Annotated in this window: 99 protein-coding genes and 1 pseudogene (1 of these 100 cut by a window edge); 34 read left to right on the top strand and 66 right to left on the bottom strand. The window is 66.5% G+C overall.

The features are described 5' to 3' along the window. The 7 genes from ACQR07_RS22175 to ACQR07_RS22145 all read left to right on the top strand — a co-directional run. Nucleotides 1-336 carry the 3' portion of a lipopolysaccharide assembly protein LapA domain-containing protein gene (locus tag ACQR07_RS22175; RefSeq protein WP_434904281.1) on the top strand. 57 nt of this gene lie to the left of the window's left edge, so 336 of the gene's 393 nt are visible here — the last part of the coding sequence; the start codon falls outside the window, past its left edge; it ends in the stop codon at nt 334-336. A 79-nt stretch (nt 337-415) separates the two neighbouring features. Next, nucleotides 416-1,075, top strand: a complete 660-nt coding sequence (locus ACQR07_RS22170) for a phosphoribosylanthranilate isomerase (RefSeq protein ID WP_434904280.1) — start codon at nt 416-418, stop codon at nt 1,073-1,075. Next, nucleotides 1,072-2,295, top strand: a complete 1,224-nt coding sequence (gene trpB, locus ACQR07_RS22165; RefSeq protein WP_434869680.1) for a tryptophan synthase subunit beta — start codon at nt 1,072-1,074, stop codon at nt 2,293-2,295. The genes ACQR07_RS22170 and trpB overlap by 4 nt, the downstream gene beginning before the upstream one ends. Beyond that, nucleotides 2,292-3,128, top strand: coding sequence for a tryptophan synthase subunit alpha (gene trpA / locus ACQR07_RS22160; RefSeq protein WP_434904279.1), 837 nt, complete (start codon nt 2,292-2,294; stop codon nt 3,126-3,128). The genes trpB and trpA overlap by 4 nt, the downstream gene beginning before the upstream one ends. A 93-nt stretch (nt 3,129-3,221) precedes the next feature. Next, nucleotides 3,222-4,160, top strand: coding sequence for an acetyl-CoA carboxylase, carboxyltransferase subunit beta (gene accD / locus ACQR07_RS22155; RefSeq protein ID WP_434904278.1), 939 nt, complete (start codon nt 3,222-3,224; stop codon nt 4,158-4,160). Next, nucleotides 4,157-5,500, top strand: a complete 1,344-nt coding sequence (locus ACQR07_RS22150; RefSeq protein WP_434904277.1) for a bifunctional folylpolyglutamate synthase/dihydrofolate synthase — start codon at nt 4,157-4,159, stop codon at nt 5,498-5,500. The genes accD and ACQR07_RS22150 overlap by 4 nt, the downstream gene beginning before the upstream one ends. 13 nt (nt 5,501-5,513) lie before the next feature. Next, entirely contained in the window at nt 5,514-6,254 is a 741-nt protein-coding gene (locus ACQR07_RS22145) for a metallophosphoesterase family protein (protein WP_434904276.1), read from the top strand. Nucleotides 6,255-6,256: 2 nt separating this feature from the next. On the opposite strand, the gene ACQR07_RS22140 is transcribed toward ACQR07_RS22145, so the two are convergent. The 12 genes from ACQR07_RS22140 to ubiE form a co-directional block, all read right to left on the bottom strand. Further along, on the bottom strand, nt 6,257-7,270 hold the full coding sequence (locus tag ACQR07_RS22140; RefSeq protein ID WP_434904390.1) for an ATP-dependent DNA ligase: 1,014 nt from the start codon (nt 7,268-7,270) through the stop codon (nt 6,257-6,259). Between the two features lie 142 nt (nt 7,271-7,412). After that, nucleotides 7,413-7,736 (bottom strand): thioredoxin, encoded by a 324-nt coding sequence (trxA, locus tag ACQR07_RS22135; RefSeq protein ID WP_434869685.1) that lies wholly within the window; start codon nt 7,734-7,736, stop codon nt 7,413-7,415. Nucleotides 7,737-7,839: 103 nt separating this feature from the next. Beyond that, entirely contained in the window at nt 7,840-11,313 is a 3,474-nt protein-coding gene (addA, locus tag ACQR07_RS22130; RefSeq protein ID WP_434904275.1) for a double-strand break repair helicase AddA, read from the bottom strand. Continuing rightward, nucleotides 11,307-14,453, bottom strand: coding sequence for a double-strand break repair protein AddB (addB, locus tag ACQR07_RS22125; RefSeq protein ID WP_434904274.1), 3,147 nt, complete (start codon nt 14,451-14,453; stop codon nt 11,307-11,309). The genes addA and addB overlap by 7 nt, the downstream gene beginning before the upstream one ends. Nucleotides 14,454-14,887: 434 nt before the next feature. Then, nucleotides 14,888-15,610 carry a nucleotidyltransferase family protein gene (locus ACQR07_RS22120; protein WP_434904273.1) on the bottom strand — a complete coding sequence of 241 codons (723 nt, stop codon included), beginning with the start codon at nt 15,608-15,610 and terminating at the stop codon, nt 14,888-14,890. 147 nt (nt 15,611-15,757) lie between these two features. After that, nucleotides 15,758-16,063, bottom strand: coding sequence for a PilZ domain-containing protein (locus tag ACQR07_RS22115; RefSeq protein WP_434904272.1), 306 nt, complete (start codon nt 16,061-16,063; stop codon nt 15,758-15,760). A 299-nt stretch (nt 16,064-16,362) separates the two neighbouring features. Further along, entirely contained in the window at nt 16,363-17,892 is a 1,530-nt protein-coding gene (gene tsaE / locus ACQR07_RS22110; RefSeq protein ID WP_434904271.1) for a tRNA (adenosine(37)-N6)-threonylcarbamoyltransferase complex ATPase subunit type 1 TsaE, read from the bottom strand. Further along, entirely contained in the window at nt 17,889-20,396 is a 2,508-nt protein-coding gene (locus tag ACQR07_RS22105) for a PAS-domain containing protein (RefSeq protein ID WP_434904270.1), read from the bottom strand. The genes tsaE and ACQR07_RS22105 overlap by 4 nt, the downstream gene beginning before the upstream one ends. A gap of 191 nt (nt 20,397-20,587) precedes the next feature. Further along, complete coding sequence (gene dut, locus ACQR07_RS22100; protein WP_434904269.1) at nt 20,588-21,046, bottom strand: dUTP diphosphatase; 459 nt, start codon at nt 21,044-21,046, stop codon at nt 20,588-20,590. Beyond that, nucleotides 21,043-22,461 carry a bifunctional phosphopantothenoylcysteine decarboxylase/phosphopantothenate--cysteine ligase CoaBC gene (gene coaBC / locus ACQR07_RS22095; RefSeq protein WP_434904268.1) on the bottom strand — a complete coding sequence of 473 codons (1,419 nt, stop codon included), beginning with the start codon at nt 22,459-22,461 and terminating at the stop codon, nt 21,043-21,045. The genes dut and coaBC overlap by 4 nt, the downstream gene beginning before the upstream one ends. 267 nt (nt 22,462-22,728) lie before the next feature. Continuing rightward, a complete protein-coding gene (gene ubiB / locus ACQR07_RS22090; protein ID WP_434904267.1) occupies nt 22,729-24,303 on the bottom strand; it encodes a 2-polyprenylphenol 6-hydroxylase in 1,575 nt (524 codons plus the stop codon). Beyond that, on the bottom strand, nt 24,300-25,061 hold the full coding sequence (gene ubiE, locus ACQR07_RS22085; RefSeq protein ID WP_434904266.1) for a bifunctional demethylmenaquinone methyltransferase/2-methoxy-6-polyprenyl-1,4-benzoquinol methylase UbiE: 762 nt from the start codon (nt 25,059-25,061) through the stop codon (nt 24,300-24,302). Before ubiE ends, ubiB begins: the two co-directional genes overlap by 4 nt. Before the next feature lie 105 nt (nt 25,062-25,166). Here ubiE and mutM point away from each other — a divergent pair, with 105 nt between their 5' ends. Both mutM and ACQR07_RS22075 read left to right on the top strand, forming a co-directional pair. Continuing rightward, the gene (gene mutM / locus ACQR07_RS22080; protein ID WP_434904265.1) at nt 25,167-26,048 is read left to right on the top strand and encodes a bifunctional DNA-formamidopyrimidine glycosylase/DNA-(apurinic or apyrimidinic site) lyase; all 882 of its coding nucleotides are present in this window, start codon (nt 25,167-25,169) and stop codon (nt 26,046-26,048) included. Between the two features lie 69 nt (nt 26,049-26,117). Continuing rightward, a complete protein-coding gene (locus ACQR07_RS22075; RefSeq protein ID WP_434904264.1) occupies nt 26,118-26,600 on the top strand; it encodes a Crp/Fnr family transcriptional regulator in 483 nt (160 codons plus the stop codon). 345 nt (nt 26,601-26,945) lie between these two features. On the opposite strand, the gene ACQR07_RS22070 is transcribed toward ACQR07_RS22075, so the two are convergent. Together ACQR07_RS22070 and ACQR07_RS22065 are read right to left on the bottom strand one after the other, a co-directional pair. Further along, nucleotides 26,946-27,749 carry an AAA family ATPase gene (locus ACQR07_RS22070; protein ID WP_434904263.1) on the bottom strand — a complete coding sequence of 268 codons (804 nt, stop codon included), beginning with the start codon at nt 27,747-27,749 and terminating at the stop codon, nt 26,946-26,948. A gap of 443 nt (nt 27,750-28,192) precedes the next feature. Next, nucleotides 28,193-29,566 (bottom strand): peptidoglycan-binding protein, encoded by a 1,374-nt coding sequence (locus ACQR07_RS22065; protein ID WP_434904262.1) that lies wholly within the window; start codon nt 29,564-29,566, stop codon nt 28,193-28,195. A 142-nt stretch (nt 29,567-29,708) separates the two neighbouring features. Here ACQR07_RS22065 and ACQR07_RS22060 point away from each other — a divergent pair, with 142 nt between their 5' ends. Then, entirely contained in the window at nt 29,709-30,512 is an 804-nt protein-coding gene (locus ACQR07_RS22060; RefSeq protein WP_434904261.1) for a HesA/MoeB/ThiF family protein, read from the top strand. 3 nt (nt 30,513-30,515) lie between these two features. On the opposite strand, the gene ACQR07_RS22055 is transcribed toward ACQR07_RS22060, so the two are convergent. Both ACQR07_RS22055 and ACQR07_RS22050 read right to left on the bottom strand, forming a co-directional pair. Further along, the gene (locus ACQR07_RS22055) at nt 30,516-31,007 is read right to left on the bottom strand and encodes a hypothetical protein (protein WP_434904260.1); all 492 of its coding nucleotides are present in this window, start codon (nt 31,005-31,007) and stop codon (nt 30,516-30,518) included. A gap of 166 nt (nt 31,008-31,173) precedes the next feature. Beyond that, a complete protein-coding gene (locus ACQR07_RS22050; protein WP_434904259.1) occupies nt 31,174-32,175 on the bottom strand; it encodes a 2-hydroxyacid dehydrogenase in 1,002 nt (333 codons plus the stop codon). A 354-nt stretch (nt 32,176-32,529) separates the two neighbouring features. Between ACQR07_RS22050 and ACQR07_RS22045 the strand changes: the two genes are divergently transcribed. Next, the gene (locus ACQR07_RS22045; RefSeq protein WP_434904258.1) at nt 32,530-33,057 is read left to right on the top strand and encodes an SH3 domain-containing protein; all 528 of its coding nucleotides are present in this window, start codon (nt 32,530-32,532) and stop codon (nt 33,055-33,057) included. A gap of 110 nt (nt 33,058-33,167) precedes the next feature. Here ACQR07_RS22045 and irrA read toward each other — a convergent pair whose 3' ends face one another. After that, entirely contained in the window at nt 33,168-33,638 is a 471-nt protein-coding gene (irrA, locus tag ACQR07_RS22040) for an iron response transcriptional regulator IrrA (protein ID WP_434869776.1), read from the bottom strand. Between the two features lie 424 nt (nt 33,639-34,062). Between irrA and fabA the strand changes: the two genes are divergently transcribed. From fabA to fabI, 3 genes are all read left to right on the top strand, one after another. Continuing rightward, complete coding sequence (gene fabA, locus ACQR07_RS22035; protein ID WP_434904257.1) at nt 34,063-34,584, top strand: 3-hydroxyacyl-[acyl-carrier-protein] dehydratase FabA; 522 nt, start codon at nt 34,063-34,065, stop codon at nt 34,582-34,584. A 76-nt stretch (nt 34,585-34,660) separates the two neighbouring features. Further along, on the top strand, nt 34,661-35,884 hold the full coding sequence (gene fabB / locus ACQR07_RS22030) for a beta-ketoacyl-ACP synthase I (RefSeq protein ID WP_434904256.1): 1,224 nt from the start codon (nt 34,661-34,663) through the stop codon (nt 35,882-35,884). Between the two features lie 137 nt (nt 35,885-36,021). Then, nucleotides 36,022-36,822 (top strand): enoyl-ACP reductase FabI, encoded by an 801-nt coding sequence (gene fabI / locus ACQR07_RS22025; protein ID WP_434869705.1) that lies wholly within the window; start codon nt 36,022-36,024, stop codon nt 36,820-36,822. A 95-nt stretch (nt 36,823-36,917) separates the two neighbouring features. Here the strand turns inward: fabI and ACQR07_RS22020 are convergent, their stop codons facing one another. Then, nucleotides 36,918-37,427, bottom strand: a complete 510-nt coding sequence (locus ACQR07_RS22020) for a hypothetical protein (protein ID WP_434904255.1) — start codon at nt 37,425-37,427, stop codon at nt 36,918-36,920. Between the two features lie 589 nt (nt 37,428-38,016). Here ACQR07_RS22020 and ACQR07_RS22015 point away from each other — a divergent pair. Continuing rightward, nucleotides 38,017-39,999 carry an autotransporter outer membrane beta-barrel domain-containing protein gene (locus ACQR07_RS22015; RefSeq protein ID WP_434904254.1) on the top strand — a complete coding sequence of 661 codons (1,983 nt, stop codon included), beginning with the start codon at nt 38,017-38,019 and terminating at the stop codon, nt 39,997-39,999. Nucleotides 40,000-40,010: 11 nt separating this feature from the next. Here the strand turns inward: ACQR07_RS22015 and ACQR07_RS22010 are convergent, their stop codons facing one another. The 11 genes from ACQR07_RS22010 to rimP all read right to left on the bottom strand — a co-directional run bounded on the left by ACQR07_RS22010 (nt 40,011) and on the right by rimP (nt 53,100). After that, on the bottom strand, nt 40,011-40,853 hold the full coding sequence (locus ACQR07_RS22010) for a hypothetical protein (protein WP_434904253.1): 843 nt from the start codon (nt 40,851-40,853) through the stop codon (nt 40,011-40,013). 31 nt (nt 40,854-40,884) lie between these two features. Beyond that, nucleotides 40,885-41,796, bottom strand: coding sequence for a hypothetical protein (locus tag ACQR07_RS22005; protein WP_434904252.1), 912 nt, complete (start codon nt 41,794-41,796; stop codon nt 40,885-40,887). A gap of 117 nt (nt 41,797-41,913) precedes the next feature. Then, nucleotides 41,914-42,381, bottom strand: a complete 468-nt coding sequence (locus ACQR07_RS22000) for a GNAT family N-acetyltransferase (RefSeq protein ID WP_434904251.1) — start codon at nt 42,379-42,381, stop codon at nt 41,914-41,916. Nucleotides 42,382-42,623: 242 nt separating this feature from the next. Then, nucleotides 42,624-44,780: a polyribonucleotide nucleotidyltransferase gene (pnp, locus tag ACQR07_RS21995; protein ID WP_434904250.1), complete on the bottom strand. Its 2,157-nt coding sequence runs from the start codon at nt 44,778-44,780 to the stop codon at nt 42,624-42,626. A gap of 361 nt (nt 44,781-45,141) precedes the next feature. Then, entirely contained in the window at nt 45,142-45,411 is a 270-nt protein-coding gene (rpsO, locus tag ACQR07_RS21990; RefSeq protein WP_015663225.1) for a 30S ribosomal protein S15, read from the bottom strand. Nucleotides 45,412-45,413: 2 nt separating this feature from the next. Next, complete coding sequence (gene truB, locus ACQR07_RS21985; RefSeq protein WP_434904249.1) at nt 45,414-46,511, bottom strand: tRNA pseudouridine(55) synthase TruB; 1,098 nt, start codon at nt 46,509-46,511, stop codon at nt 45,414-45,416. Next, nucleotides 46,511-46,927 carry a 30S ribosome-binding factor RbfA gene (gene rbfA, locus ACQR07_RS21980; protein WP_434904248.1) on the bottom strand — a complete coding sequence of 139 codons (417 nt, stop codon included), beginning with the start codon at nt 46,925-46,927 and terminating at the stop codon, nt 46,511-46,513. Before rbfA ends, truB begins: the two co-directional genes overlap by 1 nt. Before the next feature lie 164 nt (nt 46,928-47,091). Continuing rightward, nucleotides 47,092-49,851, bottom strand: coding sequence for a translation initiation factor IF-2 (gene infB, locus ACQR07_RS21975; RefSeq protein ID WP_434904247.1), 2,760 nt, complete (start codon nt 49,849-49,851; stop codon nt 47,092-47,094). Between the two features lie 79 nt (nt 49,852-49,930). Continuing rightward, nucleotides 49,931-50,644: an RNA-binding protein gene (locus tag ACQR07_RS21970; protein ID WP_434904246.1), complete on the bottom strand. Its 714-nt coding sequence runs from the start codon at nt 50,642-50,644 to the stop codon at nt 49,931-49,933. A 66-nt stretch (nt 50,645-50,710) separates the two neighbouring features. Beyond that, entirely contained in the window at nt 50,711-52,324 is a 1,614-nt protein-coding gene (nusA, locus tag ACQR07_RS21965; protein ID WP_434869716.1) for a transcription termination factor NusA, read from the bottom strand. Nucleotides 52,325-52,338: 14 nt separating this feature from the next. Next, a complete protein-coding gene (gene rimP, locus ACQR07_RS21960) occupies nt 52,339-53,100 on the bottom strand; it encodes a ribosome maturation factor RimP (protein ID WP_434904245.1) in 762 nt (253 codons plus the stop codon). A 401-nt stretch (nt 53,101-53,501) separates the two neighbouring features. On the opposite strand from rimP, the gene ACQR07_RS21955 reads away from it, so the two are divergent. Then, nucleotides 53,502-54,578 carry a DUF2336 domain-containing protein gene (locus tag ACQR07_RS21955; protein WP_434904244.1) on the top strand — a complete coding sequence of 359 codons (1,077 nt, stop codon included), beginning with the start codon at nt 53,502-53,504 and terminating at the stop codon, nt 54,576-54,578. Nucleotides 54,579-54,594: 16 nt separating this feature from the next. On the opposite strand, the gene ACQR07_RS21950 is transcribed toward ACQR07_RS21955, so the two are convergent. The 16 genes from ACQR07_RS21950 to murJ form a co-directional block, all read right to left on the bottom strand. After that, nucleotides 54,595-55,314: a tRNA (guanine(46)-N(7))-methyltransferase TrmB gene (locus ACQR07_RS21950; protein ID WP_434904243.1), complete on the bottom strand. Its 720-nt coding sequence runs from the start codon at nt 55,312-55,314 to the stop codon at nt 54,595-54,597. An 8-nt stretch (nt 55,315-55,322) separates the two neighbouring features. Further along, nucleotides 55,323-56,450: a M20 family metallopeptidase gene (locus ACQR07_RS21945; RefSeq protein ID WP_434904242.1), complete on the bottom strand. Its 1,128-nt coding sequence runs from the start codon at nt 56,448-56,450 to the stop codon at nt 55,323-55,325. A 438-nt stretch (nt 56,451-56,888) separates the two neighbouring features. Beyond that, the gene (locus tag ACQR07_RS21940; protein WP_434869720.1) at nt 56,889-57,308 is read right to left on the bottom strand and encodes a helix-turn-helix domain-containing protein; all 420 of its coding nucleotides are present in this window, start codon (nt 57,306-57,308) and stop codon (nt 56,889-56,891) included. A 235-nt stretch (nt 57,309-57,543) separates the two neighbouring features. Beyond that, entirely contained in the window at nt 57,544-59,157 is a 1,614-nt protein-coding gene (lnt, locus tag ACQR07_RS21935) for an apolipoprotein N-acyltransferase (RefSeq protein WP_434904241.1), read from the bottom strand. Next, nucleotides 59,154-60,326 (bottom strand): hemolysin family protein, encoded by a 1,173-nt coding sequence (locus ACQR07_RS21930; protein ID WP_434904240.1) that lies wholly within the window; start codon nt 60,324-60,326, stop codon nt 59,154-59,156. Before ACQR07_RS21930 ends, lnt begins: the two co-directional genes overlap by 4 nt. Nucleotides 60,327-60,328: 2 nt before the next feature. Continuing rightward, nucleotides 60,329-60,838, bottom strand: coding sequence for an rRNA maturation RNase YbeY (gene ybeY / locus ACQR07_RS21925; protein ID WP_434904239.1), 510 nt, complete (start codon nt 60,836-60,838; stop codon nt 60,329-60,331). Between the two features lie 63 nt (nt 60,839-60,901). Next, nucleotides 60,902-61,879 (bottom strand): PhoH family protein, encoded by a 978-nt coding sequence (locus ACQR07_RS21920; RefSeq protein WP_434869724.1) that lies wholly within the window; start codon nt 61,877-61,879, stop codon nt 60,902-60,904. A 64-nt stretch (nt 61,880-61,943) separates the two neighbouring features. Beyond that, the gene (gene miaB, locus ACQR07_RS21915; protein WP_434904238.1) at nt 61,944-63,341 is read right to left on the bottom strand and encodes a tRNA (N6-isopentenyl adenosine(37)-C2)-methylthiotransferase MiaB; all 1,398 of its coding nucleotides are present in this window, start codon (nt 63,339-63,341) and stop codon (nt 61,944-61,946) included. Nucleotides 63,342-63,395: 54 nt separating this feature from the next. Then, nucleotides 63,396-64,115: an HAD family hydrolase gene (locus tag ACQR07_RS21910; RefSeq protein ID WP_434904237.1), complete on the bottom strand. Its 720-nt coding sequence runs from the start codon at nt 64,113-64,115 to the stop codon at nt 63,396-63,398. Continuing rightward, nucleotides 64,108-64,560 carry a Fur family transcriptional regulator gene (locus ACQR07_RS21905; RefSeq protein WP_434869727.1) on the bottom strand — a complete coding sequence of 151 codons (453 nt, stop codon included), beginning with the start codon at nt 64,558-64,560 and terminating at the stop codon, nt 64,108-64,110. Before ACQR07_RS21905 ends, ACQR07_RS21910 begins: the two co-directional genes overlap by 8 nt. Nucleotides 64,561-64,603: 43 nt before the next feature. Further along, nucleotides 64,604-65,086: a ribosomal protein S18-alanine N-acetyltransferase gene (gene rimI / locus ACQR07_RS21900; protein ID WP_434904236.1), complete on the bottom strand. Its 483-nt coding sequence runs from the start codon at nt 65,084-65,086 to the stop codon at nt 64,604-64,606. Further along, nucleotides 65,083-65,784: a tRNA (adenosine(37)-N6)-threonylcarbamoyltransferase complex dimerization subunit type 1 TsaB gene (gene tsaB, locus ACQR07_RS21895; RefSeq protein ID WP_434904235.1), complete on the bottom strand. Its 702-nt coding sequence runs from the start codon at nt 65,782-65,784 to the stop codon at nt 65,083-65,085. The genes rimI and tsaB overlap by 4 nt, the downstream gene beginning before the upstream one ends. Before the next feature lie 489 nt (nt 65,785-66,273). Further along, the gene (locus tag ACQR07_RS21890) at nt 66,274-66,843 is read right to left on the bottom strand and encodes a NifU family protein (RefSeq protein WP_434904234.1); all 570 of its coding nucleotides are present in this window, start codon (nt 66,841-66,843) and stop codon (nt 66,274-66,276) included. 109 nt (nt 66,844-66,952) lie between these two features. Beyond that, the gene (locus tag ACQR07_RS21885; protein WP_434904233.1) at nt 66,953-67,447 is read right to left on the bottom strand and encodes a universal stress protein; all 495 of its coding nucleotides are present in this window, start codon (nt 67,445-67,447) and stop codon (nt 66,953-66,955) included. Between the two features lie 122 nt (nt 67,448-67,569). Next, nucleotides 67,570-68,622: a tryptophan--tRNA ligase gene (gene trpS / locus ACQR07_RS21880; RefSeq protein WP_434904232.1), complete on the bottom strand. Its 1,053-nt coding sequence runs from the start codon at nt 68,620-68,622 to the stop codon at nt 67,570-67,572. Between the two features lie 48 nt (nt 68,623-68,670). Then, a complete protein-coding gene (gene murJ / locus ACQR07_RS21875) occupies nt 68,671-70,227 on the bottom strand; it encodes a murein biosynthesis integral membrane protein MurJ (RefSeq protein ID WP_434904389.1) in 1,557 nt (518 codons plus the stop codon). 70 nt (nt 70,228-70,297) lie between these two features. On the opposite strand from murJ, the gene ACQR07_RS21870 reads away from it, so the two are divergent. Continuing rightward, nucleotides 70,298-71,299 (top strand): adenosine kinase, encoded by a 1,002-nt coding sequence (locus ACQR07_RS21870; protein WP_434904231.1) that lies wholly within the window; start codon nt 70,298-70,300, stop codon nt 71,297-71,299. 344 nt (nt 71,300-71,643) lie between these two features. Here ACQR07_RS21870 and ACQR07_RS21865 read toward each other — a convergent pair whose 3' ends face one another. Further along, complete coding sequence (locus tag ACQR07_RS21865) at nt 71,644-72,834, bottom strand: serine hydrolase domain-containing protein (RefSeq protein WP_434904230.1); 1,191 nt, start codon at nt 72,832-72,834, stop codon at nt 71,644-71,646. A gap of 340 nt (nt 72,835-73,174) precedes the next feature. Between ACQR07_RS21865 and ACQR07_RS21860 the strand changes: the two genes are divergently transcribed. The 3 genes from ACQR07_RS21860 to ACQR07_RS21850 all read left to right on the top strand — a co-directional run bounded on the left by ACQR07_RS21860 (nt 73,175) and on the right by ACQR07_RS21850 (nt 76,123). Further along, nucleotides 73,175-73,495, top strand: a complete 321-nt coding sequence (locus ACQR07_RS21860) for a hypothetical protein (RefSeq protein WP_434869735.1) — start codon at nt 73,175-73,177, stop codon at nt 73,493-73,495. A 159-nt stretch (nt 73,496-73,654) separates the two neighbouring features. Beyond that, nucleotides 73,655-75,142, top strand: coding sequence for an NAD-dependent succinate-semialdehyde dehydrogenase (locus ACQR07_RS21855; RefSeq protein WP_434904229.1), 1,488 nt, complete (start codon nt 73,655-73,657; stop codon nt 75,140-75,142). Between the two features lie 129 nt (nt 75,143-75,271). Beyond that, nucleotides 75,272-76,123, top strand: coding sequence for a hypothetical protein (locus ACQR07_RS21850; RefSeq protein WP_434904228.1), 852 nt, complete (start codon nt 75,272-75,274; stop codon nt 76,121-76,123). 50 nt (nt 76,124-76,173) lie between these two features. Here ACQR07_RS21850 and ACQR07_RS21845 read toward each other — a convergent pair whose 3' ends face one another. Next, a complete protein-coding gene (locus ACQR07_RS21845; RefSeq protein ID WP_434904227.1) occupies nt 76,174-76,776 on the bottom strand; it encodes a hypothetical protein in 603 nt (200 codons plus the stop codon). Nucleotides 76,777-77,040: 264 nt separating this feature from the next. Here ACQR07_RS21845 and ACQR07_RS21840 point away from each other — a divergent pair, with 264 nt between their 5' ends. Both ACQR07_RS21840 and ACQR07_RS21835 read left to right on the top strand, forming a co-directional pair. After that, a complete protein-coding gene (locus ACQR07_RS21840; protein ID WP_434904226.1) occupies nt 77,041-77,730 on the top strand; it encodes a phytanoyl-CoA dioxygenase family protein in 690 nt (229 codons plus the stop codon). Nucleotides 77,731-77,799: 69 nt separating this feature from the next. After that, nucleotides 77,800-78,429: a glutathione S-transferase family protein gene (locus ACQR07_RS21835; protein WP_434904225.1), complete on the top strand. Its 630-nt coding sequence runs from the start codon at nt 77,800-77,802 to the stop codon at nt 78,427-78,429. A 17-nt stretch (nt 78,430-78,446) separates the two neighbouring features. Here the strand turns inward: ACQR07_RS21835 and ACQR07_RS21830 are convergent, their stop codons facing one another. Then, a complete protein-coding gene (locus ACQR07_RS21830; RefSeq protein WP_434904224.1) occupies nt 78,447-79,535 on the bottom strand; it encodes a mandelate racemase/muconate lactonizing enzyme family protein in 1,089 nt (362 codons plus the stop codon). A gap of 134 nt (nt 79,536-79,669) precedes the next feature. Here ACQR07_RS21830 and ACQR07_RS21825 point away from each other — a divergent pair, with 134 nt between their 5' ends. The 3 genes from ACQR07_RS21825 to ACQR07_RS21815 all read left to right on the top strand — a co-directional run bounded on the left by ACQR07_RS21825 (nt 79,670) and on the right by ACQR07_RS21815 (nt 82,133). Then, a complete protein-coding gene (locus tag ACQR07_RS21825; protein WP_434904223.1) occupies nt 79,670-80,533 on the top strand; it encodes an ornithine carbamoyltransferase in 864 nt (287 codons plus the stop codon). A gap of 164 nt (nt 80,534-80,697) precedes the next feature. Beyond that, on the top strand, nt 80,698-81,384 hold the full coding sequence (locus tag ACQR07_RS21820; protein ID WP_434904222.1) for an HAD hydrolase-like protein: 687 nt from the start codon (nt 80,698-80,700) through the stop codon (nt 81,382-81,384). A gap of 71 nt (nt 81,385-81,455) precedes the next feature. Beyond that, the gene (locus ACQR07_RS21815; RefSeq protein WP_434904221.1) at nt 81,456-82,133 is read left to right on the top strand and encodes a nitroreductase; all 678 of its coding nucleotides are present in this window, start codon (nt 81,456-81,458) and stop codon (nt 82,131-82,133) included. A gap of 1,087 nt (nt 82,134-83,220) precedes the next feature. Here the strand turns inward: ACQR07_RS21815 and ACQR07_RS21810 are convergent. Then, nucleotides 83,221-84,135, bottom strand: a complete 915-nt coding sequence (locus ACQR07_RS21810; protein ID WP_434904220.1) for a phosphoribosylaminoimidazolesuccinocarboxamide synthase — start codon at nt 84,133-84,135, stop codon at nt 83,221-83,223. A 39-nt stretch (nt 84,136-84,174) separates the two neighbouring features. Then, on the bottom strand, nt 84,175-85,092 hold the full coding sequence (locus ACQR07_RS21805) for a pirin family protein (protein ID WP_434904219.1): 918 nt from the start codon (nt 85,090-85,092) through the stop codon (nt 84,175-84,177). A 140-nt stretch (nt 85,093-85,232) separates the two neighbouring features. Between ACQR07_RS21805 and ACQR07_RS21800 the strand changes: the two genes are divergently transcribed. Both ACQR07_RS21800 and ACQR07_RS21795 read left to right on the top strand, forming a co-directional pair. After that, nucleotides 85,233-86,297, top strand: a complete 1,065-nt coding sequence (locus ACQR07_RS21800; protein WP_434904388.1) for a helix-turn-helix domain-containing protein — start codon at nt 85,233-85,235, stop codon at nt 86,295-86,297. A gap of 141 nt (nt 86,298-86,438) precedes the next feature. Further along, nucleotides 86,439-87,845 (top strand): serine hydrolase domain-containing protein, encoded by a 1,407-nt coding sequence (locus ACQR07_RS21795; protein ID WP_434904218.1) that lies wholly within the window; start codon nt 86,439-86,441, stop codon nt 87,843-87,845. 8 nt (nt 87,846-87,853) lie between these two features. On the opposite strand, the gene ACQR07_RS21790 is transcribed toward ACQR07_RS21795, so the two are convergent. After that, the gene (locus ACQR07_RS21790) at nt 87,854-89,224 is read right to left on the bottom strand and encodes an MmgE/PrpD family protein (RefSeq protein WP_434904217.1); all 1,371 of its coding nucleotides are present in this window, start codon (nt 89,222-89,224) and stop codon (nt 87,854-87,856) included. Nucleotides 89,225-89,342: 118 nt separating this feature from the next. Here ACQR07_RS21790 and ACQR07_RS21785 point away from each other — a divergent pair, with 118 nt between their 5' ends. Next, entirely contained in the window at nt 89,343-90,485 is a 1,143-nt protein-coding gene (locus tag ACQR07_RS21785; RefSeq protein ID WP_434904387.1) for an FUSC family protein, read from the top strand. A 2-nt stretch (nt 90,486-90,487) separates the two neighbouring features. On the opposite strand, the gene ACQR07_RS21780 is transcribed toward ACQR07_RS21785, so the two are convergent. The 3 genes from ACQR07_RS21780 to ACQR07_RS21770 all read right to left on the bottom strand — a co-directional run bounded on the left by ACQR07_RS21780 (nt 90,488) and on the right by ACQR07_RS21770 (nt 93,381). Beyond that, nucleotides 90,488-91,867 carry an MATE family efflux transporter gene (locus ACQR07_RS21780; RefSeq protein WP_434904216.1) on the bottom strand — a complete coding sequence of 460 codons (1,380 nt, stop codon included), beginning with the start codon at nt 91,865-91,867 and terminating at the stop codon, nt 90,488-90,490. An 827-nt stretch (nt 91,868-92,694) separates the two neighbouring features. After that, nucleotides 92,695-93,090, bottom strand: coding sequence for a DUF5071 domain-containing protein (locus tag ACQR07_RS21775; RefSeq protein WP_434904215.1), 396 nt, complete (start codon nt 93,088-93,090; stop codon nt 92,695-92,697). 15 nt (nt 93,091-93,105) lie between these two features. Continuing rightward, nucleotides 93,106-93,381 carry a HEAT repeat domain-containing protein gene (locus tag ACQR07_RS21770; RefSeq protein WP_434904214.1) on the bottom strand — a complete coding sequence of 92 codons (276 nt, stop codon included), beginning with the start codon at nt 93,379-93,381 and terminating at the stop codon, nt 93,106-93,108. Nucleotides 93,382-93,617: 236 nt separating this feature from the next. Between ACQR07_RS21770 and ACQR07_RS21765 the strand changes: the two genes are divergently transcribed. Continuing rightward, nucleotides 93,618-93,818: a hypothetical protein gene (locus ACQR07_RS21765; protein ID WP_434904213.1), complete on the top strand. Its 201-nt coding sequence runs from the start codon at nt 93,618-93,620 to the stop codon at nt 93,816-93,818. Nucleotides 93,819-94,058: 240 nt separating this feature from the next. Here ACQR07_RS21765 and murA read toward each other — a convergent pair whose 3' ends face one another. The 3 genes from murA to ACQR07_RS21750 form a co-directional block, all read right to left on the bottom strand. Next, a complete protein-coding gene (gene murA, locus ACQR07_RS21760) occupies nt 94,059-95,354 on the bottom strand; it encodes a UDP-N-acetylglucosamine 1-carboxyvinyltransferase (RefSeq protein WP_434904212.1) in 1,296 nt (431 codons plus the stop codon). Between the two features lie 89 nt (nt 95,355-95,443). After that, nucleotides 95,444-95,866, bottom strand: coding sequence for a type II toxin-antitoxin system VapC family toxin (locus tag ACQR07_RS21755; RefSeq protein ID WP_434904211.1), 423 nt, complete (start codon nt 95,864-95,866; stop codon nt 95,444-95,446). Then, on the bottom strand, nt 95,863-96,117 hold the full coding sequence (locus ACQR07_RS21750; protein ID WP_434904210.1) for a FitA-like ribbon-helix-helix domain-containing protein: 255 nt from the start codon (nt 96,115-96,117) through the stop codon (nt 95,863-95,865). Before ACQR07_RS21750 ends, ACQR07_RS21755 begins: the two co-directional genes overlap by 4 nt. Nucleotides 96,118-96,322: 205 nt before the next feature. Between ACQR07_RS21750 and ACQR07_RS21745 the strand changes: the two genes are divergently transcribed. Next, on the top strand, nt 96,323-98,317 hold the full coding sequence (locus ACQR07_RS21745; protein ID WP_434904209.1) for an acetoacetate--CoA ligase: 1,995 nt from the start codon (nt 96,323-96,325) through the stop codon (nt 98,315-98,317). A gap of 64 nt (nt 98,318-98,381) precedes the next feature. On the opposite strand, the gene gyrB is transcribed toward ACQR07_RS21745, so the two are convergent. From gyrB to rpsT, 7 genes are all read right to left on the bottom strand, one after another. Further along, nucleotides 98,382-100,817, bottom strand: coding sequence for a DNA topoisomerase (ATP-hydrolyzing) subunit B (gene gyrB / locus ACQR07_RS21740; RefSeq protein ID WP_434904208.1), 2,436 nt, complete (start codon nt 100,815-100,817; stop codon nt 98,382-98,384). A gap of 329 nt (nt 100,818-101,146) precedes the next feature. Next, the gene (locus ACQR07_RS21735; protein WP_434904207.1) at nt 101,147-103,300 is read right to left on the bottom strand and encodes a hypothetical protein; all 2,154 of its coding nucleotides are present in this window, start codon (nt 103,298-103,300) and stop codon (nt 101,147-101,149) included. Between the two features lie 130 nt (nt 103,301-103,430). After that, on the bottom strand, nt 103,431-104,567 hold the full coding sequence (gene recF, locus ACQR07_RS21730) for a DNA replication/repair protein RecF (RefSeq protein WP_434904206.1): 1,137 nt from the start codon (nt 104,565-104,567) through the stop codon (nt 103,431-103,433). Between the two features lie 82 nt (nt 104,568-104,649). Further along, nucleotides 104,650-105,018 (bottom strand): endonuclease domain-containing protein, encoded by a 369-nt coding sequence (locus ACQR07_RS21725; protein WP_434904205.1) that lies wholly within the window; start codon nt 105,016-105,018, stop codon nt 104,650-104,652. A 112-nt stretch (nt 105,019-105,130) separates the two neighbouring features. Beyond that, a complete protein-coding gene (gene dnaN, locus ACQR07_RS21720) occupies nt 105,131-106,249 on the bottom strand; it encodes a DNA polymerase III subunit beta (protein ID WP_434904204.1) in 1,119 nt (372 codons plus the stop codon). Between the two features lie 318 nt (nt 106,250-106,567). Continuing rightward, complete coding sequence (gene dnaA, locus ACQR07_RS21715; protein WP_434904203.1) at nt 106,568-107,998, bottom strand: chromosomal replication initiator protein DnaA; 1,431 nt, start codon at nt 107,996-107,998, stop codon at nt 106,568-106,570. Between the two features lie 1,345 nt (nt 107,999-109,343). Continuing rightward, nucleotides 109,344-109,610 (bottom strand): 30S ribosomal protein S20, encoded by a 267-nt coding sequence (gene rpsT / locus ACQR07_RS21710; RefSeq protein ID WP_434869763.1) that lies wholly within the window; start codon nt 109,608-109,610, stop codon nt 109,344-109,346. A gap of 360 nt (nt 109,611-109,970) precedes the next feature. Here rpsT and ACQR07_RS21705 point away from each other — a divergent pair, with 360 nt between their 5' ends. The 3 genes from ACQR07_RS21705 (at nt 109,971) to ACQR07_RS21695 (ending at nt 111,996) form a co-directional block, all read left to right on the top strand. Continuing rightward, the gene (locus ACQR07_RS21705; protein WP_434904202.1) at nt 109,971-110,288 is read left to right on the top strand and encodes a hypothetical protein; all 318 of its coding nucleotides are present in this window, start codon (nt 109,971-109,973) and stop codon (nt 110,286-110,288) included. A gap of 173 nt (nt 110,289-110,461) precedes the next feature. After that, the gene (gene msrA / locus ACQR07_RS21700) at nt 110,462-111,118 is read left to right on the top strand and encodes a peptide-methionine (S)-S-oxide reductase MsrA (protein WP_434904201.1); all 657 of its coding nucleotides are present in this window, start codon (nt 110,462-110,464) and stop codon (nt 111,116-111,118) included. Nucleotides 111,119-111,300: 182 nt separating this feature from the next. Next, complete coding sequence (locus ACQR07_RS21695; protein WP_434904200.1) at nt 111,301-111,996, top strand: polysaccharide biosynthesis/export family protein; 696 nt, start codon at nt 111,301-111,303, stop codon at nt 111,994-111,996. Between the two features lie 155 nt (nt 111,997-112,151). Here the strand turns inward: ACQR07_RS21695 and ACQR07_RS21690 are convergent, their stop codons facing one another. Both ACQR07_RS21690 and ACQR07_RS21685 read right to left on the bottom strand, forming a co-directional pair. Beyond that, the gene (locus tag ACQR07_RS21690; protein WP_434904199.1) at nt 112,152-112,823 is read right to left on the bottom strand and encodes a dienelactone hydrolase family protein; all 672 of its coding nucleotides are present in this window, start codon (nt 112,821-112,823) and stop codon (nt 112,152-112,154) included. 31 nt (nt 112,824-112,854) lie between these two features. Then, nucleotides 112,855-113,235: a hypothetical protein gene (locus ACQR07_RS21685; RefSeq protein ID WP_434904198.1), complete on the bottom strand. Its 381-nt coding sequence runs from the start codon at nt 113,233-113,235 to the stop codon at nt 112,855-112,857. A 257-nt stretch (nt 113,236-113,492) separates the two neighbouring features. On the opposite strand from ACQR07_RS21685, the pseudogene ACQR07_RS21680 reads away from it, so the two are divergent. Next, nucleotides 113,493-113,611: pseudogene (locus ACQR07_RS21680) on the top strand ((2Fe-2S)-binding protein); the annotation flags it as partial.

Genomic DNA, 113,611 nt, shown 5'->3' with positions numbered 1-113,611 from the left:
TTCGCGGTCGCCAACCGGCATGACGTTACCGTATCATTTGATCCGTTCAATGCGGCCGATCCGGCGCTCGCCGTGTCAGTCCCGCTATTCGCTCTGATCATCGCCGTGGCGATCCTTGGCGTGATCGCCGGCGGCTTCGCCACCTGGATCGGCCAGCGCCGCTGGCGCCGCGCCGCCCGGCGCCATCAGGCTGATGCCGAAGCCGCCCGGGCGCAAGTGGCCCAGCTCAGCGTCGCTGCGCGTGCGAGCCAGGGCCCAGGACAATCCCTGGTTCCGGCTGCGCCGGCCCGGCTTTTCGCCCCTTATGGGCGAGACAAGCAGGGCGCCGCGTTGTAGAAGGCGCGCACTGCCGGAGGGGCCTCGGAAGCCGCCGGCCGCTGGTGATCCTTTCCGCCCGGACGTGCGTTGTTCATCGATGTCCCTGCTCGTCAAAATCTGCGGTCTGACCACGCCCGACACCCTCGGTGCGGCGCTCGACGCGGGCGCCGACATGGTCGGGTTCGTGTTCTTCCCGCCGTCGCCGCGCCACGTCGGCCTGACCGCTGCGCGCGAGCTCGGCCGGCAGGCCAAGGGGCGCGCGCTGAAGGTTGCGCTGACCGTCGATGCCGATGATGCGACCTTCGAGAACATCGTCGAGACCCTCCAGCCCGATCTCCTGCAGCTGCATGGCCGCGAGAGCGTCGCGCGCATCCGCGACCTCAAGCAGCGCTTCGGCCTGCCGATCATGAAGGCCATGCCGGTCGAGACTGCCGCCGACCTCGCGCCGCTGCCGGGCTACGCCGACGTCTGCGACCGCATCCTGTTCGATGCGCGGGCACCGAAGAATGCCACGCGCCCCGGCGGGCTCGGGGCCACCTTCGATTGGCATGTGCTGCAGGGGCTGAAGCTCGACCGACCCTTCATGCTCTCGGGCGGCCTGAGCGCTGACAACGTTGCCGAGGCCGTGCGGATCTCACGCGCCGGCGGCGTCGACGTGTCCTCTGGTGTCGAGCGGGCGCCGGGGGTGAAGGATTGCGACATGATCCGGGATTTCATTCGTGCGGCACGGGCCGCTGAAGAGTTGAGCGTGCAATGACGACAGCCATTCCCAATTCCTACCGCAGCGGTCCGGATGACCGCGGTCATTTCGGCATCTTCGGCGGCCGCTTCGTCGCCGAAACCCTGATGCCGCTGATCCTCGATCTGGAGAAGGCCTATGCCGAGGCCAAGGCCGATCCGGCTTATCACGCCGAGATGAATGGCCACCTGAAGCACTACGTCGGCCGGCCCTCGCCGCTGTATTTCGCGGAGCGTCTCACCGAGCATCTCGGCGGCGCAAAGATCTACTTCAAGCGCGAGGAGCTGAATCACACCGGCTCGCACAAGGTCAACAACGTGCTCGGCCAGATCATGGTCGCGCGCCGCATGGGCAAGAAGCGCATCATCGCCGAGACCGGCGCCGGCCAGCACGGCGTGGCGACGGCGACGCTGTGCGCGCGCTTCGGGCTCGACTGCGTCGTCTACATGGGCGCGGTCGACGTCGAGCGGCAGCAGCCGAACGTGATCCGCATGGAGATGCTCGGCGCCAAGGTGGTGCCGGTGCAATCCGGCGCCAAGACGCTCAAGGATGCAATGAACGAGGCGTTGCGTGACTGGGTCACCAACGTCCACAACACGTTCTACTGCATCGGCACCGTCGCCGGCCCGCATCCCTATCCGATGATGGTGCGCGACTTCCAGTCGGTGATCGGCCACGAGACCCGCACGCAGATGCAGGAGGCCGAAGGCCGCCTGCCGGACTCGCTGATCGCCTGCATCGGCGGCGGCTCCAACGCGATGGGCCTGTTTCATCCGTTCCTCGATGACCCCTCGGTCGAGATCTACGGCGTTGAAGCCGCCGGCCATGGTCTCACGCATCTGCACGCCGCCTCGATCGCCGGTGGCCGCCCCGGCGTCCTGCATGGCAACCGCACCTATCTGCTGATGAACGAGGACGGTCAGATCGACGAAGCGCATTCGATCTCGGCCGGTCTCGACTACCCCGGCATCGGTCCCGAGCATTCCTGGCTGCACGATGTCGGCCGCGTGAACTATCTCTCGGCGACCGACGAAGAGGCGCTCGCGGCGTTCCAGCTGCTGTCGCGTCTCGAAGGCATCATCCCGGCGCTTGAGCCGGCGCATGCGATCGCCAAGGTGATGGAGCTCGCGCCGAAGAAGCCGAAGGACCATCTCATGGTGGTCAACATGTCGGGCCGCGGCGACAAGGACGTGCCGCAGGTCGGCGATATCCTGCGAGGAAGGGCGAAGGCACAGTGACGACCCGTATGGATGCGCGCTTCGCGCAGTTGAAGCAGGAAGGCCGCTCGGCGTTCGTGACTTTCGTGATGGGCGGTGACCCCGATCCGGAGACGTCGCTCGCGATCGTCAAGGCGCTGCCGCAGGCTGGTGCCGACATCATCGAGATCGGCATGCCGTTCACCGATCCGATGGCCGATGGTCCGTCTATCCAGGCCGCCGGTCTGCGCGCGCTGAAGGCGGGCATGACCTTGAAGAAGACGCTGCAGCTGGTGCGCAGCTTTCGCGAGAGCGACGCGGCCACGCCGATCGTGCTGATGGGCTACTACAATCCGATCTATATCTATGGCGTCGACAAGTTCCTCGACGATGCCAAGAGCGCCGGCGTGGACGGCCTGATCATCGTCGATCTGCCGCCGGAGGAAGACACCGAGCTGTGCATTCCGGCGCTGAAGGCCGGGCTGAACTTCATCCGCCTGGCGACGCCGACGACCGATGACAAGCGGCTGCCGGCCGTGCTCGCGAACACCTCCGGCTTCGTCTATTACGTCTCGATCACCGGCATCACCGGCGCTGCGGCAGCCGATTCGTCGGCGGTGAGTGCCGCCGTCGCGCGCATCAAGCGCCACACCGCGCTGCCCGTCTGCGTCGGCTTCGGCATCCGGACACCGGAGACCGCCCGGTCCATTGCCGCCCATTCCGATGGCGCCGTGGTCGGCACCGCCCTGGTGGACGCCCTGCGTGCCAGTCTCGATGCCGAGGGCCGCGCCACCGCCAAGACCGTCAGCGCGGTCGCTGATTTGGCCGCTGCGCTCGCCCAGGGCGTGCGCGGGGCGCAACAGGCGGCGGAATAGATCGTCAACCACACCCCGATGAACGCCGCGCCCGGCTTGCCGTGACGCGGCCGTCCCGCCATATATGCCGGCGACCGCAAAACGGAGCTTCCCATGAACTGGCTTACCAACGTGGTCCGGCCGAAGATCCGCAACATCCTGCGCCGCGAGACGCCGGAAAACCTCTGGATCAAATGTCCGGACTCCGGACAGCTCGTGTTCTACAAGGATGTCGAGGCCAACCAGTTCGTCATCCCCGGCTCCAACTACCACATGCGCATGGGGGCGAGTGCGCGGCTCAAGTCGATGTTCGACAACGAGACCTGGTTCGACGTCGCGCTGCCCGACGTCACCCCTGATCCGCTGAAGTTCCGCGACGAGCGCCGTTACGCCGATCGCATCAAGGACGCGCGGGCGCGCACCGGCATGAACGATGCCGTCAAGGTCGGCTTCGGCAAGCTCGAAGGCATGGGCGTCGTCATCGCCGTGCAGGATTTCGATTTCATGGGCGGCTCGCTCGGCATGGCCGCCGGCGAAGCCATCGTACGTGGGCTCGAACTTGCACTCGAGAAGAAGTCGCCGTTCATCGTGTTCGCGGCCTCCGGCGGCGCGCGGATGCAGGAGGGCATCCTGTCGCTGATGCAGATGCCGCGCACCACGGTCGCCGTGCAGATGCTGCGCGAGGCCAAGCTGCCCTACATCGTCGTGCAGACCAATCCGACCACCGGCGGCGTCACCGCGTCTTACGCCATGCTCGGCGACGTCCACATCGCCGAGCCCGGCGCATTGATCGGCTTCGCCGGCCAGCGCGTGATCGAGCAGACCATCCGCGAGAAGCTGCCCGAGGGTTTCCAGCGCGCGGAGTACCTCCTCGACCACGGCATGGTCGACATGGTCGTGCATCGTCATGACCTGCGTCCGACCTTGGCGCGGCTGTGCCGGCTGCTGACCAAGACGCCGGTGGCCGAACAGGCCAAGCCCGCGCCGCAGCTGCCGCCGCCTGCCAAGCCCGCCGAGACGGCGGAAGCGCCGGCGGTCGCAACGAGCGCGTGAACGATTCCGCCGCCCAGCCAAGGCCCTCGGTCGACGAGCTGATCGCGCGGCTTTCTGCGCTGCATCCGAGCAAGATCTCGCTCGGGCTGGAACGCATGCACCGGTTGCTGGCTCAGCTCGGTCATCCCGAGCGCAAGCTGCCGCCGGTGATCCATGTCGCCGGCACCAACGGCAAAGGCTCCACGGTCGCCTATCTGCGCGCGATGCTCGAAGCCGCGGGGCTGCGCGTTCACGTCTTCACCTCGCCCTGGCTGGTGCGCATCAACGAGAGCTATCGCCTCGGCAAGGTCGGCGGTGGTGTTCTCGTCGACGATGACGAGCTCACTTCCGCGCTGCTGGAATGCGAGCGGGTGAACGCCGGCGCGCCGATCACGTTCTTCGAGGTCAAGACCGTCGCGGCTTTCGTGCTGTTCGCGAAGCACCCGGCCGATGTCGTGCTGCTCGAAGTGGGCCTCGGCGGGCGGCTCGACTCCACCAACGTGGTCGATCACGTCGCGGCATCAGTGCTGACGCCGATCAGCATGGACCACATGGAATTTCTCGGTGATACCCGCGCGCTGATCGCGGCCGAGAAGGCGGCGATCATCAAGCGTGGCTGTCCGGTGATCTCGGCGGTGCAGGAGCCTGATGCGATGGCCGTGATCGAGCACGAGTCCAAGCGTCAGCGCGCGCCGCTGTTCGCCGCCGGTGAGAGCTGGCACGTCAGCGTCGAACGCAATCGCCTCGTCTATCAGGACGATCGTGGCCTCCTTGATCTTCCTGCACCAAAACTGTTCGGCCGGCATCAGTTCGACAATGCGGGCCTTGCCATCGCGACGTTGCGCGCGATCGATCAGTTCAAGCTCACGACCAAGGCGTTCGAGGACGGCATCGTCAACGCCGAATGGCCGGCGCGCATGCAGCGGCTGTCGACTGGCGCGCTCACTGCGATCGCGCCGCACGGCGCGGAGATCTGGCTCGACGGTGGCCACAATGCCGAAGGCGGTCGCGTGGTCGCAGCGGCGATCGGCGACCTCGAAGAGCGCGTGTCGCGGCAGCTCGTCGTCATCGTCGGCATGATGGGCAACAAGGACGCCGCGGCCTTCCTCGCCAATTTCGCCGGGCTGACGCGGCACATCATCGTCGTTCCGATCCCGAACGAGAGCAAGGCGATGGCGCCGGCCGATCTCGCCGCTGCTGCGCGGATGCTCGGCATGCGCGTCGAGATCGCTGACGGCGTGGCTTCGGCGCTCGCCGGCATCGCGCGGCTGGCCTATGAGGTGCCGCCGCGGATCCTCATCACTGGGTCGCTGTATCTCGCGGGCCACGTGCTCGACCTCAACGGCACGCCGCCGACCTGAGAGGAACTTCCGCATGCGCTTCGCCGCGATCGCGGACATCCACGGCAACCATCTCGCGCTCGAAGCCGTGCTCGCCGACATCGGTGCGCAAGGCGTAACCGACATCGTTGATCTCGGCGACATGGCGAGCGGTCCGCTCGACGCGCGCAAGACCATGGACCTGCTGATGCCGCTCGATGCCGTGCATGTGCGCGGCAATCACGATCGCTGGCTGATCGATCGGCCGTTCGAGAAGATGGGCGCCTGGGAGCGGCCTGCTTACCCACAGCTTGAAGCCAGCCATCTCGACTGGCTGCGCACGATCCCGGCGACGACCGTCTATCGCGACCAGGTCTTCCTCTGTCACGCGACACCTGAGGACGACAACACCTACTGGCTCGAAAACGTCGCGCCGGATGGCGCGATCACCTGCGCGCCGCTCGACGACATCGAGCGACTGGCCGCCGGCATCTCGCAGTCCCTGATCCTGTGCGGCCATACGCACACTGCGCGTGCCGTCCGGCTGCGTGACGGGCGGCTGATCGTCAATCCCGGCAGCGTCGGCAGTCCCGGCTTTTCCTACAACATGCCGCATCCGCATGTCGTGCAGGCCGGTACGCCCGACGCGCGCTACGCGATCCTTGAGCTGACGCCGGCCGGCTGGAGCGTGAGCTTCCGCCACGTGCCCTATGATCACAGCGCGATGGCCGAGCTGGCGCGCGCCAATGGCGACGCAGAATTTGCATCGGCCCTCGCGACCGGCTGGATCCGCTGAGCTCACGCGAGCAGCTTCAGCGGATCAGCGACCTTCTGCGCGAGCTGCTCGAAGGTGCATTGCTTCGGCGATTTGTCCGGGCGCCAGTGCAGGATCGAGGTGCCGTGGCGAAAGCGCTCGCCGGAAAAGTGATCGTAGCAGACCTCGATCACCAGCTTCGGCTGCAGCGGACACCACTCCGCCGAGCGCTCGGTCGACCACCGGCTCGGCCCGCCTGGCGCATTGCCGGTGAAGCCGGGCGGCGAGATCAGTGGCTCGAGCTTGTCGGTCAGCGCGAGCTTCTCGTCCTTCTTGAGCGCCGAGGTGAAGCCGACGTGGTGCAGAAGCCCGTCGTCGCCGTAGAGGCCAAGTAACAACGAGCCGACCAGCTTGCGCCCGTTCGTCCCCTTGTTGGTCGCGTAGCGGAAGCCGCCGATCACGCAATCGGCGGAGCGGTAGCGCTTGATCTTCTGCATGCCGTCGCGATTGCCCGACTGGTAGGGCAGGTCGATGCGCTTGGCGATCACGCCGTCCGAGCCGCCGCCGGACTGCGCCAGCCAGTCCTGCGCGGTCGCGTAGCGCGTTGTCGCGGGCGACAGCCGGAAGGTCGGATGATCGGTGAAGTTCGCTTTCGCGAACGCCTCCAGCGCCGGGCGCCGCTCGTGCAGCGTCTGCATCATGAGATCCTTGTTCTTCGCCGTCGCCAGGAGGTCGAAGGCGAGGAATAACGCCGGGGTCTCAAGGGACAGCTTCTTCACGCGACTCGCTGCGGGATGGATCCGCCGCAGCAGCGCATCGAACGAGAACGACTTCGCTTGCGGTACCACCAGTTCGCCGTCGAGCGTGAAGCTGGTGGCCTTGAGCTCGCGCGCGGCGGCGACCACTTCCGGGAAGTAGCGCGCGAGATCCTCGCCGGCCTTGGACTGCATCGTCACGTGAGCGCCGTCGCGTGACAGCAGGCAGCGGAAGCCATCCCATTTCGGCTCGTACTGCCACTCCTCGCCGCGCGGGATCGCCTTCGCCGAGCGCGCCTCCATGGCGAGAAGGTCGGATTTGCGGGAGGGGGAACGGCTGGCGCGGGCGGGCATGGCGAAGTCCGAAAACGTTGCAAACACCCCCTCTCAACGCAAACGGCCGGCGATTGCGCCGGCCGTTCGAGAAAAACCCTCGTCCGCAGCGTCACACCGCCGACGAGATCCACTGCTGCAGCTTGGCCTTCGGCGCGGCGCCGACCTGGCGGGAGGCCATCTCGCCGCCCTTGAACACCATCAGGGTCGGGATCGACATCACGCCGTACTTCGAGGCCGTCTTCGGGCTCTCGTCGACGTTCAGCTTCACGATCTTGACCTTGTCGCCCATCGCGCTGGCGATCTCGTCGAGTGCCGGCGCGATCATGCGGCACGGGCCGCACCACTCGGCCCAGAAGTCGACCACGACCGGACCGTCGGCCTTGAGCACTTCGCTTTCGAAATCGGCGTCGGAAACCTTGGCTACGGCGGCCATCGGAAATTACCTCGTTCGGTTGGAGGGCGCGGCGCAAGGATCGCGCCGCCTCAACGTGGGTGTCAAAGTATGAATGGCGTCATGCCGGGTCAAGCGCGCTCACTCAGTCGTGCTGGGATGGCAGCATGGCGTCCTGCGCGGAGACCGGAAGCTCCATGAATTCAGGAGCTTCGGTCCAGAGCAGGGCGGCCCGGACCGCCCTCCCGGGATACAGCTGGCGCAGCACGGCGCGGTACAGCGCGAGCTGGCGGACATAGGCCTGCGGCACGTCTGACAGCTCGGAGGGTGGCTGCTGGTTGGTCTTGAAGTCGACGATCAGCACCTCGGCTGCGGTCACGACGAGACGGTCGATCTGGCCGGACACCAGGGCCGCCGGCTGTCCAGCCAGTGCGAGCCGGCCCACAATTGACACTTCCGCCCGGCTGCCGGCCGCGAACACCGCGGCAAAGCGCGGATCTGCGATGACCGTGAGCACGCGCTCCGCGAGCCCTTGGCGGTCGTCCTCCGGCCAGTCCGGGGCATTGCGCAGCAGATATCGCAGCGCGGCATCGCGCCGCCGCTCCGGCAGCACGTCCGGCAGCGACTGCAGCAGCCGGTGCACCAAGGTGCCGCGCTGCATCGCAAGACTGCGCGCGGCGAGCGATTCGCCGGTCCGGACCGGCCGCTCGTCGGCAGAGGGATCGGACGGCCGGAGCACGGCCACTTCGCCCGGTGCGTCGACCGCCGCCGTGCGCAGCCACGCCGGCAGCTCGACGGCTGTTTCCACCATCCGCCGCGCCTCGTCTTTGGAGGTCTCCGCGATGTCCTCCGCGCGGGCGTATCGCTTGACCGGCCCGTCCTCGGTCTCGACCACCTCGACCTGCAGACCCGCCGCATCGAGCCCGCGCGCCATCAGGTCGTACCAGCTGCCGCCGCGGACATTGTTCATGTTGCCCGGCATGCAGCCGCCGATCACCAGGCGATCCGCAGCGCGGGTCATCGCGACATAGAGCAGCCGGCGATATTCGTCCTCGGTCTCCTTCAGCATCGCCACGCGTGCCGCCGCCACGGCTTGCGGATCGTCGGCCTTGCGCCCGGCCCAGACCACGATCTCCCGTTCACCATGCGGCACGTGGATCAGCCGCAGCCGTTGCGAGTCCGCCGGCGACGACGTCGTGTCGACCAGGAACACCACTGACGCTTCGAGGCCCTTGGCGCCGTGCACGGTCATCACGCGCACCTCGTCGCGCGAGATCTCCATGTCGCGCTTCACCTCGGTGTCAGCCGCGCGCAGCCAGCCGACAAATCCTTGCAGCGAGGCCGGCGCCTTGCGCTCGTAGGACAGCGCCAATTCGAGGAACTCATCGAGCGCGTCATTGGCCTCGTGGCCGAGCCGCGCCAGCATGCGCCGCCGCCCGCCATCGCCACCGAGCAGCCAGGCATAGAACGCGAACGGCGTCTCATCAGCGGCGCGGCGCTCGCATTGCTGCAGGCGACGCACGACCGCCTGCAGGCGCGGATCATCGACGGCATGTGCGTACAGCGCCTCGCGCAGCGAGCCGCGGCGCTGCCAGGCGAGCTTGAACAGGTCTTCGTCGTCGAGGCCGAACAGCGGGCTCTTCAACGCGGTCGCCAGCGCCAGGTCGTCCTGCGGCAGCAGCAGCGCGTCGGCGAGGTTCATCAGATCGATGATCGCGATGTGCTCGGTCAGCTTGAGGCGGTCGGCACCCGCGACGGGAATCCCTGCGTGCTTCAGCGCCTGGATCACGGCATCGAACGCGTTGCCGCGCCGGCGCACCAGGATCAGCATGTCGCCATAGCTCAGCCGCCGCCGCGCACCGTCATGGCCGGTCATCGTGCCCACACCGATCAGCCGCTTGATCTCGGCCTGGATGCGCCTGGACAGCTTGACTTCGGGGCTGGTGACGGAGACGCCGTCGAACGGCGCGCGCCAACCCTCGATCTCCTTGCGGTCGTCGCGTTCGCACAGGCTCCACAGCTCGACCATGCTCGGCCCGGCATCGGTCAGCGCGTTGTGGATGGGGTAGCCGATGTCGGGCGAATGGATGCTGCTGTAGACCTCGCGCTCCCTGAACACGTGGTCGACCGCGTGCAGCACCGTCGGGCCGGAGCGGAACGAATAGGTGAAGGAGACCGGATCGAACAGCAGCCCGGCGTCGGTGAACCGCTTCTGCAGTTGCCGCCGGCGGGCATCGAACTCGTGCGGGTCGGCGCCCTGGAACGAGAAGATCGACTGCTTCTCGTCGCCGACCGCGAAAATCGTGCGCGTCAGCCCGTCGCGCGCACCGGCGCCCGACGTGAACTCCTCGATGATGTGAGCGACGATGTCCCACTGCCGCGGGCTGGTGTCCTGCGCCTCGTCGATCAGCACGTGATCGACGCCGCGGTCGAGCTTGTAGTGCACCCAGCCGGCGGAGACGCGGTTCAGCATCGCCAGCGTCTTGTCGATCAGGTCATCATAGTCGAGCAGGCCGCGCTCCTCCTTCTCGCGGCGATAGTTCGCGGCGGAGGCGGTCGCGATCTGCAGCAGCGCCTCGGTACGGTCGCGCACCACGGCGGCGCGACGCTTCTCGATCAGGCGGTCGATTCGGCGCGCTTCCGAGTCGAACAGGCCGGCCAGCCCGGGATTGGCGTCTGCAAACTTCTTGGTGAGCAGCGATTTGCGCGGCTCCTTGTCGTCGGTCAGGAACACGCGGAGATATTCGTCGACCTGATCGCTGCCCGAGAACGCCAGCGCCGCGCGGAGCTGCTCCGCCTGCTTCTGGTCGGTCTTGGCCCCTCCATCCAGCCGCGCGGCGATATCGGTCCAATCCGTGCGCGGCAGGTTGGGACCATCGAGGATATCGCGCTCGATCGCCTCCAGCGTCTCGTCGGCGCTGATGCCGAGCACCTGCCCGAGATGCTGCGCGGCGACCTCGACACGGCCCGCGCCATCGGTCCAGGCCATGAAGTGATCGCGGCTGAGACACGCCTCGCGGACGACGTCCTTGAACGTGGAGTCGGCGGCATTGGCCATCGCCACCTGCAGCGCGCGGCCGACCGCGCTGTCGGGGGCGCGCGCCGCATCGAGCAGCACCTTGAGATTGGCACGCTCCATCATCTCGGTCTGGTCGCGGTCGTCGAGCACCGAGAACCGCGCCGGCACATTGGCCTCGAACGGAAACTGCTGCAGCAGCCGCGTGCACAGCGCGTGGATGGTCTGCACCTTCAATCCACCCGGCGTTTCCAGCGCGCTCGCAAAAAGTTTGCGCGCCGACGCCCGCAGCTTCTTGTCAGAGCTGACAATGCCGGTCGACTTGATCGCGCTGTCGAGCGCATCGTCGTGGAGCGTCACCCAATGTCCGAGCGTCGAGAACACGCGCTCCGCCATGTTGGCGGCGGCCGCCTTGGTGAAGGTGATGCACAGGATCTTCTCCGGCGGCACGCCGTCGAGCAGCAGCCGGATCACGCGCTGCACCAGCACATGCGTCTTGCCCGAGCCGGCATTGGCCGACACGAACGCCGACGCCGCCGGATTCGACGCGCGCGTCTGCGCGTCGCGCACGGCCTGCGGAATGGGGCGGGGCGCCTTCACCATTCCTCCACTCCGAGGCCGCCGGCGGCCGACCATTCCTTGATGCGGGCGAGATCATCATAGGCGCCGTAGCGGTTCGACCACATCGACAGGTTCAGCGACGTATAGCCCTGGTTCACATCCTCGAAGCTGCGGATCAGCTCTTCGAGCTTGACGCGCGCCTCCTGCGCCGCCTGGTCCGGGTGCTGCGGCGTGTCGCTCTTGTTGATCTTCAGTTCGAGGACGCGCTCCTCGCCCGGCGGATTGTTGCCCGACAAACGGACATAGACCAATTGGCTGATCAAGCTTCCGGCCGGAATGCCGTCGAAGCCGCCCTCGCGCAGGATCGCGGCTTCGAGCGTGAGCTGCGGCGACAGCCCCATGCGCACCTGCTTGGCGGTCGGCGGCTGGCCGGTCTTGTAGTCGAGAATGGCGTAGGTGCCCTCGGCGCGCTGCTCGATGCGGTCGGCGCGGGCCGACAGCATGAAGGTGCGGTCCTTGCCCAAGGGGATGCCGATCTCGCCGCGGATTTCCGCGGTGATGGCGCCGATCTGCTCGCGGCGTGCCGTTTCCCACGCCGCGAACCAGCCGGCGATGCGCTGGAAGCGCGGCCACCACAGCGCGCGCGCTTCGGGCCGCTCCATCAGCGGCGCAAAGTGCTTCTCGCCGATCACGCGTAGCGCATGCGCCGGATGCAGTGGCAGCTCCTCGGCAAAGGTCTGCGTAAACTCGCCGATCGCCTCGTGGATTGCCGAGCCGCGATCGGCCGCCGACAAGGGCATGTCGACGGGATCGAGCGGGTCGAGCCGCAGAATGTAGCGCGCGAAGATGGTGTAGGGATCGCGCAGCCAGTCTTCGATCGCGGTGACGGACATGCGCAGCGGGCGGGCCTCCAGCGGCGGCTTCGGCGCCGGCTGCTGGACCGGTCGCACGGCGGCCGGCTGGTCCAGCACCTCGGCAAAACGGACGTAGCTCTCGCCGCGCGCGGTCGCGGCCTTCCAGCGCTCCGCGCCGGCGACGGCTTCGAGCCGGTGCAGGAAGCGCGAAGCCACGGCCGGCGCGCCGCCGAACTTTGCCGCGTGGGTCAGGATCACTTCGGGCGCGCCGAGCAGCTGCGCGAAGTCATGGGCTGATAGTCCGATGCGTCGTTCGGGCAGATCGAGGCCGAGCTGATGCCGCATCGGTCGGCTCAGCCAGGGATCGATGCGCGCCGCCGGCGGCCATACGCCCTCGATCAGGCCGCCGATGATCATGCGATCGGTCTGCATCAGCCGCGCTTCTAGCGGGCCGTAGATCTGCAACTGGGCGCCGTGACGCTCGGGGCGGCGTACGGCGCGATCGGAGAAAGCGGTGTGGAACAAGTCCGGATAGTCCGACAGCGGCGCCATCAGCCCGCAGCGTTCGCCTGACGCCAGCAGATCATCGAAGCAGCGCGCCAGCGCCACGCCGTCGCGATCGGTGAAGGCGGTGCTGAGGCCAACATCGTCTGAAGACAGCGCGATCAGCACCTCGCGATGCCGCGCGGCAAGCTCGGCGAAATCCTGTGGCCGCGGGGAGGCGAGATTTTCCAGCGGCGCCAGCGCCGTCTGCAGTTGCGCGATCAGCGCGCCGGCCTGGTCGAGCTGGTCGGGCCTGAGCCGCGCGCGCGGCTCGGCACGGTGCAGCGACGACGCCTCGCCCTGGCTCAGCTTGGTGTGCTCGTCGCGAAAGCGCGCGAAGTCGCGGGCGAGCCCGCTGGTGCCGGCTTGAGGCCGTGTGCCGCGAAGCAGAGCGAGCTCCAGCGTCTCGATCGCGCTCTTCCAGCCATGGGCGGCGCGGCCGAGCCGGCACAGCGGATGCTTGAGCAGCGCAAGCAAGGTCGGCGGCTCCAGGCCGCGCGCAGCCGAGTCCGCGGCGAGCCGCGCGAAAATGCCGGCGGGTGTTTCCAACAGCGCGTCACCGCCGGAATCGTCGAAGGTGAGATGCCAGCGCGTCAGTGCCGCCATCACGCGCCTTGCCAGCGCTCGGTCGGGCGTGACCAGCGCGGCCGATTTGCCGAGATGGCGCGCCTCGCGCATCGCGATCGCGATCGCCAGCGCCTCCATTTCCGGGTTCGGCGCGGCGACGACCGCGAGATTGTCGATCGCTTCGGCGATGTTGGCCGCGATGTCGAACTGGCGCAGCCGCTCGTGCCACACGGCGGTCGCCTCCGATGGCCGCATCGCTTCCGAGATCAGCACCTCGCGGCCGCCGCGGCCTGTCGGCGCGAGGCGGATCACGTCGCGACGCTCCAGGCCGAAGCGCTTGAGCAGCAGGTGCATTGCATATTGCGGATGGTTGACGGCCGGCGGCGTGAGCACGCGTCCGGCGCGATCCCTGGCGCCGCCGATCGAACTCCACGCCGCTTCGTCAAGATCGGTGTCGAGGCCGGGCAGCACCACGGCGCCATGCGGCAGCTTGGCGACCGCGAGCAGGAATTTTGCGGTCGCCGGCATCGAGCCGGTCGAGCCTGCGGCAATCACCGGACCATCGGGATGCGCCGACAGCCGCGCGGCTTCGGCGGCGATCAGCAGGTCGCGCCGTGCCGCCGGTTCGATGCGTTCGATCTCCTGCAGATAGGCCGGCCATGCCGTGCGCGCGATGCGCAGGAACTCCAGCGAATACTGCCAGTATTTGTCGAGCTGATCCGGCACCAGCTGATCGAGCGCGTCCCACGACACGCCGCGCGTCACCATGTCGTCGATCAGCCGCGCGAGGTCGCCGGCCAGCGCGAGCGTCGAGGCCGGGCCGCCGATCACCAGTGGCGCCGACACCGGCGTTTTGGCCCAGGCGGCGACCAGCCGCGCGAGAGTCAGCCGCCGCTGAAGATCGTCGAGCCGCTCCGGAATCTCCAGCGGCGCGGGCCCGAGAAACGCGTCGCGATCCTCGGCGAAGGCGAGCTCGTCCTCGTCGATGTCGCCGAGTGCGACTAGGCGAGGCAGCACCGCCGCATCGGTCTTCAGTTCATCCAGGAACATTTCGCGCGCGACACGGAGCGAGCGCCGCGTCGGCAGATATAGCGTTGCGGTCGCGAGCCGCGCCGGGTCGCTGCGGGCCTCGAACCCGTCGACCAGCCGGCCATCGACCAGCGCCGCGATCACGCTGCGCAGGAACGGCGCCGAGATGGGAACGGTGAAGACGCGCATGGCCTGCGATTCGAATGTGGCTCCGGCATCTATATAGGGAGCGGTGCGCGGAAGGTCATATCCGGGGTGTGGATGGGTGTTGATAGGTTGGTGCCTCGCGGCGACTGCCCGTGCGCACACCCTCTGTGGGACGGTTCCTCTTGGCCCGAAGCGTCAGTTCTGGGTCTCATGTCCTCCCACGGCGCGTGAGATGATCACGCGACACCAGCACATTCGGTGTCGTCCCGGGCAAGCCGCCGGCAGCGCGCGAGCGCTGTCGGAGGCGCCGACCCGGGATCCATAGCCACAGGGAGTTGGTTGTCGCGGGATCGTCATGGCGAGTCTTCGCCACACGTCCGGCGGTGGCTATGGGTCCCGGCTCTGGGCCCCGTCCTCGCTGCGCGACGCCAGGGCTTGGCCAGGACGACACTGAATGCAAAGAGTCGGCCTTGATCCTAAGCCGCGCTCTCCAGCAGCGCCTCTTCGGCTTCGGTGACTGCGGCCGGCGTGCCGACATGCATCCAGACGCCTTCGAGGCGCAGGCCGAACAGGCGATCCTGCTCGTTGGCCTTGTCGAACATTCTGGTCAGCGAGAACTCGCCCTTCGGCGCGCCATCGAAAACCGCAGGCGAGATGATCGCCGCGCCGGCATAGACGAACGGCACCACCTGGTGCTCCCGGCGCTTGCGCAAGCTGCCGTCGGCGAGCATCGCGTAGTCGCCGAGGCCGGCATAGCCGATCGAGGTCGCGGTCGGGGCCATCAGCAGCATGATGTCCATGCGCGCGGGATCGAAGGCGTCGGCGAGGCGCGTCAGGTTCTGGCGCACGCCCTCGATCCACATCGTGTCGGAATTGACGTGGAAGAACGGCTCGGAGCCCAGCTGCGGCAGCGCCTTGACGACGCCACCGCCGGTGCCGAGCACCTGGTCGCGCTCGTCGGAGATGATCACGCGAGGGGTGGTGCGCGTCGATGTGTGCGCGATGATCTGGTCGGCGAGGTAGTGCACGTTGACGACGGCTTCGGTGACACCGGCCTCGGCCAGGCGGTCGAGCACGTGGTCGAGCAGCGGACGTCCGGCGACGCGCACCAGCGGCTTCGGCATCGTCTCGGTCAGCGGACGCATGCGCAATCCGAGACCGGCGGCGAGGACCATGGCTTTGTGCGGCTTGACGGGCATTTTCAGGCAATCTCGAACGGAAGTGGTACGTGCGAATCATAGCACGCGAGGACGCTTATCGTCTCGATCGGCTGCGATAGCGGGCCCCGATGACGATTATGCGACGATGACGGGCGCCGTCCCCGACGCAAGATGACGCAGCTGCCGTCAGGCTTCGGCGGCGGCGCGCTTGCTGGCCTTCTTCTTTCCTTGCTTCAGGAACGTGACGCCGATCTGGTCGCCATTGACCCAGGCGAGCTCGCAGCGCCGATAGGCCAGGCCCGTCGACGACAGCAGCAGGAAGAACTCCTTGAGATGCAGGCCCTCGACCGAGCCTTCGACCGTCAGCTTGGCTCCGGTCTCGGAGACGTCCTCGATAGTGCAGTTGCGCCGCCAGGTGCCGTCGATGCCCATCATGAAAGCCGGGATGCCGCGCTCGAAGACGACGCGCTCGCCCTTCATCCGCTCTGCCATCACAACCTCCTTCACACACGGCGCAACCGGGCGCCGCAGCGGCAAGGTAAAGGGGGATGGCTAAGAACCGGTAAAGCTACGGGGGTGGGGCGGTTTTGACGCGGTGGCCTGGACGGGGGTGATAATGGGGGTGCGTCCCTCGTGCAGCACACTCCGCTGTCGTCCCGGCCTTGAGCCGGGACCCATAGCCACCGGCCGGTGTGAGGCAGTCAACTGCCAGTCCCGTCCCTCGACAGCGTCCGCGGTATGGGTCCCGGCGTTCGCCGGGACGACAGCATTGTTTGGACGCGAGCGTGCTCTTAACCCACGCCCGCCGGTGGCGGCACATTCGTCGCGTACCAGCCGCGCAGCGGCTCCAGCGCCGGGTCGGCCAGCGCGCGGTGCAGGTAGTCCCAGATGCGGGGTTGGTGCTTGAGGTAGTGCGGCTTGCCGTCGCGGCGGTTGAGGCGGGCGAAGGTGCCGAGCAGGCGGGTGTTGCGCTGGGCGGACATGATCGCGTAGTGCGCGCGGAGCTCATCGGCGTCGAAGTCGGCTGAAGCGGCCTGGCGCGCGGCGATGTAGCGGGCGAGCAGCGCCTGCTCGATCTCGGCTGAGACGTCGATGCGGGCGTCCTGCGCCAGCGACACGACGTCATACGCTGGCGGGCCCATCACCGCGTCCTGGAAGTCGATCACGCCGACCTTCGCGATGCCTTCGCGCGCGGGCAGCCACAGCAGGTTCGGCGAGTGATAGTCGCGTATGACCCAGGTCGGCTTGGCGGCGAGCGGCGCCTCCAGCAGGTCGCGCCACATCTCCATGAATTCGGCACGCAGCACCTGCGATGGTTCGACGCCGCGGTCGGGCAGGTACCATTCGAGCATCAGGCCGATCTCGATCAGCATGGCGTCGACGTCGAAGGCCGGGACCGTGTAGGTGACCTGCGGCGCCAGCGGCAGCACCGACGGAACGTCCTGCGCATGCAGCGCGGCGAGCAGATCCGTTGCCACCTCGTAGCGCGCGACGATCGGGCGCGGCGGATCGCCCTCGATCACGCCCTCGCGGCCGAGATCCTCAGTGACCAGAAAACCCTGGTCGAGGTCTGCGTCGTTGATCTTCGGCGCCGAGATGCCGCGTCCGCGCAAGGCGCCTGCGATCGCTACGAATGGGCGGACGTCCTCGGCGAGATGCACGGCGCCACTGTACGGCTTGCCGTTGTAGATCGCAGGACCATCCGGCCGCTTCGGCGAGTTCATCAAAATGTAGACGCGCTCACCCTTGTAGAGCCGCGCATAGGAACGCGTGGAGGCATCGCCGGCCATGCGCTCGCGGCGCGACTTGGCGTGGCCCGCCTCGGTGAGGAATTCGCGCAGCGCCTTGAGCCGCGCGACGATCGCGGCGGCCTTGCCGGTGCCGGTGATCTCGACGCTGCGCGCGCTGTCGCCTTGGGCCGTATCGTGGCGCAACGCGATGTCGACGCGGTCGTGCGGCAGCGCGTCGCCGGCGCGCTCGGGCCATTCGATCAGCACCACCGTCGCGTCCGGCAGCGGCGAAAGGCCGATCTCCTCCAGCTCGGAGGCGTCGCTGATGCGGTAGAGATCGGCGTGCAGCAGCGGGAAGCTCGGCAACTCGTAGCTCTGCGCCAGGGTAAAGGTTGGGCTCGGCACTTCGAGCTCATCGTCGCCCGCAAGGTAGCGGATCATCGCCCGCGCCGCCGCGGTCTTGCCGGCGCCGAGATCGCCGGTGAGCGTGATCAGCACGCCCGGGCCGATCAGCAGCGCGAGGTCGGCCATCAGGGCGGCGGTTGCGGTCTCGTCCGCCAGCGCGGTGGTGAATGTCAGCCGGTCCGTCATTCCGCGGCGTTGCGTTGCGCGATGTGGTCGGTCGGGAAGTCGCAGGTGACGGTGGTGCCCTTGCCGACCACCGAATCCATCCGCACCTTGCCGCCATGCAGCTCGACGAAGGAGCGCACCAGCGACAGGCCGAGCCCGGCGCCGCGATGGCGCGAGCCCTGCGAGCGGCTGACGAACCAGTCGAACATCTGGTCCTTGATGTCAGCAGGAATGCCGGGGCCGGAATCGGTGACGGAGAAGGCGACGCTGTGATCGGTGCGGCGGGCTGCGACCATGACCGTGGAGTCCTGCGGCGAGAAGCCCACGGCGTTGGCGAGCAGATTGTACAGCACCTGCACGACGCGGCGCTCGTCGCCGACGAAGCTGCCGACATCGGAGGCGACCTCGACCTTGAGGCGGATGCGGTCGGTGGCGAGACGGTCCTGCACGCCTTCGGCGGCGGCCTCGATCGCCTTGGCGGCGTCGACCGGCCCGAGCTCCAGCTTCATCGCGCCGGCATCGATGGTGGCGAGGTCGAGAATGTTGTTGGTCAGCGCCAGCAGCGCGTTGGTCGACTTGGTGACGTAGTCGAGATACTCGGCCTGCTTTGGCGTCAGCGGTCCGGTCGAGGGGTCGGAGAGGAAATGCGCGAAGCCGATGATGGTGGTCAGCGGCGCGCGCAGCTCGTAGGACACGTGGTGGACGAAGTCGATCTTCATCTGCCCGGCGGCTTCCAGCGCCTCGTTGCTCTCGCGCAGCGCCCGCTCGACGTTCTCGGTGTCGGTGATGTCCTGGAACGTCAGCATCGTCGCGCCGTCCGGCAGCGGCCGGCTCATGCAGTCGAGCACGCTGCCGTCCTTGCGCTCCAGCTTCAGCGCCACATCGAGACGGTTCTCGATCGAGGTGATGGCCTCGCGGATGGTACGCCACGCGACGCTGTCGTCGTAGATCGGACGGCACCAGGATTCGACGGTGTCGATGTGCGGATGTTCGCGCAAGCTGTCTGGCGACAGCCGCCACATCTTGGCGTAGGCCGGGTTGAACAGCTCGACGCGGCCGTTCGAGCCGAACACCGCCACGCCTTCGGCGAGGCTGTCGAGCGTTTCGCGCTGGACGCGGATCAGGCCGTCGAAGCGGCGGGCGAGGTCGAGCCTTTCGGTGACGTCGTCGAACAGATAGGTGACGCCGCCTTCCGGATTGGGCGTGGTGACGACCGAGAGCGCGCGGCCGTCGGGCAGGAACCAGGTGTCCTTGGCGGCTTCGACGGCGCGATAGGCCTCGTGCAGCTTGGCCTTCCAGCCGCGGAAATCGGCCTGCTCGGGCAATTTGCGCGAGGCGCGGAGACGGTCGAGCACGGAGGAATCGTCCGGCTGGCTGTCGAGGAACGCCGGGTCGAGATCCCACAGACGGCGATAGGAATCGTTGTAGAAGGCGAGCCGGCGCTGGCCGTCGAACACGGCGACGCCGGACGACAGCTGGTCGAGCGTGCGGCGGTGCGCCTCGTGCATCCGCACCAGCGCGTCGCTCAGCGCTACTGCTTCGCTGGCGTCGACGGCCACACCGGCGCTGCCGCCGCCGAGCGTGAAGGCGCGCACGTCGTGGATGCGGCGCTCGCCGCCCATCACGATCGGCAGCCGGCCCTCGAAATGGCCGCCGGCGCCGAGCGCGCGCTGCAGGTCGGTTCTGTCGGCGGAATCGAGCAGCTCGAGATTGCGGCTGATCGCATCGGGCACGTCGCGCGCATCGGCGGCGCGGGCATAGGCGGCGTTGACGTAGGCGAGCGCACCATTGGCCTGCCGCGCCCAGATCGGCCACGGCAGCGCCGACGCCAGAGCGCGCAGCGACTCCGTCTCCTCGCCTAGCGCCTTGAAGCGAATCTGCGTCTCGGCAAGCTCGCGGCGCAGGCCGGACAATTCGCGGATGCGCACGATGGCCTGGCCGCCGATGGCGCGGCCCATCGCCTCGATGGCGTGGCCATGCGAGGTGGTGAGGTTGAGCATGAAGCCTTCGCCGGCCTCGCGTAGCGCCTCGACCGCGCGGTCGAGCTGCAGCGCCGGCTCGGGCGGCAGCCAGGTGCCGAAGGCGAGAATGCGCTGCGGCTGCTCTGCCGGCACCAGCATCGCGGTGTCGCCGGAGATCTGCGGCCGGTGGCCGCCGGCCGGCCAGGCGATCAGGATCTGCGGCTCGGCGAACAGCAGCGCACGATAGCGATCGGCCTGCAGCTGCAGCTCGGCGACCTCGGCGCGCAGCCGCGCCTCCTTCCGCGCAGCCGCCAGACGCGTGCGCACCAGCGCGACCGCGGCGACCACCGAGAAGCCGAGCAGCGCCAGCATCGCCGTGACTTCGGCGACGTCCTGACGGCTCAGCTCGAACAACGTAGAAATCGCCTCGGCCGGCACGCCATCGCCCGCGAAGCCCGGACTTGCCGGCGCAAGCGCAGTCGCAGCGAGACCCATCAGGCCCTTGCGCGCGAGTGACGTGCACGACAGCAGCGTCTGACGCATCACCACGATCACGCCCGACATCTTTGCCCCAAACCGCACGAAAGTTCCGCGCGGCGCCGATCGCATCGACAGCGCCGTTTCACGAATCAATCAACAATAACCGCTTCGGGACTCCAGCGGTAAGAGTCCAGACCGTGAACGATGGTTGCGCCCGAGGAAAATGCGTCCATCGATCGACTCTTTCGAGTCGGAACAATGGCGGGCTCCGTAGTTCACCGGCCCGTCGAGCCGAAGCCGCCGCTGCCGCGCGCCGTCTCCGACAAATTCGCGGCGATCGAGAGCTCGGCGCGCGCGACCGCGGCCATCACCATCTGCGCGATGCGCTCGCCGCGGCGGATCGTAAACGGCTCCTGGCCGTGGTTGATCAGCAGCACGCAGATCTCGCCACGATAGTCCGCATCGATCGTGCCGGGTGAATTGAGCACGGTGATGCCGTAACGCGCGGCGAGTCCCGAGCGCGGCCGCACCTGCGCCTCGTAGCCATCGGGCAGCGCGATCGACAGTCCCGTCGGCACCATGGCGTGGCTGCCTGCGCCGAGCACCAGCGGCGCATCGGCCGGCACCGCAGCTAGCAGATCCATGCCGGCGGCATGCGCGGTCTGATAGGCCGGCAGCGGCAGGCCCTCGCCATGCGGCAGGATCTGAACGGCGATCGCGATGGTCTGTGTCACGCTGAGGGTCCCACGGTTCTGGCGATCTCGGCGACCAAAGCGGTCGCCACCTCGTCCTTGGTCATGATCGGCCACGACGCGACATGGACGCCGTCGGCGTCCTTCGTCAAGAGATGCACGGTGTTGCGATCGCCGCCCATCACGCCGGTCGCGGGCGAGACGTCGTTGGCGACGATCCAGTCGCAGCCCTTGCGTGCGAATTTTGCTTTCGCGTTGTCGATCAGATGTTCCGTCTCGGCGGCGAAGCCGATGACCAGGCCCGGCCGTTTCTCCTTGAGCTGCGAGATGGTCGCGAGGATGTCCGGGTTCTCCGTCAGCTGTAGCGGTGGGATCGCCTTGCCCGTCTTCTTTAGCTTCTGTCCGCCCTCGTTGGCGACGCGCCAATCAGCCACGGCGGCGGCGAAGATCGCCACGTCGGCTGGCAGCTCGGCCTCGACTGCCTCCAGCATCTGTCGCGCCGACTCGACATGCGTGACCCGGACGCCCTTGGGATCGGCGAGATCGACCGGCCCCGCGATCAGCCGCACGTCGGCACCGGCGGCCTGCGCAGCAGCCGCGATGGCAAAGCCCTGCTTGCCGGAGGAGCGGTTGGCGATGTAGCGCACCGGATCGATCGGCTCGTGCGTCGGTCCCGCGGTGATCAGCACGCGCCGTCCGGCCAGCGGCCGCGGCACCGGCGGTTTCAACATCGCGACCACGGCATCGGCGATCTCGATTGGCTCGGCCATGCGGCCGACGCCGGCCTCGCCCTTCTCGGCCATCTCGCCGGCGTTGGGCCCGATCATGTGGACGCCGTCGCGCTGCAGGGTCGCGGCGTTGCGGCGGGTGGCGGGATTGCTCCACATCATCGGGTTCATCGCTGGCGCCAGCAGGATCGGCCGGCTCGCGGCGAGCAGGATGGCGCTGGCGAGATCATCGGCATGACCCTGCGCCATCTTGGCCATCAGGTCGGCGGTGGCCGGTGCCACCACGATCAGATCGCAGTCGCGCGCCAGCCGGATGTGGCCGACATCGAACTCGCTGCGCGCGTCGAACAAGTCGGTGAAGACGCGGTCGCCGGACAATGCCGACGCCGCCAGCTCGGTGACGAACTGCGTCGCCGCCTTGGTCATGACGCAGCGGACCTGGATGTGGCGCTCCTTCAGCCGGCGGATCAGGTCGAGCGACTTGTACGCCGCGATGCCGCCGCCGATGATCAGGGTAACGCGGGCCACGCCAAGCTGCGGCACGAGCGGTTCGGGCAGGGCGGTGGGAGCGGGTGGTGCCGATGGCGGTTCGGACGGATCAACCGGCTCGATCAGCGCGCGCAGGATGACCCGGACTTCCTCCTCGACGGAGCGGCCGTTCTGCGCCGAGCGCAGGCGGAGATAGGTTTTCAGGGCCTCGTCGAGCTTGCGGATGGTCAGGCTCGCCATGACCGCCTCCCCAGCATTGTCGTTGTGACAGCAATGCTATCAGAATTTGATGGCAGTGCAATCAATCTCGGACTGGCCAGGGCTGGCCCGGTGCACTTCGCCCCGCTTGCGGGGAGAGGTCGGATTGCATCGTCAGATGCAATCCGGGTGAGGGGGTACAGGTCTCTCGATATGCACTTCCCGCGCGGCTGCCCCTCACCCCAACCCTCTCCCCGTAAGAACGGGGCGAGGGAGCGCACCGTCGGTGCAGCGCGAGCTCGGCCTCCGTCAGAGCCTGAGCACCGCGAACAGGATGCCGATAAAGGTCAGCGCGATTACCCACAAGGCGATGGCGCGCCAGCGGCTCTTCTTGCCTTCGGTGCGGCCCATGGCGGCGATGGTTTCGGGCGACAGCCGGAGGCCGTCGCGGGTCATGGTCTCCAGGTTTTCCAGCACGGCGGCGGCGCGGGCGGCCAGCACGGGCAGGGTCGCGGTCAGCCGGGCGAGCTCGCCGATGCCGGTGACGGCGCCCTCGATGCGGCCGATGGGCCCAAGATTGCGCTCGATCCATTCGCGCACGACGGGGTCGGCGACCTTCCAGATGTCGAGCTTGGGATCGAAGCCGCGCGCCACGCCCTCGACCACCACCATGGTCTTCTGCAGCAGGATCAGTTCGGGGCGAGTGCGCATGTCGAACAGGCCGGTGACCTCGAGCAGCAGGGTGAGCAGCTTGGCCATCGAGATCTCTTCGGCCGTGCGGTTGTGGATCGGCTCGCCGATGGCGCGGATGGCCTGCGCGAAATTTTCCACCGAATGATGCGGCGGCACGTAGCCGGCCTCGAAATGGACTTCCGCCACGCGGCGATAGTCACGGGTGATGAAGCCGAGCAGGATCTCGGCCAGGAAGCGCCGCTCCTTCATGCCGAGCCGGCCCATGATGCCGAAATCGACCGCGACCAGCCGTCCCTGCTTGTCCAGGAACAGGTTGCCCGGATGCATGTCGGCGTGAAAGAAGCCGTCGCGCAGCGCATGCCGCAGAAAACTCTGGATCACCTTGCGGCCGACGTCGGGCAGATCGACATTGGCCTGGGCCAGGCGGGTGTGGTCGTTCAGCGCGATGCCGTCGATCCACTCCATGGTGAGGACGTTGTTGGCGGTGCGGTCCCAGTCAACCGCGGGCACGCGGAAATCCGGATCGTCCTTGATGTTCTCCGCCATCTCGGACAGCGCGGCCGCTTCGAGTCGGAGATCCATCTCCATCGCGACCGAGCGCGACATCGTGTTGATGACCTCGACCAGGCGCAGGCGCCGCGCCTCCGACGAATGCGCCTCGGCCTTCTCGGCGACGAAGAAGAAGTCGGCGAGGTCACGCCGGAAGCGCGCCGCCACGTTCGGGCGCAGCACCTTCACGGCGACAGCATAACGAATGCCATCGCGCTCGACCTCGCCGCGATGCACCTGTGCGATCGAGGCGGCCGCGACCGGCGGGCCGAGCGAGGTGTACAGCTGGCTGATCGGGCGTTCGAGCGCGGTGGCGATGACGGCCTCCGCCTCGGCCTGCGGGAACGGCGGCAGCCGGTCCTGCAATGATTCGAGATCGCGCGCCATGACGACGCCGACGACATCGGGACGCGTCGCCAGGAACTGGCCGAGCTTGAGATAGGCCGGACCCATCCGTTCCAGCGCGCGCGACAGCCGTGGCCCGGACTTCGCTCCGGGGCGCTCGACCAGGCGCGCGAGCTTCAGCGCGACCTGACCCGGCGGCGGCGCCAGACTCGGATCGACGACGCCGAACACGCCCTCGCGCGCGAACACCAGGGCGGCCCGGGCGAGCCGCGTAATATGAGTGAGTGCGGAAATCACAAACGCCAGCCGGAATGAAGCGCAACGATGCCGCCGGACAGCGTCTGCCAGGACACGCGCGAGAACCCGGCCGCCGAGATCATCTCGGCGAAGGCGTTGGGGCGCGGAAACTGACGGATCGATTCGACGAGGTAGCGATAGGATTCGGCATCGCCAGTCACGGCGCGGCCGAGCTGCGGGATGACGTTGAACGAAAACAGGTCGTAGAGCTTGTCGAGCCCGGGCACCTCGACGGTCGAGAACTCCAGGCACAGGAAGCGGCCGCCATGCTTGAGCACGCGGTACGCCTCGGCCAGCGCCAGGTTGATCTGCGGCACGTTGCGGATGCCGAAGGCGATCGTGTAGGCGTCGAAGGAGCGGTCGGGGAAGGCGAGCGTCTCGGCATTGCCCTCGACGAACGACACCTTGTCCTCGAGATATTGCTTCAGCGCGCGCTGCCGGCCAACCTCGAGCATGTCGCCATTGATGTCGCACACGGTCGCATGGAAGCCGGCGCCCGCCTTCCTGGCGGCGCGGAAGGAGATGTCGCCGGTGCCGCCGGCGACGTCGAGCAGCGCGAACGGCGCATCGCTCTTCGGCGGGTTCAGCGTGTTGATCATGATGTCCTTCCAGACGCGGTGCAGCCCGCCGGACATCAGGTCGTTCATCAGGTCATAGCGCGACGCGACGCTGTGAAACACGTCGTTCACCAGCGTCTGCTTCTCGCCCAGAGGCACATCCCGGAAGCCGAAATGAGTGGTCTGGTCCGTCTGATCCATCACCCTTACTCCAATACGGCACCATAGCGTTGTCGCGGCCAAGGCGCTATCACGTCAGCCGGACAAGGTGAATGGTCGTGAACGCAAAAGGTGAGACTAGCCGGCATGCCTGAGCTGCCCGAAGTCGAGACCGTCCGGCGCGGGCTGCAGCCGGTCATGGAAGGCGCCGTCATCGTCACCGCCGAGGCCCGGCGCGGCGACCTCAGGTTTCCATTCCAGCCCGATTTTGCGAAGCGCCTGCAGGGCCAGACCGTCACCGGGCTCGGCCGCCGGGCCAAATATCTGCTCGCCGATCTCGGCTCCGGCGACGTGCTGCTGATGCATCTCGGCATGTCCGGCTCGTTCCGGGTGATCAAGCAGGATGACGAGGAGACGCCCGGCGAGTTTCATTATCCGCGCGGCAAGGAAAGCGCGCACGACCATGTCGTGTTTCACATGTCCTCGGGCGCCGACATCGTGTTCAACGATCCGCGCCGCTTCGGCTTCATGAAGATCATCGGCCGCGGCGAGATCGAGACCGAGCCGCATCTGAAGGATCTCGGTCCGGAGCCGCTCGGCAACGCATTCGATGCCGCGATGCTGGCGCGCGCCTGCGCCGGCAAGAAGACCAGCCTGAAGGCGGCGCTGCTCGACCAGCGCGTCGTCGCTGGGCTCGGCAACATCTATGTCTGCGAGGCACTGTTCCGCGCCCATCTGTCACCGCGACGGCTGGCCGCGACGCTGAGGACCAAGAAGGGTGAGCCAACGGACCACGCCAAGCGGCTGGTCGAGGCCATTCACACCGTGCTCAACGAGGCGATCCGCGCCGGCGGATCGTCGCTGCGCGATCACCGCCAGACCACCGGCGAGCTCGGCTATTTCCAGCACTCGTTCCAGGTCTACGACCGCGAAGGCGAGCCGTGCCGGACCGACGGCTGCGAGGGCGTGGTGAAGCGCTTCGTGCAGAACGGACGGTCGACGTTCTGGTGCCCGAAGTGCCAGAGGTGACGCACGGGCCGGGCCACCTGGCCTGTGCGGTGCGCTTGTAGGGGCCGGGTGCGGGCGTATACTCGCGCCATGGCTGTCAGCTCGCCCGACCTGAAGGCTTTTCTCCTCGCCACGCCGTTCTTCGGCGGCCTTTCGGACGCGAGCCTCGATCGGCTCGTCTCAATGCTGGCCGAGCGTCGCTTCGAGGCCGGTGCCACCATCGTCGCCGAGGGTGAGCCGGGACGTTCGATGTTCGTCGTTCACAGCGGCACGCTGGAGGTCAGCGAGCGCCTGGCGACCGGCAGTGTGATTCACATGTCGAGCCTCGATCCCGGCGATTTCTTCGGCGAGATGACCTTGCTGGAGATGCAGAACAGGTCGGCGACCGTCGTCGCGGAGACTCCGACTGTGCTGTACGAGCTCACGGCCCGAGAGCTCTATGCGTTCTACAAGGGCGACATCCAGGCCTATGTCATCGTGATGCAGAACATCAATCGCGAGCTCTGCCGCCGCCTCCGCCGCGCGGATGCGCGCATCAAGCTGCTGGAGATGCGGGAGACGGGTGCGCGGTAGGGCGGCTCTTACTGGGCGCGCTTGCGGCCGAGCGAACAGCGATTGCCGATCGGGATTTTGTGCTCGGCTGTTTCCCAGTCGTCATGGCCGGCCTGTCCCGGCCATCCACGTCGTTCGGCATGCGTGGAACGACGTGGATGCCCTGGCCTTCGCGGCGCCGAAGCGCTTCGGCCGCGCAGGCGGCTCAAGCCCGGGCATGACGGAGCAACTAATTGGCAGGATCGTACTTCGATTGCGAGGGGAGCTCACCATCAGCACTTCCCGCGCGGCTGCCCCTCACCCCAACCCTCTCCCCACAAGAGTGGGGCGAGGGAGCGCACCGTCGTTGCTGCGAGGGGCGGAAAACTACAAACCCGCTTTCCAGTTGATGCCGTTGTCGGCCCAGGTCGGGTAGCCGCGCGTCGCCGGCAGCTTCGGCTCGGGCTGCGGCATCGTCAGCATGATCGGGAACTCGACGTTGGGAAGCTCGCTCGCTTCCTTCAGCTCGCCGGCCTCGTGCAGCACTTGGTCGCCGGCAATCTTGCCGGCGGTCCAGCGCCACAGGCTCTTGATCTCCTGCGCGCACTTGCCGCTGGGGTCGAATTCGCTGACGCCGAGACCGGCGGCGAGCGCGTCCTGGTGGTCGTTGCGCATCATGATGAAGGGCTGCGCCAGTACCTCGGCGATGTCGCGCGGCGCGTCGGCGTCGAGCGCCGACGTCGCGTCGCTGATGCGGTTGCCGCCCCGAATCGGCGCCTGGTTCAGAACGAAGGCAAATGGTTTACGCCAGGCGCGCACGACGCTCAGGGTCGGCGCCGTTGCCTCGATGTCGGCGACGCTCGGCCGCGCCGGGATCAGGCAGAGATCGCAATGGCGGATCGCCGCGGTCGTCGATGCGGTGATGCCGGCGCCGGTGTCGATCACGCAGACGGTGACGCCGTCGCGCGCCAGTGCCTCGAGGCGCGGCTCGATCATCTTGGCGTCGTAGACGGCTTCGACGATCGCCTCGCCGGTGGCGCGGCGTGCCTGCCATTTGGTGAGCGTGCCCTGGCGGTCGGTTTCGATCACGCGCACCTTGTGGCCGGCCTGCTGGGCCGCCACGGCGAGACCAATGGCGAGCGTGCTCTTGCCGCTGCCGCCCTTCTGCGTGGCCAAAACGATCGTGTACATCGGGAGACAGTCCTTCGGATGTTGACGGAACTAATGAGAACGCCAAAGCTGAGTTGCATCGCTGTTGCGCAATGCGGAGCTATTCTCGCTCAGGACAGTCCCGGTCCGATCCGACTCGAAGGAGGGATCGCGGTGGTCCGAATCAGCACGCCGACAAAACTGTTTCGAACTATCTCATGTCCGGTCCGCGATTGGACAGACCGGTTGACTACGGCGGGAGCCGTTCCGAGTTGATAGCAAGGTGCTAGGAAGATGAGCGGCAGCGGCGCGGAGCAGCGCTCGGCATCGCCGAGCATCGTCATGGGCAGTCGCGATGCTGCACCAGAGATCCCCGCCGGCCGCCGTCGGGCCTTTAATTTTTTCTAAATGGACATGCTTAATTTTGTGTAAACGCTTGCCGCAGCGCGGCGGTGCGTGGTGCTGTCAGCGGTGGATCCCGGCTGCTACTTGCGTACGCAGATCACGCGCACGGTTGCCGCCTTGGCATCGAGCGAGGTCCCGTCGGGCTTGACGCCTTGAGCATCGAGAAAGGCGCGCGTCGCATCGGCGCTGACCATCACGGCCTGCGTGGAGGGGATCATCGCCGAGCCGGCGAGCACGCCAGGCTTCAGCAGCACGATTCCGGCGAAGTTGCTCTCGCCGTCGAGTGCGGCCGCGCCGGAGAAGCCAAGTCCCGGCGCCGGTGCGAGCGACGCATCGCCGCCGCCATTGCCGGCGAGCTGCGCCTTGACGATGCTGATCGCGGCACCGCCGCCCTGGTTCTGCGGATCGACGATGCCGACGATGTCGACGGATGATTTCGCAGCGCCGCCCGCGAGCGCGAGCGGCTTCAAGCCATGCGCGCCGTAGATGCGCAGCAGCGCCAGGCCGCGCTCCTTGTCCTCGGCGATGCGCTCGGCATGGCCGAAGCCGGGAACGGTGATCGCCACGCAGGCATCGGTGACCTCGCGATCAGCGATGATGGCGCCGTCCTGGCTCGCGACAATGCCGGTGCCGTAGTCGACGCTCCGCCGCGGCGCCGGCTGCGCCGCGAGCGCGGCCGCCGGGAATGCGGTGAACGCGCTCGACATCGCGATCACCACCGGCTCGACGGTGTTCTCGGTGGCCTGGTCGTAGAGGATCGTGAGGATGCGCACCTCGTCGCCCTTGAAGGTGCCGCGGATGTAGAACTTCTTCAGGTTCTGCAGCCCCGACAGCACGAAAAAGTCGGGCTTCACGACGCTGTAGTCGGCAGTGCGGCCGGGCTCCTTCTTCTCGCGGTCGGCCAGCGCCGCGGTGGTCGGGTTGGCCTCCTTGCGGCGGGCCAGCACGACCTGCACGGTGCCGGTCGGCGAGGTCCATTTCGAGCCGTTGGCGTCGGTGGTCTGCTGCGGCACCAGCTTGGTGGGAATGCCGAGACGCGCGCCGCTGGTCGGCTCGGTCACGAGCTTCCAGCCGACGCCCTCCTGCTTGCGGCGGGCGGTGTCGGCGAGCACGGCGCGCTCCTGCGGATTGAGTACACCGGTCGGCTTGCCGCCCTTGAGCTTCTGGTATTCCTTGATCGCATTGACCATGCGCTCGCTGACGTCGCCGGTGATGGCGCCGTTGTACTGGCCGACCCAGGCGAGATCGGATTGCAGCGACAGCCGCTCGGCCTGGCTCATCGCATTGGCGGTGTCGGCCGGCGCCTGCACGCCCGGCCGCGCCGCCTGGGTCGCGACGGGCTTCGGCTTGGCGGACTGCTGGCCTTGTGTCGCGGGCGTCTGCGTCGTCTGGGCTCGTGCCGATGTGCACGCGGCGACCGCGCAGATGAAGGTTGCCGTGGCCAGCCGTCTCATGACAAATCCCGCTGCTCTTGCCGCTGACATAAATAAGCACATCTGCTTGGTCGGTCACAATCCGGCGAGGGTTCAGTGTGGGGATCTGCGGATCGCCACGACCGGCCGGCAGCGATTCGGCAGTGGAAGGACTGATGTTGCGATGCTGAGCGACGAGGAAGTGGAGCGGTATGCGCGTCACATCGTGCTGCGCGACGTCGGTGGTCCCGGACAGGCGGCGCTGAAGCGCGCGTCGGTGCTGGTGATCGGCGCCGGCGGGCTCGGCGCGTCGGCGCTGATGTATCTCGCCGCCGCCGGCGTCGGGACCATCGGCGTGGTCGACGACGACGTGGTGTCGCTGTCGAACCTGCAGCGCCAGGTCATCCATGCGACGCCGGATATCGGCAGGCCGAAGGTTGACAGTGCGGCGGAGCGCATCAACGCGCTCAATCCGCACGTGGTGGTCGTGACGCACCGGACCTGGCTCAATGCCGACAATGCGGTCGACCTGATCGGCGGCTACGATCTCGTGCTCGACGGCTCGGATAATTTCGATACCCGCTATCTCGCCTCCGATGCGTGCTTCCTGGCGGGCAGGCCGCTGATATCAGGCGCGCTTGGAACGTTCGATGCGTCGCTGACGACGATCCGCGCGCATGAGAAGAACGAGCAGGGCGCGTTCAATCCGACCTACCGCTGCCTCTTCCCCGAGCCGCCGCCGCCCGGCACGGTCCCGGCCTGCGCCGAGGCCGGCGTCATGGGCGCGCTGGCCGGCATGCTCGGCTCGATGATGGCGCTCGAGGCGATCCGCGAGATCGTCGGTTTCGGCGAGGGCCTGGTGGGGCGGTTGCTGATGCTCGATGCGCGCACGATGCGCTTCGAGACGCTGCGCTATGGCCGCGATCCGGCCAATCCGCTCAATGGCGATGGGCCGGTGATCGCGGATTTGAGTGCGCATCGGAAGTGAGCGTCAGCTGGGCGATCGGCGTGCCGCAAACCCGGCTGTCATTCCGGACAAGTCCGGCGCCGCCGCATCTCGGACGCATGACGGCCGATGGCCATTCGAGGGTCCTGGCGATGCGGTTGTCGGCTCCGATCGGGAGATGGTTGCCGCCGGCTTCGCGCGCTCATGGGAAAGGAAGTCTCTGCTGGCAGCAATCAGCTTGGCGGTTGCGATCGGAGCACGCGCGGTTGCTGAGGGCGTCCGAATCTCGACCCAGACGTAGTCCAATGTCGGAGTGGCGGCGCTGGAGATAAGCTCCGGCTTCCAGAGCCAGCTCCACGGGTGCTCGTCGAAAATGACCGCGTTACGCTTCGGCCGACCATCGAAGCGCATCGTGAGCCCGTCGAGGACGACCTCGCGCTTGTCGCCGGCCAGGCTGGCGGCGCTGGCTGTCGTCAAGATCTCCATCAACGTCTCTCGCGTGAGCGCTCTGCTACTTTCACCGAGATTCTCGATCATGTCGACTCGATCAGGGCGCAGGCGGAAATAGAACCAGGTTGCGAGGTCGATCCGAGGACTTTCGTCCAGAAAAACCGACTTCAGCGCTCGACGGAGAGTTTGAGCTGTCCGATCTAGAAAGCTCATGTCGCTGTTCTCGGGGCGAAGGATGACAGGGCCGACTGCCCTACAGCATGCTCGGCAGCACGCGGTCCGGCGGGCGGTGGTTGTCGAGGAAGGTCTTGATGTTGATGATGACCTTCTCGCCCATTTCGACGCGGCCCTCGATGGTGGCCGAGCCCATGTGCGGCAGCAGCGTCACCTTGCCGGCCTTCGCCAGCCGCACCAGGCGCGGGTTCACGGCAGGCTCGTGCTCGAACACGTCGAGGCCGGCGCCGGCGATGTCGCCGGCTTCGATCAGCCGCGTCATGGTCTCCTCGTCGATCACCTCGCCGCGCGCGGTGTTGACGATGTAGGCGTCCTTGCGGATCAGCTTGAGGCGGCGCGCCGACAGCAAATGGAACGTCGCCGGCGTGTGCGGACAGTTCACCGAGATGATGTCCATCCGCGCCAGCATCTGGTCGAGGCTCTCCCAATAGGTGGCGCCGAGCTCGTCGGCGATGACGGGCGCGACCGGGCGGCGGTTGTGATAGTGGATCTGCAGGCCGAAGGCGCGGGCGCGTCGCGCCACCGCCTGGCCGATCCGGCCCATGCCGATGATGCCCAGGCGCTTGCCGCCGATGCGGTGGCCGAGCATCCAGGTCGGCGACCAGCCTGCCCAGTTCTTGCCCTCGGTGAGCACCGAGGCGCCCTCGATCAGCCGCCGCGGCACGGCGAGGACCAGCGCCATGGTCATGTCGGCGGTGTCCTCGGTGAGGACCTTCGGCGTGTTGGTGACGGTGATGCCGCGCGCAACCGCCGTGGCGACGTCGATGTTGTCGACGCCGTTGCCGAAGTTGGCGATCATGCGCAGCTTGCAGTCGGGCTGGTTGAGGATGTCGGCGCTGATGTGGTCAGTGACGGTCGGAACCAGCACCTCGGCCGTGCGCACGGCGTCGGCGAGCTGCTCCTGGCTCATCGGTTCGTCGTCGAGATTGAGCCGCGCGTCGAACAGCTCGCGCATCCGGGTCTCGACCGAGTCCGGCAGCTTGCGTGTCACCACGACGAGGGGCTTTTTCCTACCTGACATGTGCTGCTCTCATGAGATCCTTCAGACCTCATTAACCGGGTTCGCCGAAACTACCGTCGTCGCCTGAGAAGGGCGTTTCCCTGAACGGGTCGTGTCGGACTCACCGGTGGGCCGATCCGTCCCTGACAGGGTTTCGCGAGCGATTCTCAGGCGCTTCCTGGCCGCTTGTGTTGGGTCCTGTCTAGCAGAAGGCCGGGCCAAGACAAGAAGCCAACGGCGGGTCAGGACCTGCGCTGCGGCAAGCCCTCTCTGTGCACGAAGGGGGGCAGCCCGGCGGTTCGATGGGGATCGGGCGAAGGATCTCGGACGCGAACACGGGCGTCGATCCTTGCGAGGGAGAGTGAGTTGAGTTCGATGGTGTTGCGACGTTTGGGTGTGGTCGTGGTGCTCGCGGCCGGTCTGTTCGATTGTGCCGTCGGCGTCGGAGCTGCGGCAAAGGATTCGGCTCTCAGCACCAGCGGCCTGCCGGTGCCGCGCTATGTCAGCCTGAAATCAGACCATGTGAACGTCCGCGCCGGTCCGACCAAGGACAACGACGTGGCCTGGGTCTACACACGCTCCGGCCTGCCGGTCGAGATCACCGCCGAATACGAGAACTGGCGGCGTGTGCGCGATTCCGAGGGCTCCGAGGGCTGGGTCTACCACTCGCTGCTGTCCGGACGCCGCACCGCGGTCGTCACCATGAAAAACAAGGACGATCTCACGCCGATCTATGACAGCGCCGACACCACCAGCGCCGTCACCGCGCGGCTGCAGGCCGGCGTTGTCGCGCAGGTCAAGAAATGCGGCAATGGCTGGTGCCGTGTACTCGGCAACGGCTTCGAGGGCTGGATCCAGCAGCAGCGGCTGTGGGGCGTCTATGCCGACGAGCAGGTCAACTGAGACGTTTCGGCAGGCCTTCTTCGGCAGCCGCCGTTTCGACGTCATCCCGACATGAAAATGCCCGCGGCGATCGCGGGCATTTGTCGCAGCAGACGATTGATCGAGCCGGCTCAGCGCTTCTTGCGCAGCCTCACGACCATGTCGATGCGCGCGATCTCGTAGCCTTCCGGCGCCTCGGGCAGCCGCGACAACGCCAGATGCTGGTCCGGGATATCGACCAGCTCGTGGTTGTTCTCGAGATAGAAGTGGTGATGCGCGGTGACGTTGGTATCGAAATAGGTCTTGGTACCGTCGACGCTGACCTGGCGCAGCAGGCCGGCGTCGGTCAGCTGGTTCAGCGTATTGTAGACGGTGGCGAGCGAGACCGGAACCTTGGCCAGCGTCGCTTCCTCGTAGAGCATTTCGGCGGTGAGATGCCGTGCGCCCTTGCCGAACAGCAGCCAGCCCAGCGCCATCCGCTGGCGCGTCGGACGCAGACCCGCGGTCTGCAGCATCTCGTTGACGTCGTGCCACGGGCAGCCATTGAGGGCCGGCTGACGACCGCTCCCAAGACCTTCCGGGTTGCCCCGGTGGCCACTCATCGAGGCGTTGTTGCTGGCATCCACTTCAAGCACCACACAATTCACATCCATCCATAATCGATATAGGGAGAAACCCACTCAGATGCAAGCTTATCGCAACTGACCGATCTAGAACGCCCCTAAAATGCGTTTGCTGCACGGGCCGGCTGCAGGGCGAGATTCCGCGGCGATTTCCCAGGCCAGGCGCATTGACGCCGCAATACCCTATGTTAGAGAGCGGCCCGGACCCGATCTGCCCTGTCAATGGGAGCGCGGCCGGCGATCTCGCCATGGCCGCGGACGGCCAAGTCCGCCAGGAGTGATGGTCCGACCATCGAACCGACGGGCGGCCCGACCGGGAGGGGCTTGAAAGGGTCGACGCGCGGAAGGTCCACGTCGCGCGGCACCAATTCCACCGGGGATCGTCAGGGAAAGGCCACCAAGCATGCTCGATCGGCGCAGCAGTTACGAATACGAAGACCTGCTGGCCTGCGGCCGCGGAGAATTGTTCGGCCCGGGCAATGCGCAGCTGCCGCTGCCGCCGATGCTGATGTTTGATCGCATCGTCGAGATCAGCGAGACCGGTGGCGAGTACGGCAAGGGGCTGGTGCGGGCCGAACTCGACGTCAAGCCGGATCTCTGGTTCTTCGGCTGCCATTTCAAGAACGATCCTGTCATGCCCGGCTGTCTCGGCCTCGACGCGATGTGGCAGATGGTCGGTTTTTTCCTCGGCTGGACCGGCGGCGCAGGACGCGGACGTGCCCTCGGGCTCGGCGATCTCAAGTTCTCCGGCCAGGTCCTGCCGACCGCGCGCAAGGTCGTGTACAACATCGACATCAAACGCGTGATGCGCTCAAAGCTGGTGCTCGGTATTGCCGACGGGTGGCTTTCGATGGACGGCGACATTATCTATCGCGCCAAGGACTTGAAGGTCGGCCTGTTCAAGCAGGACAGCGCGCCGTCGTGAACCGGCGGTCCTGAACCAGAGACAGTGCAGCAGGCGCGGCGATCACAGAACACACGAGCAAGGTGAGGCGGACATCATGAGGCGGGTTGTCATCACGGGCATGGGCATCGTCTCATCGATCGGCAACAACACGCAGGAAGTGCTGGCGAGCCTGTACGAGGCGAAGTCCGGCATCTCCCGCGCGGAGAAATATGCCGAGCTTGGTTTCCGTTCGCAGGTGCAAGGTGCGCCGACGCTGAATCCCGCCGAGGTGGTCGACCGCCGCGCCATGCGCTTCCTCGGCGAAGGTGCGGCTTGGAATCACGTCGCGATGGAGCAGGCTATTCTCGATTCCGGCCTGGAGCCGAGCGACGTGTCCAACGTCCGTACCGGCATCATCATGGGCTCGGGCGGACCGTCGACGCGGACGCTGGTCGAGGCCGCCGACATCACCCGCACCAAGGGTCCGAAGCGCGTCGGACCGTTCGCGGTGCCGAAGGCGATGTCGTCGACGGCCTCCGCAACGCTTGCGACCTGGTTCAAGATCAAGGGCGTCAACTACTCGATCTCGTCGGCCTGTGCGACGTCCAATCATTGCATCGGCAATTCCTATGAGATGATCCAGTACGGCAAGCAGGACGTGATGTTTGCCGGCGGCTGCGAGGAGCTCGACTGGACGCTGTCGGTGCTGTTCGACGCGATGGGCGCGATGTCGTCCAAGCACAACGCCACGCCCGCGACGGCGTCGCGTCCCTATGATGTGAGCCGCGACGGCTTCGTGATCGCCGGCGGCGCCGGCGTGCTCGTGCTCGAGGAGCTCGAGCGCGCCAAGGCGCGCGGCGCCAAGATCTACGGCGAGATCGTCGGCTATGGCGCGACCTCGGACGGCTACGACATGGTCGCGCCGTCGGGCGAGGGCGCCGAGCGTTGCATGCAGATGGCGCTGTCGACGGTGAAGACCAAGATCGACTACATCAATCCGCATGCGACCTCGACCCCGGCCGGCGATCCGCCGGAGATCGAGGCGATCCGCAAGGTGTTCGGTCGCGGCGAGAAGTGCCCGCCGATCGCCGCCACCAAGGCGCTGACCGGCCACTCGCTCGGCGCCACCGGCGTCCAGGAGGCGATCTACTCGCTGCTGATGATGAAGAACGGCTTCATCTGCGAGAGCGCCAACATCACCGAGCTCGATCCTGCCTTTGCCGACATGCCGATCGTGCGCAAGCGCGTCGACAACGCCAGGCTCGGCACCGTGCTGTCGAACTCGTTCGGATTCGGCGGCACCAACGCGACGCTGGTCTTCAAGCACCTCGACGCTTAAGGTTTCGAACAGCACTGGTTCCCAGGCGGGCCGGACAACAGCGCGACGAATTTCGCACCGCTGTCCGGCTATCGGCGTCTTTGGAGCCTGACGATCATCTTCGCTGGGTCGGCCCGGCATCACGAAGGAGAGTGAGCATGCAGGGTCTGATGGCAGGCAAGCGCGGTCTGGTCATGGGCATCGCCAACGACCATTCGATCGCCTGGGGCATCGCCAAGACGCTGGCTGCGCACGGCGCCGAGATGGCGTTCACCTATCAGGGCGACGCGCTCGGCAAGCGCGTGCGCCCGCTCGCCGACGAACTCGGCGTCAAGCACGTGCTGCCCTGCGACGTCGAGGACATCAACAGCGTCGACAGCGTGTTCGCGAGCTTGCGCGAGGCCTGGGGCGGCCTCGACTTCGTCGTTCACGCCGTCGCCTTCTCCGACAAGAACGAGCTCAAAGGCCGCTATGCCGATACCTCGCGCGAGAACTTCTCGCGCACCATGCTGATCTCCTGCTTCTCCTTCACCGAGATCGCCAAGCGCGCCGCCGAGCTGATGCCGGAGAGCGGCGGCAGCATGATCACCCTGACCTTCGACGGCTCCAACCGCGTGATGCCGAACTACAACGTGATGGGCGTCGCCAAGGCCGCGCTCGAAGCCTCGGTGCGCTACCTCGCCGCCGATTTCGGCCGCCGCAACATCCGCGTCAACGCGATCTCGGCGGGCCCCGTGCGCACGCTGGCCGGCTCCGGCATCGGCGATGCCCGCTTCATGTTCGCTTTCCAGCAGAAGCATTCGCCGCTCGGCCGCGGCGTGACCCTGGAGGAACTCGGCGGCTCCGCGCTCTATCTGCTGTCGGAGCTGTCCGGCGGTGTCACCGGCGAGCTCCATTATGTGGACTCCGGCTACAACGTGATCTCGATGCCGCGGCCCGAGGATCTCAAGGCCGAGTAGGGCTGAACCGCGTCGACAGGGATTTTCGCGCTCGTCGCGCCTGAGCTTCCCGATGCAGGAGCAGGCGACGCGAGGCCGTGTTCGGTGCCGTCGTGTCAATTTCCGCTTGGCCGACCTTCCGATCGCAGCAGCGCAGGCAGGGTCCAGTCGAGGCTTCTTGCCAGCAGTGATCGGATGGTGTCGCGAAAGGCAACGCTCCTGGCGCCCTGCTGTGGAGCGGTCGGGTATTCGGTTGCGTCGATCTCCTGCACCGGCTGGTAGGCCTGCCAGTCGCCCTTGAGATCGATTCGCGGCGCCGGAGCGCGGGCCTCACCGAGCAGCTCGAAGCTCTTTCCGTCGTAGATCCGGATCGCGGTCAGGGCATGGAGATAGGCCCTGTCCTTCGCCCCCAAGCCTTGAACCCGCGTGACACCGAAGCCGGTCGGCGAATAGCGAGCCGACGCGATCGGGTATGCTTCGCGATAAATCACGACGTAGCGGTCACACGACGTGCCGGTCGAAACGGTCCGTGCGAAATCCTTGATGTCGGACGCCAAGCTCGAGAAGACCTCGGACTTCTTTCTTGGCCGGTGCAGTTCATCCTTGTCATAGGCGATGTTGCGCACGGCAAGGCCGCGGGCAGCGGCTTGGACCCGACTGAACACCAACGCATCCAGTCGACCTGATCGTACCGATGGGTCCGTTGGAATGTGAAAAGCCCCTCGCTCGTGACCTCGAACTTGTTGCCCGCGATCGAAATCAGTCCGAGGTTGCAGCGCAAGGTCTGCGCAATTTTCCCCTGGTCCCGTGCACCCGTCCGATCAGACCGGGTCGGGCTCGCCGCAGGTTGGCCACCTGCAGGGCTGCCTCCGACAATGAGGGCAACGATCAGCACGGCTGCGAGGGCGCGGGCAAAGGACATGAATTCCGGCGAGATGTCGTTGACGTCACGCCGAAGCTAGAATGCAAATTGGCATGGGCGCAAGCCGTCCCGCTCGCCCAACCGGACCAGCATCCGGCCATTCGCGGCGACAATTGCTGTGATCGACCCAATTTGTCGCAATTGAACCAGGCGTCCCCTGCGGGATAGTCAGGCCATCGTCGCGCGCTCTGGCGGTCGCCCGTCTCGTCGACGACGAATGCATGGGGGCGCGCGTCGTCAGGGATGGCCAGCGGTGCGCGCCGGCGGCAAGACACATCGTGGAGTGATCATCGATGCTGCGTTGGAAGGTCCGAAGCATCGTCCTGTGTGCGACGATCGGCGGTGCATGGGCTGCGGGCGGTGCCACTCCGGCCCGGGCACAGTCGACGCTCTGGGACTCCACGATCTCCAACACGCATTGGTATGTGCCGACGGCCCAGCTGCTAGCCTACATATCGCCGAAGACGGGCTTCACGAACCCGATCGCAATCGGCGATCAGACGCTGTGGACCCTGGGCACGGCGATCAACGGCTCCTTCACCGGAACCAGCGTTGCACAGCTCAGGATCGGCCCGTCACTGCTCACCGACACCTCGACCATCCAGGGCTTCGTCACGCCCGGCGGGCAGATCACGATGCTGTTCACGCCGACGGGCGGCGGCACCGTGACGGTCGGGCTCGGCAACATGCGGACGATCGGCGGCGTCTCCAGCATGGAGATGCAGATGATCACCGGCGACACGCTGCTGGTGTCGCATTGGGCCTACATGCTGCCCTACGATCCCGCGACCTTCACGCCGCCGCCGTCTGCTCCGGTGCCGGCGAACTCGGTGCCGCAATGGGCGTGGACGGCCGGCACGCCATGGCGCATCGTCAGCCCGACTTTGTTCGGCACGCAGGCGCCGGGCCGCTTCGTCATCAGCAACTACCAGAACGGCTATTTCTGGGGCGCCGGTGCGGCTCCCGCCGGCAGCGCCGCGGGCGGCTTCACGCTGCTTGGCTCGGTCACGCCGGAGGGCAGCGTGCTGTTCAACACGCTGTCCCGCGGCAATCTCACCAGCCTCTACGGCACCGCGACCGGCAGCGCCTCCGGCGCGCAGATGATCACGTCGACCTACGATCTCACCGGCAGCCTGACCGGAGATCTGGCGACGATGTCGCTGATCCAGCCCTATGGCGACACGCTCCGCGCCGCGGGTGGCCGCGTCGGCCTCGAAGCGGCCGGCGTGCTGTACAGGTTGTCGATGACCTCCGCAGGATGGAGCGGATCCATGGTTTCGGGCTTTGCCGCGCTCGACAATCTCAGCGGGACGTCGCTCAGCAACGCGGTGAAGCAGACCCTCCCGGTGCTGACCGGTGCCGCCTCGCAGGCCACTTATGTGACGCAGCGCGAGGTCCGGCAGACGATGACCAACAGGCTCGACGACATTGGCCTCGGTGGCGCTGCCGGCCGGAACGTCTGGATGCAGCCGCTCGGCGGCAGCGCACGGCAGGCGGGGCGCGACGACGTTCCCGGCTACAACGCGTCCGGCGGCGGCCTGGCGATCGGCGCCGACGCAGCAATCTCCTCGCAAGCGATCTTCGGCGGCATGTTCGGCTATTCACGGCAGACGATCGCGGGGAGTGACGACGGGGTCGCGAACCGTCTCGATCTGTCATCCTACCATCTCGGGCTCTACGGTGCCTACGCCATCAGCCGCGGCCTGATGCTGGACTATCAGCTCGACGGTGGTTGGAGTGACAATGGCGAGAGCCGAACGTTGAGCTTCATGACTGCATCGGCTGGCGGAAGTTATCGCTCCAGCACGGGCCATGCCGGCGCCGGTCTCAAGACGCCGGTGTCGCTGACCGATGCCTTCACGATAGTTCCGTCACTGCGCCTCGACTACGGCACGGTGCGCAGCAATGCCTATCGGGAAAGCGGCGCGGGCGGCTTCAGCCTGAACGTCGATCCGCAGACCTATCAGGAGCTGACGGCGACCGCCGGGCTGAAGGCCATCTATCAGGTGGCAAAGCGGGTCCGTCTGACGGCCGATGTCGGCGCCGGATACAATGCGCTGAACCAGCGCCTGCAGGTCGGCGCCGCTTTCTCCGGCGGCGGTGAGAGCTTCGTCACCAGCGGTCTCGGCCTGTCGCCCTGGGTCTATTCGACCGGCGTCGGGCTCATCGCCGCCGGCAACGATCAGCTCGATCTCAGCTTTCGTTATGGGCTGCGTGCGACGCCATCCGGCCTCGTCCAGCAGTCCGGCTTCGCGACCCTCAAGGTCAGGCTGTAATCGCCCCAAGCCTACTCGTGAGCAAAATAGTCCGGCAACGCCTGGTCGAGCCGGAACCGCAGCATGGACCGCGCCATATCGCGCAACACCGTGTTGCTGGCGGCGTCTTCCGGCTTTGCGGGAAAGACGGAGTTGTCGACGTCCCCGGCGTGAGACGGCGGGCCCATGCCCGAGGTCAGAAACGACATGAAGCTTTTCGATCTCGCCGGAGGCTTGAGCTTCTCGAATGTTGCGCCATCGAATAGTTGAGCGGCGAGCATGACAAACACGTGGGTGTAGCGCACCAGCCCCGCCACACGGCTAACGACTCCGATGCCCGACACCGTGTCATAAGTCGATGGCTCGTGGCCGGATGCACGTAAGATCACGAGATAGCGCGCGCAGCCGGCGGAGCCGGCGACCTTCCTGACGATGGCCGTCAAGACCAGATTTGCCTCCGCGGCCGATGTCGACTGATACAGCGGGTCGAACGCACCCTTCGGAACAGCGATGCGGCGAACTCGGTCGCCGCCCGCGGCTTTTGCGCGCGCGTAGATCAGGTCGTCGAAGCCCCAGGAAACCGGCACCCGTTTGAAGTCACCGCCAAGCTGCAAAATGCCGCTGTCCTGCACGGAAAACACGTCGCCGACCGCGGCGATCAGTCCGGTATCGCAGCGCCCCGCGTCCCGCGCGGCTGCTGCCGGCTTGGCGGATTTGGCATTCGTGATCCCTGTTGTGGGCGCGGCTCTGGTGGTCGGTGTCGACGGCGCGGATTGCGCAAGCAGGTTGCCCGGCGTGGCGGCCAATGCGAGCAGCAGCGGGACGAGGCGGCGCCAGACTGGCGTGGCGAACGCGCGGTGAGCCGAACACGTCATGGGAGGTGTCATCTCGGTAGGCCTGCCCTGGTCAGTGCTCTTCCGCCTTGAAATACGCCGGCATGTCGCGATCGAGCTGCCCGCTGACGAGACGCCGAATGACGTCGCGCAGGCCGGCATTGTTGGCGGCTTCCGCTGCGACGGCGGGATACAGCGATTGATCGACGTCGACCATGCCGGGGATCTTGACCAGGTCCTCACCGAGGCTCTGGAGCACACGCTGAACGGTGAAGTTGGGGTTGCGCAGCGTCTCGAACGTCTCACCGTCGAGCAGCCGGATGTCGAGATAGGCGAAGATGAAGGTCCGGGTGAACAACGGGCCCATCTGGAGGATGCCGACTCCGGTGGCGTTCACATCGGTGTTGCCGATGCGGTTGGTCTGGCGCCGGACCACGAGATAGCGGCGGCACCCGGCCGACGCCACGATCTGCTTCACGACGCCGGTGAGCGTCTCGCTCTCCTGGCGCAGGAAGAACAGCTTCGGCTTCTCGAAATTGTCGAACAGTTGCTTGTCGTAGGTGATGCGCCGAACGCCCGCGCCGCCCGCGGCCTTGATGCGCGCGTAGATCAGATCGTCGATCCCCCAGTTCACTGGCATCTCGGCGAACTCGTTGTTGAAGACGGTGAGCCCGATCTTCTGCACGGTGAACAGGTCGTGCGTCGCGGTGATGACGCCCATGTCGCACGGGCCGCTGTCCACGGCCGCGGCCGGCTTTGGAGCCGCCTTCTTGCCGGCCGACTTCTTGTCTGCCGGCTTCTTGTCGACTGACTTCTTGGCAGCGGCCGGCGGCTTCTCAGTGGGAGCAGGCGGCTTTTCAGCAGGAGCGGCCGGCTTCTCAGCGGGAGCAGACGCGGAAGGCGCCTGAGCCCACGACGGCTGAATGAGAACAACGGCGAGAGCGGCGACGGCGAGGCGGCGGATCAGCATGAGCAGCTCGGACATCGGTACGGTTCGAGAACGGCGGATGCCGTCGGGAACCCGAACCTAGTTCCCCGGCAAAGCCGCGCGCAATGCCTTTCCGGCCACAGGAGAACCACGTCGCAAATGCACGCGGCGAGATCAGACCCTGGCGGGGCTTTCGCGTTTCCAGCGATAGAATTTCATCATCCGGCCGTGCATCGGATCAGCTTCCGTCTTTTCGAGCACGAAGCCTTCGCGCTCGTACCAACGCCATGCCTTCTGGTTGCCCTCCGCGCAGCGCAGCCAGATCTCGTCGGGCAGTACATCGCGGGTGAAGGCAAGCAGGCGGCGGCCAAGCGAGCGGCCTTGATAGGCGGGAGCGATCATCAACTGGTCGAGATAGAGCCGCTCGATGTTGATCGCGAGCATCGCCCCGAGCGTGCCGCCGTCATCGGCCACGTAGAGACTCCAGCCGCCAGCCACCTCACGCGGCACGCGTGCTTTCAGCATGTTCAGCAGGGTCTCGCTCGGGCTGTCGAGTCCGGTCGAGCACCAGCTCTCCATCCAGAGCGTTGCGACGGCGTCGTATTCGGCCGGGACAGCAGTGCGGATGATCGTCTCGGACATGGGCTAAGATCCTCCGGCGAGATGCTCGATCCGACATAGGCTCTCTCCTCCGTCATTGCGAGGAGCCAACGGGTCCGCGCAAAGCGCGGCCCGATGACAGGCTCCGCGACGAAGCAATCCAGAGTCGCGGGGCGCGGCCCTGGATTGCTTCGCTTCGCTCGCGATGACGTGGAGGGACCGGCGATCAACAAAAAGGGCGGCCCGAGAGCCGCCCTTCGTATCTCATTAGCAGAACCGCAGGCTTACTCGCCGGCGGCTTCACGCGCCTCGGCGGGAGCGTCCTTCTGCTTGGCTTCGAGGTCCTCGCCGGTGGTCTGATCGACGGCCTTCATCGACAGCCGGGTCTTGCCGCGATCGTCGAAGCCGAGCAGCTTGACCTTGACCTTGTCGCCTTCCTTGACGACGTCGGTGGTCTTCTGCACGCGCTTGTCGGCGAGCTGCGAGATGTGCACGAGGCCGTCGCGGGTGCCGAAGAAGTTCACGAAGGCGCCGAACTCCATCACCTTGACGACGGTGCCGTCATAGATCTGGCCGGCCTCCGGATCGGAGGCGATCGACTTGATCCACTTGATGGCGGCCTTCATCGCCTCGCCGTCGCTGGAAGCGACCTTGACGGTGCCGTCGTCCTCGATGTTGACCTTGGCGCCGGTCTTCTCGACGATCTCGCGGATCACCTTGCCGCCGGTGCCGATCACTTCGCGGATCTTGTCGGTCGGGATCTTGAAGGTCTCGATGCGCGGCGCGTACTCGCCGAGCTCGGCGCGGGCCGCGGTCAGGGCCTTGGACATCTCACCCAGGATGTGGATGCGGCCGTCACGCGCCTGGCCCAGGGCCACACGCATGATCTCCTCGGTGATGCCCTCGATCTTGATGTCCATCTGCAGCGAGGTGATGCCGCTCTCGGTGCCCGCGACCTTGAAGTCCATGTCGCCGAGGTGGTCCTCGTCGCCGAGGATGTCCGAGAGGACAGCAAAGCGCTTGTCCTCGAGGATCAGGCCCATCGCGATACCAGCGGTCGGCCGCTTCAGCGGCACGCCGGCATCCATCAGCGCCAGCGACGAACCGCACACGGTGGCCATCGAGGACGAGCCGTTGGACTCCGTCACCTCCGACACCACGCGCGTGGTGTAGGGGAACTCGTGGTGCGGCGGCAGCACCGGGTGGATGGCGCGCCAGGCGAGCTTGCCGTGGCCGATCTCGCGGCGCTTGGTGCCGCCGAGGCGGCCGGTCTCACCGACGGAGTAGGGAGGGAAGTTGTAGTGCAGCAGGAACGTCTCTTTGTACGTTCCCGACAGCGCGTCGATGTACTGCTCGTCCTCGCCGGTGCCGAGCGTGGTCACGACCAGCGCCTGGGTCTCACCGCGGGTGAACAGCGCCGAACCGTGGGCGCGCGGCAGCACGCCGACTTCGCAGACGATGTTGCGGACGGTCTTGGCGTCACGGCCGTCGATGCGCTTGCCGGTGTCCAGGATGTTCCAGCGAACGATCTTGGCCTCGAGCTCCTTGAACACGGCGGCGACACGGAGCTTGTCGTATTTCGGCTCCTGGCCTTCCGGGAAGAAGTGCGCCATCACCTTTTCCTTGACGGCGCCGACCGCAGCATAGCGCTGCTGCTTGATCGGAATCGCGTAGGCGGTGCGCAGGTCCTGCTCGGCGATGCCGAGCATCTCCTTCTCGATCGCGCTGTTGTCGATGATCGCGACGTCGCGCGGCTCCTTGGCGGCCTTCTCGGCGAGCTCGATGATCGCGTTGATGACCGGCTGGAAGTGACGGTGACCGAACATCACCGCGCCGAGCATGATGTCCTCGTTGAGCTCCTTGGCCTCCGATTCCACCATCAGCACGGCTTCCGAGGTGCCGGCGACGACCAGGTCGAGCTGGGTGTCGGTCATCTCGTCGAGGGTCGGATTGAGGATGTATTCGTCATTGGCGAAGCCGACGCGGGCAGCGCCGATCGGGCCCTTGAACGGCACGCCCGACAAGGTCAGCGCGGCGGACGCGGCGACCAGCGCGACGATGTCCGGATCGTTCTCCATGTCGTGCGACAGCACGGTGACGATCACCTGGGTCTCGTTGCGCCAGGCGTCGACGAACAGCGGACGGATCGGGCGGTCGATCAGGCGGGAGACCAGCGTCTCCTTCTCGGTCGGACGGCCCTCACGCTTGAAATAGCCACCGGGGATGCGGCCCGCGGCGTAGGTCTTTTCCTGATAGTCGACGGTCAGAGGCAGGAAGTCGACGCCTTCGCGCGGCGCCTTGGCGGCCACGACGGTGGCGAGCACGACGGTCTCGCCATAGGTGGCGAAAACGGCGCCGTCAGCCTGGCGCGCGATCTTGCCGGTTTCCAGCTTGAGCGGACGCCCACCCCAGTCGATCTCGACGGAATGCTTGGTAAACATGGGTATCTTCTTTCATGAGATGAGTGAAGGCAGACCCCCCGGAAACAAAAAAACCATGCGCAAGATTGCAGGGCGCTGGAGAACGAGCAGCGCCCTGCGATCCTGCCATGGTTTTCTTATTTCGGATGGCGTCCATCCTTCTCGTAAATAACGGGCACCTTGCCCGTCACGCCCAGCGGCCGGATTGCTGCTGAGGCGTACTGCACAGTCTGGGCGGGACCGGTCGCAAAGCGTATCTGCTTGTTGCTATGTCCAGCCAGACCGCATGATCCCGGACTCGCGAACGCCGCAACTCGCGGCGCTCTCTCGGGACCATGCCATCACGCGCGCGAACTCGCGCGCGCTCACTTGAGGTCGAAGCTCAACGACGGATGTTGTGCTTCTCGAGCAGCGCCTTGTAGCGCGCCTCGTCGTTTTTCTTCAGATAGTCGAGCAGCGAACGGCGGGTCGAGACCAGCTTCAGGAGGCCGCGGCGGGAGTGGTTGTCCTTGCCGTGGGTCTTGAAATGGCCGGTCAGGTTGTTGATGCGTTCCGACAGGATCGCGACCTGCACCTCGGGAGAACCGGTGTCACCGGCCTTGGTGGCGTTCGCCTTGATGATTTCCGCTTTGCGCTCTGCGGTCACCGACATCGTCAGTCTCTTTCGTTGCGACCGGAGCTGGCAGTCAGTCCGGTCAGGTTGAACACGCGCTTGGGGATGAGTTCGCCATTGCCAATTTCGGCAAGCGCCAAAAGGCGGCCTGCGACCGTGACATAGACTGTGCCGCTACTCTGGGGCGCATCCCGTCCGCGCAACAAGACGGCCTGGCCCCTGTGGAGCCTTGCCGCATCAGCCCGAGTGACGGCCAGTGCCGGGATGTCGTCCAGCGCGGTCTCAACGGGCAGCAGTGCGTCGGCGAGGCTTCCCTCACCGGACGCGGCTCTATTGCACAAAGCCTCCAGTTGTTCCAGCGGAATCATGTCGTTCTCGGTAAACGGACCGACCAGGGTCCGCCGGAGAGCGCTGATATGGCCGTAACAGCCGAGGATTCGGCCCATGTCGCGGGCCAGCGCCCGGACATAGGTTCCCTTGCCGCATTCCGCCTCGAATACCGAATGGTCGGGATCGGGCTGGTCGACGAGGATCAGTTCGTGGATCTCGACCGGGCGCGGCTGCAGCTCGACGACCTCGCCGTCACGGGCGAGATCATAGGCGCGCTCGCCCTGGATCTTGATTGCGGAATAGCGCGGCGGGGTCTGCTCGATCCGGCCGGTGAACTGCGGCAGCAGGGCGCGGATCGCCGCGGCATCCGGGCGGTTCTCGCTGGTCTCGACCACCCGTCCCTCGGTGTCGTCGGTATCGCGCTCCGCGCCCCAGGTGACGGTGAAACGGTAGCGCTTGCGGCCGTCCATCACGAAGGGCACGGTCTTGGTGGCTTCGCCCAGCGCGATCGGCAGGCCGCCCGAGGCCAGCGGATCGAGCGTGCCGGCATGACCGGCGCGCTTGGCCTGGAACAGCCGCTTGGCCACGGCCACAGCCTGGGTCGAGGTCATGCCAATCGGCTTGTCGAGCACCACCCAGCCATGAACGTCGCGGCGGTCGCGGCGCGGCTGGTTGCCCCGCTGCTGCTTGCTGCGCGGATCATTGTTGTCGCGCGGACGCCCGTCGGCGGCGTGATTTTTTTTGATCGTAACGGCGGTCGTGTCGGCGTGGGGCGTATCGACAGTGCCGGTTTCGGGGGGAATGGTCATCAGCTCTCTTCCGAATCCGAATTGAGGTCTCTCTGCACCGCAGGTGTTCTTAGTAATTTCTCGATCCGTTCCGCTTCGTCGAATCGCTCGTCGACACGGAAGCGGATGTCAGGTGCAAATTTCAGGTTAACGCGGCGCGCGACCTCGCCGCGCAGGAACTTCTTGTTGCGCTCCAGCGCCGCGATCACGACGTCCGTGTCGCGCCCGCCGAGCGGCATGATGTAGATCGTTGCGAGCTTGAGGTCGGGCGACATACGGACTTCGGGCACCGTAACGATGTGTCCCTCCAGGTCCGGATCGTGCACCTGACCCTGGCTGAGAATGTCGGCGACAGCGTGACGCACCGTTTCGGCCACGCGCAACTGGCGCTGCGAACCGCCGGAAGCGGCGCTTCCCCTCTGATGATGACGAGGCATTTTGCGAAAAATCCAATGGATCGTCGCCCGGCGTGAGCGCGGGCGAGAGGATCATTCTGATTGAGTTCAACAACGCTTGGTTAAGTTCAAGACGGGCAGCGATTCCGCTGATGCACGGAATCGCTGCTCACTTGAAAGGACAGCGCGCTCTGTAGGATTCGGACTTACAGCGAGCGCTGAATGGTCTCCACGCGATAACACTCGATGACGTCGCCGACACGCATGTCGCCGTAGCTCTCGAAGGCCATGCCGCATTCCTGGCCGGCCTGCACTTCCTTCACTTCGTCCTTGAAGCGCTTCAGCGTCGACAGCTTGCCCTCGTGAACCACGACGTTGTCGCGGATCAGGCGGACATTGGCGCCGCGCTCGACGGTGCCGTCGGTGACGCGGCAGCCGGCGACCTTGCCGACCTTGGAGATGTTGAACACCTCCAGGATCTGCGCATTGCCGAGCATGGTTTCACGCAGCGTCGGCGCGAGCAGACCGCTCATCGCCTTCTTCACGTCATCCACGAGGTCGTAGATGATGTTGTAGTAGCGGATCTCGATGCCGTTGCGCTTGGCGAGCGCGGCGGCTTCCTTGTTGGCTCGCACCGAGAAGCCGATGATCGCGGCGTTGAAGCCTTCCGCCAGCGTGACGTCGGATTCGCTGATGCCGCCGACGCCGGCATGCAGGATACGCGCGGCGACCTCGTCGGTGCCGAGCTTCTCCAGCGAGCCGAGAATGGCTTCCAGCGAACCCTGCACGTCGGCCTTGATGACCAGCGGGAATTCCTTGCGGCCCGCGGTCTTCAATTGCGACATCATCTGCTCGAGCGAACCGCGCATGCCGGAGATCGAGGCTGCCGCGTTCTCGCGCTTCTGGTGCGCGCGATAGCTGGTGACCTGGCGGGCACGGGCTTCGTTCTCGACCACGGCGAGACGATCGCCGGCTTCCGGCGGGCCGTTGAAGCCGAGCACCTCGACCGGTACCGACGGGCCGGCCTCCTGCAGGGCCTCGCCCTGGTCGGAGATCAGCGCGCGGACGCGACCCATCTCGGCGCCGGCGACGATGATGTCGCCGACACGCAAGGTGCCGCGCTGGACCAGCACGGTAGCGACCGGTCCGCGGCCGCGATCGAGCTTGGCTTCGATCACGGTGCCCTCGGCCGGACGATCCGAATTGGTCTTCAGGTCGAGGATGTCGGCCTGCAGCGCGATCATCTCCAGCAGACGATCGAGATTGGTCTTGTTCTTGGCGGACACCTCGACGTCGACGACCTCGCCGCCCAGCGATTCGACCTGCACCTCGTGCTGGAGCAGTTCGGTGCGGACGCGCTCGGGACGGGCGTCGGGCTTGTCGATCTTGTTGATCGCCACGATCATCGGCACCTTCGCCGCCTTGGCGTGGTTGATGGCCTCGATCGTCTGCGGCATCACGCCGTCATCGGCCGCGACCACCAGCACGACGATGTCGGTGACCTTGGCGCCGCGGGCGCGCATCGCGGTGAATGCGGCGTGGCCGGGCGTGTCGATGAAGGTGATCTTCTTGCCGGAGTCCGGCGCGGTCACCTGATAGGCGCCGATGTGCTGGGTGATGCCGCCGGCTTCGCCTGAGACCACGTTGGCGTGGCGCAGCGCGTCGAGCAGCGAGGTCTTGCCGTGGTCGACGTGGCCCATGACGGTCACGACCGGCGAGCGCGGCTCGGTGTCCGAGGAGTCGTCGACGACGTCGAACAGACCCTCTTCCACGTCCGAGGCGGCGACGCGCTTGACGGTGTGGCCGAGCTCTTCGGCGATCAGCTGCGCGGTGTCGGCGTCGATCACGTCGGTGATCTTGTGCATGGCGCCCTGGCGCATCAGCAGACGGATCACGTCGACCGCGCGCTCCGACATGCGGTTCGCCAGTTCCTGGATGGTGATCGCTTCCGGAATCGTGACCTCGCGGATCAGCTTTTCCTTCTGCTCGTTGGCGGCGTGGCCCTTCAGGCGCTGAGTGCGGCGGCGGAACGAGGCGATCGAGCGCTCACGCACGTCGTCGGCGGTGAGCGCGGTCACGACGGTCAGGCGGCCGCGCTGCTTCTGCGGGCCGGGCTTGTGCGTGGTCTTCGGCGGGGGCGCCGGACGCGCCGCGCCACCGGGACCACGGCGGATCTGCCGCGGACCTTCATCCTCGTCCGGACCTGCTGCGACACCCGGTGCACGACCGAGCGGACCGCCACCGGCGGGACGGGCGCCAGCCGGGCGTGCGCCGCCGGGCTGCGTACCGGCGGGACGTGAACTTCCGCCGCCGATCTGCGGCGGACGGCTGCCGGGAGCACCGACCGGGCGGCCGGGGGCTTGGGCCGGACGGGCCGGAGCGGACGACGATGACGGCTGCGGGGCCGATGCTGCCGGACGCGGCGCCTCGCCTTCGCCGAAGCGCTTCTTGGCCTCGAGCTCGGCCTTGCGCTTGGCTTCTTCCTCGTGGCGGTGACGCTCTTCCTCGGCCTTGCGGCGCGCCTCGGCGGCCTCGCGCTCGGCGCGTTCGGCTGCTTCGCGCTCGGCGCGGCGGCGGGCCTCTTCCTCGGCTTGGCGGCGTTCCTCGACGTCGCGGATTCGCGCGTCGGCGAGCGCGCTGGCGCGGGCCGAACGCTCGTCCTCGGTCAGGGTGCGCAGCACGACGCCGGACCCGCTGCGCTGAGCACCTGGACGCGGACCGGACGGGCGGTTGCTCGGCGGCGGCGGTGGCGGCGGCGCCTTGGCGACGACCGGCTCCGGCGCGTGCGGAGCATCGGGGCCGTCGCCGGCGCGGCGCTTGGTGCCCCGCTTCTCGACCACCACCTGCTTGCTCCGGCCGTGTGGGAAGCTCTGACGCACCGTGCCAGTCTCGACGCGCGGCTTGAGCGTCAAGGTCTTGCTCGGGACACCGAGTTTCTTGTCGCCCGGAGTGTTTTGATCGGCCATTCAGTCGTCCTAATCTCGTTTACCAGCGTGCGGGTCTGCCGCACCGTCCCATTCGTGCAAATCGTCGCGTATTCAGTTGCTATGTCTTCGAAGTCGAAGCAGATTTCGTGGCCGCGGTTCCGGCAATCTTGTCAGCGTCGGCCGACCGGTATCGGACCAGTGTCTGGCTGCGCGACAGGAATGTCCTGCTCGCCGGGCCTGCGAGCACGGCAGCATGTATCACATTTGAGCGCCCAAGTGCCAAATCCAATTCTGCCGAAGTGAGGCAGCAGATGATCGGAAATGTCAGGGCTTGTCCGTCTTCCCCGCCGTTCGGGCGGGCGAGGGCGTCGAGCTTGCGAATCCCGTCGGCCGCACCGTCGGCCGCGTGCAGGATGGCGGCCAACGTGGCCCTGGACTGCCGCTGCGACAGCGCCGCCTCTACCTTGGAAAAACCCGAGACGACCTGACCGGCCTTGGCCGCGATCCCCAGCGCCTCGATCGCGCTGCGGACGAGCAGAGCGTCCAGCTCATCGGCCAGTGCCGGATGGGCGCGGACGTTGGTCTTGAACCCCCGGCTGAAATGGTGACGCCGCACCGCTTCCGCAACGGCCGCTTTCGATGCCGTGATCCAAAGACCCCGTCCCGGCAGCTTGCGCTTGATGTCGGGCACGACCTCGCCCGACGGACCGACGACGAACCGGATCAGCTCGCCGATCGGCCGCACCTCGCGGCTGACCGCGCACATCCGCATGGTCGCGGACTTTTCAGTCCGCGGTCCATTGTCGAGCTCGGGGTCGGCCAAAGCGAGCATGCGGTCGTGCGGCTCCTCATCTCAAGCGATCATGGTCATGGCGGGGGTCATCACCGTATCCATGGCTCAGGCGGTCTGTTCTTCGGATTCGTCCTCGGCCTCGGCCTCAGGCTTCGCAAGGTCGGCCTCGGTGATCCAGCCGGCCTTGACGCGGGCCTGCATGACCATGGCTTCGGCGTCATCGCGCGAGACATCGAGGCCGTCGAGAATACCGGCGAACTTGGTCTGCTCGCCGCCCTCCTTGCGCTCGGTCCAGCCGACCAGATCGTCGGTGGCGCAACCGGCGAGATCGTCGACCGTCTTGATGTCGTTCTCGCCGAACTTGACCAGCATCTTGGTGGTGACGCCGGGCACGTCCTTCACCGCATCCTCGACACCGAGCTCCTTGCGCCGGGCCTCGAGCTCGGCCTCCTGCTGCTCCAGGAATTCGCGGGCGCGGGTCTGCAGCTCGGTCGCGGTCTCCTCGTCAAAACCCTCGATGCCGGCGAGATCCTTGAGATCGACCAGCGCCAATTCCTCGACCGAGGTGAAGCCCTCGGACGCCAGCAGCTGGCCGACGACCTCGTCGACGTTGAGCGATTCCATGAACACGCGGGTGGAGTTCTCGAAGTCGGCCTGGCGGCGCTCGGACTCCTCCTGCTCGGTCAGGATGTCGATGTCCCAGCCGGTCAGCTGCGAAGCCAAACGGACGTTCTGGCCGCGGCGGCCAATCGCCAGCGACAGCTGGTTGTTGGTATCGGGAACGACGACCTCGATGCGCTCGCGGTCCTCGTCGATGACGACCTTGGCGACTTCGGCCGGCGCCAGCGCGTTGACCACGAAGGTCGCGATGTCAGGCGACCACGGGATGATGTCGATCTTCTCGCCCTGCAGCTCGTTCACCACGGCCTGCACGCGCGAGCCGCGCATGCCGACGCAGGCGCCGACCGGGTCGACCGAGGAATCGCGCGACACGACGCCGATCTTGGCGCGCGAGCCGGGGTCGCGGGCGACCGCCTTGATCTCGACGATGCCGTCATAGATCTCCGGCACTTCCTGCGCGAACAGCTTGGCCATGAACTGCGGATGAGTGCGCGACAGGAAGATCTGCGGTCCCCTGGTCTCGCGACGGACGTCGAAGACGTAGGCGCGGACGCGGTCGCCGTTGCGGAACACCTCGCGCGGCAGCATCTCGTCGCGGCGGATGATCGCCTCACCACGGCCGAGGTCGAGGATCACGCTGCCATATTCGACGCGCTTGACGACGCCGTTGACGATGTCGCCGATGCGGTCCTTGAATTCCTGGTACTGCCGGTCGCGCTCGGCCTCGCGCACCTTCTGCACGATGACCTGCTTGGCCGACTGCGCGGCGATGCGGCCATACTCCAGCGGCGGCAAGGTGTCGGCGATGGTGTCGCCGATCTGTGCACCCGGATTGGCGCGGCGCGCGTCATCGAGCGAGATCTGGTTGGAGGGGTTTTCCACCTTCTCGACCACCAGCATGTGGCGCGAAAGCCGGAGCTCGCCCTTGCGCGGATCGATCTCGGCATGCACGTCGGTCTCGCTGCCATAGCGGGCGCGGGCGGCCTTGGCGATCGCGTCTTCCATGGCGGCGATCACGATGCCACGGTCGATCGACTTCTCGCGCGCGACGGCGTCGGCGATCTGCAGCAGTTCCAACCGGTTGGCGCTGACGGCCATGGCTTTGGTCTCCTCTAATCAGGATCGATCTCGCCTCTGCGCGCGCGGTCGGCGGCGAGGCGATGCTTTTTGGTATTGGTCGGCAGCGGCTTCTTGACCGGCTGCTTGTCCTTCAACTTCGGCTTCGGCTTGGCCTGCGCGGCCGGCTTGGCATGCGGTGCCAGCGGCGGGGCGAGCCCGAGGTCGCGCTTCCTCTCGCGCTCGGCGGCCTTGCCGCGGCGCATCGACTCGGCGATCAGCTCGTCCGTCAGCACCATCTTGGCGTCGCCGATGTCGGCCATCGGTAGCACGACATCGGGGTCCTGGTCTTTCGCCACGTCGTCGCGGGTGATACGGACGCCGTCGCCTTCCACGCCCTTGATGATGCCGCGGAAGCGTTTGCGGTTCTGATGCGCGACCGCCATCTCGATCTTGACGAGATGACCGACATGACGCTCGAAATCGGAGCGGCGGACCAGCGGCCGGTCGATGCCCGGCGAGGAGATCTCGAGCCGGTAGGCACGTTCGATGGGGTCGGCGATATCGAGCACTGGCGACAGCGCCCGCGACACCGCCTCGCAATCCTCGATCTGCATGGTGCCGTCGGGACGCTCGGCCATCACCTGGACGGTGCAGCCAGACTCGCCGGAAATACGGATCCGCACCAGGCGGTAACCCATTCCCTGCAGCACCGGATCGGCCACGGCAGCAACCCGCGCGGCCACGCCCGGCTCGACCACGAGGCGGGGCTCGGTCAAAAGCTCGGTATCAGCGGCTGCGAACGTTGGTTCCGTCATCGAGGCGTCGATCGCGTGTCTTGCTTGGTTCGGCTGTTGGGCCAGGTCGATCGCGCTCACCGGACCGATCGCGCCAAAGGCAGAGCGATCCAGTTAACAAAAAAGAGCGGGTCCGGAAGGGCCCACCCTCACTACGCGATCGTATATGAGATGATTGATGGCGCTCATATAGCCGCTTTGCCGACGGACGGCAAGGGTCGTGTTGTCCTAAACGCGGGCGCGGAACTCCGGTGCGCGGCCGGCCGGGGTGGCGCCTTCTTGGCGGCGTTCGCCGCAGCGGTTCAGGCCTAATCCTTCGTTCACCAAGATCGCATAAATTGGACCGCGTTTTCGTAACCGTTCGCGTGCTCCGGGCTGGGAGCGGCGGACGATGGTGTGGCGTTGCGTACCGAGTAGACATCATGACCCCCGCGACCGCGCTGATCCCCGGGCTGGATGGGATCGTCAGGCAGGGTGACGCCGTGCGCGGCCTCGAGGCCACGCGTCGCATCGCCGAGCTGTTTTTCGAGGATGCGGCGCGGCTGCGTCCCGAGCATGTCAATCTGTTCGACGGATTGCTGATGGATCTGGTCCCGTTCGCCGACGTGCCGACGCGGGTCGATCTGTCCGAGCGGCTGTCGCGCCTCGTCAAGGTGCCGCGCGCCGTCGTCGGTCAGCTCGCGTGTGACGACGAAGTGATGGTTGCGGCTCCGCTGCTGCGCCGTTCGCCCGTGCTCGACGACGGTGAACTGACGAACATCGCAAGAGGCAAGAGCCAGGGCCATCTGCTCGCGATCGCCGAGCGGCCCCAACTTGCCGCTGACACCACGGACGTGCTCGTCCGTCGCGGAGATCGCGATGTGGTGCGACGGACGGCAGCGAACCATGGCGCGACGTTCTCCGACGCTGGTTATTCCGAGCTGGTCAATCGCGCGAGCTTCGATGGCGTGTTGACGCTCACGGTGGGCAAGCGCGGGGATCTGTCCGACGCACATCTGAAGCAACTGCTCACAGGCTCGCTCGACGTGATCAAGCGGCGGCTGTTCGACGTCGTCGGATCGGACAAGCAGGCTAGGATCAGGCAGGCGATGGCCGAACTCGCCGATGCGGCAAGTGCGACCGCGAGCAGGCGCAATTTCGTGCCGGCGCAGCGGACGATTCTGTCGCTGTATGAGGCGGACGCACTCGACGAGGCCGCGCTGCTCGGCTTCGCGCGGGACCGCAAATACGAGGAGGTGATTGCAGCGCTCGCTGCGATGTCCGGGCTGAAGATCGCGACGCTCGATCGTCTTGTCGCAGGCGATCGCCACGATCCGCTTCTCATTCTCGGTCGCGTGATCGGGCTCGATTGGAGCACCGTGCACGCGCTGATTCTGCTGCGGCTCGGGCCAAAGCGCGTGCCGGCGCAGCGCGACATCGACGTCATCCGCGTCAACTACGCACGGCTGGCGTCATCGACAGCCGAGCGCGTCGTCGCATTCTGGAAGACGCGGCATTGAACTATTTCGTCTCGCGTCAGCGTCGCCGGAAGATCAGGTAGTTGGCGACGCGGCCTTCGCGCGTGGCCTTCCGCCCATAACGGGTCATCGTGTAGCCCGGCCAGGGCAGGCGCCAGTCGTCGGCCCGCTCGGCGGTCCATGCGAAGTCCGGCGAACGCAGCATGTGCCACAGGGTCCAGGCGCAGTAATCGGCGATATCGCTGACGAAGCGGAATTCGCCACCGGGCTTCAATGCACGGGCCATCGCCGCGATGGTCGCGTCCTGCACGAAGCGCCGCTTCCAGTGCCGCCGCTTCGGCCACGGATCGGGATGGATCAGGTCGATCCGCTGCAGCGATTGCGGCGGCAGCCAGCCGAGCAACTCCGCGGCATCGCCGGCGAGCAGCTTGACATTGCCGATGTTGTCGGCCTCGATCGCCGAGAGGATCTTGGCCATGCCGTTCACATAGGGCTCGCAGCCGATGAATCCCGTCGTTGGATAGGCCTTGGCTTCCGCGGCGAGATGCTCGCCGCCGCCGAACCCGATCTCGAGCCGCAGCGCGTCGACAGGGGGATCGAACAAGGTCGGCAGCACGGATTCGGCAGGTGCTGACAGATCGAGCGCGAGATGCGGCAGCAGGTTCTCGACCAAGTCGGCCTGGTGCGCGCGCAGCTTATGACCCTTGCGGCGGCCGAAGAACGAGCCTTGGCCGTGCAGAGTGTCGTTGCCGGTGTGATCGTCGTCGATGGGCAGCATCGGGGCGCTCACCGCAGGGTCTGATAGAGCCGGTGGAGCAGTCGCGCCCGCGGCTCGATCGAGGAGATGTACATCTGCTCGTAATGCGTATGCGCGCCCTTGCCGTCGACACCGAGGCCGTCCAGCGTCGCCGTGAACGGCGCAGTGAAATTGCCGTCCGAACCGCCGCCCGTGTAGGTGTCGAAGAGTTCGAAGCCGATCTCTTCGGCGAGCGATCTCGCATGCTCGAACAGCGCGGCGCCGGCGTTGCCCTTCACGTAAGGCGGCCGGTTGACTTCGCCCTTGACCTCGACGGTGACGCCGTCACTGCGTGATTTGAGCCCGAGGATCTTCGGCACGATGTCGTCAGCGTCCGCCGGCGACGGCAAACGCGCATCGACCTCTGCGTAGGCTTCCTCCGCGATGACGTTCGGGCGCGTACCGCCCCGGACCACGCCGACATTCACGGTGATGCCGCGCGCGGGATCGTTGAGCGCCTCGAGCGCATGGATCACGTTGGCGAGTTCGCGGATCGCACTGCGCCCGTCCTGCGGGCGCGCGCCGGCGTGCGCAGGCACGCCGCGGATCGCAACTTCGAAACGCGCCACGCCCTTGCGACCGGTCACGATTTTGCCGCCGTCGCGGGCAGGCTCGGTCACCAGCACGTACTTCGCCTTGCGGCCTTCCTCCTCGATCAGGGCGCGTGAGGTCGGGCTGCCGATCTCCTCGTCGGACACATACAGATGAGTAATGCCGAGCGGCGATCGCTCGCCCGCGGCGCAGAGCTGCCGGAAGGCGTGATAGGCCAGATACGCGCCGCCCTTCATGTCGTAGATGCCGGGGCCGAAGGCTGTGTCGCCATCGATCGCGAACGGCAGGCGCTCGATGAAGCCGATCGGGTGCACGGTGTCGAGATGGCTCAGAATCAGGATGCCTGGCTCGTCCTGTCCCCAGGATGAGCGCATCACCAGATGATCGCCGCAGCCATTGCAGCCGGCGATTCGCTCGATCGTCGCATCGAGCCCGCGATAGCCGTCCGCGACCAGGGAGGCCAATCGGTTGACCTGCTCGGGCGCCTCGGTTGGCGTCTCGATTTCGACCCAGCGGCGGATGCCTTCAAGAATTGTGCGACTATCGAACGAATTGGCGTCGGTCATGAGTGATGAGAGGCCGTCTCAAGGGTTAGGAAATGGTAACTGCTGATGTGAGGGCGCTTTCGCCCGTCGGCTGGCGCCGGTCATACACCAAGCCACATGCGAACAAAATGAGTGCTGGCGCGACCCTGTTCCGCCCGGGAACCGTTACCGGCCGTGCTGCAAGATCAGGAGGGCTTGTCGCCCGATTTGATCAGCTGGAAACTGCATCGGAGCCGCGCGAGACCCGGAAGGCATCGGCGCAAAGGGCACACGGGACGAGGACGTCTCGACCATCCTCTTCGCATGGCGCAGCGAAGAACATCATCGTGCAGCGCCAGCGTGGCGCTGGAACCAGGCGCGAGGTCGACCGCGAAATCTCTGATTTCACGGCGTCTTCGCGTTCAAAGTCCCGACGGAGACGGCGACGCCGGCCCGATCGGAACTTCGAGCTCGGCTAGATCAGGCGTCTTCTTCAGGCGCTTCGCGGTCAGCAATCTGCTCGACGAGGTCGACGATGCTGCGGCGGAGCTTGGAGTCGTGGATCCGCGTGAAGGCGCGGGTCAGAGCGAGGCCCTCGGAGGTCGCCAGAAAATCCGACACATAGGCCGGAGAGGAGCCTTCGAAGCTTTCGCCACCGTTGATTCCGCCGCTCGGGACTCCTTCGAACAGGAAGGAGACCGGGATCTGCAGAACCTCGGAGATCTGCTGGATCCGGCTGGCGCCGACACGATTGGTGCCCTTTTCGTACTTCTGGATCTGCTGGAACGTGAGCCCGAGAGCCTCACCGAGCTTTTCTTGGCTCATGCCCAACATGATACGGCGCATCCGCACCCGGCTGCCGACGTGCTTGTCAACAGGGTTGGGCGCTTTCGTCGACATCTCTCAACTCCCTAGAAATCAGGCCCCGGAACGAGGCGGTCGCAGTATGCCTCAGGCGCTCACACCGTCAATTTCTGCTCGCAGGTCGTACTAACGAAGGACGGTCGAGCAACAAACTGAGCGGCTTCATGCTGCCGCGCGAGAATGCGAATTGCAGCAGCTATCTGTCAACACTTGGAGTTTTGCTTGTCAAAAAAAATATTACGGCAGCGGAAAGAATCCAAATTTGGCAGCGTCAGGGAAGCTTTTTGGCAACACGTCGGCGCACAACCGTGCTCAGGGCGATCACTAACAGGATGATGGCCGGAATATCACCAGCCTTGGCGTAGACCGTCGGCGGCAACGCGACGGGCAATGCCGAATCGAGAATTCCCTCTGCGCCCAGCGGCAATTGCGCGATGATACGACCAACGGGATCGATCACTGCTGAGATTCCAGTGTTCGCAGATCGAACTAATGGAAGTCCTTGTTCGATCGCACGCCACTGCGCCTGCTGCAGATGCTGATGAGGACCCGTCGAGATGCCGAACCAGCCATCATTCGTGAGGTTGACGATCCAGCCGGGCCGTTCCCCGTTGTTGACAGCGCTGTCACTCGGAAAAATTGCTTCGTAGCAGATCAAAGGAAGAACACGCGGTGCGTGCAACACGTCCAGGTTGCGGCGCGTCGTACCTGCAATAAAGCCACCTTGCAGCCGCGTCAACTGCTCCAGGCCGATCCGTTCCAGTGCGGATTGGTACGGCAGATACTCGCCGAACGGGACCAGATGGAGCTTGTCGTAGACCGACAGCACGCTGCCGTCGTGATCGATGACATAGATCGAATTGTAGGCGCGGGTGACCGGGACGTTGCGCGGTCCGTCCGGTGCGCGCACCGAACCGGTGATCAGCACCGTGCCGGGAGACAGCAGGTCAGCAATCTGCCGCATCGCGTCCGCTTCACGGGTCAGGAAGAACGGGAACGCGGATTCCGGCCAGATCAGGATGTTGGTGTCGCGGACGCCGTTGGCGTTCGGACCGGAGGCGCGGTCCGACAGGGTCAGATAGCGCCGCATCACGTCGGCCTTGGCGCCATAATTGAATTTGACGTCCTGCTGCAGGTTCGGCTGCATGATCCGCAGCTTGAGATCGCGGACCAGGGCGGTCGGCTGCTGGGCCAGCCTGATGGCGCCGAATACGCCCATCACGACGAGCAGGACGGCCGCACCGGCCGGCACACGCCAGCCGTCACGCCAGCGCTTGCCGTCGATCAGCACGGCCGGGCTGGCGAAGATCGCGATCGTCAGCAACGTCATGCCCCAAAGTCCGATCACGGAAGCGGACTGCGCCAACGCCAGCGGCTGCGACAGCGCATAGCCGAACGTGTTCCAGGGAAAACCGGTCAGGGCGTGGCCGCGCAGCCATTCGCTGGCCGTCAGGCAGACCGCCAGCGCGAGGATGCGGGTTGCATCCTGCGTCCAAATCAACCGCGCCAAGGCGAAGCCGAGCGCGGGAAACAGCGCGAGATAGGCCGGCAGCCCGAGCACGGCGAACGGCATCAGCCAGGCGAAGGTCTCGGCGTCGACCAGGAAGGCATTGCCGATCCAGTACAGGCCAGGGACGAAATAGCCCATGCCGAAGCAGAAGCCGGCGAGGGCGGCCGCGGGGAGCCCGCGCCGGCGTCCGGCGGCGGCGCCGTCGATCAGCCAAACCACGACCGGAAAGGTGATTGCCAGCACCGGCCAGGCGTTGAACGGAGCCATGGCCAGCGAGGAGACGGCTCCGGCGGCCAGCGCGATGGCCGCGCGCTTCCAGCCCCAGGCCAGCACAATGCCAAGCGCGAGGCCGCGAATCTTCGAAGGGCTGTTCACTGTGAGCTGGCTCCGTCGCCTTGTGGCGGGATGCTGTCGTCGCGACTGGGCACCGGACCGGGGTCGGCCGGCGGGGCCGGCTCGGCGGGAAGGCTCGCCTCCGGCGGCGTGACGTCCGCTGCAGCTTCGCGCCGCCGGCTCTCGCGCGGCGGCCGCGGCGTGGGACGCTCCTTGCGCGGCGCGATGCGCAGGCGCTTGACGCGGCGCGGATCGGCATCCAGCACTTCGACCTCGAAATCGCCGGGGCCGGAAATCAGCTCACCGCGCACCGGCAGCCGGCCGACATGGTTGACCAGATAGCCGCCGAGCGTCTCGACGCCCTCGCCGGCCTCGCCGGTGACGAACTCCTCGCCGATCACCCGGCGCACGTCCTCGAGGCTGGCACGCGCGTCGGCGATGAAGGCATTGTCGGCCTGGCGCATGATCGCCGGCGGCTCGTCGTTGTCATGCTCGTCGTCGATCTCGCCGACGATCTGCTCGACGATGTCCTCGATCGAGACCAGCCCGTCGGTGCCGCCATATTCGTCGACGACCAGCGCGAGATGGATGCGCGAGGCCTGCATCTGCGCCAAGAGGTCGATCGCGCGCATCGACGGCGGCACGTAGAGCAGCTTGCGTATGATGTTGGCTTCGAACAGCGGCATCGACAGATCGACCGCCTTGAGATCGAGCCCGGCCGGCAGCGGCTTCTTGCGCCGCGCCTTCACCTCGTCCGAGACGCGGGCCTGGGCGGTCGTGAAGGCGAGCAGGTCGCGGATGTGGACCATGCCCTCGGGATCGTCGAGCGTGTCATTGTAGACGACGAGACGCGAATGCGACGCGCTCTCGAACAAACTCATCAGTTCGCCGAGCGTGATGTCGCGCCTGACCGCGACGATGTCGGCGCGATGCACCATGACGTCGGCGATCCTGCGTTCATGCAGGTCGAGAATGTTGCGCAGGAGCGTGCGCTCGACCGCGGAGAAGCCGATGTCGTCGGGCGTCGAGGCATCGAGCACGACCTGCAGATCGTCGCGCACCGACCCGCCGCCCTTCCAGCCGAACAAATTGCGCAGCGCGCGAAACAGCCAGTTCTCGCTTGGCGAGCGGCCGAGCTCGGCCGGCGGCACCACGGCCGGAAGATTGCGCGTGTTGCGCGGATTGTCGTGGACGGGTTCGGAATCGGCCATGATCAATTCGTCCGTTCCCGGTCGGCATAGGGATCGGGGATGCCGAGATGGGCCAGGATCTCGGTTTCGAGCGCCTCCATCTCCTCGGCCTCGTCATCGGTCTCATGATCGTAGCCGATCAGATGCAGGAAGCCGTGCACGGTGAGATGGCTGAGATGGTGGTCGAACGGCTTCTGCTCCTCGTCGGCCTCGCGCCGCATCGTCTCGTAGGCGATGGCGATGTCGCCGAGCATGCGCGGCGCATCGTCGTCAGAGCGCGGGCCGGTCGGCTGCAGCGCCGGAAACGACAGCACGTTGGTCGGCTTGTCGATGCCGCGCCAATTGCTGTTCAAGGTGCGGATGCCCTGATCGTCCGTCAGCATGACTGCGATCTCGGCGTCGCCGACATCGGCGTCGACCATCTCGGCGGCGGCGTTGATGGCGCGATGTATGACGTCCTCGGCGTCGGGCTGGTCCTGCCAGCAGTCGGCTGCGACGATCACCTCGGTGGTTGGAATGGGACTTTGTGGCATCCTGGTCGAGTTCTGTGCGGATGGCGCTGAGAGCATGCGCCGATCGGCGAGCTTGCTCCGATGTCAGCGGGCCTTCGGGCCCTCATAGGCTGCAACGATGCGCGCCACCAATTCGTGGCGAATGACGTCCTCGCCGGTGAAGCGGACCTGCGCGATGCCTTCGACACCGTCGAGCAGGCGTGCAGCCTCGGCGAGGCCGGATGTCTGGCCGTTGGGCAGATCGACCTGCGAGGGATCGCCGGTGATGATCATGCGGCTGTTCTCGCCGAGGCGCGTCAGGAACATCTTCATCTGCATCGATGTCGTGTTCTGAGCTTCGTCGAGAATGATCGCAGCGTTGGTGAGGGTGCGGCCGCGCATGAAGGCGAGCGGCGCGATCTCGATCTCGCCGGCCTGCAGCGCGCGCTCGACGACCCGCGCATCCATCAGATCGTACAGCGCGTCGTAGATCGGGCGCAGATAGGGATCGACCTTCTCGCGCAGGTCGCCGGGCAGGAAGCCGAGCCGCTCGCCGGCCTCGACCGCGGGGCGTGACAGGATGATGCGATCGACTTCCTTGCGCTCGAACAGCTGCGCCGCATGCGCCACCGCGAGCCAGGTCTTGCCGGTGCCGGCCGGGCCGATGCCGAACACCATCTCATGGCGCTTCAGCGCGCGGATGTAGGAATCCTGCGCGGCAGTGCGGGCGCGCACTGGGCGCTTGCGCAGGTTGATACTCTCGAACGCGTTCTTGCCGTTCTTGGCGTCGAACTCGAACAGCGAGCCCTGAGCGACCACCGCGCGGATCGCGCCTTCGACGTCGCCCTGCGACAGGTCCTGGCCCTTCACCGCCTGGGCGTACAGGGATTCCAGCACGCGGCGCGCGGCATCGCAGCCGTCGCGGCTGCCGCCGATGGTGATGTGGTTGCCGCGCGAATCCACGACGACGCCGAGGCGGCGCTCGACCAGGGCCAGGTTCTGGCCGTAGGGGCCGACCAGCGCGGAAGCGGCACGGTTGTCGTCGAAGTCGATGACGACCTGGGTCTCGGGGGGCATGGACATGTCGCGGTCGAACTTGCGGCTGGGAGCGAGGGAAGATGAATCCGATGCGCTCTTGGGCAAGTGCTCAGCCTCCGATGGACATGAGGGATGCAATTTCGGGACGGGGCGCGGCGCCTGCCGTGGCGAGCTCGCCGAGCAGGCTGTAACGTTCGAGACTGTCGATGCGCACCGGAAGAACCTGGCCGATGATGTCGTCGGACGCCATCACGTGAGCCGGCTGCAGATACGCCGTGCGTCCGACCAGCTGACCGGGCTTGCGCGCGGCGCGTTCGAACAACACGTCGACGACCGAGCCGATCGCGGCCTTGTTGAAGGCCGCCTGCTGGCTGTCGATCAAGCTCTGGAGGCGCTCCAATCGCTCGTCCATCTCGGTCGCTGACACCATCTCCTGCATGTCCGCCGCCGGGGTGCCCGGACGCGGCGAATATTTGAAAGAATAGGCTGCAGCGTAGCCGATTTGGTCGATCAGCGCGAGGGTGGCGCGAAAATCTTCCTCGGTCTCGCCGGGGAACCCGACGATGAAATCGGAAGAGAATGCAATGTCCGGCCGTACGGCGCGGAAACGGTCGACAACCCTGCGGTAATCGTCCGCGCTGTGCTTGCGATTCATGGCGCCGAGAATGCGGTCGGAGCCCGACTGCACCGGAAGGTGCACGAACGGCATCACGCAGGGCAGATCACGGTGCGCGGCGATCAGGCTGTCGTCGACGTCGTTGGGATGGCTGGTCGAGTAGCGGATGCGCGCTACGCCCGGGATTTCGGCGATCCGATACAGCAATTGCCCGAGCGTCCAGGAACGGCCATCGGGGCCGGCGCCGTGATAGGCGTTGACGTTCTGGCCGATCAGCGTGATCTCGCGGACGCCGCTCTCGGTCAGCTGCATCAGGTCGTCGACGATCCGCGCCACCGGCCGCGACATCTCGCTGCCGCGCGTGTACGGCACCACGCAGAAGGTGCAGAACTTGTCACAACCCTCCTGCACCGTGACGAAGGCGGAGATGCCGCGGGCGCGGATCGCCTCGCGGCTCGGCTTGGCGAGGAAGCCGAACTTGTCCTCGGCCGGGAATTCGGTCTCGATCGCGCGGTCGCCATGACGGGCGCGGGCGAGCAGCTCGGGCAGATGGTGGTAGCTCTGCGGGCCCACCACGACGTCGACGGTGGGAGCGCGGGCGATGATCTCGGCGCCTTCGGCCTGCGCCACGCAGCCGGCGACCGCAATCTGCATCGCGCGGCCCTGTCGCGCCGCCTCCTCCTTGGCGACCCGCAGCCGCCCCAGCTCCGAATAAACCTTTTCGGAGGCCTTCTCGCGGATGTGGCAGGTGTTGAGGATCACCAGGTCGGCGTCGCCGGCGTCGGCGGTCTCGACGAAACCCTCAGGCCCCAGCGTGTCCACCATGCGCTGGGCATCGTAGACGTTCATCTGGCAGCCATAGGATTTGATGTGCAGCTTGCGCGGCGTCATGAACCTGCGTGCGGTCGGGAGCGCGCCAACCTCGGCGCCGGGCTCAGATATAGCCTAGGCGGCCGAAAATCCAGCGAGCGGGACGGCTTTCTCGCCAAGCTGATTGAGAATGATTGGCAATTGCCGCATATCGTCGAAAACCAGCGTAGCGCCGGCCTCCCGCAGGCTGTCCGCATGACCGGGCCGGCAATGGCTGCCGCCGTGGAATCCGAGCACCGTCATGCCGGCGGCGATGCCGCCCCGGATACCGGCGAGGCTGTCCTCGACGACCACGCAGGCTTGGGGCCGGGCGTTCATCTGCGCCGCCGCGAACAGGAACAGATCGGGCGCCGGCTTGCCGTTCTCGACCTGGGAGGATGAGAAAATATGCGGGGCGAGACGATCGTAGAGCCGGGTCGCGCCGAGGCTGACGCGCATGCGCTGATGCGAGCCGGAGGACGCAACGCACACCGGGACGTCGAGCGCGTCGAGGGCGTCCACGATGCCGGCGACCGGATGCAGATCGTGCTCGAAGGCGCGAAACAGGCGGTCCTGGAGCTTGGCGTTGAAATCGGCCGGCAGGCTGCGGCCGAGCTCAGCCTCGACCTCAGCCGTCGCCTGCTTCGACGAGCGCCCGAGAAAGCGATCGAACACCTGGTCGGCGCTGATCGGATAGCCGCACAGGCTAAGCACGTCGGCGTGCGCCTGACAGGAGATCACCTCGCTGTCGACGAGCACGCCATCACAATCGAAAATGACGAGATCGAAGCTGGAGGGCCGCGCCGGATCAGCCATTCGTCTCTTCGTCGAGCGGCACGCAGTAAAGCTCGAGCCGGTGGTCGACGAGCTTGTAGCCGAGCTTGCGGGCGATCTCGGCCTGCAATTTCTCGATCTCCTCCGAGGTGAACTCGATCACCTTGCCGTCGCGCAGATTGATCAGGTGGTCATGATGGCTGTCGCGCATCTGCTCGTAGCGGGCGCGACCTTCGCGGAAATCGTGGCGCTCGATGATGCCGGCATCCTCGAACAGCTTCACGGTCCGATAGACCGTCGAGATCGAGATCTTGTCGTCCACCGCGACACAGCGCCGGTACAGCTCTTCGACGTCGGGATGATCGGTGGAATCGGCGAGCACGCGGGCGATCACCCGGCGCTGTTCGGTCATGCGCATGCCGGTCGCGGCACATCGCGCCTCGATTCCGGAGGAACCCAGCGCCGGCGGTGTTTTCAAAGAAGTCATGGTGTCTCGCCTCAAGGATGCGCTTTCTGCCACCAAGCGCAGGTTACGACAAGTCCCGGCGCATCAGAAGCGCATTCAACTGTTCTCCGCCAGGCTGAAGGTAATAGCGCTCCCGCCGCCCGACGGTCGCAAATCCGGCGCGTTCATAGAGTCGGCGAGCCGGCTGGTTGTTTTCCTCGACCTCGAGGAAAACCGTCCGGACGCCGCGCCCCGCCAGGTGCCCGAGATGCACGAGCAGCAGATCACGAGAAAATCCGCGGCCGCGCTGATTTGGGTCAAGTGCGACGGACAAAATTTCGGCCTCGTCCGCCCCGATGCGCGACACGATAAAGCCCACCAGCTTGCGCCCGAGCCGCAGCCGATGGATCAGGGTGTTTCGCTCGGCCAGCATTGTCTCGAACTCGCCCTCGCCCCAGCCGCGGTGAAACGAGGCGGCGTGGATCTGAGCGAGCCGGGCGGCATCGCGCGGCGAGGCTGCCTCGATCGCGGGCTTGGAGCGGCCGAGCCACCGGAAGAGCATGTTCATGAGGATACGGACGTCTGGGCCGGTTCGCGCGGCGCGTTGGCGGGCGGCTTGACGTCCGGCGCGCGGAGATAGAACGGCCGCGCCGGAGCCTGCGCGGGATCCGCTGCCGCCCCGAGCCAGGCGACCCAGGTGATGTCGGGGCCGGCTTGGGTGTCGACCGCGACCGGTGCGGCAGCCTCACCGGGCCAGCGCTCGGCCAGGATTGCCGCAGCATTGCCGACGAGATGGGGTGCGCCGAAACGGGCGGCGGCGAGCACGTCGTCGATGGCCGCAACCTGCGGTGCGATCAGCTCATCGCCGCTGCCGCTCACGACCTGATAGTAGAGATGATCGTGCCGGGCATCGATCACCGAGATCACTGGGTTGTCGCGATCCTCGCTGACAACCGGCGCCGCATAGGCTGATAGCGTGGTGACGCCGACCACCGGCTTGTGAGCCGCCAGCGCGATGCCGCGGGCGGCGGAGAGGCCGACCCGCAGCCCCGTGAAGCTTCCGGGCCCGGTCGTCACCGCGATCCGGTCGAGATCGGGAAAGCCGATGCCGGATTGCCGCATCACGCCGGCGAGCAGCGGCATCAACGCCTCGGCGTGACCGCGCTTCATCGGCAGCGTCTCCTGCGCCCGCATCTCGGCGGTGGCGGCATCCAGGACAGCGGCCGCGCAATGGTCCAAGGCCGTATCGATGGCAAGTATCAGCATCCGGTCGGGTTCGCGTGAATGAGGTCGGAAAAACGCTTGCGGTACCTTGATAAAGTCAGTTGCCGTTGTCCGCCAGCCGCGTCAGGGCCAACGCATCAGCGCGCGCTCATCAAGAAGCTAAGTTACTGAATCAGCGCCCGTTCAAGCAAATCTTTCCAGGTCCGTCCAAATTGTCCTTAGGCGATGCGGTTGGGCGGGCGCCCGCAGGATCATCCGTCGGCCGTGAAGGGCGCGCTTTGACGGTGTTTTCGGCAGCAGCCGTGCACGCGTTCTCTTGGGCGGCTTCCGCAACTCATGCGGGGTGCTGCTCAGCGCCCGTCCGAAGCAAGCGAGTGCTTCTGGCACGTGGTCGTCAGTCGTCACTCGGTCTCGGGAGCCGGCCGACGCACGGCCGGCCGCACTCGCAAACACGTGGGGGATCTCGTCTGGACGCGAGCAGCGAATGGCGAAGCTTCTATTCGCCACTCCCTATTCGCTACTCGCCCCTTTTCACATCGGCCGGACTTCGACCACTTCAGGCACGAAATGCTTCAGCAGGTTCTGAATGCCGTGCTGCAGGGTGGCGGTCGATGACGGGCAGCCGGAGCAGGCGCCCTTCATGTTGAGATAGACGATGCCGTCCTTGAAGCCGCGGAAGGTGATGTCGCCGCCGTCATTGGCGACCGCCGGGCGGACGCGGCTCTCGATCAGGTCCTTGATCATGCCGACCGTCTCGGTGTCGGCCTCGTCATAGAACTCGTCGTCCTCGTCGGCGGAGGCGTCGTTGGCGGCGCTGCCGTCGGCGAGCAGCGGCGCTCCCGACATGTAGTGCTCCATGATCGCGCCGAGGATCGAAGGCTTCAGGTGCTGCCATTCGCCGTCGCTCTTGGTCACGGTGATGAAGTCGGCGCCGTAGAACACGCCGGCGACGCCGTCGACGGCGAACAGGCGCTCGGCCAGCGGGGAGCGCGCCGCGGCAGCGCGGCTCGCGAACTCCATGGTTCCGGCCGGCAGCACGACGCGGCCCGGGATGAACTTCAGGGTGGCGGGATTGGGGGTGGCTTCAGTCTGGATGAACATGATTTTCTCCGGCAGCGCCGGTTCAAGGCCGGCCTGTGAGGTGTCTCTTAGCAGATGGCAAGGGTGTGCGCACGATCAAGAGGATCGGCGCGGCGCTTTCCGAGCAACCCTATGACAGCGCGTCGATATCGGCGTCGGCGAGATCGCCCGGCACGATCACGAGGGGAACCGGGAAAGCCCCGATGGTCTTGGTGACGTGGGTGACCAGCGGGCCGGGGCCCTCCGGACCCGAATTCGCGGCGAGCACCAGCAGCGCGATGTCGCTGTCGGCCTCGATCGTGGCCAGGATCTGCGTGGTGGGATCACCCTCCCGGATGACGCGTTCGGGTGCTGAAATACCGATGACGCCCAGCATCGCCGCAGCCTGATCGAGCGCCGCATTGGCTTCGTCCTGAGCCTCCGCGCGCATCAGGTCGGCGACGCCCAGCCATTGCTGGTTCTGGTCCTCGGTCTCGATGACGTGCAGCATCACGATGCGGCCGCCTGATCGCAGTGCCCAGCGGCCGGCATAGCGGATCGCGCGGTCCCATTCCGCACTGTCGTCGACCACGACCAGGCCCTTTGGTGCATGGCCGGTCTGGTAGCTCTGCCGCTGCGCCGCCATTCCCGCGTCCCGCCCGCTGCTGCACGTTCGATGTGGCGGCAATGCTGCCACAGCCCATCTCCGTTGGGGAGAGGGGCCGCAGGTTCCATTTACAGGTGCAGGCGGCGCCGAGCGGTCCCGGGTCAGCGCTTGCGAATGAAGCCGACGATGTCCTTTGCCGTCTTCATGGTCTCCGCCGCGATGGCCTGGGCACGCTCGCCGCCGTCGACCAGGACCGAGTCGACATAGCCGGGGTCGGCCGTCAGCCGCTTCATCTCGGCGGCGATCGGACCGAGCTTGGTGACGCACAGCTCGACCAGCGCGCTCTTGAAGCTGGAGAACTGGCCGCCGCCGAAGTCGCGCAGCACCTCCGCCTTGCTGCGGTCCGACAGCGCCGCGTAGATGCCGACGAGATTGTCGGCCTCGGGACGCGTGTCCAGGCCCTTCTCCTCGCTCGGCAGCGGCTCCGGATCGGTCTTGGCCTTGCGGACCTTCTGCGCGATCGTGTCGGCATCGTCGGTCAGGTTGATGCGCGAGTAGTCCGACGCATCCGACTTCGACATCTTCTTGGTGCCGTCGCGCAGCGACATCACGCGCGTCGCAGGGCCGGTAATGAACGGTTCCGGCAACGGGAAGAACAGGCCGTCGCCGAAGCCCTGCGCACGGATGGCGTCGCCGAAGTCGTTGTTGAACTTCTGCGCGATGTCGCGCGAGAGTTCGAGATGCTGCTTCTGGTCCTCGCCGACCGGAACATGGGTGGCGCGATACAGCAGGATGTCGGCCGCCATCAGCACCGGGTAGTCGTACAGACCCACCGACGCATTCTCGCGGTCCTTGCCGGCCTTCTCCTTGAACTGCGTCATGCGGTTCAGCCAGCCGATGCGGGCAACGCAGTTGAAGATCCAGGCGAGCTCGGCGTGGCCCGAGACCTGGCTCTGGTTGAACACGATGTGCTTCTTCGGATCGATGCCGGCGGCGATGAACGCGGCCGTGACCTCGCGGGTGTTGCGCGCGAGCTCGGCGGGACCGCCCCAGACGTCGATCGGCATGGTGATCGCGTGCATGTCGACGACGCAATAGATGCAGTTGTGCGTCTCCTGCATCTTCACGAAGTTGACGATCGCGCCGAGATAGTTGCCGAGATGCAGGTTGCCGGTCGGCTGGACGCCCGAGAAAACCCGTTCCACGAAGGCCATGGTCACTGTTCCGATGTTGGATTTGGTGCGTCGTTTGGCACGAGCGCCTTAAAGGTGCAAGTCGCGGGCGGGCCGCTGCCGGATCGCCCTGACCGTGTCGCGCCAGCTCACCACGCCGAGGAACGTCAGAAGCGCCGCATAGAGCAGCATGGCGCCCCCGATCAAAGCGGCGAGCAGGGCGGCCGCGCCGGCATGGCTGTCCGAGAATTCTCCGAGCCGGGTCTCCACGGCCCATAATGCCGCGCCCATGATGGCGGCCGCCAGCACGATGCGCGGCAGGCGGCTGCGCGATTGATGGGATAGCGCGAAGCCGAAGCTGGCGGCGCCGCGCCGGATCAGGACCGCGGCATTGGCCCAGGCGCCGAGCGCCAATCCCGCAGCGATGCCGGCGGTGCCGAACGGCTGGGCGAGCAGAAATGCGAGTGCGATGGCTGTGGCGCATCCGATCAGCGTGGCGTGCAGCGGCGTCCTCGTATCCTCGCGCGCAAAGAAGGCGGGTTGCAGCGCCTTGGTCAGCACCTGTGCGGGCAGCGCGGCCGCGAGCCAGCTCAGCACCTGCGCCGTCGCCATCGCATCGGCTCGTGTGAATGCGCCGTGTTCGAACAGCAAACGAACGACCGGCTCGTTCAGAATGATGAGGCCGAGGCTTGCGGGCAGCGCCAGTCCGATCGTGAGCTCGAGGCCGCGCGATTGCACCTCGGCCAGCGCCTTGTGGTCACCGGCGTGCAGCGCGCGGGTCAACTCCGGCACCAGCACCGTGCCCATCGCGACGCCGACCAGGCCGAGCGGCAGCTCGATCAGCCGGTTGGCGAAGTACAGCCACGACACGGCCGACGGCGTGGCGGAGGCGATGATCGCGCCGCCGACCGCGAGCAGTTGCGGGCCGGCGCTGGCCACCATGCCGGGCAGGGCCTTGCCGAAGAAGCTGCGCATCTCGGCGTCGACCGAGACGCGTATCGGCCAGGCGACGGCGGCGCCACCGCGGCGCTGCGCCAGGATAGCGAGTTGCAACAGTCCGGCGGCGCCGATGGTGGCAGCGAGCAGCAGCGCGGCGCGTGGCGGATCCGGATGTTGCATCAGCAGCACGATCGTCATCGCGATCAGCGCGACGTTGAACAGCAACGGTGCAAAGGCCGTCAAGGCAAAGCGCCGCTGCGCGCTGGAGAGCGCGAGCAGCACGGTGGAGGGGCCGGCAAACGCGAGATAAGGCAGCATCAGCCTGGCATTGCTCACCGCGAAGGTGAGCGTCTCGTCACCGGCAAAACCGGGCGCCAGCACGGTCATCGCGAGCGGCATCAGAGCCGCGAGCACGAGCGTCGCTGCAAGCAGGCCGACGCTGACCGTGCCGAGCACGCGCCCGGCGAAGGCTGCCGCCTGATTTGTGCCGGCCTGCTGGTATATTCGCAGCCATGCCGGGACCAACGCGGCGTTGAGCGCGCCCTCGGTGAGCAATCGCCTGATGACGTTGACGAGTTGAAACGCTGCGAGAAAGGCATCCGCAACCGGCCCGGCGCCCAGCAGAGCTGCCATCAGCGCGTCCCTGATGAAGCCGAGCAGGCGCGAGGCGAGTGTTCCTGAGAGCACAGTCACGAATGAGCGGATCATCAGGCTTCTATAGCAGCGCCGCTTGTGATAGGCCGCAGCGTTCGCAAAACGCCGTAAACGGGGCCAGTGGATGACTGACGCGAAATACGATGTTCTCGGGATCGGCAACGCCATTTTCGACGTGCTGGTGCAGGCCGACGAGGCCTTTCTCGCCAAGCATGGCATGACCAAGGGCGGCATGGCGCTGATCGACGAGGCGCGTGCGGCCGCGATTTACCGTGACATGGGACCAGCCACCGAAATGTCCGGCGGCTCGGCCGCCAACACCATCGTCGGTCTTGCGAGCCTTGGCGCGCGTGCCGCTTACGTGGGCAAGGTCAAGGACGACCAGATCGGCCGCATGTATGCCCATGACATCCGCGCCGCCGGCGTCGCCTTCGACACGGTGCCCGCCGCGGATGGTCCGGCCACGGGCTGCAGCTACATCCTGGTGACGCCGGACGGCGAGCGCACCATGAACACCTATCTCGGCGCGGCCCAGAACCTCACCGCCGCCGACATCGATCCCGCGCAGATTGCGGCCGCGCGCATCGTCTATCTGGAAGGTTATCTGTGGGACCCGAAGGAGGCGAAGGACGCGTTCGTGAAGGCGGCGACGATCGCGCATGACGCGGGACGTGAGGTGGCGCTGACCTTGTCGGATTCGTTCTGCGTCGACCGTTATCGCGAGGAGTTTCTCGACCTGCTGCGGGGCGGCACCGCCGACGTCGTGTTCGCCAACGAGGCCGAACTGCATTCGCTGTACCAGACCTCCGATTTCGACGGCGCGCTGAAGCAGCTACGCGAAGACGCGACGCTCGGCATCGTCACCCGCAGCGACAAGGGCTGCGTCGTGGTGTCGAACGACGGCATCATCACGGTGCCCGCGCATCCGATTCAGACGCTGGTCGACACGACAGGCGCGGGCGACCTGTTCGCCGCCGGCTTCCTGTTCGGCCTGGTGCGCAAGACCGGATACGAGATCGCAGGCAAGCTCGGCGGCCTGGCGGCGGCCGAGGTGATCCAGCACATCGGCGCAAGGCCGCAGGTGTCGCTGAAGGAGCTCGCCGCGCAGAACGGGCTGAAGGTTTAGCTGATAGACCGGCACTGAAGCGGCTTGCTCGCTGCCTCTTACCTCGCCCCGCTTGCGGGGAGAGGTCGGACCGCATCGTCAGATGCGATCCGGGTGAGGGGGACAAGTCTCTCCACGAACACTTCCCGCGCGGCTGCCCCTCACCCCAACCCTCTCCCCGTGAAGAACGGGGCGAGAGAGCGCACCGTGCGTGTCGCCACGGCCGGACTCCAGCAATTCAAGGAATGCGCGCGAACTGTCCCGACGCCAACTCAGTATTAGTTGTTAGTTGACGACATCAACATGGTTGGCCGCTTCGGAGGCGGATTGACCCGTCGATCATCCGCCTCCGCGCCCTCACTCCATCACGCCGCCTTCTTTCCGCCCGCGGCATCCAGCCCGGCATAGACGCCGCGCTCGAAGCCCGCGAAGGTCTCCAGGCACAGCCTGTCGGCGAACGGCAGCAGCTGCATCAGGATCACGCCGGTGACGTCGCGGGCGGGATCGATCCAGTAGTAGGTGTTGGCGAGGCCGGCCCAGGCGAGGCTGCCGGCGCTGCGGCCCTCAGCGGTCTGCGCCGTCGTGATCATGAAGCTGAGGCCCCACTTCTTGACGATGTCCGGATAGAGATCGACGTCGTTGGTCACGCCGGGCACGGCCGCGGCCATCTTCGTCATCTCCAGCTCGCCGATGTGGTTGTCGCGCATCGCCGCGACCGTCTCGGGCTTCAGCACCTGATGGCCGTTGCCGCGGCCGTTGTTGAGGATCATGCGGGTGAAGCGGATGTAGTCGCCGGCCGTGCCGTAGAGGCCGCCGCCGCCCATGTGGAATTCCGGCTCCTGCTCGAGCTCGAACGGGATCGGCGCCAGGCCTCCGTCTTCTCCACGCGCATGCATGCCGACCAGGCGCGCGCGCTGCGAGGCGCCGAGCTTGAAGCCGGTGTCGTCCATGCCGAGCGGCGCGAACAGATTGTCACGCAGATAGCTGTCGAGCTTCTGGCCGCTCGCGGCCTCGACCGCCTTGCCGACGAAGTCGATGTTGATGCCGTATTCCCAACGCGTGCCGGGATCGGAGGCGAGCGGCAGCTTCAGCGCGTCGTTCTTGCAGGTGATGATCCCGGGCGTGCCGGCCTTTTGCACATAGGTCGCCATGTCGCCGTTCCACATGTCGTAGCAGAAGCCGGCGGTGTGGGTCATCAGATGGCGCAAGGTGATCGCGGACTTGGCCGGCCGCAGGATTGGTTCACCCTGCGCATCGAAGCCGTCGAGCACCTTCGGCGCGGCGAGATCCGGCAGCACCTGGCCGATCGGCGCGTCGAGTGACAACTTGCCCTGCTCGACCAGCTGCATGCCGGCGGCGCAGGTGATCGCCTTGGTCATCGAGGCGATCCAGAACACGCTGTCCGTAGTCATCGGATCGTCGCGGCCGAGGTCGCGCTTGCCGAACGCGCCTTCGTAGATGATGCCGTTGCTGTCCGCCGCGACGGCGACGACACCCGGGATTTCACGGGCATCCGCCTTCTGCCGCAGCACGCTGTCGATCTCGGTCTTGCTCATGGTCTCCTCCGTTCCGTTCTTGTTGACGGTACGTGATTGTTCCCTGAGCAGGCCCGGGCAGCAAGGATCGCCGCTGTCGCGGGCGGTCGCGATCTCGTGATGATGCGGCGCGAACACAGACAGGCGGGAGAACGTCGCCGCGGATGCCACAGCGCTTCAAAATTTTTAGAGAATCATGATTAGTTCCACTCAGCCGCGAGTCCGGCACATGGACGCCATGTTCCCGCCACGGGCTTCGGACTGTTGTGAGTTGCAACCATTTCTGCCTTAAAGGGTTCAACAACCGGCCATTTTCGGCCGAACGACATGTATTGGCGGCAACGTCCGCCTTGGGGGCGATATGATTACGACGTGGAGTGAGTGGAAGCGGTATCCGCGGCCGGGTCGCGGTGACAACATTGAGGCGCCGATTACCCCGGGAATCTACGAGGTACGCGTGGCGGCGACCGGCGCGCTGCATTCTTTCGGCGCAGTCGACAACGTGGCACAGGCCTTGGCGTCGCTTACTGTCGGCCAGAAATCGTGGTTTGGCCGCCGCGATCCCGCCAACATGCCCGATCTCGAATACCGGACCTGCGCGACCTCGACCAAGGCCGATGCCAAGGTTGCCGCCGAGCGCATGATCGGCCGCCGCGAGACCTACATGAGCGGCGCGGCCTGAGGCTACGCTGAACGGCTGCCGTGCGGGCGCCGCATTTGCTGCCATAGAGGTGCGGCTTTCCCGCGCGAATGTACCGTTCATGGCGCACAGATGCGGTGCGCCGGTGCCGGCAGGTGGCTATATACGGGGCGACAACGACCGCTTCCGAGGAGCTGCCCCATGACATCGACCGCCGCCCGCGCCACCGCTGCGTCCAGCCTGCGCGACCGCCTCAAGGATCCGTCGCTGCTGCGCGAGCAGTGCTACATCGACGGGGCCTGGATCGGCCAGCCGGTGCTGGCCGTCGTCAATCCCGCCACCGGCGTCGAACTCGCCAAGGTCGCGCAGCTCGGTGCTGCGGAGACGACGCAAGCCGTCGAGGCGGCCTCCCGCGCATTCCCGCTGTGGGCCAAGCTGACCGCCAAGCAGCGCTCCAACACCTTGCGCAAATGGTTCGAGCTGATCATTGCGAACCGCGACGACCTCGCGCTGATCCTGACCTCCGAGCAGGGCAAGCCGCTCACGGAAGCGCTCGGCGAGGTCGACATCGGCGCCGCCTACATCGAGTTCTTCGCCGAGGAGGCGCGCCGCGTCTATGGCGAGACCATCCCGACGCAGAAGCCGGATGCGCGCCTGCTGGCGCTGAAGCAGCCGATCGGCGTCTGCGGCGCGATCACGCCGTGGAATTTCCCGAACTCGATGATCACCCGTAAGGTATCGCCCGCGCTCGCCGCCGGCTGCACCGTGGTGCTGAAGCCGGCGAACGAGACGCCGTTGTCGGCGCTGGCGCTCGCCGCGCTCGCCGAGCGCGCCGGCCTTCCGAAGGGCGCGCTCAACATCATCACAGGCGACGCGCCTCCGATCGGCAAGGTGCTGTGCGAGCATCCGGCGGTGCGCTTCGTCGGCTTCACCGGCTCGACCGAAGTCGGCAAGATCCTGTATCGGCAGTCCGCCGGCACGGTGAAGAAGCTCGGCCTCGAACTCGGCGGCAACGCGCCGTTCGTGGTGTTCGACGACGCCGACGTCGATGCCGCGGTCGAAGGCGCGATGGTCTCGAAGTATCGCAACATGGGCCAGACCTGCGTCTGCGCCAACCGCCTCTATGCACAGGAGGGAATCTACGACGCATTCGTCGAGAAGCTCGCTGCCAAGGTCGCGGCCATGAAGATCGGTGATGGCACCGAGAGCGGCGTCACCCAAGGTCCGCTGATCAACGAAGAGGCCGTCGAGAAGGTCGAGCGTCACATCGCCGACGCGGTCAAGGGCGGCGCCAAGGTCGTCACCGGCGGCAAGCGCCATGCGCTCGGCCGCACCTTCTTCGAGCCGACCGTGCTTCGGGACGTCAAGCCGGACGCGCTGGTCGCGCATGAGGAGACGTTCGGCCCGCTTGCCCCCGTGATCCGCTTCAAGGACGAGGCCGACGTGATCGCGATGTGCAACGCCTCGCCGTTCGGGCTGGCGTCCTACTTCTACGCGCGTGATCTCGGCCGCGTCTGGCGCGTCGCGGAGGCGCTCGAATCCGGCATGGTCGGCGTCAACACCGGCCTGATCACGACCGAGGTCGCGCCGTTCGGCGGCGTCAAGGAGAGCGGCCTCGGCCGTGAAGGCTCGCATCACGGCATCGAGGAATATCTCGAAATCAAGTATGTGATGATGGCCGGGGTCTAGGGTCACGCAGGCCACGCGACGGACCGGGCGGCCCAAACGCGGAATTGTCCGATGTCCCACCCATCTCCTGGCATTGCAGCCCTGGCGGATCATGCGGGAGCGGGGGGCATCGGAGTTCGGTCCGCAGGGATGCTGGCCAGACGCGGTCTCGCCCTCCTGGCGCTCGTCCTGCTTCTCGTTCTCGGCGTTCCGAGGCCGCTGATGGCGGCCGGTGACGTTCCGCCCGCTGCGGCCTTTGCCGAGCGCGTCCGCGGGGTGGATCGCGAGGCCGGGGATATTCTGTCCTACACGTTCCTGCTGGCCATTCCGTCGTTCCAGGCGCTCGCCGACGATGGGCCCGGAAATGTCGCAGACTGTCTTGCCGCACTGGCCACGGCCGGGCTTACCGGCCAGCAGCGCGCCATCGCGATCCTGTCACTGTACGAGCTCGCGATACCGGACTACGTGGTCTTCCTGCGCGGCCTGATCGGCCTCAGAGACCAGAACCTGGTCTCTGCGGGTGAACTCAGTCTGGCGGTGTCTCGCCGCGAGGGTTTCGGCCGGGACCTGATCGAGAACTACCGGGACCCTTCGCTTCGAAGCGTCCTGGCGGAGATCGCGGCGAGGGGGGATATATCCCCGAATCTGCGGGCGTTCATTCCCGAGATCCTGTCTGGACAGGCTCTGCGCGATCAGCGGATGTTCCAATGGGGTTGTTGCGACGGTCCGACGCCATGGCTCGATCTAGCCAAGGACCTTGCCTTTGGGGCAATCGTCGCGCTGCTGTTTCTTCGTGTCGAAGGGCACGTTCGGCGCACGCTCGCAAGCGTGCTGGCCGCGCTTCTGCTGCTTTGGCTCGCGCTGTGGTCCGGATACTATCCGAACTTCTATTGGTCAGAACATCTCGCCGTTGCAGGTTTGGGAAGCTTTCTCGGCGCGCAACTCGCTCTGTTGGTCTCTGCCGGCAGGCGAATGATGCGAATGCAGCATGAGATCAGCTAGGCGACGATGGCGGGAGCGCGAGCTTCGAGCTTCTCTCGGCTCAGGCCGGCTCAGGCGGTCTTGGGCAGCTTGCTCACTGGCACCGTGTAGGACTTGTTGCCGTATGAGTAGATGACGCTGCCGCTCTGGCCGTCGCTGGTCGAGATCTGGGTCTGGCCGAACATGATGACGTTCTTGTAGACGATGCCGGTGCCCTGGCGCGTGATGCCGTTGGTCGTCACGCTGACCTGCGCCTCTTTGCCCGAGACCGACAGCACGCGAAAGTTCGCGCTCATGCCGTTGTCGCCGGAATAGCCGGCCCAGCTTCCGACCAGCTTGTTGTCGTCGGCAGGAGGCGTCTGCTTGTCCAGAATGGCGGTGGCCTTGCCGCCGCCGGCCGAGAACAGCAGCACGGCGCTCTTGCCGTTCTTGGTGCCGAGCGTGACCGCGCCGAAGTCGATGGTCGCGCCGTTGACCTCGCCGATGCCGCGCTCGGTGCGGCCGTTATGGGTGTACTCGACCGTGGCGGCAGCGCCTCTGATGTTGACGACCTTGAAGCTCACGGCCTGGCCGCTGGCCGTCCACGTGCCCTTCCATTCGCCGAGCAGATTGCTCTGGCGATACATCCGCTCCGCCGCGGGAGAGATCTGGCTGGTGCTTTGAACGATCGCCATCTGAGCTGCCAAAGAGCCCGAATGCTCTTTCCTCACGTTTCCGGACCATTTCCGGCCGTTGCTGAGAAGAGTCGTAGGTCGACTGACTTAACGATGTCTTAATTGCCGCCAGCGGCGACCGGAACGCGACGCGCGACCAATCGTCCCGGCCCAGCCGGCCGTTGATCGCGTCACCGGACTGCGGGACGGCAAGCGGGTTCTTGCCGGACGGCGTTTGATCATCGACCATGCCAATGCCTGATCCTCACACATGCGAGCTTAACCATGACCAGCGTCTCCCAGCGCACCGCCTTCGGCCGGCTTCCCGAGACGGACGCACGCCGTCTCGACGCGGACGGCTACCTGCTGCTGCGCGGCGCCATCCCGGCGGCGTGGATCGCGCCGCTGCGCGAGGCCTTCGAGGCGGGCACGCGGCCATCGGAGCAATGGCCCGTGCCGCGCGGCCGCGACTGGCGCCATGCGATGGTCGACCTCGATCCTCTGGTGCAGCAGGTCTGCCGGCTGCCGCTGATGCTCGCCGCCGTGCATCACATCCTCAAGGCGCCGTTCTTCCTCGGGCAGGTCGAAGGCCGGGAGCCGCTCGCCGAGGGCGGTCAGCAGCCGCTGCATCGCGACGGAGTTGACAGGCATTGCACCGACGCGGTCTCGGCGCTCGCGTTTCTCGATCCGTTCGGACCCGACAATGGCGCGACGCAGCTGGCGCCGGGCACCCATCTCCGCGATGCCGACGATGCGCAGGCGGCATCGTCGGCGCTCGTCACCGCGGGCGAGGCCGGCGACATCCTGCTGTTCGACGTCAACCTGCTGCACGGCGCCACGCGCAACCACAGTGGCGCGCGCCGCCGCTCGCTGCTGATCACCTACGCCTTGTCGGCGCAGCAGGAGGACTGGCGCCGGACGCGCACCTTGCGCGCGGTGCGCATGGACGATGACGAGGTGTTCGGAGCGGAGTAGTGAGCCAGCCTCCTGATCCCGCGCGCCGCTTTCCCCAAAGATTGCATCAAGACAGCAGAGAGGACGCGCATGAAGCTGTATGACTCCCCGACCGCCCCGAGCCCGCGCCGCGTGCGGATCTTTCTCGCGGAGAAAGGCGTCGCTCTCCCGACCGTGCAGATGGACCTGCGCGCCGGTGAGCAGTTCGCGCCGGAATTCCGGGCTCTCAATCCGCAGTGCACGGTTCCCGTGCTCGCGCTCGACAGTGGCGCTGCCATCACCGACATCGTCGCCATCTGCCGCTACATCGAGGAGCTGCACCCGGAGCCCGCCTTGATGGGACGCACCCCGGAACAGCGCGCCATCATCGAATGCTGGCTGCGCCGGATCGAGTGGGACGGCATCGTCGCCATCCAGGAATACTTTCGCAACAGCCTGCCAGGGCTCGAGCACCGTGCGCTGCCAGGCCCGCTGCCTCTCGATCAGATCCCGGCGCTGGCGGAGCGCGGACGCCTGCGCACTGCGCATTTCTTCAAATGGCTCGATACGCGGCTGGCCGATCATGCCTTCGTCTGCGGAGCCGAGTTCTCGATCGCCGACATCAGCGCCCTGGTGGCCGCCGACTTCGCAGTCCGTGCCAAGCTCGATCCGCCCGCCGAGCTTCGCCATCTCAGGCGATGGTACGATGAGGTCGCGAGCCGTCCCTCCGCGAAGGCGTGACGTGCAGCGCGCGCGCCTCACCCCGCGAGCTTCGCCAGTCCGTCCCAGTCGAACGTGATGCCGTGACCCGGCCGCGTCGGCGCCAGCGCCATGCCGTCGTCGAGCACCAGGGGATGGGCGATGTAGCGGTCGAGGCCGAAGCCGTGCGCTTCCAGGAACGAACGGTTCGGGCAGGCGGCGAGCAGGTGCACGGTGATATCGTGCGCGCCGTGGCTGGTCACCGGCAGATTGAACGCCTCGGCGAGGCGGGCGATCTTCATGAACGCGGTGACGCCGCCGCAATTGGTCACGTCGGGCTCGGGATAGGACACTGCGCCCGAGGCGATGTAGTTCTTGAAATCCCATAGCGAGCGCAGATTCTCGCCGGCCGCGATCGGCACGCCGCCGGCGGCGAGGATGCGGGCATGGCCGGCGACGTCGTCGGGAATGGTCGGCTCCTCCAGCCAGGTGAGGTCGAATGGCTGCAGCGCACGTGCGGCGCGGATCGCCTCCTCCACCGTCCACTTCATGTTGGCATCGGCCATCAGCGGAAAGCCGTCGCCGAGATGCCTGCGCATCGCGCCGACGCGCGCGACGTCGGCACTGAGCGCGGGCCGCCCAACCTTCATCTTGATTGCGCGAAAGCCCTTCGCGAGATTGTCGTCGGTCTGCTTCAGCAGCGCGTCGACCGGCAGATCGAGATCGATGCCGCCGGCATAGCAGGGCACGCGGGCGTCGAAGCCGCCGAGCAGGCGGAACAGCGGCAGGTGAGCGCGCCGCGCCTTCAGGTCCCACAGCGCAATGTCGAGCGCCGACAGCGCCAGCACGACCGGCCCGCCGCGTCCGCCATAGTGCAGGCCCCACCACACCCGATGCCAGATCGCCTCGGTGTCGTCGGCCTCGTGGCCGACCACGAGGTCGGGAATCTCGCGCCTGACGATGTCGGCCACGGCATAGCCGTTGCGGCCGACCGTGTAGGTGTAGCCGACGCCCTCGGCGCCGTCGGCATCGCGCACCTTGCAGGTGATCAGCTCGAACGCCGTCATCTCGCCATGCGTGCTGTCGGACAGCGTGACGGTGAGTGGAATGCGATACAGCCCGGTCTCGATCGTGGTGATCTGTGCCATCGCGCGGTTCCTTCCCTGGATTTTTGTCGAAGGTTATGCTGGTGCTGTGGCAAGGGCAATTGCGAACGGCGCATGGCGGACACGAGCAGGACTTCGGTCACGGTCTGCGTGATCCCTGGATGGGGCGAGAGTGCATGACGGGAGATCGCGACATCCTGGCCCTCAGTGATCTCGATGGCGCTGACATCATGGGCATGCTGATGCGGGCGCAGGAGCTGGCCGCCTGCTGGCAGGCGCGCGCGATGCCGCAGGCGCTCGCCGGCCGGCGCATTGCGCTCGTGGTCGACGATGGCGGCTGGCGCAACACCACCGCCTTCGATCTCGGCGTGCAAGCGATGGGCGGCCTCTGCGTGCACACGCCGATCCGTCTCAATGCCACCGAGGCGGTCGAGGATCTCGCCGCCTATCTCGACAACTGGTTCGATGCCGTGGTCTGCCGTACGCCCGCGCTCGAGATGCTCTACGCATTGTCCCACTGGGCGCGCGCCCCGGTGATCAACGCGCGCACGCGGCAGAATCATCCCTGCGAGACGCTCGGCGATCTCGCCTTCCTCTGGCATCGGCGCGGCGCGATCGAGGGCTTGAAGATCGCCGTGGTGGCGCCGGCCGCGAATATCCTGGGATCGTGGATCGAGGCCGCGCAGGTGCTTCCGATCGATGTCGTCCAGGTCTATCCGGCGCGCTGGCATGCGCCGGGAGAGTCGCCGCGCTTTCACGTGACGACCGATCTCGGCGAATTGCAGGACGCCGACGTGATCGTCACCGATTGCTGGCCGGGAGACGACGAGGCCGCTGCCTTGCAGGACTATCAAATCACCGCAGCGCTGCTGGATGGTCTCGGTCCGGATCTGGACTTCCTGCCTTGTCCGCCGGTGACCCGAGGGCAGGAGGTGTCCGACGATGCCATGCGGCATCGCGCCTGTCGGGTGGTGCAGGCAAAGTCGTTTCTGCTGCACGCACAGAATGCCGCGCTCGAATGGGTGTTCACGGCGTCATGACTTTGGTCCGATCGCAAGCCGGCTTCGCTGGCGCGATGCGGCGCGGGGGAGGGGAGCGCACTGCAGCCGTTGAGGTGACTCGGATCATCAAGGTGCTGCCTAAGCTTGCAATCACCGGGATCGCAGCCGTTTTACGCGTTTTGCGCCAGCAGCTAGGGTCTTGCATGGCCCTCGTTCCTTCCGTTCTCCTCGACCTCGACGGCACCCTGATCGACTCGCAGCCCGGCATCGCCGCAAGCACGTTGGCGGCGTTGCGCCAACTGGGGCACGCGCCGGATGACACGCTCGATGTGCGCAGCGTGATCGGGCCGCCCTTGCAGGACATGCTTCGCGTGCTGCTGCAGGCCTACGGCGATGATCGCGTCGATGCGGCGGTCGCGGCCTATCGCCGGCACTATGGCGAGAGCGGGCTGTTCGGCAGCGAGCTCTATCCCGGCATCCGCGACGCGCTTCAGCAGTTGCACGGCGCTGGCCTGCGGCTCTATCTCGCAACGTCGAAGCGCGAAGAGTTCGCGCGCCGCATCCTGGAGCACCTTGGTCTGGCACCACTGTTCGAGGCCATCCACGGCTCGGTGCCGTCGGGTGCGCTCGATCACAAGCCGGAGCTGTTGGCGCATATTCTCACGATGCGGAATATCGCGGCGCGCGATAGCCTCATGGTCGGCGACCGCCGGCACGACATTGCCGGCGCCCATGCGGTCAGGATGCGCAGCCTCGGCGTGCTCTGGGGCTATGGTAGCCGCGACGAACTCGAAACGGCCGGCGCAGACCGTATCGTGGAACGTCCTGCCGACTTGGCAGCGACGGTGCTGTCGATGTTGAACGCCGAGCATCGCCAGCGCGGCGCGTGAGTCTTGCGGCGGAACCGGAAAGCCGCGAATATCGCGGCCTGTTCAACGATCATCCCGGGAAGTCCGTATCCATGCAGTTCGACGACGTCATCCTCGGCCGCCGCAGCATCCGCGGCTACAAGCCGGATCCCGTGCCACGGGAGCTCATCGAGGAGATCATCACGCTCGCGATGCGCGCGCCGTCGTCGATGAACAGCCAGCCCTGGAATTTCTACGTGATCACCGGCGAGCCGTTGAATCGCATCCGCGCCGGCAACACCGAGCGCATGGTGGCCGGCGTCCCGCAATCGCGCGAATTCCGCATCGGCCAGCCGTTTGCCGGCGCGCATCGTGACCGCCAGGTGCAGGTCGCCAAACAATTGTTCTCGGCAATGGGCATCGCGCGCGACGACAAGGACAAGCGGCAGGACTGGGTGCTGCGCGGCTTCCGCCAGTTCGACGCGCCGGTCTGCATCATCGTGACCTACGACCGCGCGCTCGACGGCAGCGACGACACCCCGTTCGACTGCGGCGCCGTCACCAATGCGCTGGTCAACGCCGCCTGGTCGCGCGGCCTCGGCGCCGTCATCAACAGCCAGGGCATCATGCAATCGCCCGTCGTGCGCGAGCACGCCGGCATCGCCGACGACCAGGTCATCATGAAGAGCATCGCGCTCGGCTGGCCCGACCACGATTTTCCGGCCAACGCCGTGGTGTCGGAACGGAAATCGGTGAAGGACGCCACGGTGTTCGTGGGGTTCGAGGAGTAGTTCTGCACCAGACCGTCTCCGAAATCGATAAGCTGTAGGGTGGGCAAAGCGGCCGCCGGAGGCCGCAGCGTGCCCACCGTCGCGCCGCGCATTCGCCGCGAAACGGTGGGCACGGCGCCACTTCTGTCTCATCTTGGGATGCAGTGCGGTCTCGCCTTTGCCCATCCTACGGCATTTAACAAACAGCGAGCGTGATGCGCTCGCGGAACACATCGATGACCATTTGCCACCGGCCCAGCTCAGAGCGGGTGGCTTAGAGGCCCAAGGCAATCCGTCGCAAGAAGTTGCTTGCTATTTTTCCGAAATCATGATCTATTCCGCGCATCCCGTCCTCATGCAGAGGGGCGTACGCGTCGTCACGATACGTAGAGGCGGGGAGCGGTGGCCGCGGGTCTGTCAGGTGCTGATGCGCTGGACGATGGACAGCTCGCGGACGGTCAAGCCGTGTGGTCCTGGCGCCCCGAAGCTGGCGCCAAGCCTGCTGTGACATGATCCGTAACAGGACGTGTCGCTGAGGTGACGGGGGCAAACAAGCCGGTCCCCGGGGAGAGCACGGAGCAGCCGTTAAGACTATCGCGCAGGGAGGGCCGGGTCGTCCGGCTGACCTGTGGTTCCTGCCGCCTGCATTTTTTGAGCAGGCGGGCCACGGGCCTCAGTCGAGGTCCGGCCTTCCCTGCGCCCTCGGCATTTTGGAGGGCATTGGTGACAGCAACCTCGGGCGCAGGCGCGCCGCGGGAGGGTTTCGTGCGTCTATCGTCTATGCGGAGTTTGTTCAGCCTTGCCGCGTCAACTTGAACGGCGTGTACGGTTGGCGGTGATATGAGTATTCGAGTTGCCGATCTGTGTGCGAGCCGATCTCTTGCGACATGTGCGGTGGGCTCCCTCGCCCCGTTCTTCACGGGGAGAGGGTTGGGGTGAGGGGCAGCCGCACGGGGAGTGTTCGTGGAGAGACCTGTACCCCCTCACCCCAACCCTCTCCCCGCAAGCGGGGCGAGGGGGCACACTGCCGATGCCGCGCTAGCTCAGCTCACATGTCGAAAAAAGAACGTCGTCCGTTGTGCCAGCGGCGGATAGCAGGATGCATGAATCAGATCGTCAGCTCGCTTCCCGTCACGCGCCGGAACGCTTCCAGATAACGCTGGCTCGTCGCATCCACCACGCTCTGCGGCAGTGGCGGCGGCGGAGCCTCGCCGTTCCAGCGGCCGGCCTTGCGCTCGGCGTCGAGATAGTCGCGCAGCGGCTGCTTGTCGAAGCTCGGCTGCGGCTGGCCGGGCTGATACGCGTCGACCGCCCAGAACCGCGAACTGTCGGGCGTCATCACCTCGTCGATCAGGATGATATGGCCGTCCTTGTCGCGGCCGAACTCGAACTTGGTGTCGGCGATGATGATGCCCTGCTCGCGCGCAAGCCGCTCGCCGAGCGTATAGACCGCCCGCGTCATGCTCTCCAGCGTGTAGGCGGTGTCGTCGCCGACCACTTCGCGCATCCTGCTGATGGTGATGTTCTCGTCATGGCCGGTCTCGGCCTTGGTCGCCGGGCTGAAGATCGCGGGTTCGAGCTTCTGGCTCTCAACCAGGCCCGGCGGCAGTTGCTCGCCGGCGAGCGTGCCGCTCGCGGCATATTCCTTCCAGGCCGAGCCGGAGAGATAGCCGCGGATCACGCATTCGATCGGAAACACGGTGGTGCGCTTGCACAGCATCGCGCGTCCGAGAATCTCCTCGCGATGCGGCGCGAGCGCCGGCACTTCGGCGATGATCGCATCCGTGTCGGCCGAGATCATGTGGTGATGCACGACGCCTTCGAGCGCGTTGAACCAGTACGCCGAGATCTGCGTCAGCACCGCGCCCTTCATCGGGATGGTCTCGTTCATCACGACGTCGAAGGCGGAGATGCGGTCGGTGGTCAGCAGCAGCACGCGGTCGTCGCCGACGGCATAGATGTCGCGGACCTTGCCGCGGCCGATCTGCGGAAGCGGTAGATTGCTGGCGAGAAGCGTGGTCATCTTGTCTGGCCTTCGAAAGGGAGCATCGCTCCCCATAGCCTATTCCGGCAACGGAATGAACTCATGCTCCTGCGGAACGGCGGCGAAGCGGCCGGTTTTCCAGTCCTGCTTGGCCTGCTCGATGCGCTCCTTGCTGGAGGAGACGAAATTCCACCAGACGTGGCGCGGTCCCTCCAGCGCGTCGCCGCCCAAGAACATCATCCGGGTCGGCTTGACGGTGCGGACGCTGATGGCGTCGCCGGGGCGGAAGATCAGGAGCCGCGGCCCCTCATGGCGCTCGCGCGCGATCTCGACCTCGCCGTCGACGATGTAGATGGCGCGCTCCTCGTGATCGGGATCGAGCGGCACCACCGTGTCGGCCTGCGCCGTCACCTCGACATAGAACCACGGCGACACCATCGTCACCGGCGACGCTTTCCCGAACGCCTTGCCGGCGATGATCCGTGCCGAGAAGCCGGTGTCGCTGACGGTCGGCAGCGCGCCCGCCGCGTAGTGCTGGAAGCTCGGCGCGATCTCCTCGGACTCGACCGGCAGCGCGATCCAGCTCTGCAGGCCGAGCATCTGCTGGCCGTTCTGCCGCTGCAGGTCGGGCGTGCGCTCGGAATGCGCGATGCCGCGCCCGGCGGTCATCAGGTTCATGGCGCCAGGCTGGATCTCCTGGACGTTGCCCTCGCTGTCGCGATGCATGATGGCGCCGTCGAACAGATAGGTCACGGTGGCGAGCCCGATATGCGGATGCGGCCGCACGTCCATGCCCTTGCCGGAGACGAACTGCACCGGGCCGAAATGATCGAAGAAGATGAACGGTCCGACCATCTGGCGCCTGCCATGCGGCAGCGCGCGGCGCACCGCAAAGCCGTCGCCGAGATCGCGGGTGCGCGGCACGATGACATGCTCCAGCGCATCGCAGGAGGCGGGATCGCCGAATTCGGGATCGATCGATGGCTGCCAGCTCATGGGGCGCTCCTGAGATGTGATGCTCGGAGCTTAGCAGCTTCGCCGAGGCCCGGGCAGGGCACGAGGTCGCGGCGCCCGCGTGATTTGAACGGAACGCAGCTCCGGCCTAGAGTTCCACCGTTGCAAACGGATTTGTGATGATGCCGCTCGAAAGCCTCGACCTCGCGTTCCGCGCCGCCGCGACAGCGTTGCTGGCCGTGCTGGCGGCGTCGCTGTGGCGCGAGCTCAACAGGCAGCCGGTCGGCCGGCTTGCCGTCGCCTTGGCGCTCGGCTCGGCAGCGCATGCGGCGACGTTCAACATCGGCGGCAGCGCGGCGCCGTCGCTGGCGTTCGCGCCGTTGATTGCGGTCGCGACATCCGACGTCGTCGTGCTCTGGCTGTTCTGCCGCGCGCTGTTCGATGACGGCTTTCGGTTGCGCTGGGCGCATGGCGCGATCTGGCTTGCGGTGTTCGGCTTCAGCCTGATCAGTTGCCTCGTGCTCGGCCCGGCCGGCCATGCGCGGCTCGTCATCGTCGCGAACAATCTGCTGGCGCTCGGCTTCGTTGGCTTGACCCTGGCGCAGACGATCCGCTCGTGGTCGGCTGATCTCGTCGAGGGGCGGCGGCGTGTCCGCGCCTTCGTCGTCATCGCGGCGCTGTCGTATGGTGGCGTCAGTGCGCTGCTGCAGATCGCGGCCGGCGGCAGCGGCCCGTCGGAGCTGGTGAATGTGATCAACGCGGCAATGCTGCTGGCCGTCGTCGGCGCCGTCGCGCTGATGCTGTTGAAGGTCGGTGCCGGCGATGTGTTCGCTCCGGAGACGCCGCGGGCCGTCACAGAGGCACCGGCGCCGGCCGCCGTCGCCGAGACGGTCGCCAACCGCAAGCTGGTCGTGGCGCTGACGCGGCTGATGGCGGACGAGCGGATCTATCGCCAGGAGAACGTCACCATCGGCATGCTGGCCACCAAGCTGTCCATTCCCGAGTACCGGTTGCGGCGGCTGATCAATGGCGAGCTCGGCTACCGCAACTTCAACACCTTCCTGAACAACCACCGCATCGAGGAAGCCAAGGCCGCGCTCGCCGATCCCGGCCAGGCCGAGGTGCCCGTCATCACCATCGCCATGGACGCCGGGTTCCAGTCGCTCGGCCCGTTCAACCGCGCCTTCAAGGCCGCGACCGGGGTGACTCCGACCGAGTTCCGCCGCCTGAGGCTGGCCGCGGCGTGATCTTCGAGGAGTTGAAATCAAAGGAGAATTTCGAAATCGGCGAGGTGGCAGCCAATTCCGGCGGCTGCAGGTTTCGAAATCGGCGAGCCGTTCGGCCGAAGCTGCGGTGTCGTCCGGCAAGTCCATCCTCCGGAGCTTGCCATGACCCGCCGCCGCCTGCTTCTCGTCTTCGTTTCGACCGTCGCGCTGTCTGCCCTCGCCATCGGTGCCGTCCGGGCCCGCGACGTGCCCCAGGTCGCGACCGGCTTCATGGCCAGCACGCTGTGCTCGGAGACGTTCGTCTCCGGTCTCGACCCGGCAAGCGTGCTGGCCGAAACCCAGGCGGCGATGCCCGGCGCCGGTCTGTTGACCTGGGCCATGAATGTTCAGGTGGATCGTGCCGCCAAGGACGTCACCGTGACCCTGCTCGGGCTCGGTCGCAGCCGAGCGGTGTTCCGCGACGGGCTCGGCTGCCACATGGACCATGGCGAGGGGCAAAGCTGGCCGACCATTCGGCCTGTCGCCCCGGCGCCGGCTTTGTTGCCCGACATCGCTCCGCCGCGTTTGGTGACGCCGGCAACGCCCGCCCTTGCCGCGGCGCTCGACCGCGCCTTTGCCGAGCCGGACGTGCCGCCGTTCCGGCGCACGCATGCCGTCGTCGTGCTCAAGGACGGCAAGGTGATCGCCGAACGCTACGCGCCGGGATTTGCGCTCGACACGCCCCTGCTCGGCTTCTCCGCGACCAAATCCATGACCGCGACCCTGATCGGCATTCTCGTCCGCCAGGGCAAGCTCGCGCTGCATGCGCCTGCTCCGGTCGCGGCGTGGCGGAGCGAGAGCGATCCGCGCCATGCCATCACCGTCGATCATCTCCTGCGCCACACCGCCGGGCTCGCGCTCGGCAGCTCGCTGCAGGCCTCGTTGTTGTCGGCGCTCGAGCCGGTCAACCGCATGAAGTTCATCGAGCCCGACCGCGCCGCGTTCGCCGAATCCATGCCGCTCGAAACCACTCCGGGCGGGGTCAGCAACTATCACGACGGCAACACCGTCATTCTCTCCCATCTGATCCGCGACGCTGCCGGTGGCAGCGCTGCGGATGTCATTCGCTTTGCGCAGCGCGAGCTGTTCGAGCCGCTCGGCATGCACAACGTGACGATCGAGTTCGACGCCGCCGGCACGCCGGAGGGATCGAGCCAGATGCTGGCTTCGGCGCGCGATTGGGCGCGGCTTGGCCAGCTCTATCTCGACGACGGCGTCGTCGGCGGTCGCCGCATCCTGCCCGCCGGCTGGGTCGACTATGTCAGCACACCGACGCCCGGCGCCTTCGTCGGTCTCGGCGCCGGCTTCTGGACCAATCGCGGCGACAGTTTTGGCGCCAACTACCGGATCTCCCATGGATGGCCGCGCGATGCGTTCTTCGCCAAGGGCACGATCGGCCAATATGTGGTCGTCATCCCCTCCGAGCGCCTGGTCATCGCGCGGTTCGGCCGCACCGTGAACTGGCCGCCGGAAGCCGATGGCGTGGCGCAGCTCGTGAGCGACGTGATGTCCGCGACGCGGGGGGAATGACGCTTGCGTTACGCCCTCCCCAGCGCGGTGGCCTGCGCGACGCGATCGAACCGTTCCAATGACAGGATCGCGTCGGCAAAACTCTGCGCGCGGCTGCTCAGGACCGGACGGGCCAAGGTGATGAACTTGTCGCTCATCGCCTGCGCGGACGGGAACGACGTCGGCTCGCCGGAGGGATCGTCGTGCAGCCGCTCGTGCACGCCGTCCTCGGTGGTGATGGTGACGCGCGCGCCGAACGGATGGCTGCGGCCGATTTCGAGCTTGTCGTCCTGCACGACATCGAACTTGTCGGCGAGCGCATTGAGCGCAGTGTCGCCAAGCCTCGTGTAGTCGTCCCAGCCGAAGCGGCCCTGGTCGAGCGCCAGCGCGCCGGTGAAGAACATCGAGAACTGGCCGCCGACGATCGAGGTCGGATGCCGCTTGGTCGCGGCATCGCCGGTCAGGGTGATGCCATTGCGATGCAGGCCGATCTCGACGCGCTTGACCTGGTCCGGCGTCAGATTGTGCTCGCGGCGGAGCGCGATGATGGCGTCGATCGCAGCGTGCGTGTAGCGGCAGCTCGGATAGGGCTTCACGCCGATCTTCATCGTCTCATAGGTCGTGCCGAGACCTGCGACGGCTTTGTCGTGATGCGGCGTGTCGGTATAGCCGAACAGCAGGCCGTGCTTGCCTTCGACGGATTCGACGGCGCCGACGAAATCGCTCTTCGCCAGCGTCGCCGCGATCACGCCGTTCATCGCCGAGGCGCCGACCTGATAGCGCTTGTTCCAGGCGCCGTTGACCAGGAACTGCAGCGAGCCCGCGGCCTGGCTGCCCGAGACGCCGAAGGCGTAGATCAGCTGCTGCTCCGACAGCCCGAACAGCTTGCCGGCCGCCGCGGCGGCGCCGTAGGTGCCGGCCGTCGCGGTCGGGTGGAAGCCGCGCGCATAATGCGAGGTCGGATCGAGCGCGTTGCCGAGCCGGCAGCACACCTCGTAGCCGGCGACGATGGCAGTCAGCACCTCGCGACCCGAGGCGCCGACCATTTCGCCGACGGCGAAGGCGGCCGGCACGACGGGCGCACTCGGATGCAGCGAGGAGTCCGCGTGGGTGTCGTCGAAGTCGAGCGAATGGCCCATCGTGCCGTTGAGCAGCGCCGCCACGGCCGGTGTCCAGGTCCTGGAATCGCCGAACACCGTGGCTTCGCCAGTCGCATCCAGCTTCAGCGCCGCCAGCATGTTCACCACCGAGGGCGTCGATTCCGCCTCGCGCCGGGCGCGGATCGCGCTGCCGAGAAAGTCGAGCGTCAGCACCTTGGCGCGGTCGAGCACCTCGGGCGGGATATCGTCAAATTTCAGCTCGGCGACATAGCCGGCGAGCGTTGCGGTTTCCTGGGCCATCGTGTTTCCTCAACGTTGTTGCAAGCAGCGTAGGCAAGCTGATTCCGCCTTTCAAGCCGGTCTGGTCCGGCGGGAGGCTGCCATGCGCCGCGCAGGTCTGTTTCGAGGTGATGGATTGATGGCGTCGTTCAAGGAGCTGTTTGGCGGCGTGCGCGCCCGCAAGGCACAGATGTCGCTGGCCGTGCGCGGCACGGTCGCGGCGACGCTCGCCTTTGCCATCGCCACGGCATTCCAGCTGAAGCTGCCGCTGTGGGCGGTGCTGACCTCGCTGATCGTGACTCAAGGCAGCGTCGGGCGGTCGCTGAAGGCGACGCGGGACTACATGTTCGGCACCATCGGCGGCGCCATCTATGGCGGCGCCATCACCGTGCTGATCCCGCATTCCGGCGAGCTGCAGCTTCTGGGCATGCTGATCCTCGCGGTGACGCCGCTCGCCTTCATCGCCGCGATCAATCCGAGCCTCAATGCCGCCACCGTGACGGCCGTGATCGTGCTGCTGGTGCCGACCATGGGGCATCTCGATCCCTTGGGCTCGGCGATCGATCGCGTCTTCGAGGTCGCGGTCGGCGCGCTCACGGGCCTTGCGGTGTCGTTCATCGTGCTGCCGTCGCGGGCCCATGTGCAGATGCGCAGCGCCGCGGGGCGACTGCTCGAACTGATCGCCGCGGCGATGACCGAATTGCTCGCCGGCCTGTCGCGCGGGCGCGACACCGATGCGCTGCATCGGATCCAGGACGGCATCGGCACCGCGCTGACCGAGTTGAACGCGACCGGCGCCGAGGCGGAGCGCGAGCGCTCGGCGCGGCTGTCGTCGGGCGCCGACACTGGCCCGCTGCTGCGCACGATCCTGCGCCTGCGCCACGACGTCGTGATGATCGGCCGCGCCAGCGTAGTGCCGCTGCCGTCGGAGCTGCAGGCGCGGCTGTCGGGGCCGGTGACGCGCGTCAGCGAGGCCATCGCGACCTACCTGCGCGGCTGTGCTGCCGCCATCCGCAACGGCTCCGGCCCGCCGGCGATCTGGCCGATCCATGTCGCGGTGAAGGCCTATGCCGAAGCGGTCGCCGCGGTGCGCAGCGACGGCCTGACCCGCGGCCTGCCCGGCGATGCCGCCGAGCGCTTCTTCGCGCTCGGTTTCTCGCTCGACCAGATGCGGCAGAACCTGATCGACCTCGAGCGCGTGATTGCGGAATGGGCGGGCACCGCGCCGGGCAAGCCGCATCGGCCGGAGCCGGAGGAGTCGCCTGACACGGCCGGCGCGTAGCGTCATCGCGACAGCCTGAGGAAGCGCAGCACCAGGAGGGCTGCGTAGATCGTGGTGCCGACCGACAGTCCGATCCAGATGCCGACCGCGCCGAGAGACGTGTGGAAACCCAGCGCGTAGGACGCGGGGAAGCCGATCAGCCAATAGCCGAGCACGGCCAGCAGCAGCGGGATCCGCGTATCCTTGATGCCGCGCAACGCTCCCACGGCGACGGTCTGCAGCGCATCGGTGATGAAGAATGTCGTGCCGATCAGCAGCAGCGTGGCCGCAAGCGTCGCGGTCGCTTCCGCATCGGCGAGGCCCTCGCCGAGAAACAGCTGCACGATCTCGAAGCGCGCCACGATGATGCCGACGGTGAACAGCACCGCGAGCGAAACGCCGAGCAGCATCGCCATCAGGCCGGCGCGCCGGACCCCGATCTCGTCGTTGCGTCCGGCGGCGTGGCCGACGCGCACGGTCGCGGCCATGCTGATCCCGAACGGCACCATGAACAGGATGGCCGTGATCTGCAGCGCGATCTGGTGGGCGGCCAGCGCGGGCGTGCTGATCAATCCCATCAGGATGGCGGCCGCCGAGAACAGGCCGTATTCGAGCAGGAACGCCAGCGAGATCGGTGCACCGATGACGAGGAGCTGCCGCATCAGGCCCCAGTCGACGTGCGCAAGCCGCGCCAGCACGTGATAGTCGCGGAACGGCGGACGAGTGGCCGCGATCGCCAGCGCGGCCAGGAATGTCGCCAGATTGACGGTCGAGGTCGCGAGGCCGACGCCGGTCAGGCCGAGCTGCGGAAAACCCCAGTGGCCGTACAGAAGCAGATAGACCAGCAGCGCATTCAGCGGGATCGCGACGAGCGTGATCCACAGCACCGGCTCCGGCCGGTTCACCGCGCCCATGAAGCTGCGCAGCGCCATGAACCACAGCATCGGCGCGATGCCCCAAACGAGGCCGGCCAGATAGTCCTGCGCGAGATGCGCCACGCCGGGCGCCTGTCCGAGCGCGAGCAGGATGCTCTCGCCATTCAGCGCGATCAGCATGATCGGCAGCGCGATGAATAGTCCGGCCCACAGGCCGACGCGCAGCGCGCGCCGCACCAGCCCGGCATCATCGGCGCCGAACGCCTGCGCCGCGAGCGGTGCCACCGCCGACATCAGGCCGATGCCGAAGGTCGAGCCGACGAAGTAGACCGTGCCCGACAAAGCGGCCGCCGCGACCGCGTCGCCGCCGAGCCGGCCTATGAAGGCGAGATCGGTCGACATCATCGCGATCTGCGACAGCTGCGTCAGCGCCATCGGCGCGGCGAGGCGGATCGTGTCCCAGAGGTCGTGCGTGAGGGGCGGCGTTGGCGCTGGCGGCGCGTGGTTGGTTCCGGCTGTGGTGGTCATGAGCGAGGCTATAGCAGTCGTCGTTGCGTCGTGCACATCACGTCTCTCCCGTCGATGCGGTCTCGCTGCAGGCGCGTCACGATCGGCGCAGCGCGGCGGTGTCGCCGATGCGTCGGATCGCGATGACGACGGTCGTCATCGGCATTCAGTCATGTTGAACGATCGCCGGCATCGGCTCGCGGTCTCGCGGCGCAGGAGCGCCCGAGGGATGCATCGTCATGGCCCTCATGAATTGGAGAGGGCGCGGGGAATGCCGGGCGCTGGCCGCACCCATGGCCCGCCTGCGTAAAAAAATGCAGGCGGCAGGAACCACAGGTTCAGCCGAGACATCCCGGCATTCCCCGCGCGATGGTTGGAACGGCTTATACGTACTCTCCCCGGGGACCGGGCTTTCTTGCCCCCGTCGCCTGCGGATCATCATCCCCGCGGGCTTGACCTCAGCGTCGGGAGGTCAGGACCATACGCTTTCGCCGTACGCGGCCGCTCATTCGTCCACGCGCCAGCCTCGGAGAAAACCGAGTGCACGCTGTGAGCCGCCGCGCCCACCGCATCCCCGCCCTCAACGTCCGTGACGACCGCGAAGCGTCCCTCTCATGAGAACGGGATGCGCGCAGTATTTCCGATTTTCGGAAGTAAAGCAAGCGATATTTTCGGTCGTCTGAACTCGCTCGAAGCATGTCGCTGAGCGCGCTAGCAAATCGAGTGCTTTCGCGCGGCCGATTTCGGCCGGCTCAGACGGTCGGCCGCGACTTCGGCGCGATCTTTGTCACATCATCGCAGAGTGAGTCGCTGAGCTGACCTGTGCGTCGATGCGGCCGAGATTGTCGTCAGATCCAGCCGAATCCCGCAAGGACGTCGCGCGCCTGCTGGTCGAGCTCCTCCCGTCGTTCATTCTCTGTCGGACTCCGGCAGAGGCGTTCGAGCTCGGGACGGAATTGCAGCACCACCTGCTCCGGAAGCGACGGCATGATCCACGACAGGATCCAATACTTCCAGACGTCATCGTCAGACTTCAGGACGTCCCAGACATGCGGCGCCATCGGTGCGCCAATCGAACCCAGCAACGGCGCAAGGATGTGAGCCACCGGCCAGTTGCCGTCCTGCAGCCATGCCGTCAGCTCCGGCAAGATCGGTGCAACGGCTGGATAGCCCGCGGCGACGGCAGCGCGGGCACGATCAAGATCTTGTTTTCCGCGCGGAATGAGTTGATGGACGTCGTGCATGGGTGTCACGGCTTACTACGGGGTCATTTCGGCGCGGACGTCGGCGTGCGGCCCGCGCCGCGAGAGAGCGTCGGTCGCAGCCGCCGCAGCGGTCCGCACGTGGCCGTCGCGATCAGAGCGGAGCGGTTCGATCTGCGCAACCACATCGGCATTGCCAAACTGACCCGCGAGCTCGCAAGCCCACACGCGGTGCCGGGGCGGATCATCGACGCGGAAGGCTTCGAACAGCTGCAGCCAATCGAGGCTCGCGACGTTCGCGCGCAAGGTCCAAGCCGCTTCGCGCCGGACCACGCGCTCGGGATCCCCGGTGTAGATGCGGAAGACCAGCTGGAAATCGGTGCCGCGCCAGATTGTGTTGAGCGCCCGGAGAGCGGCGCACCGCGTTGCAGCGGCGCTCCTGTGCAGCAAGGCGATAACGGCATCGTGGCTCGACGACCTTGCAGGCCGCACGCATCACATAATCGGACGAGTCTGCGAGCGCCGGATGGATTGCGGCTGCCAGCGTGTGACCGCGCGGGTGCCGGCCGATGACTTCGATCGCCGCACGACGGATGAACTGGTCGGACGCCGTCGAGGCGTCGCGCAACATCGTGACCGCCTCCGCATCGTCGCGCGCCAGCAGCGCGCGGATCGAGTCATGGGTGAACGAGGCTGTTGCGACTTGTGACATGGTCTTACGAGGGCTGGGGCCGATGCTGATGATCACGGATGTGTATGGGACGGAGTAGGGTGGGCAAAGGCGCGCCACTCTGTCACGGTTCGCACGCGATGTTGCGCGCGCCGTGCCCACCATCAGTGTCGGACTTCGCTCGACGGTGGGCACGAGCCGCCTTGCGGCGGCTCTTTGCCCACCCTACGCTCTTTCGGCTCGTCATTGCGAGCGGAGCGAAGCAATCCAGGGCCGAGCAAGGATTCTGGATTGCGTCGCTGCGCTCGCAATGACGACGGTGAGATCCGCGCAAATGGCCTTACCGTCCGCGCTCCGGCACCCGGGTGATCTTCGCGCCCAGCGCGTTCAGGCGTTCGTCGATGCGTTCGTAGCCGCGTTCGATCTGGTCGGCGTTGTCGATATACGAGGTGCCTTCGGCGCACAGCGCGGCGAGCAGCATGGCCATGCCGGCGCGGATGTCGGGGGAGACGACGCGGGCGCCGCGCAGGCGGTTCGGGCCGGACACGATGGCACGGTGCGGGTCGCAGAGCACGATGCGGGCGCCCATCGAGATCAGCTTGTCGACGAAGAACATCCGCGACTCGAACATCTTCTCGAACATCAGGATCACGCCCTCGCATTGCGTGGCGGTGACGATCGCGATCGACATCAGATCGGCGGGGAATGCCGGCCAGGGCTGGTCCTCGAGCTTCGGCACATGGCCGCCGAAATCGTCCCGAATCTTCAGCGTCTGCTCCGAGGGCACGATCAGGTCGTCGCCTGCGACCTCGCAGACGATGCCGAGCCGCTCGAAGCCCATGCGGATCGAGCGCAGATGCTCGGTGCCGGCGCGGACGATGCGCAGCGGCGAGCGGGTCACGGCGGCGAGCCCGATCAGCGAGCCGACCTCGATATGGTCGGGCTGGATCGCGTAGGACGCCTGGCCGAGCGTGCTGGCGCCGTGGATCACCATGGTGTTGGTGCCGATGCCCTCGATGTTGGCGCCGAGCGCGACCAGGAAATGCGCGAGGTCCTGCACGTGCGGCTCGGAGGCCGCGTTGCGCAGATAGGTGGTGCCGTGCGCGGCAACGGCGGCGACCAGCGCGTTCTCGGTGGCGGTGACGCTGGGCTCGTCGAGGAACACGTCGGCGCCCTTCAGGCTGGAGGCGCGCAGCTCGATCCTGTCGGTTGCGGTGACACTGGCGCCGAGCTGCTCGAAGGCGAGGAAATGCGTGTCGAGCCGGCGGCGCCCGATGACGTCGCCGCCGGGCGGCGGCAGCGCCACTTCGCCGCAGCGCGCGAGCAGCGGGCCGGCGAGCAGGATCGAGGCGCGGATGCGCGCGCACAGGTCCGGATCGAGATCGGCGGCGCGGATCTCCTTGGCATGGATCGCGAGCCGGTTCCGGCCACGCCATTCCGCCGAGGCCCCGACCGAGCGCACCAGTTCGACGAGCGTCTCGGTGTCGCGGATGCGCGGCACGTTGTCGAGGGTCACCGGATGGTCAGTCAGCAGCGCCGCGGCGATGATCGGCAGCGCGGCGTTCTTGTTGCCCGACGGCTCGATCGCCCCCTTGAGCCGGTGACCACCCTCGACGATGTATTGAATCGGCGCCATGCGCAAAGGTCCGTTCTGAGAGGGTGATTTGCCCGGGCCGGCGAAACGCGGAACAACGGTCCCGCACGGAATTATCATGGAAGGCGCTGTCAGGCCACTGCGGTCCAAGGGTTGACGACCGCAATGCCCGCGGCCTTGAATGCGCTCGTGTCACGGGATGCGACAGTGAAACCATGGCAGGCGGCGATCGCCGCGATGTAGCCGTCGGGCGTCGGAGATGCCTTTCCGGCGGCGCGAGCCTTGATGGCGAGTTCAGCATAGTGACGGGCAGCGCTGGTGTCGAAAGGCAAGATTCTGCTTCCAAACAGCTCCAGCAGGCCATCGTGCGCGGCAGCCAGCCGCTCCTTGCGCCGTCCTCTCGGAAGCGCGCCGATGCCGAACATCAAATCCGCAATTGTCACGCTCGACAGATAGAGCGTCTCCGCGACCTGCTGGTCGAGCCATGCCATCACCTGGGGCGAGGGCTCCGGCTTCATGGCTTCCGACACGACATTGGTGTCGAGCAGGATCATTCGAAGCGGTGCGGTTCGGCGGGCTTGGTGGCTCGATGCTGCTCGAGCGCTTCGACATCGGCATTCGTGACCCCGATGTTCCGGCTCATCTCAGCAAGCGCGGTGCCGAGACGCACTCGTCCCTCGGGCTGTACAGCGGCTTCGAGGATGGCGCGAATTTCCGCCTCCGTGCTGCGGTTATGCTGAGCCGCCCGCGCCTTCAGGGCACGGTGCGTCTCGTCGGACAGATTGCGAATGGTCACGGCGGGCATGAAATCCCCCAGCAAATGAGTGATATCAATATCGAAAAATGATATCGCTGTCCAGGCGGGGCGGGGTTCCGTCTCAGCGGAGATGACACGTCCACAATCGCCGACAGGCGCGCGGCGTCGTCGTCGCGCCGCGGCGTTCTTGACGGCCGGTTGGGCGCAGCCGATGGTCGTGGCCGTCGCCGGTGCGGCATGGAGATGCGTCGGAATGGCCGATGAGCAAACTGATGTCTGGACCTGCTCGCCACAGCGGCAGGCGCGCGCCAACATCCGCCGGTATCTCGACTGGCTCGCGGCACGCGGACACAGTCTCTCCGGCTATCACGATCTCTGGCAGTGGTCGGTCGACGACATCGCCGGATTCTGGCGTTCGATCTGGGACTATTTCGAGGTTATGGCCGACGGCGAGATCGGCGCGGTCGTCTCGCCCGATCCGATGCCGCGGACGCGTTGGTTCACGGGGACGCGGCTGAACTTCGCCGAGCACGTGCTGCGCCATGAGTCGAGCGGCAGCCCCGATCGACCGATGCTGCATCACGGCTCGGAGCTGCGTCCGCTGACATCGGCGAGCTGGGCCGAGATCGCCGGCCGCGTGCGGCGGCTTGCGACGTCGCTGCGCGAGATGGGGATCGGCCAGGGTGACCGGGTCGTCGCCTACATGCCGAACATTCCGGAGGCGGTCATCGCGATGCTGGCGACCACGGCGATCGGCGCTGTGTGGTCCTCGGCGGCGCCGGAATTCGGTGCGCAGACGGTGATCGACCGCTTCTCGCAGATCGCGCCGAAGCTCGTCTTCGCCGTCAACGGCTATCGTTACGGCGCGAAGGATTTCGATCGCATCGGCGATCTCGAAGCGATCCTCGCGGCGCTGCCGAGCGCCGAGATGCTGGTGATGCTCGACTATCATCCGGCCGCGCGCAAGGCGCCGCAGTTTCGTGGCCGCATCCGCGCGTGGCCCGACCTGCTGGACGGTCCGGCGATCGCGCGCGACGCCTTCCAGTTCACGCGCGTCGCATCGGATCATCCGCTCTGGGTGCTGTTCACCTCGGGGACCACCGGCCTGCCGAAGCCGATCGTGCATAATCACCATGGCATCGTGCTCGAGCACTACAAATCGGCGGCGTTTCATTTCGAGATCGAGGCTGAGGGCACGCTGTTCTTCTACTCGACGACCGGCTGGATGGTCTGGAACACGCTGATGTGGGGGCCGCTGATGAACGGCACCTCGGTGCTCTATGACGGTCATCCGAGCCACCCGGATGCGCGGCTGGTGTGGCGGCTCGTCGAAGCTGCCGGCGTGACCGTGCTCGGCATCAGTCCGAGCTACATCCAGCTGGTGCGGCAGCAGGGCGTCCTGCCCGGCCGCGAGTTCGATCTGGAGCGGCTGCAATCGGTGATGCTGGTCGGCTCGCCCTCGACGCCGGAGGTGTTTCGCTGGGTGCACGAAGCCGTCAAGCCGGAGGTCTGGGCGTCGTCGCAATCCGGCGGCACCGAGTTCTGCTCCGGACTGCTGGCCGGCTCGCCGCTGCTGCCGACCCATGCCGGCGAGATCCAGGCGCCGGCGCTGGGCGTGGCCGCGGTCGCGTTCGACGATGCGGGCCAAGAGATCATCGACGAGGCCGGCGAGCTCGTCGTGCGGGCGCCGATGCCGTCGATGCCGCTCTGCTTCTGGGGCGATACCGATTTCGCCCGCTATACGGACAGCTATTTCGGCGTCTATCCCGGGGTTTGGCGGCATGGCGATCGGGTCCGCTTCAACGCACGCGGCGGCTGCCAGGTGCTGGGCCGCTCCGACGCGACACTGAACCGTCATGGCGTGCGGATCGGCTCGGCGGAGATCTACCGGACGATGGAGGCGATCCCCGGCATCGCCGACAGTCTCGTCATCTGCATCGAGCAGCCGGACGGCGGCTTCTACATGCCGCTGTTCGTGCAGCTCGCCGAGGGCATCGAGCTGACGGACGCGCTGCAGGGCGAGATCCGGCAGCGCTTGCGTAGCGAGCGCAGCCCGCGGCATGTGCCGGACGTCATCATCGCCGTGCCCGAGATTCCGATGACCCTGACCGGCAAGAAGATGGAGGTGCCGGTCCGCAGGCTGCTGCTCGGTGACGCCCCGGACAAGGTCGCGAGCAAGGATGCCACGCGAAACCCGGCGGCGCTGGACTGGTTCACGCAATTCGCGGCGGCCCGGCGAGGCCGATGACAGCGGCGAGCGTCAGCCCTGACGATGGTCAGGCGGAACGGATGAAGCGTCCCAGCACCTGCGCCTACACGTCCACGTTCGCCGACAGCGAGTTGTCCTGGATGAACTCGCGGCGCGGCTCGACGACGTCGCCCATCAGCTTGGTGAAGATGTCGTCGGCCTCGTCGACCTCCTTGACCCTGACCTGCAGCAAGGTGCGGGCCTCGGTGTCGAGGGTGGTTTCCCAGAGCTGCTGCGGGTTCATCTCGCCCAGCCCTTTGTAGCGCTGCATGGCGATGCCCTTGCGGCCGGCGTCGGTGACCGCCTCGAACAGATCGACCGGGCCGTGGATGACGGTCTGGGTGTCGCCGCGGCGCAAGGAGCCAGGCTTGGCATAGGCGTCCTGCAGGCGCCCCGCGTAGTCGTCGAGCTTGCGGGCGTCGGCCGAGGCGAGCAGCGCGTCGTCGATCACGGCCGCATCCTTGACGCCGCGCACGGTGCGCTCGAACGCAAAACCCTGGCCCTCGACGAAATGGCCGATCCAGCCGCGCTCGACCTCGTCGGCCAGCACGTCGAGCCGCTTGGCGATGTACGCGGCTGCGGCGTCCGCGGTGGCGATGTCGCGGATGATGTCGGGGCGCAGCACGCCGGCGATCGCGGCCTGCTCGACGACCTTGCGGTCGTAGCGGTTGTGCAGATTGCGCAGGATGTTGCGGACGAGCCGCGCCTCCTCGACCAGCGCCAGCAGGTCGCGGCCTTTCCGTTCCTCGCCGTCGGCGGTCTTGAACACGCAATCGTCGAGGCCGGTGCCGATCAGATAGTCTTCGAGCGCGCGCTCGTCCTTGAGGTACTGCTCGGACTTGCCGCGCGTGACCTTGTAGAGCGGCGGCTGCGCGATGTAGAGATGGCCGCGATCGATGATCTCGCGCATCTGGCGGTAGAAGAACGTCAAGAGCAGCGTGCGGATGTGGGCGCCGTCGACGTCGGCGTCGGTCATCACGATGATCTTGTGATAGCGCAGCTTGTCGACCGAGAATTCGTCGCTGATGCCGGTGCCGAGCGCGGTGATCAGGGTGCCGATCTGCTCGCTCGACAGCATCTTGTCCGGGCGCACGCGCTCGACATTGAGGATCTTGCCGCGCAACGGCAGCACCGCCTGGAACTCGCGGTTGCGGCCCTGCTTGGCGCTGCCACCGGCCGAGTCACCCTCGACGATGAACAATTCGGACTTGGCCGGATCCTTCTCCTGGCAGTCCGCGAGCTTGCCCGGCAGCGATGACACGCTGAGCGGACTCTTGCGGGTCAGTTCGCGCGCCTTGCGCGCGGCCTCGCGTGCGGCCGCGGCCTGGATCACCTTGCCGACGATGGTCTTGGCTTCGCCCGGATGCTCCTCGAACCAGGCTGCGAGCGCCTCGTTCAGCACGTTCTCGACCACGGGGCGCACTTCCGAGGACACCAGCTTGTCCTTGGTCTGCGACGAGAACTTCGGATCCGGCACCTTCACCGAGAGCACGGCGGTGAGCCCCTCGCGGCAGTCGTCGCCGGTCAGCGCGATCTTCTCCTTCTTCGCATTGGCCTCGGCGTAGCCGTTGACCTGGCGCGTGAGCGCGCCGCGGAAGCCGGCGAGATGGGTGCCGCCGTCGCGCTGCGGAATGTTGTTGGTGAAGCACAGCACGTTCTCATGATAGCTGTCATTCCACCACAGCGCCGCCTCGACGGTGATGCCGTTGACCTCCGAGCGCACCATGATCGGGACGGGCACGATCGCCTTCTTGTTGCGATCGAGATATTTGACGAACTCCTCGACGCCGCCGTCGTAATGCATCTCCTCGCGCTTCTCGACCGCGTGGCGCATGTCGGACAGCACGATGTTGACGCCGGAGTTGAGGAAGGCGAGCTCGCGCAGGCGATGCTCGAGCGTCGCGTAGTCGTATTCGACGTTCTTGAAGGTCTCGGTCGAAGCGAGGAACGTCACCTCGGTGCCGCGCTTGCCCTTGGCCTCAGCGACCACCTTCAACGGCGCAACCGCATCGCCATGGGCGAACTCGATGAGATGCTCCTTGTCGTCGCGCCACACCCGCAGCTGCAGCTTGCTCGACAGCGCGTTGACGACGGAGACGCCGACGCCATGCAGTCCGCCGGACACCTTGTAGGAGTTCTGGTCGAACTTTCCGCCGGCGTGCAGCTGGGTCATGATGACCTCGGCAGCGGACACGCCTTCGCCCTTGTGGATGTCGACCGGGATGCCGCGGCCGTCGTCGCGCACGGTGACCGAGTTGTCCGGATTGAGCACCACCTCGACCGCCGTGGCGTGACCGGCAAGCGCCTCGTCGATGGCGTTGTCGACGACCTCGTAGACCATGTGATGCAGGCCGGAGCCGTCATCGGTGTCGCCGATATACATGCCCGGGCGCTTGCGCACGGCATCCAGGCCCTTCAACACCCGGATCGATTCTGCGCCGTACTCGTTCGCGGTTGCAGGCTCGTTGTCGGCGATGGTTTGCCGGGCGGGTTCGGTCATGTGAGGCCTTTGAAGGGGTCCCGAAGGGCGGTGTCGCGCTGGGGTGCTGAGAACGCCATTTGTGCCATGAAAGACAGGGCGCGCATAGCGCAAAAAGGAATGTCTTAAGACATTGAAGAGATGGGTTTTTTTAACGGATTTTCAAGCCGTGCGAGAGCCTGTTTCGGGGCGCGCGAAAGGCCGATTCGGAGGCCGTCCGGCGGGGGCTCGGAAGGAGCCTGGAATGGTCGCGTCAGGTGGCGTTCCAACGGCGTCGGGCCGCCCGTTGGGGCAGCCCGAGACATCGTCGCGAGGGTTCGAGCAGAGAGCGCTGCGGAACGTCCGTCGGCTCAATACAGCGGCAGCGGCAAGGCCCGGCCGGTCGGGCCGACCAACAAGCCCCAGGCATCGCCGGCGCCGAGTTCGATCGTGTCCTTGATCGGCGCGCGGCTGGCGATCTTGATCTCGTAGCGGTACTTGCCGGGCGGCAGGTCGAGCAGCGGGCCCTTCGGTATCTTCGGGCTGCCGGTGCCGGCGGCGATCTTGACGGTCTTCTTGTTGATCGTCAGCACGGCGTCGGCATCGCCGATATTGCCGAGCATCAGCTTGGCCTGTCCGGGATTCGGCAGGATCTCTGCCTTCGCGGCGGCGTCCGTGTTCTTCTGCACCAGGTTGATCGAGGTCTCGCCGCGGGCGCGGCCGAGCGTCAGCACGGCCGGCCCCTGCGGCGAGGTGAAGGCGAGGCGTGCCTTGTCGGCGCTGCTCTGCGCGCCCTCCGGCTTCTCCTGCCAGCCGAGCTTGGTCAGTTCAACACGGTAGAACGCCAGCACGGAAGTGAGGTCGGCGGGCACGCTGGCTTCGAGCTCGAGGCGCACCGGGGTGTCGAAGCCCGGCGGCTTGGAGGTCGCCATCGAGGTCGAGCTGCGCTCCTTCGGCACTGGCAGCGCCGAGGAGGGATCGGCTTCGAGCGGCGTGGCGTCCTTGGCCGGCTGCGCCGCCGCCTGGGCGCCCGCCGCCGGCTTCGCCGCCGCGAGCAGGCCGGTGCCGTCGGCCGTCACGTTCACCTTCGGCCCCATCTGCATGATCGTGAAGCTGACCGACTTGCCTTTCGCCGAGAACTCCAGACTGGCCATGGTCGGATTGTTGATCACGGTCGGCGCTTCCTTGTAGCCGGCCGCCTTCATGGTCGAGCGGAAGAAGCCGGCGAGCGCCTTCACGGATGAACTGGATTTGAACTCCAGCCGGCCCTCGCTGCCGTCGAACTCGACAGCCTCTGCCGTTTCGGGCAGCGCGATCGGCGCGGGATTGTCGGCGAGCGCCTTCACTGGTGCATCCGACATCGCGCCGGCCTGGGCGGCGCGGCGGACCTCGTCGGCGGCGATCACCTGCTTGGCCATCGCGGCGGCGTCGGCCATGAACTTGTCGTCGGCGTCCTTCTTCGCCCTGGCGCGGGCGGCCAGTGCGGCGTCGGTGGCGCGCATCGACAGCTCGACCATGGTGAAATCGTATTGGCGCGACAGCTTCAGCGTGCCGGTCTCCTCGGCCGAGGCGACCTTCAGCGTCACTTCATCGGGCGTTCCCGGCGCGGCAGTATCGATCCGCCAGCCGTGCGTGGGCAGCTCGCGCGTGTAGAAGGCGAGCACAGCCGGCAGTTCGGCCATCACCGCGCCCTTGGCCTGACGGCTCGGCGAGGTGGCGCTGCCGAGGCTCTGCGACCACTTGGTCGGCTTCGGCATCGGCAGGCCGGCGCGGTCGTCGCCGGCTTCGAGCTGGCTGGGCAGCGCAAAGGGCGCGATGCGGATTTCGACATTGGTCTTGCCGTCGGCGCGCCGGGTCAGCGTCAGCATCACCGGATTCTGGCGGCGGGGTTCATCGTTGGCGACGCGCTCGTAGAAGGCGCGCACGCCGTTGGGCGTGGTCCCGCTGAGATCGGCATTCGGCCAGCGCGCCGCCGCTTCGGTCGTGAGTGGCTGCCAGCCGATCGCGGTCATCTCCTTGGCGAAGAACGCCTGCGCCGCCTCGAGTGCTGAGGGCGCGATGCAGGACAGATACGGCCGGGTCTCATCGAACATCAGATCTGTGGCACCGTCGGGGAACGGCAGGTCGGCGTAGATCCGCAGCGGCGCGTAGCTCACCTCCGACAGATCCATGCGGCCGCCGCTGCCGGTGAAAGACACAGACAGTCCCTGCTTGCCCTTCTTGTAGTTGAGCGTCGTATAGCGCTCCTCGAGCGGACGGACATAGCGCACCCAGCCGTCGGCGCTCAGCAGCTGCTGCGTGGCCGTCGTCGTCGCAGCGGGCGGCGTGGGCAGGCGGTAGATGGCGCGATAGCGATCGGAGCGCGCCGTATCCTCGACGGCGCCCTCGAGGCGCGGCACCGCGTGCACGTCGACGATGGCGTCATCGGCCCGCGCCGTTGCAGTACAGCTCGCGAGCAGCAACAGCCCGCATGCGAACAGCCGCAGTCGCGGCGCGGCGGTGGCCTGCTGCCTGAGCTTTGACATCACAATCTCCAGGAATTCGATGGGAGGCGCTTCGCCTTCAGGGACGTTGTCGAACGCCGGCCGACGCCGTCACGCCGTCCAACGACTGCTAGTCGAGCCTGGGAACTGATAGGTTCAATGCCGGAATGAGTTACCGTCTCGGGCTGATCCGGCCACCTTCGACGTCGAAGATCTCGCCGAGCTCACGCAGTTCGGCAAACGCCGCGGGATCGGCGCCGGTCAGCCACACCTGGGCACCGAGCGTGCCGAGCTCGCCGAACAGCGCCGTGCGGCGGCCGGGATCGAGGTGCGCGACGATCTCGTCGAGCAGCAGCATCGGCACGATGCCGGTGGTCTCGGCGACGAGGGTCGCATGCGCGAGGATGAGACCGATCAGCAGCGCCTTCTGCTCGCCGGTGGAGGCGTCGCGCGCCGGCATGCTCTTCGGTGCGTAGATGACGTGCAGGTCGGTGAGATGCGGGCCATCCAGCGTGCGCCCCGCGGCGGCATCGCGCGCGCGGTTGTCGCGCAGCATCGCGCGGTAGCGGTCCTCGACGGCGAGCGCGGGCTCGGTCAGCAGCGCGTTCTCCATCCAGCCGTCGAGCGCGATCTCGGCGGAGGGAAACGCCGACGCCGCGCCGCGCTGGCGCAGCATCGCGGCGAGCTTCACGGCGGTCTGGCCGCGACTCGCGGCGACGGCGACCGCGAGCTCCGCGGTCTCGCGCTCGATCGCGTCACACCAATGGTCGTCGAAATTTCGCACCTCGAGCAGCCGGTTGCGCGAGCGCAACGAGCGCTCCAGCGCCGAGACGCGGCTGGAATGCTCGCTGTCGATCGCCAGCACCAGGCGGTCGAAGAAGCGCCGCCGCTCCGAGGCCGCGCCCATGAACAGGCCGTCCATCGCAGGCGTCAGCCACACCATGCGGATGTGATCGCCGAACGCCGCGGCCGAGCCGACCGGCTCGCGATCGATGCGGCAGCGCCTGATGGTGCTGGCATCGCTGCGCGGTGGCTCGATGCCGGTGCCGAATGTGGTCAGCCCCAGTGCACCCTCGACCTCCGCCGAGACCGCCCAGGAGCCGTCGCCCTGGTTGTCGGCAACGTCCTCCAGCGTGGCCCGGCGCAGCCCGCGGCCCGGCGCGAAGAACGAGATCGCCTCCAGGCAGTTGGTCTTGCCGGCGCCGTTGGCGCCGACCAGCGCCACCATGTCCGCCTGCACGCTGACACCAGCAGCCCGATAGCTGCGAAAATGCGTCAGCGCGAGACGGTTGATGCGGGACGGGGTCATTGAAGAATCTAGGCCACACATTCGAAATCCCCTCTCCCCTTGCGGGAGAGGGTGCCGCCGAAGGCGGCGGGTGAGGGGTATCTCACGGCTCGCTCAACTTCGTGAGGATGTCCTCTTGAACGGCGGACGAATTGTACAGCACATCGTTGTTCCAATAGCGGACCACACGAAATCCAGCAGCTTTCAAGATTGCGTCTCGCTCGAAGTCTTTCTCGCTGTCAGCATGCTGGCTGCCATCGATCTCAATGATCAGGCGCTTCTCGAAGCAGACGAAATCGAGGATGAATTGCTCCACGGGCGCCTGACGCCGGAATTTGTATTTTTCGAACCTGCGATCACGTAGCAGACGCCACATGACCGCCTCTGACTCGGTCGGCTCGCGGCGCATCGTCTTCGCAAAGCCGCGGATGCGATTGGAGGTCGTCCGATGGCTTGGTGATCGCGGAGGCATACCCCTCACCCGCCTCGCTTCGCTCGGCACCCTCTCCCGCAAGGGGAGAGGGGATTCTCGTCGTGTGGCCGGCCTGCATGCGGCGCGCGAAGCGCCTTCAATTGCTTGTACCTCACACCCGCATCGGCATCAGCACGTACAGCGCATTTCTATTGTCACGATCCTGGATCAGCGTTGGCGAGCCCGGATCGGCCAGCCTGAGCACCGCGACTTCGCCCTCGATCTGGGCGGCGATGTCGAGCAGGTAGCGCGAGTTGAAGCCGATATCGAGCGCGTCGGCGGCGTACTCGACCTCGAGCTCTTCGGTGGCGCTGCCGGAGTCGGGATTGGTCACCGACAGCACCAGCTTGCCGGGCGCGAGCGCGAGCTTTACGGCGCGGCCGCGCTCGCTGGATATGGTGGAGACGCGGTCCACGGCGGCGGCGAAATCGGCCTTGTCGACGACCAGTTCCTTGTCGTTGTTCTGCGGAATGACGCGGCCGTAGTCCGGGAAGGTGCCGTCGATCAGCTTCGAGGTCAGCACCACCTGGCCCAGCGTGAAGCGGATCTTGCCCTGCGACAGCTCGATCTTGATCTCGCTGTCATTGTCCTCGATCAGCCGCTGCACCTCGCCGACGGTCTTGCGCGGCACGATGACGCCGGGCATCTCGGCGGCGCCCGCAGGCTGCGGCAGATCGACCTGGGCGAGGCGGTGGCCGTCGGTGGCGACGGCGCGCAAGGTCGGCTGCTTGGCGCTGCCGCCGGCATGCAGATAGATGCCATTGAGGTAATAGCGCGTCTCCTCAGTGGAGATCGCGAACTGCGTGCGGTCGATCAGGCTCTTGATGTCCTTGGCGGGAACCCCGAACGCATGCGTCATTTCGCCCGCGGCGAGGTCCGGGAAGTCGCTCTCCGGCAGCGTCTGCAGGGTGAACTTGGAACGGCCGGCGCGGATCGCCAGCACCGCGCGCTCGCCGTCGCTCTCCAGCACGATCTGCGAGCCGTCCGGCAGCTTGCGCACGATATCGTAGAACATGTGCGCCGGCACGGTGGTGGAACCTGCTGTCGCCGTCTCGGCGGCGAGGGTTTCCGTCACTTCGAGATCAAGATCGGTTGCGCGCAGCGACAGCCGGGCATTCTCGGCGCGCACCAGCACATTGCCCAGGATCGGGATGGTGTTGCGGCGCTCGACCACCCGATGGACGTGGCCCAGCGACTTCAGCAGCTGCGCGCGTTCGACGGTTACCTTCATTGCACTACCCGCCCGTTCCCAACTGAGCTTGTCCTGGAATGCCGGCGGGCTGGAACAGCGCCGCGGCCGATGGCACCTCGCGCCCGAACGGCGCTTGTCCAGCGTCCAGGAGCGTGAGGGGGAGGCGTAAAGTGGCGCGGATGGGGCCCAAGTGCAAGGGAAAGCGGGCCGGTTTCCCACGTTTCAGCAGGCGCTTCTGCGCCGGTGAGGGCGGACGACGGAAGCCGTTTAAATGCTTGATCCGAGAGCAGGGCACCGCGGCTGGGGGCCGGACCTTCTGTCCGCGCCCCCTGGCCGATCGGGCTCGCCGACTGGGCGCTAGTCCTGCAGCTGGCGCTTGAGCGACTCGACCTCGTCGTTCAGCGTGATGTCCTTGCCGACCAGCGCCTCGATCTTGCGCACGGCGTGCAGCACCGTGGTGTGGTCGCGTCCGCCGAAGCGGCGGCCGATCTCGGGCAGGGAGCGCAGGGTCAGCGTCTTGGCGAGGTACATCGCCACCTGGCGCGGGCGCACGACGTTGGCGGTGCGGCGCGACGACAACAGGTCGGAGCGGCTGACATTGTACTGCCGCGCCACGACGCGCTGAATATCCTCGATCTTGATCCGCTTCGGCTCCTGCGGGCGGACCAGGTCGCGCACCTCGCGCTCGGCCATGTCGAGCGTGACCGGCTGGTTGTTCAGCTTGGAATGCGCCAGCAGGCGGTTGATGGCGCCTTCGAGATCACGGCCGTTATGGGTGATCGAGCGCGCGAGATAGTCGAGCACCGGCTCCGGCACGTCGAAACTGGCGTGATGGGCGCGGGCGGCCGCGACGCGCGATTTGAGAATGCCGAGGCGGAGGTCCTCGCCCAGCGTCGCCATCTCGACGACGAGGCCACCGGCCAGCCGCGAGCGGACACGATCATCGAGGCTTTCGAGGTCCGACGGCGGCCGGTCGGCCGCGATCACCACCTGGCGTCCGGCATCGATCAGCGCATTCAGCGTGTGACAGAACTCGGCCTGCGTCGACTTGCCTTGCAGGAACTGCAGGTCGTCGATCACCAGCACATCGATGCCGCGCAGCGCTTCCTTGAAGGCCAGCGCGGTCTGCGATTTCAGCGCCGCGACGAAGCCGTACATGAATTTCTCGGCGGTGAGATACAGCACCTTGCGCTCGCCGCCGGCGTTGCCGGCCCAGGTCACGGCCTGCAGCAGGTGCGTCTTGCCGAGGCCGACGCCGGCATGGATGTAGAGCGGGTTGAACATCACGGGATCGCCGCGGCGGCCGTCGGCCACCTGGCGGGCCGCCGCATGGGCCAGCGTATTGGCGCGGCCGACGACGAAGCTCGCGAAAGTCAGGCGCGGGTCGAGCGGCGAGCCGCCGAGCGCGTCGTGGCTGGCCGCGACCGGTGCAGCGGCCAGCGTGCGCATGTCGTTGGCCGGCTTGATGTCGCTCCGCTCGGGACGACGGGCTTCGACCGCGACCGGAGCTTCCTTGACCGGCGTCGCGCAGCGCATGGCCGAGCGGACCGACAGATCGATGCGGTGAACCGCAGGCATCTCGGCCTGCCAGCAAGACAGCACGCGCTCGGCATAATGCGCCTGGATCCAGCTCTTCAGGAACCGCGTCGGGACCGACAGATGCACGCTTTCGTCCTGGACGGCTTCGAGGTCCATGCGGGCGAACCAGCTCGTATAGACGTCCTCGCCGACGGTCGAGCGCAGCCGGCCCTTCACGCGAGACCAGCGTTCCTGTTCCGAATTTGTCATGGCAGTCGCAACTTTTCGAATTGAGTGGTGGTGTCGTGTGATCGCCGTGCAGATGTCCTCGAAGGAATCGTCTGCCGCGGCGAGACCTCGAGCGGAGGCTCGACTTCAGCCATAGCTTCGCCATCCAGCGCGTACGCTGTCGGGCAGATCAATGCTTGGTCGAGGGAGGTCTCCGCGAGGTCAGCGCATACTCGGATGCGCGGCGGCGAAGGGAGGACCGATGGCCGTGGTCGTGTCGACCGCTAAGGGTGCGTGATCCGGAACCGGTGTCTGGTGTCCAACAGCGATGTGTCCGTAAAGCATGCAACCTCCCCGCCTCACCGCGATTGCTCACGGCAAGTTGTCCTATCTCACAAGTCCCATAGGCATCCGCGTCCGAACCCCAGATCCAGCCGCAGTGCCGTATATCCCGTCCATTGTCCACTCACTGAGCGAAGCCGTCGCAAGCTTCAGCCGGGTCGAGCGTTGTCGTATTTCTCTTGTTCAAAACGGCGCAACGATGATGTTGTGCCCGAGAAATTTCGACAAAGTTCAGTCGTTTCCCATATTGCTATGGGAATGAGTCCGGCCATCGCTTTGGAAAGCGTCGCCAACGCGCACACCGCCGCCGATTTGCACGTCCGCCCCGTTTTCTAAAACCGCGCTGGTCTCAAGATCGTGGGCGCCGCGAGTGGATTTAAGAAATACACGATGCGTCGGGACTCGCAATCCATTTGATCGGACGAGCCATGGCGACTCTTTGCGCCGCTTGCCGCATCGCCTTGCGCGTTAAGAAAGCAAGGTTTTGAATCATCGCGAGGAATCTCGAATGCAACAAACAACATGGTCTGCGCAAAATTTCTTCATATTTTTTTTACGTTTGCGCCGAGCCTGACCGCTTTTCCAACCACTTCATCGCGCTATGCACTTAAGTCATTTTCAAGGCGATGTTTTTTGCGATTGCTCGACGCGGGTAACTCCCGCCGCGCGGCGTGCGCGAGGCGAACGTCCGATCGTGCGCTCTTGACATCGACGCGCATGCACAACGCAGATTCGCGCGTGTTTCAGGTGCAGCAAAATTGTCACCGCGTAGATTTACGGAACGACGTCACGTAGGACTACGGGAGATGTCAGGCGATCGCGACAATCGACTGTTTCAACGCGCGTGGAGATCGTCGTGCGGCTGTGATGCGCCCTGAGCTAGAGCGCCCGTTTCGCGTCGATGCGAGTAACACGCAGCTGACGAGGTCAATGCGCACCAGCTCAATGTTCACGAGATCAGTGCGCAAGAGAAAGTGCGCAAAAGAAAAGCCCGGCGCGAGCCGGGCTGTTTGCATCTTGATAGTTCGTCAGTCGTTCGTGCGCTTCACTTCGCGAGCTTCGCGATCTGATGAGCAAGGCGCGACACTTTGCGGCTCGCGTTGTTCTTGTGAATGATGTTGCGCTGCGCGGCGCGCATCAGCTGCGGCTCGGCATTGGCCATCGCCTTCAGCGCAGCATCGCGGTCGCCCTTCTTGATCGCGTCCTCGACCGAACGAACGGCGCCGCGCATCTGGGTGCGGCGGGACTTGTTGACGATGGTGCGGCGGGCAATCTTGCGCGTCGCCTTCTTCGCGGAAGTGGTGTTGGCCATGCTCTCAAATATCCTTCGACGGCGAGCAGTCGCCGCGCTTGCGGGGTACGCGCGCGGCCCGCTTGACGCGGTCCAATCGACGCGGTGGTTGTTCGGACGCCTCTCTGAGAATGCCATGGCCGGAGCGGATATGCTCGGCGGATCGGCGCTGCTCAAAGAACAGCGGCGGCGGGATTGCGCCCACCGCCAGTGGCGACCTTATAGGGGCAGGGCCGACGAGCGTCAACGGTCTCCAGCGTCGCCGGGTCGACGAAAGTCGCCAAAAGCGCCATCTAAGCCCCTGACGAGGTTGAATTTATGAAGTGGCCCCGCTATGGCCTTGCTGCCTTTTTGGGGCATCGGAGAGAGGGCAGGTGAGGCATGATCCGCGGTTTTTTCCGCCTGGTGGGGCTATTGCTGCTGGCGGGGAGCTTCATCTTCGTCGTCTATGACGGCGCACGCTGGGTGGCCGACCAGAGCCTGCAGTTCACCCGGTTCGGCCAGCTCTGGAACGACGTCCACCAAGCCAGCCAGGCGGCATTCAAGGCCTCCGTCGAGGCCAAGGCGCCCTTCCTGTGGGATTGGATCGTCAAGGTGCTGCTCGACCAGCCGGTGTTCGCGGTGCTCGGCATCCTCGGCATCCTGCTGATGCTACTGTTCCGGCCCCGCCGGCCGCTGATCGGCTATTCGCGCGACTAGGCGGCGCGGCGGCGCCGCCCGCAAAGGGCCGCGCCGTGGAACCGCGGCGGTCGCGCCCGGCCTCGCCGTAACAGCGCTACAGCTCGCTGCGTAGAGCCCTATATAATCCAACACGATCGGTCATCGCGCCCGCCGGCTCTCCGGCGGGAACCATGGCCATGAGGAGACATCCGATGTTCTTCATGCGCAAATCAGCTGCCTTGCCGACCGCCGCCGATGCCTTGCCCGGCCGCGCCCAGCCGATCCCGACGGCCCCGACCCATTTCGTCAACGGCCGCCGCCTGCTGCCGCCCTATCCCGCCGGCCTCGAGCAGGCGGTGTTCGGGCTCGGCTGCTTCTGGGGTGCCGAGCGCAAGTTCTGGCAACTCGGCGACGGCATCCACGTCACCGCCGTCGGTTATGCCGGCGGTCATACGCCGAACCCGACCTACGAGGAGGTGTGCTCGGGACGGACCGCGCATACCGAGGTCGTGCTGGTGGTGTACGATCCCAAGGTCATGTCGTACGAGCGGCTGCTGAAGACGTTCTGGGAGAGTCACGACCCGACCCAGGGCATGCGCCAGGGCAACGACGTGGGCACGCAATACCGTTCCGCAGTCTACACCTTCAGCGATGCGCAGCGCGAGACGGCGGAGGCCTCGAAGGCCGCGTATGAGGCTGCGCTGCGCGCCAAGGGACTCGGAGCCATCACGACGGAGATCGCGCCGGCTGGGCCGTTCTATTTCGCCGAGGACTATCATCAGCAGTATCTGGCCAAGAACCCGGCCGGCTATTGCGGTCTCGGCGGCACCGGCGTCGCGTGCCCGATCGGCGTCGGCGTCAGCGCGTAAGCCACCGCGCGCCACAGCACGGTCAGCATCAAATCCCCCTCCTGCTTCAGGAGGGGGATTTTTTTTCGATCGAATCTCCGCCTTCCGGATGCACGTGCGGCCCGCCGCGACTACACGCGCCAACGGTTTGTTAACCTTAACCGCGCATGACTAGGGCACATCCTCATCCAAGGATTGTTCGAGTGCGCGCGTTTTTTCTTCCGGTCATTGCCGTCGTCTCCACCATCCTGCTGTCGGGCTGCATGCACACGGCGTCCCCCGTCGCCGTCATCCAGCCGCAGAGTGATCTCGACGCAATGGCCTATGGGACGCCTTCCGCCACCCCGGTTGCCGCCACCGGGCAGGGCGGGGCGATCCCGGCGCTGCGCAACGCGTACGCCGCTGCTCCGCGTGCGGGCTACGTGCCGGCGCGTTCCGACGCGGCCTATCATCTCGACGCCGGCGACAAGCTGCGCGTCGTGGTCTACGGCCAGGAGGGCCTCACCAACACCTACGCGATCGACGCGTCCGGCTCGATCACGATGCCGCTGATCGGCAGCGTGCCGGCGCGCGGCCGCACCACGGCAGGCCTCGCTGCCGAGATCACGGCCAAGCTCCGCAACGGCTACATCCGCGAGCCCTCGGTCGCGGTCGAGATCGAGGCGTATCGACCGTTCTTCATTCTCGGAGAAGTTCAGGCGCCGGGTCAGTACCCCTACGTCCCCAACATGACCGTCGAGAGCGCGATCGCGATCGCCGGCGGCTTCTCGCCGCGCGCCCGGCGTGATGTCGTGACCCTGACGCACACCGACGCGTCAGGCGCTGCGCGCTACGAAGTGCCGCTCGGCACCTCGCTCAAGCCGGGTGATACCGTTCAAGTCGGCGAACGCTGGTTCTGATCGCTGTAAAAGTCGCGCCCAGCGTGCGCATGCCGGAAGCGATGCGGAGGCTCCATCCCCCGTCATTGCGAGCGAAGCGACGACGCAATCCAGAGCTACGCGCGCGGCTCTGGCTTGCGTCGTCGCTTCGCTCCTCGCAATGACGGTGGTGAGGTTCAGCGCAAATGCGTCCCGAAGAACGCCAGGCTGCGCGTCCACGCCAAATCGGAGCTCGGCTTGTCGTAGCTCGCGCGCTCGTCGCAGCCGAAGCCGTGCTGGGCGCCGGGATAGACCAGGACCTCGACGTCCGGCCGCTTGGCCTTGATGGTCTCGACGTCGGTCAGGGGAATGCCGGCATCCTTCTCGCCGAAATGCAGCTGGGTGGGCACGGTCGGCTTGTCATCGGCAAAGCGCACCACGGCGCCGCCGTAATAGCCGATCGCGGCCTTCAGCCCGGTGAGCTTGGTCGCGGCCGCATAGGCTATGCTGCCGCCGAGGCAGAAGCCGATGATGCCGACCGGGCCCACGCTCTTGACGGCATCGATCGCAGCCTGGGTATCGCGCAGCATCGCCGGCCAGTCCGGATTGGCGACGAATTTCCGCGCAACGGCGATTTCGTCGGGCGAATAGCCGGAAGTGAAGTCGGGTTCGACGCGGTCGAAGATCGCCGGCGCGACCGCGACGTAACCCTCGGCGGCGAGACGGTCGCAGATGTTGCGGATGTGATGGTTGACGCCGAAGATCTCCTGGATCACGACCAGGGCGCCCTTGGCCGTGCCGCCCGGATCGGCCCGGTAGGCGCCGAGCTCGAAGCCGTCCGATGCCGTCAGCTTGATGTCCTGTCCCACGTTCTGTCCTCTTTGCATTCGACCGGCGCGCTCAGCGCCACATCCAATTGGTGCCGTAGTCCTCTTTCCAACCGGTCAGCCGGCCCTTGCGGAACTTGAGGAAGAGGCGATGGTGGTGCGGGACCAGTCCGCTGCCGCCGAGATTGCGAAGCGCCAGAAAGGTCTCGTTGCCGGCCGTGCCGTTCAGATAGATCAGCGATTGCTCCAGCACACGCGATGTCTCACCGACATCCATGCCGAAGGCAAGCGGCGTGGTGTTGGATAACGTCGCTGTGAAAGGCGGACGAGCCGTGATGGTTGGCGCCTCCCAAGCCGCGGCGTCACCTGCAATCAGCAGGCCAACCGCCAAGATCGACGGCAAGACAGACAGGGTGACCGCTGCGAAGCGCCTTCCATGCGCAGGTATCCTCATCAGCTGACCTCTCCTTCGACGACGTCGACGACAACATCCATCTCTTAGCTCGTGCGGTGCTGCCGTCCCAGCGCTTCTGCGCCGCACAACGCAAAATGCCGATTCATTTCGCAAGCCGTCGTTCCAATTCCCGTTGCGTCGCTGCGCCAACGCGATCATTCTTCCCGACGACTGGCATCGAACCGGTGGATGCCGGAGAGTTCACAAACCGAACTTCGCCGTAAGCGAAGTCGTACGCCGGGCGGGGAAGAAACCACATGCCTAATCTCACCATCAATGGGCGGACCATGTCCGTCGATGCGGCGAACGACACGCCGCTGCTATGGGTCATCCGCGAGCAGTTGCAGATGACCGGCACCAAGTTCGGCTGCGGCGC

This window comes from Bradyrhizobium sp. HKCCYLS20291, assembly GCF_051167715.1.
Lineage (GTDB): Bacteria > Pseudomonadota > Alphaproteobacteria > Rhizobiales > Xanthobacteraceae > Bradyrhizobium.
The sequence above is the reverse complement of the archived record's forward strand: the minus strand, read 5'-3'. Positions and strand labels throughout refer to the sequence as shown.

Bases quoted from the DNA above. Each gene is read 5' to 3' on its own strand.
- ACQR07_RS22170 (WP_434904280.1), top strand. From the start codon at position 416: ATGTCCCTGCTCGTCAAAATCTGCGGTCTGACCACGCCCGACACCCTC.
- trpB (WP_434869680.1), top strand. From the start codon at position 1,072: ATGACGACAGCCATTCCCAATTCCTACCGCAGCGGTCCGGATGACCGC.
- accD (WP_434904278.1), top strand. From the start codon at position 3,222: ATGAACTGGCTTACCAACGTGGTCCGGCCGAAGATCCGCAACATCCTG.
- ACQR07_RS22145 (WP_434904276.1), top strand. From the start codon at position 5,514: ATGCGCTTCGCCGCGATCGCGGACATCCACGGCAACCATCTCGCGCTC.
- ACQR07_RS22140 (WP_434904390.1), bottom strand. From the start codon at position 7,270: ATGGAGGCGCGCTCGGCGAAGGCGATCCCGCGCGGCGAGGAGTGGCAG.
- trxA (WP_434869685.1), bottom strand. From the start codon at position 7,736: ATGGCCGCCGTAGCCAAGGTTTCCGACGCCGATTTCGAAAGCGAAGTG.
- addA (WP_434904275.1), bottom strand. From the start codon at position 11,313: ATGGTGAAGGCGCCCCGCCCCATTCCGCAGGCCGTGCGCGACGCGCAG.
- addB (WP_434904274.1), bottom strand. From the start codon at position 14,453: ATGCGCGTCTTCACCGTTCCCATCTCGGCGCCGTTCCTGCGCAGCGTG.
- ACQR07_RS22120 (WP_434904273.1), bottom strand. From the start codon at position 15,610: ATGCCCGTCAAGCCGCACAAAGCCATGGTCCTCGCCGCCGGTCTCGGA.
- ACQR07_RS22115 (WP_434904272.1), bottom strand. From the start codon at position 16,063: ATGGCAGAGCGGATGAAGGGCGAGCGCGTCGTCTTCGAGCGCGGCATC.
- tsaE (WP_434904271.1), bottom strand. From the start codon at position 17,892: ATGACGGACCGGCTGACATTCACCACCGCGCTGGCGGACGAGACCGCA.
- ACQR07_RS22105 (WP_434904270.1), bottom strand. From the start codon at position 20,396: ATGTCGGGCGTGATCGTGGTGATGCGTCAGACGCTGCTGTCGTGCACG.
- coaBC (WP_434904268.1), bottom strand. From the start codon at position 22,461: ATGGCGAGCCTGACCATCCGCAAGCTCGACGAGGCCCTGAAAACCTAT.
- ubiE (WP_434904266.1), bottom strand. From the start codon at position 25,061: ATGGATCAGACGGACCAGACCACTCATTTCGGCTTCCGGGATGTGCCT.
- mutM (WP_434904265.1), top strand. From the start codon at position 25,167: ATGCCTGAGCTGCCCGAAGTCGAGACCGTCCGGCGCGGGCTGCAGCCG.
- ACQR07_RS22075 (WP_434904264.1), top strand. From the start codon at position 26,118: ATGGCTGTCAGCTCGCCCGACCTGAAGGCTTTTCTCCTCGCCACGCCG.
- ACQR07_RS22070 (WP_434904263.1), bottom strand. From the start codon at position 27,749: ATGTACACGATCGTTTTGGCCACGCAGAAGGGCGGCAGCGGCAAGAGC.
- ACQR07_RS22065 (WP_434904262.1), bottom strand. From the start codon at position 29,566: ATGAGACGGCTGGCCACGGCAACCTTCATCTGCGCGGTCGCCGCGTGC.
- ACQR07_RS22060 (WP_434904261.1), top strand. From the start codon at position 29,709: ATGCTGAGCGACGAGGAAGTGGAGCGGTATGCGCGTCACATCGTGCTG.
- ACQR07_RS22055 (WP_434904260.1), bottom strand. From the start codon at position 31,007: ATGATCGAGAATCTCGGTGAAAGTAGCAGAGCGCTCACGCGAGAGACG.
- ACQR07_RS22050 (WP_434904259.1), bottom strand. From the start codon at position 32,175: ATGTCAGGTAGGAAAAAGCCCCTCGTCGTGGTGACACGCAAGCTGCCG.
- ACQR07_RS22045 (WP_434904258.1), top strand. From the start codon at position 32,530: ATGGTGTTGCGACGTTTGGGTGTGGTCGTGGTGCTCGCGGCCGGTCTG.
- irrA (WP_434869776.1), bottom strand. From the start codon at position 33,638: ATGAGTGGCCACCGGGGCAACCCGGAAGGTCTTGGGAGCGGTCGTCAG.
- fabA (WP_434904257.1), top strand. From the start codon at position 34,063: ATGCTCGATCGGCGCAGCAGTTACGAATACGAAGACCTGCTGGCCTGC.
- fabB (WP_434904256.1), top strand. From the start codon at position 34,661: ATGAGGCGGGTTGTCATCACGGGCATGGGCATCGTCTCATCGATCGGC.
- fabI (WP_434869705.1), top strand. From the start codon at position 36,022: ATGCAGGGTCTGATGGCAGGCAAGCGCGGTCTGGTCATGGGCATCGCC.
- ACQR07_RS22015 (WP_434904254.1), top strand. From the start codon at position 38,017: ATGCTGCGTTGGAAGGTCCGAAGCATCGTCCTGTGTGCGACGATCGGC.
- ACQR07_RS22010 (WP_434904253.1), bottom strand. From the start codon at position 40,853: ATGACGTGTTCGGCTCACCGCGCGTTCGCCACGCCAGTCTGGCGCCGC.
- ACQR07_RS22005 (WP_434904252.1), bottom strand. From the start codon at position 41,796: ATGTCCGAGCTGCTCATGCTGATCCGCCGCCTCGCCGTCGCCGCTCTC.
- ACQR07_RS22000 (WP_434904251.1), bottom strand. From the start codon at position 42,381: ATGTCCGAGACGATCATCCGCACTGCTGTCCCGGCCGAATACGACGCC.
- pnp (WP_434904250.1), bottom strand. From the start codon at position 44,780: ATGTTTACCAAGCATTCCGTCGAGATCGACTGGGGTGGGCGTCCGCTC.
- rpsO (WP_015663225.1), bottom strand. From the start codon at position 45,411: ATGTCGGTGACCGCAGAGCGCAAAGCGGAAATCATCAAGGCGAACGCC.
- truB (WP_434904249.1), bottom strand. From the start codon at position 46,511: ATGACCATTCCCCCCGAAACCGGCACTGTCGATACGCCCCACGCCGAC.
- rbfA (WP_434904248.1), bottom strand. From the start codon at position 46,927: ATGCCTCGTCATCATCAGAGGGGAAGCGCCGCTTCCGGCGGTTCGCAG.
- infB (WP_434904247.1), bottom strand. From the start codon at position 49,851: ATGGCCGATCAAAACACTCCGGGCGACAAGAAACTCGGTGTCCCGAGC.
- ACQR07_RS21970 (WP_434904246.1), bottom strand. From the start codon at position 50,644: ATGCTCGCTTTGGCCGACCCCGAGCTCGACAATGGACCGCGGACTGAA.
- nusA (WP_434869716.1), bottom strand. From the start codon at position 52,324: ATGGCCGTCAGCGCCAACCGGTTGGAACTGCTGCAGATCGCCGACGCC.
- rimP (WP_434904245.1), bottom strand. From the start codon at position 53,100: ATGACGGAACCAACGTTCGCAGCCGCTGATACCGAGCTTTTGACCGAG.
- ACQR07_RS21955 (WP_434904244.1), top strand. From the start codon at position 53,502: ATGACCCCCGCGACCGCGCTGATCCCCGGGCTGGATGGGATCGTCAGG.
- ACQR07_RS21950 (WP_434904243.1), bottom strand. From the start codon at position 55,314: ATGCTGCCCATCGACGACGATCACACCGGCAACGACACTCTGCACGGC.
- ACQR07_RS21945 (WP_434904242.1), bottom strand. From the start codon at position 56,450: ATGACCGACGCCAATTCGTTCGATAGTCGCACAATTCTTGAAGGCATC.
- ACQR07_RS21940 (WP_434869720.1), bottom strand. From the start codon at position 57,308: ATGTCGACGAAAGCGCCCAACCCTGTTGACAAGCACGTCGGCAGCCGG.
- ACQR07_RS21930 (WP_434904240.1), bottom strand. From the start codon at position 60,326: ATGGCCGATTCCGAACCCGTCCACGACAATCCGCGCAACACGCGCAAT.
- ybeY (WP_434904239.1), bottom strand. From the start codon at position 60,838: ATGCCACAAAGTCCCATTCCAACCACCGAGGTGATCGTCGCAGCCGAC.
- ACQR07_RS21920 (WP_434869724.1), bottom strand. From the start codon at position 61,879: ATGTCCATGCCCCCCGAGACCCAGGTCGTCATCGACTTCGACGACAAC.
- miaB (WP_434904238.1), bottom strand. From the start codon at position 63,341: ATGACGCCGCGCAAGCTGCACATCAAATCCTATGGCTGCCAGATGAAC.
- ACQR07_RS21910 (WP_434904237.1), bottom strand. From the start codon at position 64,115: ATGGCTGATCCGGCGCGGCCCTCCAGCTTCGATCTCGTCATTTTCGAT.
- ACQR07_RS21905 (WP_434869727.1), bottom strand. From the start codon at position 64,560: ATGACTTCTTTGAAAACACCGCCGGCGCTGGGTTCCTCCGGAATCGAG.
- rimI (WP_434904236.1), bottom strand. From the start codon at position 65,086: ATGAACATGCTCTTCCGGTGGCTCGGCCGCTCCAAGCCCGCGATCGAG.
- tsaB (WP_434904235.1), bottom strand. From the start codon at position 65,784: ATGCTGATACTTGCCATCGATACGGCCTTGGACCATTGCGCGGCCGCT.
- ACQR07_RS21890 (WP_434904234.1), bottom strand. From the start codon at position 66,843: ATGTTCATCCAGACTGAAGCCACCCCCAATCCCGCCACCCTGAAGTTC.
- ACQR07_RS21885 (WP_434904233.1), bottom strand. From the start codon at position 67,447: ATGGCGGCGCAGCGGCAGAGCTACCAGACCGGCCATGCACCAAAGGGC.
- trpS (WP_434904232.1), bottom strand. From the start codon at position 68,622: ATGGCCTTCGTGGAACGGGTTTTCTCGGGCGTCCAGCCGACCGGCAAC.
- murJ (WP_434904389.1), bottom strand. From the start codon at position 70,227: ATGATCCGCTCATTCGTGACTGTGCTCTCAGGAACACTCGCCTCGCGC.
- ACQR07_RS21870 (WP_434904231.1), top strand. From the start codon at position 70,298: ATGACTGACGCGAAATACGATGTTCTCGGGATCGGCAACGCCATTTTC.
- ACQR07_RS21865 (WP_434904230.1), bottom strand. From the start codon at position 72,834: ATGAGCAAGACCGAGATCGACAGCGTGCTGCGGCAGAAGGCGGATGCC.
- ACQR07_RS21860 (WP_434869735.1), top strand. From the start codon at position 73,175: ATGATTACGACGTGGAGTGAGTGGAAGCGGTATCCGCGGCCGGGTCGC.
- ACQR07_RS21855 (WP_434904229.1), top strand. From the start codon at position 73,655: ATGACATCGACCGCCGCCCGCGCCACCGCTGCGTCCAGCCTGCGCGAC.
- ACQR07_RS21850 (WP_434904228.1), top strand. From the start codon at position 75,272: ATGCTGGCCAGACGCGGTCTCGCCCTCCTGGCGCTCGTCCTGCTTCTC.
- ACQR07_RS21845 (WP_434904227.1), bottom strand. From the start codon at position 76,776: ATGGCGATCGTTCAAAGCACCAGCCAGATCTCTCCCGCGGCGGAGCGG.
- ACQR07_RS21840 (WP_434904226.1), top strand. From the start codon at position 77,041: ATGACCAGCGTCTCCCAGCGCACCGCCTTCGGCCGGCTTCCCGAGACG.
- ACQR07_RS21835 (WP_434904225.1), top strand. From the start codon at position 77,800: ATGAAGCTGTATGACTCCCCGACCGCCCCGAGCCCGCGCCGCGTGCGG.
- ACQR07_RS21830 (WP_434904224.1), bottom strand. From the start codon at position 79,535: ATGGCACAGATCACCACGATCGAGACCGGGCTGTATCGCATTCCACTC.
- ACQR07_RS21825 (WP_434904223.1), top strand. From the start codon at position 79,670: ATGACGGGAGATCGCGACATCCTGGCCCTCAGTGATCTCGATGGCGCT.
- ACQR07_RS21820 (WP_434904222.1), top strand. From the start codon at position 80,698: ATGGCCCTCGTTCCTTCCGTTCTCCTCGACCTCGACGGCACCCTGATC.
- ACQR07_RS21815 (WP_434904221.1), top strand. From the start codon at position 81,456: ATGCAGTTCGACGACGTCATCCTCGGCCGCCGCAGCATCCGCGGCTAC.
- ACQR07_RS21810 (WP_434904220.1), bottom strand. From the start codon at position 84,135: ATGACCACGCTTCTCGCCAGCAATCTACCGCTTCCGCAGATCGGCCGC.
- ACQR07_RS21805 (WP_434904219.1), bottom strand. From the start codon at position 85,092: ATGAGCTGGCAGCCATCGATCGATCCCGAATTCGGCGATCCCGCCTCC.
- ACQR07_RS21800 (WP_434904388.1), top strand. From the start codon at position 85,233: ATGCCGCTCGAAAGCCTCGACCTCGCGTTCCGCGCCGCCGCGACAGCG.
- ACQR07_RS21795 (WP_434904218.1), top strand. From the start codon at position 86,439: ATGACCCGCCGCCGCCTGCTTCTCGTCTTCGTTTCGACCGTCGCGCTG.
- ACQR07_RS21790 (WP_434904217.1), bottom strand. From the start codon at position 89,224: ATGGCCCAGGAAACCGCAACGCTCGCCGGCTATGTCGCCGAGCTGAAA.
- ACQR07_RS21785 (WP_434904387.1), top strand. From the start codon at position 89,343: ATGGCGTCGTTCAAGGAGCTGTTTGGCGGCGTGCGCGCCCGCAAGGCA.
- ACQR07_RS21780 (WP_434904216.1), bottom strand. From the start codon at position 91,867: ATGACCACCACAGCCGGAACCAACCACGCGCCGCCAGCGCCAACGCCG.
- ACQR07_RS21775 (WP_434904215.1), bottom strand. From the start codon at position 93,090: ATGCACGACGTCCATCAACTCATTCCGCGCGGAAAACAAGATCTTGAT.
- ACQR07_RS21765 (WP_434904213.1), top strand. From the start codon at position 93,618: ATGACTTCGATCGCCGCACGACGGATGAACTGGTCGGACGCCGTCGAG.
- murA (WP_434904212.1), bottom strand. From the start codon at position 95,354: ATGGCGCCGATTCAATACATCGTCGAGGGTGGTCACCGGCTCAAGGGG.
- ACQR07_RS21755 (WP_434904211.1), bottom strand. From the start codon at position 95,866: ATGATCCTGCTCGACACCAATGTCGTGTCGGAAGCCATGAAGCCGGAG.
- ACQR07_RS21750 (WP_434904210.1), bottom strand. From the start codon at position 96,117: ATGCCCGCCGTGACCATTCGCAATCTGTCCGACGAGACGCACCGTGCC.
- ACQR07_RS21745 (WP_434904209.1), top strand. From the start codon at position 96,323: ATGGCCGATGAGCAAACTGATGTCTGGACCTGCTCGCCACAGCGGCAG.
- gyrB (WP_434904208.1), bottom strand. From the start codon at position 100,817: ATGACCGAACCCGCCCGGCAAACCATCGCCGACAACGAGCCTGCAACC.
- ACQR07_RS21735 (WP_434904207.1), bottom strand. From the start codon at position 103,300: ATGTCAAAGCTCAGGCAGCAGGCCACCGCCGCGCCGCGACTGCGGCTG.
- recF (WP_434904206.1), bottom strand. From the start codon at position 104,567: ATGACCCCGTCCCGCATCAACCGTCTCGCGCTGACGCATTTTCGCAGC.
- ACQR07_RS21725 (WP_434904205.1), bottom strand. From the start codon at position 105,018: ATGCCTCCGCGATCACCAAGCCATCGGACGACCTCCAATCGCATCCGC.
- dnaN (WP_434904204.1), bottom strand. From the start codon at position 106,249: ATGAAGGTAACCGTCGAACGCGCGCAGCTGCTGAAGTCGCTGGGCCAC.
- dnaA (WP_434904203.1), bottom strand. From the start codon at position 107,998: ATGACAAATTCGGAACAGGAACGCTGGTCTCGCGTGAAGGGCCGGCTG.
- rpsT (WP_434869763.1), bottom strand. From the start codon at position 109,610: ATGGCCAACACCACTTCCGCGAAGAAGGCGACGCGCAAGATTGCCCGC.
- ACQR07_RS21705 (WP_434904202.1), top strand. From the start codon at position 109,971: ATGATCCGCGGTTTTTTCCGCCTGGTGGGGCTATTGCTGCTGGCGGGG.
- msrA (WP_434904201.1), top strand. From the start codon at position 110,462: ATGTTCTTCATGCGCAAATCAGCTGCCTTGCCGACCGCCGCCGATGCC.
- ACQR07_RS21685 (WP_434904198.1), bottom strand. From the start codon at position 113,235: ATGAGGATACCTGCGCATGGAAGGCGCTTCGCAGCGGTCACCCTGTCT.